General features: G+C 40.5%; 95 protein-coding genes and 7 pseudogenes (2 of these 102 only partly in view). 49 read left to right on the top strand and 53 right to left on the bottom strand.

The features are described 5' to 3' along the window. From NSTCB13_RS13705 to NSTCB13_RS13685, 5 genes are all read right to left on the bottom strand, one after another. A protein-coding gene (locus NSTCB13_RS13705) for a hypothetical protein (protein ID WP_448265178.1) crosses the window boundary here: on the bottom strand, positions 1-27 show its 5' end (the start). 231 nt of this gene lie to the left of the window's left edge; the window shows 27 of its 258 coding nt (coding positions 1-27); the start codon lies at positions 25-27; its stop codon lies off the left edge, out of view. Between the two features lie 89 nt (positions 28-116). Beyond that, positions 117-377, bottom strand: coding sequence for a hypothetical protein (locus NSTCB13_RS13700; protein ID WP_335005928.1), 261 nt, complete (start codon positions 375-377; stop codon positions 117-119). An 89-nt stretch (positions 378-466) separates the two neighbouring features. Beyond that, the gene (locus tag NSTCB13_RS13695; RefSeq protein ID WP_445628086.1) at positions 467-727 is read right to left on the bottom strand and encodes a hypothetical protein; all 261 of its coding nucleotides are present in this window, start codon (positions 725-727) and stop codon (positions 467-469) included. A 689-nt stretch (positions 728-1416) separates the two neighbouring features. After that, complete coding sequence (locus NSTCB13_RS13690) at positions 1417-1704, bottom strand: hypothetical protein (RefSeq protein WP_448272705.1); 288 nt, start codon at positions 1702-1704, stop codon at positions 1417-1419. A 679-nt stretch (positions 1705-2383) separates the two neighbouring features. After that, a complete protein-coding gene (locus NSTCB13_RS13685) occupies positions 2384-2572 on the bottom strand; it encodes a hypothetical protein (RefSeq protein ID WP_448272704.1) in 189 nt (62 codons plus the stop codon). A gap of 507 nt (positions 2573-3079) precedes the next feature. Here NSTCB13_RS13685 and NSTCB13_RS13680 point away from each other — a divergent pair. The 3 genes and pseudogenes from NSTCB13_RS13680 to NSTCB13_RS13670 all read left to right on the top strand — a co-directional run bounded on the left by NSTCB13_RS13680 (position 3080) and on the right by NSTCB13_RS13670 (position 6686). Next, positions 3080-4516: a carotenoid oxygenase family protein gene (locus tag NSTCB13_RS13680; RefSeq protein ID WP_448272703.1), complete on the top strand. Its 1437-nt coding sequence runs from the start codon at positions 3080-3082 to the stop codon at positions 4514-4516. Between the two features lie 439 nt (positions 4517-4955). Beyond that, on the top strand, positions 4956-5438 hold the full coding sequence (locus tag NSTCB13_RS13675; protein WP_448272702.1) for a hypothetical protein: 483 nt from the start codon (positions 4956-4958) through the stop codon (positions 5436-5438). 389 nt (positions 5439-5827) lie between these two features. Next, a pseudogene (locus NSTCB13_RS13670) lies at positions 5828-6686 on the top strand (lysophospholipid acyltransferase family protein). 82 nt (positions 6687-6768) lie between these two features. Here NSTCB13_RS13670 and NSTCB13_RS13665 read toward each other — a convergent pair. From NSTCB13_RS13665 to NSTCB13_RS13650, 4 genes are all read right to left on the bottom strand, one after another. After that, on the bottom strand, positions 6769-7029 hold the full coding sequence (locus tag NSTCB13_RS13665; protein WP_448272701.1) for a MoaD/ThiS family protein: 261 nt from the start codon (positions 7027-7029) through the stop codon (positions 6769-6771). 495 nt (positions 7030-7524) lie between these two features. Next, positions 7525-7815 carry an Asp-tRNA(Asn)/Glu-tRNA(Gln) amidotransferase subunit GatC gene (gene gatC / locus NSTCB13_RS13660; RefSeq protein ID WP_445628093.1) on the bottom strand — a complete coding sequence of 97 codons (291 nt, stop codon included), beginning with the start codon at positions 7813-7815 and terminating at the stop codon, positions 7525-7527. A 253-nt stretch (positions 7816-8068) separates the two neighbouring features. Continuing rightward, positions 8069-8590, bottom strand: a complete 522-nt coding sequence (locus NSTCB13_RS13655) for a photosystem I assembly protein Ycf3 (protein ID WP_322692183.1) — start codon at positions 8588-8590, stop codon at positions 8069-8071. A 235-nt stretch (positions 8591-8825) separates the two neighbouring features. After that, the gene (locus NSTCB13_RS13650) at positions 8826-9530 is read right to left on the bottom strand and encodes an SOS response-associated peptidase (RefSeq protein WP_448272700.1); all 705 of its coding nucleotides are present in this window, start codon (positions 9528-9530) and stop codon (positions 8826-8828) included. Positions 9531-9727: 197 nt separating this feature from the next. On the opposite strand from NSTCB13_RS13650, the gene NSTCB13_RS13645 reads away from it, so the two are divergent. After that, positions 9728-10339, top strand: coding sequence for a glutathione S-transferase family protein (locus tag NSTCB13_RS13645; RefSeq protein WP_445628094.1), 612 nt, complete (start codon positions 9728-9730; stop codon positions 10337-10339). A 123-nt stretch (positions 10340-10462) separates the two neighbouring features. Here the strand turns inward: NSTCB13_RS13645 and NSTCB13_RS13640 are convergent, their stop codons facing one another. Continuing rightward, positions 10463-10690 carry a DUF167 domain-containing protein gene (locus NSTCB13_RS13640; RefSeq protein ID WP_322670473.1) on the bottom strand — a complete coding sequence of 76 codons (228 nt, stop codon included), beginning with the start codon at positions 10688-10690 and terminating at the stop codon, positions 10463-10465. Further along, complete coding sequence (locus NSTCB13_RS13635; protein ID WP_445628095.1) at positions 10668-11084, bottom strand: ribosomal maturation YjgA family protein; 417 nt, start codon at positions 11082-11084, stop codon at positions 10668-10670. Before NSTCB13_RS13635 ends, NSTCB13_RS13640 begins: the two co-directional genes overlap by 23 nt. 289 nt (positions 11085-11373) lie before the next feature. Between NSTCB13_RS13635 and NSTCB13_RS13630 the strand changes: the two genes are divergently transcribed. The 7 genes from NSTCB13_RS13630 (at position 11374) to NSTCB13_RS13600 (ending at position 22094) form a co-directional block, all read left to right on the top strand. Further along, positions 11374-12720 (top strand): calcium-binding protein, encoded by a 1347-nt coding sequence (locus NSTCB13_RS13630; protein ID WP_448272699.1) that lies wholly within the window; start codon positions 11374-11376, stop codon positions 12718-12720. 432 nt (positions 12721-13152) lie between these two features. Continuing rightward, complete coding sequence (locus NSTCB13_RS13625; RefSeq protein WP_448272698.1) at positions 13153-19134, top strand: eCIS core domain-containing protein; 5982 nt, start codon at positions 13153-13155, stop codon at positions 19132-19134. Between the two features lie 85 nt (positions 19135-19219). After that, positions 19220-20059 (top strand): hypothetical protein, encoded by an 840-nt coding sequence (locus NSTCB13_RS13620; protein ID WP_448272697.1) that lies wholly within the window; start codon positions 19220-19222, stop codon positions 20057-20059. A 193-nt stretch (positions 20060-20252) separates the two neighbouring features. Then, positions 20253-20402: a hypothetical protein gene (locus NSTCB13_RS13615; RefSeq protein WP_448272696.1), complete on the top strand. Its 150-nt coding sequence runs from the start codon at positions 20253-20255 to the stop codon at positions 20400-20402. Then, a complete protein-coding gene (locus tag NSTCB13_RS13610) occupies positions 20386-20517 on the top strand; it encodes a hypothetical protein (RefSeq protein WP_448272695.1) in 132 nt (43 codons plus the stop codon). The genes NSTCB13_RS13615 and NSTCB13_RS13610 overlap by 17 nt, the downstream gene beginning before the upstream one ends. Then, on the top strand, positions 20518-20865 hold the full coding sequence (locus NSTCB13_RS13605) for a type II toxin-antitoxin system PemK/MazF family toxin (protein ID WP_448272694.1): 348 nt from the start codon (positions 20518-20520) through the stop codon (positions 20863-20865). A 98-nt stretch (positions 20866-20963) separates the two neighbouring features. Continuing rightward, positions 20964-22094, top strand: a complete 1131-nt coding sequence (locus NSTCB13_RS13600) for a YbjN domain-containing protein (protein ID WP_448272693.1) — start codon at positions 20964-20966, stop codon at positions 22092-22094. 106 nt (positions 22095-22200) lie between these two features. On the opposite strand, the gene ilvN is transcribed toward NSTCB13_RS13600, so the two are convergent. After that, the gene (gene ilvN / locus NSTCB13_RS13595) at positions 22201-22719 is read right to left on the bottom strand and encodes an acetolactate synthase small subunit (protein ID WP_448272692.1); all 519 of its coding nucleotides are present in this window, start codon (positions 22717-22719) and stop codon (positions 22201-22203) included. 271 nt (positions 22720-22990) lie between these two features. Here ilvN and NSTCB13_RS13590 point away from each other — a divergent pair, with 271 nt between their 5' ends. Then, complete coding sequence (locus tag NSTCB13_RS13590) at positions 22991-23356, top strand: phospholipid-binding protein (RefSeq protein ID WP_445628102.1); 366 nt, start codon at positions 22991-22993, stop codon at positions 23354-23356. Positions 23357-23421: 65 nt separating this feature from the next. Here the strand turns inward: NSTCB13_RS13590 and NSTCB13_RS13585 are convergent, their stop codons facing one another. From NSTCB13_RS13585 to NSTCB13_RS13560, 6 genes are all read right to left on the bottom strand, one after another. Then, positions 23422-24333 (bottom strand): alpha/beta fold hydrolase, encoded by a 912-nt coding sequence (locus NSTCB13_RS13585; RefSeq protein ID WP_445628103.1) that lies wholly within the window; start codon positions 24331-24333, stop codon positions 23422-23424. Positions 24334-24659: 326 nt separating this feature from the next. Beyond that, positions 24660-25679, bottom strand: a complete 1020-nt coding sequence (gene bioU / locus NSTCB13_RS13580; protein ID WP_448272691.1) for a (S)-8-amino-7-oxononanoate synthase BioU — start codon at positions 25677-25679, stop codon at positions 24660-24662. 282 nt (positions 25680-25961) lie between these two features. Then, positions 25962-26615 carry a CatB-related O-acetyltransferase gene (locus tag NSTCB13_RS13575; RefSeq protein WP_445628104.1) on the bottom strand — a complete coding sequence of 218 codons (654 nt, stop codon included), beginning with the start codon at positions 26613-26615 and terminating at the stop codon, positions 25962-25964. A gap of 44 nt (positions 26616-26659) precedes the next feature. Continuing rightward, positions 26660-27046 (bottom strand): SMU1112c/YaeR family gloxylase I-like metalloprotein, encoded by a 387-nt coding sequence (gene gloA2 / locus NSTCB13_RS13570; protein ID WP_445628105.1) that lies wholly within the window; start codon positions 27044-27046, stop codon positions 26660-26662. Between the two features lie 83 nt (positions 27047-27129). After that, positions 27130-27657 carry a PEP-CTERM sorting domain-containing protein gene (locus tag NSTCB13_RS13565; RefSeq protein ID WP_445628106.1) on the bottom strand — a complete coding sequence of 176 codons (528 nt, stop codon included), beginning with the start codon at positions 27655-27657 and terminating at the stop codon, positions 27130-27132. Between the two features lie 95 nt (positions 27658-27752). Beyond that, the gene (locus tag NSTCB13_RS13560; protein WP_448272690.1) at positions 27753-30776 is read right to left on the bottom strand and encodes a bifunctional YncE family protein/alkaline phosphatase family protein; all 3024 of its coding nucleotides are present in this window, start codon (positions 30774-30776) and stop codon (positions 27753-27755) included. Between the two features lie 659 nt (positions 30777-31435). On the opposite strand from NSTCB13_RS13560, the gene NSTCB13_RS13555 reads away from it, so the two are divergent. Then, positions 31436-31642, top strand: coding sequence for a hypothetical protein (locus tag NSTCB13_RS13555; RefSeq protein WP_448272689.1), 207 nt, complete (start codon positions 31436-31438; stop codon positions 31640-31642). Further along, positions 31605-32858 carry an esterase-like activity of phytase family protein gene (locus tag NSTCB13_RS13550; RefSeq protein ID WP_448272688.1) on the top strand — a complete coding sequence of 418 codons (1254 nt, stop codon included), beginning with the start codon at positions 31605-31607 and terminating at the stop codon, positions 32856-32858. Before NSTCB13_RS13555 ends, NSTCB13_RS13550 begins: the two co-directional genes overlap by 38 nt. A gap of 187 nt (positions 32859-33045) precedes the next feature. Here the strand turns inward: NSTCB13_RS13550 and NSTCB13_RS13545 are convergent. The 5 genes and pseudogenes from NSTCB13_RS13545 to NSTCB13_RS13525 form a co-directional block, all read right to left on the bottom strand. After that, positions 33046-34081, bottom strand: a pseudogene (locus NSTCB13_RS13545) (IS630 family transposase); the annotation flags it as partial. Between the two features lie 72 nt (positions 34082-34153). Then, the gene (locus tag NSTCB13_RS13540; RefSeq protein WP_448272687.1) at positions 34154-35668 is read right to left on the bottom strand and encodes an NACHT domain-containing protein; all 1515 of its coding nucleotides are present in this window, start codon (positions 35666-35668) and stop codon (positions 34154-34156) included. Then, complete coding sequence (locus tag NSTCB13_RS13535) at positions 35640-35906, bottom strand: hypothetical protein (protein ID WP_448272686.1); 267 nt, start codon at positions 35904-35906, stop codon at positions 35640-35642. Before NSTCB13_RS13535 ends, NSTCB13_RS13540 begins: the two co-directional genes overlap by 29 nt. A gap of 115 nt (positions 35907-36021) precedes the next feature. Continuing rightward, on the bottom strand, positions 36022-37302 hold the full coding sequence (locus tag NSTCB13_RS13530; protein WP_448272685.1) for a vWA domain-containing protein: 1281 nt from the start codon (positions 37300-37302) through the stop codon (positions 36022-36024). A gap of 12 nt (positions 37303-37314) precedes the next feature. Next, positions 37315-38571, bottom strand: coding sequence for a vWA domain-containing protein (locus tag NSTCB13_RS13525; RefSeq protein ID WP_448272684.1), 1257 nt, complete (start codon positions 38569-38571; stop codon positions 37315-37317). 238 nt (positions 38572-38809) lie between these two features. Between NSTCB13_RS13525 and NSTCB13_RS13520 the strand changes: the two genes are divergently transcribed. The 4 genes from NSTCB13_RS13520 (at position 38810) to NSTCB13_RS13505 (ending at position 41964) form a co-directional block, all read left to right on the top strand. After that, entirely contained in the window at positions 38810-39472 is a 663-nt protein-coding gene (locus NSTCB13_RS13520; protein WP_445628113.1) for an ATP-dependent Clp protease proteolytic subunit, read from the top strand. Positions 39473-39611: 139 nt separating this feature from the next. Continuing rightward, on the top strand, positions 39612-40220 hold the full coding sequence (locus NSTCB13_RS13515) for an ATP-dependent Clp protease proteolytic subunit (RefSeq protein WP_322670450.1): 609 nt from the start codon (positions 39612-39614) through the stop codon (positions 40218-40220). Between the two features lie 296 nt (positions 40221-40516). Next, on the top strand, positions 40517-41143 hold the full coding sequence (locus NSTCB13_RS13510) for a DnaJ domain-containing protein (RefSeq protein ID WP_448272683.1): 627 nt from the start codon (positions 40517-40519) through the stop codon (positions 41141-41143). A gap of 365 nt (positions 41144-41508) precedes the next feature. Further along, complete coding sequence (locus NSTCB13_RS13505; RefSeq protein ID WP_445628114.1) at positions 41509-41964, top strand: hypothetical protein; 456 nt, start codon at positions 41509-41511, stop codon at positions 41962-41964. A 126-nt stretch (positions 41965-42090) separates the two neighbouring features. Here the strand turns inward: NSTCB13_RS13505 and NSTCB13_RS13500 are convergent, their stop codons facing one another. Beyond that, positions 42091-43293: an aminotransferase-like domain-containing protein gene (locus NSTCB13_RS13500; RefSeq protein WP_448272682.1), complete on the bottom strand. Its 1203-nt coding sequence runs from the start codon at positions 43291-43293 to the stop codon at positions 42091-42093. Positions 43294-43424: 131 nt separating this feature from the next. Between NSTCB13_RS13500 and NSTCB13_RS13495 the strand changes: the two genes are divergently transcribed. The 3 genes from NSTCB13_RS13495 to NSTCB13_RS13485 all read left to right on the top strand — a co-directional run bounded on the left by NSTCB13_RS13495 (position 43425) and on the right by NSTCB13_RS13485 (position 48037). Continuing rightward, entirely contained in the window at positions 43425-44240 is an 816-nt protein-coding gene (locus NSTCB13_RS13495) for a basic amino acid ABC transporter substrate-binding protein (RefSeq protein WP_448272681.1), read from the top strand. A gap of 331 nt (positions 44241-44571) precedes the next feature. Next, positions 44572-46566: a serine/threonine phosphatase gene (locus tag NSTCB13_RS13490; protein ID WP_448272680.1), complete on the top strand. Its 1995-nt coding sequence runs from the start codon at positions 44572-44574 to the stop codon at positions 46564-46566. Positions 46567-46750: 184 nt separating this feature from the next. Continuing rightward, positions 46751-48037, top strand: a complete 1287-nt coding sequence (locus NSTCB13_RS13485) for a protein kinase domain-containing protein (RefSeq protein ID WP_448272679.1) — start codon at positions 46751-46753, stop codon at positions 48035-48037. A gap of 84 nt (positions 48038-48121) precedes the next feature. Here the strand turns inward: NSTCB13_RS13485 and NSTCB13_RS13480 are convergent, their stop codons facing one another. Next, complete coding sequence (locus NSTCB13_RS13480; protein WP_012407469.1) at positions 48122-48340, bottom strand: DUF4327 family protein; 219 nt, start codon at positions 48338-48340, stop codon at positions 48122-48124. A gap of 926 nt (positions 48341-49266) precedes the next feature. On the opposite strand from NSTCB13_RS13480, the gene NSTCB13_RS13475 reads away from it, so the two are divergent. The 8 genes from NSTCB13_RS13475 to NSTCB13_RS13440 all read left to right on the top strand — a co-directional run bounded on the left by NSTCB13_RS13475 (position 49267) and on the right by NSTCB13_RS13440 (position 61559). Continuing rightward, complete coding sequence (locus NSTCB13_RS13475; protein ID WP_448272678.1) at positions 49267-49671, top strand: tetratricopeptide repeat protein; 405 nt, start codon at positions 49267-49269, stop codon at positions 49669-49671. A gap of 39 nt (positions 49672-49710) precedes the next feature. Further along, entirely contained in the window at positions 49711-50535 is an 825-nt protein-coding gene (locus tag NSTCB13_RS13470; protein ID WP_448272677.1) for a phytanoyl-CoA dioxygenase family protein, read from the top strand. 40 nt (positions 50536-50575) lie between these two features. After that, on the top strand, positions 50576-51322 hold the full coding sequence (locus tag NSTCB13_RS13465) for a class I SAM-dependent methyltransferase (protein WP_448272676.1): 747 nt from the start codon (positions 50576-50578) through the stop codon (positions 51320-51322). Positions 51323-51385: 63 nt separating this feature from the next. Next, positions 51386-52087: a WbqC family protein gene (locus NSTCB13_RS13460; RefSeq protein ID WP_448272675.1), complete on the top strand. Its 702-nt coding sequence runs from the start codon at positions 51386-51388 to the stop codon at positions 52085-52087. Positions 52088-52228: 141 nt separating this feature from the next. Next, positions 52229-53200 carry a hypothetical protein gene (locus NSTCB13_RS13455; RefSeq protein WP_448272674.1) on the top strand — a complete coding sequence of 324 codons (972 nt, stop codon included), beginning with the start codon at positions 52229-52231 and terminating at the stop codon, positions 53198-53200. A gap of 3 nt (positions 53201-53203) precedes the next feature. Next, the gene (locus NSTCB13_RS13450) at positions 53204-53737 is read left to right on the top strand and encodes a GNAT family N-acetyltransferase (protein ID WP_448272673.1); all 534 of its coding nucleotides are present in this window, start codon (positions 53204-53206) and stop codon (positions 53735-53737) included. 313 nt (positions 53738-54050) lie between these two features. After that, complete coding sequence (locus NSTCB13_RS13445; RefSeq protein WP_448272672.1) at positions 54051-55238, top strand: aminotransferase class I/II-fold pyridoxal phosphate-dependent enzyme; 1188 nt, start codon at positions 54051-54053, stop codon at positions 55236-55238. A 204-nt stretch (positions 55239-55442) separates the two neighbouring features. Then, entirely contained in the window at positions 55443-61559 is a 6117-nt protein-coding gene (locus tag NSTCB13_RS13440; protein WP_448272671.1) for a glycosyltransferase, read from the top strand. Here NSTCB13_RS13440 and NSTCB13_RS13435 read toward each other — a convergent pair. The 5 genes from NSTCB13_RS13435 to NSTCB13_RS13415 all read right to left on the bottom strand — a co-directional run bounded on the left by NSTCB13_RS13435 (position 61556) and on the right by NSTCB13_RS13415 (position 66595). Beyond that, positions 61556-61891: an element excision factor XisI family protein gene (locus NSTCB13_RS13435; RefSeq protein WP_448272670.1), complete on the bottom strand. Its 336-nt coding sequence runs from the start codon at positions 61889-61891 to the stop codon at positions 61556-61558. The two genes, NSTCB13_RS13440 and NSTCB13_RS13435, sit on opposite strands and share 4 nt — an antisense overlap. Positions 61892-61908: 17 nt before the next feature. After that, entirely contained in the window at positions 61909-62298 is a 390-nt protein-coding gene (locus NSTCB13_RS13430) for a XisH family protein (protein WP_448272669.1), read from the bottom strand. A 523-nt stretch (positions 62299-62821) separates the two neighbouring features. Next, positions 62822-65059, bottom strand: coding sequence for an O-linked N-acetylglucosamine transferase, SPINDLY family protein (locus NSTCB13_RS13425; RefSeq protein WP_448272668.1), 2238 nt, complete (start codon positions 65057-65059; stop codon positions 62822-62824). Between the two features lie 189 nt (positions 65060-65248). Then, entirely contained in the window at positions 65249-65824 is a 576-nt protein-coding gene (locus NSTCB13_RS13420) for a type IV pilin-like G/H family protein (protein ID WP_448272667.1), read from the bottom strand. 204 nt (positions 65825-66028) lie between these two features. Beyond that, on the bottom strand, positions 66029-66595 hold the full coding sequence (locus NSTCB13_RS13415) for a Uma2 family endonuclease (protein ID WP_448272666.1): 567 nt from the start codon (positions 66593-66595) through the stop codon (positions 66029-66031). Between the two features lie 332 nt (positions 66596-66927). Here NSTCB13_RS13415 and NSTCB13_RS13410 point away from each other — a divergent pair, with 332 nt between their 5' ends. Both NSTCB13_RS13410 and trxB read left to right on the top strand, forming a co-directional pair. Beyond that, positions 66928-67113, top strand: coding sequence for a hypothetical protein (locus tag NSTCB13_RS13410; RefSeq protein WP_448272665.1), 186 nt, complete (start codon positions 66928-66930; stop codon positions 67111-67113). 393 nt (positions 67114-67506) lie between these two features. Next, positions 67507-68877 carry a thioredoxin-disulfide reductase gene (trxB, locus tag NSTCB13_RS13405; RefSeq protein ID WP_448272664.1) on the top strand — a complete coding sequence of 457 codons (1371 nt, stop codon included), beginning with the start codon at positions 67507-67509 and terminating at the stop codon, positions 68875-68877. Between the two features lie 413 nt (positions 68878-69290). Here the strand turns inward: trxB and NSTCB13_RS13400 are convergent, their stop codons facing one another. Next, on the bottom strand, positions 69291-69578 hold the full coding sequence (locus tag NSTCB13_RS13400) for a hypothetical protein (RefSeq protein WP_445628130.1): 288 nt from the start codon (positions 69576-69578) through the stop codon (positions 69291-69293). Between the two features lie 328 nt (positions 69579-69906). Here NSTCB13_RS13400 and NSTCB13_RS13395 point away from each other — a divergent pair. From NSTCB13_RS13395 to NSTCB13_RS13375, 5 genes and pseudogenes are all read left to right on the top strand, one after another. Further along, a pseudogene (locus NSTCB13_RS13395) lies at positions 69907-70804 on the top strand (ABC transporter permease). 113 nt (positions 70805-70917) lie between these two features. Next, entirely contained in the window at positions 70918-71112 is a 195-nt protein-coding gene (locus NSTCB13_RS13390; RefSeq protein ID WP_322670426.1) for a hypothetical protein, read from the top strand. A gap of 117 nt (positions 71113-71229) precedes the next feature. Beyond that, positions 71230-72132, top strand: coding sequence for an ROK family protein (locus NSTCB13_RS13385; RefSeq protein WP_448272663.1), 903 nt, complete (start codon positions 71230-71232; stop codon positions 72130-72132). Between the two features lie 247 nt (positions 72133-72379). Next, positions 72380-73687: an ABC transporter substrate-binding protein gene (locus NSTCB13_RS13380; RefSeq protein WP_448272662.1), complete on the top strand. Its 1308-nt coding sequence runs from the start codon at positions 72380-72382 to the stop codon at positions 73685-73687. Further along, entirely contained in the window at positions 73608-73856 is a 249-nt protein-coding gene (locus NSTCB13_RS13375; protein WP_448272661.1) for a hypothetical protein, read from the top strand. Before NSTCB13_RS13380 ends, NSTCB13_RS13375 begins: the two co-directional genes overlap by 80 nt. A 181-nt stretch (positions 73857-74037) precedes the next feature. On the opposite strand, the gene NSTCB13_RS13370 is transcribed toward NSTCB13_RS13375, so the two are convergent. After that, positions 74038-74460, bottom strand: coding sequence for a hypothetical protein (locus NSTCB13_RS13370; RefSeq protein ID WP_445628133.1), 423 nt, complete (start codon positions 74458-74460; stop codon positions 74038-74040). A gap of 161 nt (positions 74461-74621) precedes the next feature. After that, positions 74622-76259, bottom strand: a complete 1638-nt coding sequence (locus NSTCB13_RS13365; protein ID WP_448272660.1) for a CTP synthase — start codon at positions 76257-76259, stop codon at positions 74622-74624. Positions 76260-76343: 84 nt separating this feature from the next. On the opposite strand from NSTCB13_RS13365, the gene NSTCB13_RS13360 reads away from it, so the two are divergent. The 3 genes from NSTCB13_RS13360 to NSTCB13_RS13350 all read left to right on the top strand — a co-directional run bounded on the left by NSTCB13_RS13360 (position 76344) and on the right by NSTCB13_RS13350 (position 78944). Beyond that, entirely contained in the window at positions 76344-78098 is a 1755-nt protein-coding gene (locus NSTCB13_RS13360) for an N-acetylmuramoyl-L-alanine amidase (protein ID WP_448272659.1), read from the top strand. 107 nt (positions 78099-78205) lie between these two features. Then, positions 78206-78655 (top strand): type II toxin-antitoxin system RelE/ParE family toxin, encoded by a 450-nt coding sequence (locus NSTCB13_RS13355; protein WP_448273195.1) that lies wholly within the window; start codon positions 78206-78208, stop codon positions 78653-78655. Next, the gene (locus NSTCB13_RS13350; RefSeq protein ID WP_445628137.1) at positions 78627-78944 is read left to right on the top strand and encodes a helix-turn-helix domain-containing protein; all 318 of its coding nucleotides are present in this window, start codon (positions 78627-78629) and stop codon (positions 78942-78944) included. The genes NSTCB13_RS13355 and NSTCB13_RS13350 overlap by 29 nt, the downstream gene beginning before the upstream one ends. A 147-nt stretch (positions 78945-79091) precedes the next feature. Here NSTCB13_RS13350 and NSTCB13_RS13345 read toward each other — a convergent pair whose 3' ends face one another. From NSTCB13_RS13345 to NSTCB13_RS13320, 6 genes are all read right to left on the bottom strand, one after another. Further along, the gene (locus NSTCB13_RS13345; protein ID WP_445628138.1) at positions 79092-79688 is read right to left on the bottom strand and encodes a HEPN domain-containing protein; all 597 of its coding nucleotides are present in this window, start codon (positions 79686-79688) and stop codon (positions 79092-79094) included. Beyond that, a complete protein-coding gene (locus tag NSTCB13_RS13340) occupies positions 79681-79872 on the bottom strand; it encodes a hypothetical protein (RefSeq protein WP_448272658.1) in 192 nt (63 codons plus the stop codon). Before NSTCB13_RS13340 ends, NSTCB13_RS13345 begins: the two co-directional genes overlap by 8 nt. A gap of 323 nt (positions 79873-80195) precedes the next feature. Next, a complete protein-coding gene (locus tag NSTCB13_RS13335; protein ID WP_445627957.1) occupies positions 80196-80504 on the bottom strand; it encodes a transposase in 309 nt (102 codons plus the stop codon). Between the two features lie 5 nt (positions 80505-80509). After that, positions 80510-80719 carry a hypothetical protein gene (locus NSTCB13_RS13330; RefSeq protein ID WP_448272657.1) on the bottom strand — a complete coding sequence of 70 codons (210 nt, stop codon included), beginning with the start codon at positions 80717-80719 and terminating at the stop codon, positions 80510-80512. A 41-nt stretch (positions 80720-80760) separates the two neighbouring features. After that, the gene (locus NSTCB13_RS13325; RefSeq protein WP_448272656.1) at positions 80761-81255 is read right to left on the bottom strand and encodes a helix-turn-helix domain-containing protein; all 495 of its coding nucleotides are present in this window, start codon (positions 81253-81255) and stop codon (positions 80761-80763) included. 44 nt (positions 81256-81299) lie between these two features. Further along, positions 81300-81857: a DUF262 domain-containing protein gene (locus NSTCB13_RS13320; RefSeq protein ID WP_448272655.1), complete on the bottom strand. Its 558-nt coding sequence runs from the start codon at positions 81855-81857 to the stop codon at positions 81300-81302. 180 nt (positions 81858-82037) lie between these two features. Here NSTCB13_RS13320 and NSTCB13_RS13315 point away from each other — a divergent pair. Beyond that, positions 82038-82310 (top strand): annotated as a pseudogene (locus tag NSTCB13_RS13315) (hypothetical protein). On the opposite strand, the gene NSTCB13_RS13310 reads toward NSTCB13_RS13315, so the two are convergent. Beyond that, positions 82271-82432, bottom strand: a complete 162-nt coding sequence (locus NSTCB13_RS13310; RefSeq protein WP_448273249.1) for a hypothetical protein — start codon at positions 82430-82432, stop codon at positions 82271-82273. The pseudogene NSTCB13_RS13315 and the gene NSTCB13_RS13310 sit on opposite strands and share 40 nt — an antisense overlap. Before the next feature lie 178 nt (positions 82433-82610). Here NSTCB13_RS13310 and NSTCB13_RS13305 point away from each other — a divergent pair, with 178 nt between their 5' ends. Further along, positions 82611-83012 carry a hypothetical protein gene (locus NSTCB13_RS13305; RefSeq protein ID WP_448272654.1) on the top strand — a complete coding sequence of 134 codons (402 nt, stop codon included), beginning with the start codon at positions 82611-82613 and terminating at the stop codon, positions 83010-83012. Between the two features lie 138 nt (positions 83013-83150). Here NSTCB13_RS13305 and NSTCB13_RS13300 read toward each other — a convergent pair. Next, positions 83151-83727: pseudogene (locus tag NSTCB13_RS13300) on the bottom strand (pentapeptide repeat-containing protein). Positions 83728-83750: 23 nt separating this feature from the next. Here NSTCB13_RS13300 and NSTCB13_RS13295 point away from each other — a divergent pair. Continuing rightward, a complete protein-coding gene (locus tag NSTCB13_RS13295; RefSeq protein ID WP_448272653.1) occupies positions 83751-84269 on the top strand; it encodes a YraN family protein in 519 nt (172 codons plus the stop codon). A gap of 70 nt (positions 84270-84339) precedes the next feature. On the opposite strand, the gene NSTCB13_RS13290 is transcribed toward NSTCB13_RS13295, so the two are convergent. Beyond that, positions 84340-84729, bottom strand: a complete 390-nt coding sequence (locus NSTCB13_RS13290) for a hypothetical protein (protein ID WP_012412259.1) — start codon at positions 84727-84729, stop codon at positions 84340-84342. A 272-nt stretch (positions 84730-85001) separates the two neighbouring features. Between NSTCB13_RS13290 and queA the strand changes: the two genes are divergently transcribed. Both queA and NSTCB13_RS13280 read left to right on the top strand, forming a co-directional pair. Continuing rightward, complete coding sequence (queA, locus tag NSTCB13_RS13285) at positions 85002-86210, top strand: tRNA preQ1(34) S-adenosylmethionine ribosyltransferase-isomerase QueA (RefSeq protein ID WP_448272652.1); 1209 nt, start codon at positions 85002-85004, stop codon at positions 86208-86210. A 150-nt stretch (positions 86211-86360) separates the two neighbouring features. Continuing rightward, a complete protein-coding gene (locus NSTCB13_RS13280; protein ID WP_448272651.1) occupies positions 86361-87458 on the top strand; it encodes a tetratricopeptide repeat protein in 1098 nt (365 codons plus the stop codon). Positions 87459-87676: 218 nt separating this feature from the next. Here NSTCB13_RS13280 and NSTCB13_RS13275 read toward each other — a convergent pair whose 3' ends face one another. Both NSTCB13_RS13275 and NSTCB13_RS13270 read right to left on the bottom strand, forming a co-directional pair. Further along, positions 87677-88372, bottom strand: a complete 696-nt coding sequence (locus tag NSTCB13_RS13275; RefSeq protein WP_322680166.1) for a potassium channel family protein — start codon at positions 88370-88372, stop codon at positions 87677-87679. A gap of 149 nt (positions 88373-88521) precedes the next feature. Next, positions 88522-89859: a TrkH family potassium uptake protein gene (locus tag NSTCB13_RS13270; RefSeq protein ID WP_448272650.1), complete on the bottom strand. Its 1338-nt coding sequence runs from the start codon at positions 89857-89859 to the stop codon at positions 88522-88524. Between the two features lie 263 nt (positions 89860-90122). On the opposite strand from NSTCB13_RS13270, the gene NSTCB13_RS13265 reads away from it, so the two are divergent. Beyond that, positions 90123-90965, top strand: a complete 843-nt coding sequence (locus NSTCB13_RS13265) for a methyltransferase domain-containing protein (RefSeq protein WP_445628145.1) — start codon at positions 90123-90125, stop codon at positions 90963-90965. A 376-nt stretch (positions 90966-91341) separates the two neighbouring features. On the opposite strand, the gene NSTCB13_RS13260 is transcribed toward NSTCB13_RS13265, so the two are convergent. Continuing rightward, positions 91342-92085: a response regulator transcription factor gene (locus tag NSTCB13_RS13260; protein WP_322670411.1), complete on the bottom strand. Its 744-nt coding sequence runs from the start codon at positions 92083-92085 to the stop codon at positions 91342-91344. Positions 92086-92242: 157 nt separating this feature from the next. Between NSTCB13_RS13260 and NSTCB13_RS13255 the strand changes: the two genes are divergently transcribed. Then, positions 92243-93307 (top strand): YheT family hydrolase, encoded by a 1065-nt coding sequence (locus NSTCB13_RS13255; protein ID WP_448272649.1) that lies wholly within the window; start codon positions 92243-92245, stop codon positions 93305-93307. 93 nt (positions 93308-93400) lie between these two features. On the opposite strand, the gene NSTCB13_RS13250 is transcribed toward NSTCB13_RS13255, so the two are convergent. Then, a complete protein-coding gene (locus NSTCB13_RS13250) occupies positions 93401-93568 on the bottom strand; it encodes a hypothetical protein (protein WP_181929464.1) in 168 nt (55 codons plus the stop codon). A gap of 175 nt (positions 93569-93743) precedes the next feature. Between NSTCB13_RS13250 and hetI the strand changes: the two are divergent. Then, a pseudogene (gene hetI / locus NSTCB13_RS13245) lies at positions 93744-94464 on the top strand (4'-phosphopantetheinyl transferase HetI). Positions 94465-94549: 85 nt separating this feature from the next. Here the strand turns inward: hetI and NSTCB13_RS13240 are convergent. From NSTCB13_RS13240 to NSTCB13_RS13210, 7 genes and pseudogenes are all read right to left on the bottom strand, one after another. After that, positions 94550-95353 carry an SDR family NAD(P)-dependent oxidoreductase gene (locus tag NSTCB13_RS13240; protein ID WP_448272648.1) on the bottom strand — a complete coding sequence of 268 codons (804 nt, stop codon included), beginning with the start codon at positions 95351-95353 and terminating at the stop codon, positions 94550-94552. 422 nt (positions 95354-95775) lie between these two features. Continuing rightward, positions 95776-95946 (bottom strand): hypothetical protein, encoded by a 171-nt coding sequence (locus tag NSTCB13_RS13235; protein ID WP_448272647.1) that lies wholly within the window; start codon positions 95944-95946, stop codon positions 95776-95778. Positions 95947-96048: 102 nt separating this feature from the next. Further along, complete coding sequence (locus tag NSTCB13_RS13230; RefSeq protein WP_448272646.1) at positions 96049-97563, bottom strand: thioester reductase domain-containing protein; 1515 nt, start codon at positions 97561-97563, stop codon at positions 96049-96051. A gap of 2 nt (positions 97564-97565) precedes the next feature. After that, positions 97566-99242, bottom strand: a complete 1677-nt coding sequence (locus NSTCB13_RS13225; protein ID WP_448272645.1) for a PfaD family polyunsaturated fatty acid/polyketide biosynthesis protein — start codon at positions 99240-99242, stop codon at positions 97566-97568. Positions 99243-99383: 141 nt separating this feature from the next. Continuing rightward, a pseudogene (locus tag NSTCB13_RS13220) lies at positions 99384-104133 on the bottom strand (PfaB family protein). Positions 104134-104439: 306 nt separating this feature from the next. Beyond that, positions 104440-106167, bottom strand: a complete 1728-nt coding sequence (locus NSTCB13_RS13215) for an SDR family NAD(P)-dependent oxidoreductase (RefSeq protein WP_448272644.1) — start codon at positions 106165-106167, stop codon at positions 104440-104442. Positions 106168-106343: 176 nt separating this feature from the next. Continuing rightward, complete coding sequence (locus NSTCB13_RS13210; protein ID WP_448272643.1) at positions 106344-111773, bottom strand: beta-ketoacyl synthase N-terminal-like domain-containing protein; 5430 nt, start codon at positions 111771-111773, stop codon at positions 106344-106346. Between the two features lie 2169 nt (positions 111774-113942). Between NSTCB13_RS13210 and NSTCB13_RS13205 the strand changes: the two genes are divergently transcribed. Both NSTCB13_RS13205 and devC read left to right on the top strand, forming a co-directional pair. After that, positions 113943-115151: an ABC exporter membrane fusion protein gene (locus NSTCB13_RS13205; RefSeq protein ID WP_448272642.1), complete on the top strand. Its 1209-nt coding sequence runs from the start codon at positions 113943-113945 to the stop codon at positions 115149-115151. A gap of 67 nt (positions 115152-115218) precedes the next feature. After that, positions 115219-115343, top strand: the start of a protein-coding gene (devC, locus tag NSTCB13_RS13200) for an ABC transporter permease DevC (protein ID WP_445628155.1). The gene runs 1054 nt beyond the window's last position; only the first 125 of its 1179 coding nucleotides appear in the window; it begins with the start codon at positions 115219-115221; its stop codon lies off the right edge, out of view.

The raw sequence follows: 115343 nt of genomic DNA, 5'->3' as shown, positions 1-115343 counted from the left end.
TTCTTGTTCAAATGTTACAACTGACATACAAATTCCTTCCTGGTACAAAATGGTTTTGGAACAGTGAAATAGTAACTCAACATGAGCCTACTATGGAGATAACCTAGTACCTGTTATTACCAGAAGTACACACGGTCTTTGCTATTATCAATCTCTTGATTTGAATTTTGATAAACCTTAGCATCTCCTCCACCAATTGCTGATGCGTTACCAACTTGATTGGATACTTGTACGTTCTTACCTTTGGCATTAACGCCAACATTGGTTCTGTTATCAATATCTACTCCGCGTCCACCGCCGACAATTCCACTGATTTCTTCATCAGCTAATTCGGTCATGACCGCGAGTGTTTCTTGTTCAAGTGTTACAACTGACATAAAAATTCCTTCCTTGTACAAAATGGTTTTGGAACAGTGAAATAGTAACTCAACATGAGCCTACTATGGAGATAATCTAGTACCAATTATTACCAGAAGTAGACACGGTCTTTGCTGTTATCAATTTCTTGATTTGAATTTTGATAAACCTTAGCATCTCCTCCACCAATTGCTGTTCCGTTACCAACTTGATTGGATACTTGTACGTTCTTACCTTTGGCATTAACGCCAACATTGGTTCTGTTATCAATATCTATACCGCGTCCTCCTCCGACAATTCCACTGATTTCTTCATCAGCTAATTCGGTCATGACTACGAGTGTTTCTTGTTCAAATGTTACAACTGACATAAAAATTCCTTCCTTGTACAAAATGGTTTTTGCATAGTGAAATCTTTTTTGACTTAACCAAATAATAAAAATCTTTAGACATTTAAAATAATAAATATCTGACGACTTTTATTATCAAATTTGTTGCTTTAAAACACTAATTAAATGTGCAAAACAAAAATTTGCTTTTGGTTTGTTTTGCAATTTCACTATGTTTAAACAATACAGTTTTTTAAAAGTATTTTATATAAAGAAATGATAAAGTTGTTCAAGAGTTTTGTGAAGATTATGATTTTAAGAAATATCAAATATCGATATTAATTCAAGTTAATAAAGGTAGGATCGGTCAATGGTATATCTATAAATAATTTTTTGACAAGTTAATATAGGTATTACAAAATCTTGCCGAATAAGCAACAGCTAACATATTCAATTATTCACAAAAATAATATCCCCAACTTCTTTAGAAGTTGGGGATACGCACCTTTAATTGGGTACATAAAACGTGAGTTGAATTTAAGTTATACCAATTCTGTATGAAGATGCGCCAAACTATATAAAAAACGAACTGCATAGGCGCAAAGCGGGTTTCCACAGGGCGCATACTCCTACAAAAAAGCAAGCTACGCGCAGCATCTCGTCAGAAAAGTAAACAAAGGAAGAAAGAAAATTTGACGCAACCTCACAAATAAATGGTATTACTGTGAATACTAAATAGATGAAATCACTGTTGAATTTATTATTTGTGCAACTCCATTTGTCAGCGAAAATCTTCTTCTTGTGCGTGTTCTTTGCTTAGTCTTCGTATCCACAACATCTTGATTGGAGTCTTGAACAACAGCATCAGTACCATCAGTTGAAATCGCATTGATCTGTGATGAAAAATCCAAAACAATATCTCCTCCCACTATTCCTTTTAATTCACTATCTATCAGTTCCTCGACAATAACTTTCCGATTACAGATAGATTTGAAACTCACTTGATTGAAATTAGTCATAAATTCCTCCAGAAGTATACAGACTTTTTTGTCTGAGATGTATTTACAAATAGCAGGTTATTTAATAATTTGTCAACAGATTAAAAAAACATCCTACTTTTACTAACTAACTTACTTTTATCATTTTTATTTCTCTAAATTTACCTACTTATATTATTAATTTCATGAGAAAAGATTGCCAAATAGTCTTTACTATCCGACAAAAGCAAACTATCAATAAATGTGGTGAAAATATTCATTCGATACTTGCCAAACTACTGTTAATGTTGGCAGCATCACGCATCTTTATTACGGCACTGAACCGCTAAAATCTCAAATCTTCAATCTCAATTCAAACTTCTGGCACAAATAAGTTCTTTGTAAACACAGAAAGAAATGACATGTGAAAAATCAGAAGTCAGAATATTCTGACTTCTGGCTATTTTACTAAACAATGAGGAGTGTATAATTGCAGTTATACTAAGTATTACTTGAGCAAAAACGAAAATTGAATTTGTAGTACTCTCTTCGGTCAACAAACTTTTATAAAAGTCACAACCTTTACAGGCTAATATTTTTATAATAGCTGTTTTCCTGCCTTTCTTTACCCTCAAGAATCACCTTGAGTTGTTTTATGATGTTGATTTGCTCAAATTCACCTAATATCTTAGAAATTACTGGCCTCATGGAAGTGGAACACTTAACCTAGTAGACCTGAAAGACCTCCAAGAGCAGTTGTTAAAGTAGCATCGAGAACAGTTCCCACTCCACCGAGTAGTGGTCCCAATACATTGAATCCTCCCACTACTCCATCTAATTCTTCCTCATTAATTTCTTCCAAAATCACTTCTTGATTGTTGGGTTGGATCAAGTTTTTATCGTTAGTCATAATTTTCTCCAGAAAGTTTGTAGTAGGCATTTGTGCCTTGGATGTACTTATAAATATCAATTTTTATAAAAGCTTGTCAACGGTTTTTATATAAGATCCTACTTTTCCTACTTTTCCTATTTTTCCTACTTTTCTTACTCTTTGAAACCCACTTTTTTACTTTTATTTCTCATATTTTAGAATGAGCAAAATGCATAGATATAATACTAAAGGAGGATGTTTTATATAAAAATTTGCTCGTCTAGTCGATATGCTTTGAGTTTTTATGTAAAACGGTAGATTTACAAACAAAAGTTTCTACAATTTATTTACATCTAGCATAGAAAAATAAATATAGTTTATATCAAAAGACTGATTTTTTAATTTTCAACTAGTAATTTAGTGTTGTTTGGCAGAGGATACAGGAGAGGAATTTTGTCAGGTGCTAAATCATCCTGCTTTCTCTGCAATGCCAAAAATTGCAACAATGTCAGAATCGGTCTAGATCAATTCAGGCAATATTTTAATATGCAGACTATTACCAAAAAGTCAATAAATAAATCTTGGGCTGGTGCGATCGCAGAACCAGCAAAAGAATTTCCCCTTACTCAGCTATCAATTATTTCTGGCAAAGTCCCAGATGGCTTGCGTGGCACTCTTTACCGCAATGGCCCTGCACGCCTAGAACGCGATAGCGTTCGCGTAGGACACTGGTTTGATGGAGATGGGGCAATTCTCGGCATCCATTTCACAGATGCAGGAGTTACCGGAGTCTATCGATATGTGCAAACAGCAGAATATCAAGCTGAAACTCAAGCGGATAGGTTTCTTTATGGTGTCTATGGGATGCATCCGCCAGGGCCTATCTGGAAGCGCTGGGGCCAACAGATTAAGAATGCAGCGAATACCTCAGTGTTAGCTTTACCTGATAAATTGTTGGCTTTATGGGAAGCAACCAATCCCTACGCCCTTGATTTGCAAACTTTAGAAACGAAGGGATTGGATGATTTAGGTGCTTTGGATAACGGATTACCTTATTCTGCTCATTACAAGCGCGATTCACAAACAGGCGAGATTTTTAACTTTGGCATCAGTATCGGAAGTTCTGTACAACTGAATCTCTACAAAAGCGATCGCACTGGCAAAATTATCCAAAAAACTGCTTTTAAGTTAGATCGTTACTCAATAATGCATGATTTTGTTTTAACTCAAAAGTATCTAGTGTTTTTCAAGCCACCAATGCGGATGAAAATGCTGTCACTTTTGCTAGGTTTAACTACCTTTAGTGAATCTCTGTTATGGGAACCTCAATTAGGAACCCAGGTGTTAATCTTCGATCGGGAAAACTTATCCTTAGTGAGTCGTAGCGAAACCGATCCTTGGTTCAATTGGCATTTTGGTAATGGCTATGAAGATAAAGACGGTTCTGTGGTTTTAGACATGGTGCGATATGCAGATTTTTACCAAACTAATGAGTATCTCCGAGAATTTGCAAGTGGTGAGACACACACAGTTCCTACAGGAACATTGTGGCAAGTGCGCCTCAATCCGCAAACGGCTAAAGTAACGGCAATACAGGAAGTTGTCAATCGCAAGTGTGAATTTCCCGTAGTGCAGCAATCGCAAGTTGGGCAACCTTGCCGCTATACTTACATATCATTAATGCCCCAAAGAGGGGATATAGATAAAGAATGGTTTGGTGCGATCGCCCGCTTCGACTATAAAACTGAAACCCTCACCGAAGCAGACTTAGGAGAAAACCGCTATCCTTCAGAACCCATCTACGCTCAAGATGCCCAAAACTCCGAGCAAGGCTGGGTGCTAACCGTTGTATACGATGCTAATACTCATAGTAGTGAAGTTTGGGTATTTGATAGCGATCGCCTAGATGCAGAACCCGTTTGCAAACTAGGATTACCTAGCGTTATTCCCCACAGTTTCCACGGCACTTGGAACCCAGCTTAACAATTTGGGGAATGAAGCAGGGGGGAGGGAGCAGGGGAGCATACTTCTCTACGAGAGGCTACGCCAACGACTGCGCTCAGTAACCAGGGGAGCGGAGGAGCAGGGGAGCAGCACTTCGACTCATTTCGGCTACGCGGTAATTGAGCGTAGTCGAAATTCAATGACCAACGCTCAGTGACCGGGGAGCAGCACTTCGGCTACGCTCAGTGACCGGGAGGTGAGGGAGTTAGGGGACAAGGAGATAAACAAAACTCCTAACTCTTGTACAGACGCGATTAATTGCGTCTCTACTTTTAACTCCTAACTCAGCACTCAGCACTCACCACTCAGCACTCCTAACGCCCAATGCCCAATTCCCAATTCACTCTAATCTTTGATAATAGCTAAGTGTAAAAACGTAGTATCCTACATATTGGTATCTAAAAATAAGTCCAGAATCATGAGGAGAAACCCGATAGCATTACTACTTAGCGGAGTGATTGTCAGCTTTGGACTGTCATCATTGTTAGCTCAAGCACAACAAAAGGTTTCTGATGCCCAAGTTGCGGCAATGGTAGAGGCGCTACGACTAGCTGCACCGCAGACCGGCACCGCAAATGATGGACTTTACAGTGAATGGCAAGTTAAACCAAAAACCTTAAAAGGCTGGTCGAAATATTGTCTTAAACAAGAACTAACACCAACGCAGTTTGAAAATAGTCCCGCGAAAGCACGCCAAGTTGTATCTTGCATCACGCGCCGTGAGTTGAATAAGCAATTTATCGCCAGCAATAATAATGAAATCGCTGCTGTGCGTGGCGTCGGCTGTTGGTGGATGACTGGCAGCTATACAGGTTGCAACAGTGGATTTACTGCTACATATCTTCAAAAAGTTGTCGGTTTTTACCAGCAGCAGCGTTCAAAACTAACAACTACTCCATAGACATCACCAAATTAATCGCTGCGATCTGGCAATAAAAATATGAGTGAAAAGTAATTTAGAGAAGTAGTATTGCTATGTCTCTACAAGGATTATGGATAACGCATATTTAATTTCACCAAATATTTAATCATTAAGCGATCGCAATTAAGTAAACGTGAGTTCGATAAGTTCTTTCTTTACTTCTCCGCCAACCCCTCTTGGACACTCAAGATTACAGTCCATTTTAATGGACTTGGGTTATTAGACCGCCGTTTTAACGGTGGGCGGACGCACAACACCCAACGAGTACGCTAGGGCTTGCTGAAGTTGACACCACTGGCTTTTCGGCCCACCCCACAATATTGGATAATTTATTTCTTGGAGTTCCCTAATGCTGTTAGAATGCCTCAATGTCAAAAAAGCAACATTTATTAAACAAAAAACTCGGTTGGTCTTTGGATGAGCGAGATCCAAAGTTCATAGAATCTCTGATGCCCCTAGTTGACTTTTTCTATCAGTACTATTTCCAAGTTCAAACTAGTGGCTGGGAGAATATTCCACCCCAGCAAAAAGTTTTGTTTGTTGGTTCGCACAATGGTGGACTCGCAGCCCCAGATATGGTAATGATGATGTATGACTGGTTCCGAAGATTTGGTGTAGAAAAACCAGTTTATGGTTTGATGCATCCCAAGGTTTGGCAGGTTAGCCCACCACTAGCGCAATTAGTCGCCAAGGCTGGAGCAATCATGGCTCATCCAAAAATGGCTTACGCTGCCTTACGCTCTGGAGCGAGTCTGCTAGTTTATCCCGGTGGAGCCGAAGATATCTTCCGACCGAATTATTTACGTAACAAAATTTACTTGGCGGGGCGACAAGGATTTATCAAGTTAGCGTTACGGGAAAATGTGCCGATTGTGCCTGTGATTTCTTGGGGCGCTCACGATACACTGATTGTTATCGCTGACTGCTACAAAGTTGCGCGGCAACTCCACGAGTGGGGGATGCCTTGGCTATTAGGTATCGACCCCAGAAGTTTTTCCAATCTATCTCGGACTGCCTTGGGGATTAGCAATTGGCCCATTACCCAATATTCCATTACCAGTGCCCATATATACGCGGGTTTGTCCGCCAATTGTATTTGAACGCTACGGTCGTGAAGCAGCTAGCGATCGCCATTATGTCAATGAATGTTATGAATTAGTTGTTAGTCAAATGCAACAAGAGTTAGACAACTTAATAAAGCTAACGGCTCAGACCAATTCTCTTTAAATAGTTATGAGTTAAAAGTTTTGAATCTTTAATTTATCACTCCAAACTCTTGGAAAGACTTGGGTTAATCGCGTCTCTACTCCTAACCGCCGCTGACTGGTGGAATCAACACAACCTCATCTCCATCTTGTAGGAGGGTATCTGGTTCGACAAACATCAAATTAATCCCAAAACGGGTTATATCGCGCCATTGTGAGAGTTCAGGGTGTTCAGCTATGAGGCGATCGCATACTGCTTTGACTGGCATACTATCAGGAAATTCCAGCACTAATTCCGAAACCCTAAAGGCTTCTTGATAAGCAGCGAACAATTTGACGGTAACGGTGATTACAGATTTAGACATGTAACATACTTTGGTAGTACGAGCAAGTATTTTAATATTTGCTAATAATGTAAACAAATATTTAACATAGATAAGTATGTTTTGCTTCTTTGCCACTTGTGCGTGAAACAAATCTAAGTATACGCTGTTAAGCTGTTACGCAAAAAGAAAAGCACATCAACTGGTGAAGGTTGTCCTAAGTCAATTGTCCAAAGTCCAGTTGGTAAACACAAATGACAAGTGACTAATGACTAATGACGGTCTTAACCGAGTTTGTGCAATATGTAGGCGCATTAGCTTAGGACTGGCTCTAAGCGTACTCCTACGGAGAAGCAAGCTACGCGGTAGCATCTCTTAGAGTTGCTATGCTGTTGGCGTACTCCTGCAAGTGTCGCAGACAAGCCTTTCGTACCATTTTGTATAAGTTAAATTACGCATAGCGTCTCCTTTTGGGAGAAGAGAAGGCTTTACGCTGTGCTATCATCAATTGCAAATCTAAAATTCCCAATTGTTTGACTATTCCGCATTAAGGATTTTTGGTACTTTGAAAAATTCGCCTTCCTGTTCAGGCGCACTGTTGAGAATAGTTTCCCGGTCAGGATAGGGTTGCAATTCATCCTCTCGTGTGATGTTGCTGACATCAATTGCGCGTGTTGTTGGCAGCACATTACTGACATCAAGTTCATTCAATTGTTCGATATAGTCCAGAATACTTCCCAACTGAGTAGTGAATTGTTCCTCTTCTTCTGGAGTCAATTCTAAACGAGCAAGATTGGCTACTTTGTGAACTTGTTCTTGGTCAATCATAAATTGTCATTTGTCATTGGTCACTTGTACTGAGTTTCGACTGCGCGGTAATCGAGCGACTTGTACTGAGCGTAGTCGAAGTAAGTCGAGATTCAACTACCGCGTAGTCGTTGGCGTGGTAACAGAGCGTTGGGTCATTGAATTTCGACTACGCTCAATTACCGCGTAGCCGAAATGAGTCGAAGTGCAGCCTCTCCAAGAGTTGTATTGGTCATTAGTCCTTAGCAAATGACAAAGAACTAATGACTAATGACTAAAAGAATACGTCAATTTGCGATCGCCCGGTGGTTTTCAGCCAGTTTTGAGCTTCGATGTAGTTATTGGGAGCCATGCGAATAGCACGAATCCAATAGTCTGCTGCTTGGTCAAAAAGTGCTTCGCCAGCCTCGTCATCTCCAGCTTCTTTTTCTTTTTCGCCTTGATAGTGATAAATTACAGCGATGTTGTTCAAGGCTTGGGGCATACGTGGATTCAACTCAATTGCCTTGTGATATAGTTCTAAAGCCTTGTTGTGGTCGCCATTGCTGGCATAGATTAGCCCCATATTGTAGAGTATATAGCCGCGATCGTTGGTATCTTCCTCTAGTGTTAGAGCTTCTTCATAGTATTCCAATGCCTCAGCATATTCCCCTTCCGCTTGGGCTGACATCCCATCTCGATAATAAACAAACGCTTCTTTAGCTTTTTTGTTGGCTGGCAGGATCTTCAGAATGATATCCGCCATTACAGTAAAGGATTTGTCAATAAAATTATCGTTTTTTTGTGTTCTTGGCATATTTCTCTCTGGATATTGGGCATTAGGGATTGGGCATTAGGAGTGCTGTTAGCGATAGCGGGGCGTTGAGCCAGTGCTGAGTGCTGAGTTAGGAGTTAAAAGTAGAGACGCGATTAACCCAAGTCTTTCCAAGAGTTAGGAGTTTTGTTTACTCCTTGTCCTCTTGTCCCCTTGTCCCCCTATTCTCCCGCCCCTCATCTCTCTCATTTCCCCAATCCCCTAGTTAACTCAATAGTTAATTTAACTGATTTGCGGGGGCGTTCTTCTCACTGAGGGGTACGATACATTCTGAACTATTATGTCGAGAGTTGTTTACTAAGGTGCTAACTGGATATGCAATCATTGCTGGCGCTGGATAAGGACGCAATAATAGCTGCTGTAGAGTTTGGGGCGTTTCTACTTGGGAATCTAGCCATAAATCGTAATCTTGTGGCTCTAGAATTACTGGCATCCGCTCGTGGATGGGTTGGAGTAATTCGTTAGCTGCCGTTGTCAAAATTGTACAAGAAATTATTTCTTCGTTAGCAGGCGATCGCCATCTTTCCCACAAACCTGCAAAACCGAAAGGTTGCCCATCTTGGAGACGAAAATAAAATGGCTGCTTTTTACCTTGTTGGCGTTGCCACTCATAAAAGCCATCAGCTAGCACTAAACAGCGTCTGTGCTTAAAAGCCGAACGAAAAGCAGGTTTTTCGGCAACAGTTTCTGCCCTAGCATTAATCAGCTTTGCCCCCATTCCTGCGTCTTTCGCCCATGATGGAATTAATCCCCAATGCAACTGCTTAAATTCTCGCTTTTTGTTTTCGGGATTTTGTAACACTGTCGCCACCATTTGCGTAGGCGCAATGTTATATTCCGCTGCCAAATCGGGAACTGACTCAACATGAAAAACTTCAGACAATCCTGCTGCCGAATAGTTTAGAGTAAATCTTCCACACATAGTTTTCTTTTCGACCATTAACTAAATTAAACATCTCAAACTAGAAATAAATAATATTTTTTTATTTTCTCGAATCATTTCCTGTAGTACGTTCAGATACTAAATACAAAAAAAATATCCGGTTTTGGGAAAATCTTTTGGTAAGATATTGTATTTTGAACCTTCACTTCTCAACACATTCCTAACTGTATTTTAACATGGAACTACTGCATCTGTACGATTTTTTACCTTCTGGTCATGGTTATAAGATACGTCTTTTATTGACACAACTAGGTATGCCTTTTGAGAGGATAGAGCTTAACATCTTGAAAGGAGAGACTCGAACACCAGAATTTTTAAGTAAAAATCCTAACGGTAAGATACCTGTCCTGGAAATCGAGCCAGGGAAATATTTGGCAGAATCAAATGCTATATTGGTTTATCTGAGTGAAGGTACAGAGTTTTTACCTTATGACCGTTTTTTACGAGCGCAGGTGCTGCAATGGTTATGTTTTGAACAATATAGCCATGAGCCTTTTATTGCTACATCAAGATTTTGGATTTCTATTTTAGGTAAAACTGAAGAATATAGTGAAGCTATCAAACAAAAACGCGAACCGGGCTATGCAGCACTTAACTTGATGGATAAACACTTAAGTTCTCAAGATTTTTTTGTGGGAGAACGTTATTCGATTGCTGATATCGCTTTGTTCGCATATACTCATGTAGCTGATGAAGGTGGGTTTGATTTAACACAATATCCTGCTATCCAAGCTTGGATAGAAAGAGTCAAAACTCAACCAAGGTATATCAGTATTACAGAGGCATAAAAATTAGATGAGAGCAAGTTACTATCTCTGGTTTCTAATCTCTAGTAGAGAATGTCCTGGGTGGAATGTAGCTCGCATTCAGAAAGCAGCAAAGTCTTCATAAAAGATATTATTAAGCAGCAGTTAGGTATTCGGATCGATTTCCATCAGCTTTTGCCGAGAGGAGAAACCTGACTTTATTCTGATATGAGACTTGGGTACATCAAATTTATCTGCTAGTAGTTTAATTAACTCTTCATTAGCCTTACCATCAACTGGGGGCGATTTTAAATAAACAGTCAGACTACCATCAGGTTGTTCTTCAATTTTTTGCTGTTTTGAATTAGGTTTAACCTTGACTTTTTTTTGCATAACTTATTTTGTGTAGTTGTCGCAGCCATAACCAGCCTAAAACAGAACCCAATACATAATGAGGAAAATCCCACCAAACAAAGGTCGTACCAAGTAACAATTTACCTATCAAGGTGGCGCGCATTTGCTCTAATAGTGGCGGATGCCAAAGTTGCAAAAATTCTAGTATACAGGTGATGACAAAAACCCATATAGGAATTTGGATTACTGCCGCCCGACTTCTAAAAAACCAAAATGCGAACAGACACCAAAATATTTCGTAAAATACAGCTGCTCCGTAGTCATTAAACCAGTGATGAGCAGGGCCGTTATAATACTTAAACAAAAATCCCATCGGTACAACGATGAGTACAGAAATAATAATAAATATTGTTTGCTTACGGTATCGGAGCATTTTCTTATAGACTAGAGACTAAGCAAAATTTTAGCAGCGGAATGATTATAAGTCTCGGCTGAGTACTAGCAAAAACCGCAGATATCGCTAATTTCCAAACTAAGGGCTGGCTTTTTGGGTCAGCCCACACTAAGTAGTTGGATATTTTTCTTGAGAAGTTTTTAACTAAATAGTTAATGTTTTTTAACATGAAATTATGCAAATTACAAGTAAGCTACATGGAACTGATAAATAGTTCTTTCATTGATGCTGAACTTACATATTTAGTGAGAAATTTAGGAGAGATAATATGGCTTTCGGTACTACAAATCCTGACACGATAAATGGGAGTTCGGGAAATGACACCATAGTTGGTTGGGCTAGTGGTGGTAACGCCAATACTGCCTCCGGTAACGATATCTTGAATGGCTTGGCTGGTAACGATTCCCTCGCAGGTGGCACGGCGAATGATAGTCTTAGCGGTGGAGATGGCAATGATACACTTGATGGGGGTACAGGAAACGACACTCTAAAAGGTGGTGCAGGTAGTGATACCTTCAAAGGCAGTCAGGGTAACGACAACATTGATGGTGGAGATGGCATTGATACCGCAGACTACAGTCAACTAGGTCAAACCATTACCTTATCAGGTGTTGGAACCATTCAAAAAGCTGGGGGATTGGGACAAGATTTACTCTTTAAAGTAGAAAAGGTGATTGCTAATGCTAAGGTTGCCAACAACACTATAGATGCATCTCAATCTTTGGCTGGGGTATCTATCACCGCTAACCTGCAAACCCAAAGTTTAGCTGCTAATAACGTTCCTGGTTTAGGAACATTGTCATTTACCGCAGTCAACTTTGATAATGTCATCGGCACAAATGGAAATGACAGCATTGCTGGCGATAACCAAAATAACCGATTATCCGGTAATAATGGCAATGATACACTTGACGGCGGTTTAGGTATTGACACTTTGAATGGGGGAGCAGGTGACGACACTTACATTGTTGATACTACTCTTGATACCATTACAGAGGCTGCGAATTCAGGTATAGATAACGTCCGGTCTTCTGTCAGCTACACTCTAGGAGCCAATCTGGAGAACCTGAGACTGAGAGAAGGTGGCAACCTTACCGGGATAGGTAACAGTCTTAACAACTTTCTTTTTGGTAATACTTCTAATAACACTATAAATGCAAGAGCAGGCGATGATACCCTAGACGGTAATAATGGCGATGATATCCTCAATGGTGAGGACGGCAATGATAGCCTACAAGGCGGGCCGGGCAATGATATCCTCAATGGGGGATCTGGAAACGATATCCTCATCGGTACTTTTCCTGGTAGTCCGTTTCCGCCTGGATTAGGGGAAACTGATACCTTAACTGGCGGGCCTGGAGCAGATAGATTTATCCTCGGGGACGCTGAAAATGTTTTCTACGACGATAACAACACTACGAATCCTGGTTTTGGCGACTTGGTTACTATTACTGACTTCAACCCTAGCCAAGACCGAATTGAACTCAACGGATTTTCACAGGATTACCGCTTGCAAGTTGTTGGAAGTAACACGCGAATATTCTTAGACAAACTAGGAGCAGAGCAAGATGAGATCATCGGTATTGTGCAGGGGGTAGTGGGGTCTCACACTTGATAGTGACAGCTTCACTTTTGTATGAGCAAAACAATACTGGATAAAGTACAAACAATACATTCGCCAGCCCTGAAGGGTTATCTTGCCTGAAGATGGCGAAACTTTCTTTGGTAGCAGTTCTAATCCTGATTTTTCTTATACACTAAGAGTCAGTTTTGCATAAAAACATTGTCAACTTAAGAAAGTACTAATATTCAGAAGGCAGATTCAAGGATACTTTTCCTCTTGGCTAGGAGAACACACAGTCGTGTTCTCCTTTATCCAATATGAGACTCTTTACAAGCCAGTACTTATCTTTGGGAGTAATACATCTTAATTATTTCTAATTGATTAGCGTTCTAAAATTATCTTAATAATTGCAATTTTGGGTAAATGACAATCAAAACTAATCACCTAGACAAATTGAATCGTCAATAGTTGCAATCAAAACCGATGAAATCTCTCAAAAGTCCCTCATCTAGATTTTCTAATTTTCAAGCACCAGAACAAACTCCTCAATTGGCCTATAGACCGTTTGGTGGCCAAACTCAAAAAGCATCTTTTACGCCCGTGACACAAACGGACGTAGAGAATGAAGCTTTTGCAGAAGAAAAGATGGAAGTAACTGGATTGGAATTACAAGCCAAGTATGGGACGATTACGCCAGAGGGACAAGAACGGCTGACTGTATTGCAAGCCAAGATGGATCGATCTTTGAATTCTCGATTGGAAAAAGCAACTCGATTTGGTCATAACTTTGCCAATATTCCAGTCAGAAGGCCAGATACACCAACACCAATTCAAGCAAAACTGACGATTGGGGAGCCTGGAGATAAATACGAGCAAGAAGCTGACCAAACAGCGCGTCAGGTAATGCAAAGAATTCATCAGCCACAGAGTCGGAAACTTCAGCAAGAAGAATTATCTGATGAAGAAGAATTGCAAATGAAGCCAGAGGGCAGTATTCAGCACGAGGAACTGCTAGAAGAAGCACAAATGAAATCTTTGAAAGCAACTCCCTCGCTGCAACGGGAGGAACTACCAGAAGAAGAATTGCAAATGAAGCCGCTTGGTACTTCATCCGAGATAGTGAATGAGGTAAAGTCCCCAAGCAAACCGCTTGGACATGACATTAGTCGAATATCACTGCGGCGTCCACAAACAAAACTGACAGTTAGCCAACCTGGAGACGTTTATGAGCAGGAGGCTGATAGTGTAGCCCAATTGGTGATGCAGAGGATGAGCGAACCTGTGCAATCTATCCCACGGGAGGCATTACCAGAAGAAGACCAATTACAAATGAAATCTCTGGCGGATTCCGTTACTCCTTTGGTGCAGCGTCAGGGTGGAGGAAGGACAGCCGCAACATCTGAGCTAGAAACTTCAATCCAACAAGCACGTGGCAATGGGCAGCCACTTGCAGATGATATCAAGCACCCAATGGAGCAAGCATTTGGGGCTGATTTCGGTAGCGTCCGGGTTCATACTGATGCTCAATCTAATCGTTTAAATGAATCTATACAAGCTCGTGCTTTTACTACAGGGCAGGATGTGTTCTTTCGTCAAGGCGAATACTCTCCTGGAAGTGATGCAGGCAAGGAATTACTGGCCCATGAGTTGACGCACGTTGTCCAGCAGAATGGCAGTGCAGTACAGCCGAAATCTCTTCATGTAGCACCAAAAGAAAATAAACTTCAGACAAAAGTGCTGACAACCTCTGCGGGGCATGGGCTAGCTATCCAACTGCGAGAGAATTTCCAAAAACCAAGTGACGAAGATAACCAAAAAAAATTAGAGTCCAAAACTGATACGGAAAACGGCGAACAACAAAATCAAGCTACAACAGAAAAACATCAAGCTAGTCCCACGCCCCCAGATGATAGTGGTAACGCGGCAACAGATCCGCCCCCGACAAAAAAAGTTGGTGCAGCAGTAACTCAGAAACAGGTTGAGGTTGGGGGAAATCAACCAAAAGAGCTTGAGTCAAAAGATACTAAAGTTAATACAGAAAAGGTCGATTCTCAACAGCAAGCTCAAAGCAAAGGAGCAGATGTAGGTAAGGTAAACGCAGATTTATCTGGAGAAAACGCCGGGAAAGCGATCGCAGCATTACCCAGAGCAAATGTAGCCATTACAGCAGTTGATGGTAAAAAGGCTCCCACTTCCCCTGAAGATGACCCAGCATTTCAAGCGGTAGTCGGCACAACCAAAGAAGTTGCAGGACAACAGAAAAAACACCCACCTGCTAATAGCAAAGCCCAAGAAGCCCAAGCGGCAGCCCAACCCCCAGGTAATGAAGTAGACAGCAAAGCGCAAGCCAATCAAGTTGGGGAGATGCAACAAGCCCCAACACCAGGATTTGACGCTGCCGCCTTCAAAGCCAAATTGATGGAGCGGATTGCTGATATGGCTCCCAAGAACTTGGAAGAGGCGGACAACTTTAAAAATAACAATAAACTGGACTCTGTTAAAGGCGATTTGAGCGATCAGGTTAAAGAAGAACAGAAAAGTTCTCAGGGTCAACTAGAAGAGAAAACCAAAGAAAAACCTGATGCTAGTGGGATTGAGGCTAAACAAGTAACACCACTACCCAAGAATGAGCCAGGGACACCGCCAACAGGTGTTGATGCAGATAAAGCTGCACCCAAATCTAAAGGACAAGGTGAAGTCGAAGCACCACTGCAAGAGGACAGTAAAAAACTTGACCAGCAGATGAAAGAAGCGGATATTACTGAGGAGCAATTAGCAAACTCCAATGAACCGGAGTTTCAAGGGGCACTCGCAGCCAAGAAAGACGCTCAAACCAATGCCCAAGAAGCACCGCCACAATATCGCCAGCAAGAGCAAGGGATACTCGCAACCGCTCAAGCTACGGCATCAGCTACAGCCCAGCAGCATCTCCAAGCAATGCACGGTATCCGTACCCAAAACCTGGGTCAGGTAGGGGAGCAGCAGGTGGGTGCCAAGAGCAAGGATGAGCAAGCACGGGCAAAAGTTGCTGGTGATATTAATAAGATTTATGACAAGACTAAAGCTAAAGTTGAGAAAACCCTTAGCGAACTAGACGGGCAAGTTATACAAGCCTTTGATGCTGGTGCTGCTGACGCCAAAAAAGCCTTCGAGGATTACGTTGGCAAGCGGATGGACGATTATAAGAGCGATCGCTACAGTGGCTTTTGGGGGCCAGCAAAATGGCTGAAAGACAAATTGTTCGGTATGCCCTCAGAGGTGAACGCTTTCTATCAAGAAGGTCGCCAGCTTTACATCAATCAGATGGATGGTGTTATTAACAAAGTTGTTGCCATTATCAGTAAAGGACTGACTCAAGCCAAAGCAGAAATAGCCAATGGTAAACAGGAGATTCAAGATTATGTCAACAAACTGCCGCAAGACTTAAAAGGAGTCGGTCAACAAGCAGCCGCAGACATTGATAGCAAATTTGAAGAATTGCAACAAAGTATTGACGATAAGCAAGATGAGCTAATTGATACCCTAGCGCAGAAATATCAGGAGAATTTGGAAGCTGTTGATGCCCGCATTGAAGAGATGAAGGCAGCAAATAAGGGATTGGTACAGAAGGCTTTCGACTTTGTGGTAGGAGTCATCAAGACGATTATTGAGCTAACCAAAATGCTCTTGCAAGTGCTGGCACGAGTTGCTGGCGTAGTTGGGCAAATTCTCAAAGACCCGATTGGTTTCTTGACTAATTTGATTCAGGCGCTGAAGCAAGGCTTCCTCAACTTCATGAATAATATCGGCAAGCATCTCCAGCAAGGATTAATCGGTTGGCTGACAGGCACAATGGCAGAAACTGGTATTCAAATGCCAGAAAACTTCGACCTCAAAGGGATCTTTAGCCTAGCAATGCAGCTTTTGGGCTTCACATACCAAGCAATTCGCGCCCAAGCGGTGAAACGATTGGGTGAAGAAAAGGTCAGCCGATTGGAACAAACTGTTGATGTATTTCAAGTCTTAGCCAGTGAAGGGGTGGCTGGGATTTGGCAGTTTGTCCAAGAGAAGATGGGCGACCTCAACGCCTTGGTAATCGAACCCATCAAGAACTTTATCATTGAAAAAGTGATTACAGCCGGGATTGAGTGGATTCTCAGCTTGTTGACTCCGGCTTCAGCATTTATCAAAGCTGCTAAGGCGATTTATGAGATTGTCAAATTCTTTATTGAACGCGCCCAGCAGATTGCCGATTTAATTAATGCGATACTGGATGCAATTGGGGCGATCGCTAGTGGTGCGATCGATCAAGCAATCAAGGGTGTTGAAAATGCCCTAGCGAAATCTTTACCAGTTGTCATCAGTTTCCTAGCAAGTCTTTTGGGCTTAGATGGAATTGCCGACAAGATTCAAGGAATATTCAAGAAGCTGCGGAAACCGATGGAAAAAGCAGTTGATTGGGTAATTGATAAAGGTGCGAAGGCGTTTAAGAAAGTTGGTAGCAAGGTTAAGAATAGCAAGTTTGCTAAGAAGGCTGGAGAACTGAAAGATTCGGCGAAGGAGAAATATAAAGCCGGTAAGCAGTGGGTTGAGGATAAGAAAGAAGCTGGTCAGAATTGGGTTAATGATAAGAAAGCAACTGCCGAGCAGTGGGTTAATGACAAGAAAGAGGGTGTCAGTAACAAGTTCAAGAATAGCAAGTTTGGCAAGAAGGTAGGAGCCTTTACAGAATCAGCGAAGGAGAAATATAAAGCTGGTAAGCAGTGGGTTGAAGATAAAAAAGAAGCTGCCCATAATTGGGTTGACGGCAAGAAAAAATCCATAAAGGATAAGTTTGACAAGTCTGGGAATAAAGTAAAAGATAAGTTTGGATTTAACAAGGATAAGAAAGCCAAAGATAGCAAAGCTGATGAGCGATCGCAGAAGCAAAAGCAAGACGACTTAAATCAGGGTTTAGCAGAAGCCCATGAATTGATCAAGGATGACAATACATCTGCTAAAGCAGTCAAGAAACGCCTAGTAAGTATCAAGTCTAAGTATCAGATGACCTCGCTTGAACTGGTAGTTAAAAGCCAAGATGGTGTCAAAGAAACCGTTTATGTCAAAGGTAAGGTCAATCCTACAGGAAAAACGGGTGACGAAGAGATATTCGACGATAACGTGAACGCCGAAGAATTGATTAAGAAAGCAAACAGTGATTGGAAAAAAGTAAAAGCAACATACTTAAGTAACCCGGAAATAATGAAACAAATCATTGCTTTCCGCAAGCAAGAGGTGGCAAGGATTATCGCTGAGGTGAAAAATCAGATACCGGGGTTCAAAGAAGAAGCTTTTGGAAGCGAAGATTTAACCTCTGACTACGATGTGACTTTTAATGCTAGCGGTAATCAATCGATTGAAATTAAAGCAGTGAAACAATTCAACGAAATTTTCCGCAAAAAGTGGAGTAAAGAGTCTGGCACTGTTTTCGACACAAATGTTTATACAACTGGGCATATGCCCGTTGGTGAAGGAAAAGAAGAAAAAGAAAAAGATAAAAAGCAAATAGAATCGCAAATGACACCAGAAGGTAAAGAATCTTCTCAAAAAATCCAAGATGTAATGTCACTTCTGAAAATAAGACGTTTTATGTCTGATCTTCAGTGGAAAAAATATAAGAAGAAAATGGTTAGAGATACTAATGAAAATCAGAAATCAGAAATAACCAGTCGCTTCAATGAGGTTGATACCATTTATCGAGAAGTTAATTCTGAAATGAAGAAAAAGATTAATGAGCTCAATCAAAAGGTTATGAAAGTGCCCGAGCTGCTTGCTGGTCTTCGCGCATCATATATTAAGAAGACTAATTCGGACGCTGAACTAGAGGCTAGCAACCGACTATATGAAGAGTATCTAGGAGAAGTTGATCGGATATTGGAAGACATTAAGAAACTCAAGGACAAGGAAGAACAAAGCACAGAATATAAGCAGGAACTGAATGAACTAACCCTCAAATTGCAGAAATACCGTAGCAAAGCACTTGTATTTGCCAATGAAGCTTATCACACAGGGGGGGCAGTCGAACACGTAGTGCTCAACCAACAGATGAAATTAAACATATCTATTAACAATCAGCAATACTTGCAGTCAATCAACGAGCAGACAGGTTTCGCAGTTGAGCAAATTAATCATAGTCCAGACTTAGGCACGGCTCTTTGGAAAAGTGCTAAATATATTGATCGGCTTTGTGATGCAATTAATAAAGTTGATATAAAAGACTTTAACAAACTGCAAGGAAAAGAAGAATTGTCGGAATTAGCGCAAGAAATGCTGAAGATTAAAAAAGGGAAGGATAAGTATGCAGACTTGAAAACAGAGAAAGATAAATCAAAAGCTGCCGAGGATGTGGGTAAGCGTTATGGGTACACCTCTCAAAAGGCATTTTTAAAAGCTGTTGTGAAATTGAACCGCGAAGCGAATCAACAAGCTCGGAAAGGAAATATTTAGATTCGGATATAAATACCTTCCCTAGACTTCCCTAGATTTGTGACTAAATAAAAAGAGAAATTAGAATTCCAAACACAAGAAGCATATGAACACAGGGTTTTGTCATATAATTCTACGTAATGTGCCAAAAGAAAAAGCACAGATAGATGCAGATATTTATCAGATTGAAGGTGGTTTTCGAGGCTTCAAGCAGGTTATACCTGGGTTTCATTATGTGGGCGTGCAAGTTGATAAAATATCTCAAGGCTTTTGGTCTTGCTTGCAACCAAACGAGGTTTTAGTGAAAGTTTTTAACCACGCTTTGCAGCAATTTGAAGACGATCAACCCGAAAACACAGATCACTACCAAAAATTAGCATTAGGAGGGGCGATAGATCAGGTACTGATCCCTTATAACCATGATTCTTGGGAAATATGGGAGAAACTGACGAACCATATTGCTCCTCGTGTTTTTTCCCCAATCCTTAATGAAGAAAAATCAAACCATGCTGCGGTCAATATACCTTCTGACAAGCCCAGTGATTTGTTTCTAGAACAATTATCTCGCTTTGAACAAGCCTTATTTAACACTCACAGTGGTGATACAGAGGCTTTTCTGAGTGAGTTTCAATTTGCCTTTGTTCGATGGTACACCAACATTGAAGATATAGAAGCATTAAATCGCTGGCGTTACCTGCTGCAAGCTATTTATAATGCTGGCGAGTCTGGTATTGCTAAAGTACCTGAACTATTTTCCAGCTTGATTGACACTTTGTTAGTGCAGTTCGACTGTTTGCCAGAGGATATGTTTACACCCAACAGCTTTGTCACCAGCCAAGCCAGTTACTTGGCTGAAGATATGATTGACTCAGATATTGAGGGCATTGTCGAGAAAGGGCAAGATTTTGAGGCTTATTTACAGGAACGAGGGTTTTTACCTCACTAATGTGTGATAAAAACCTAATGTATTTATATTGCTCAAAATTGTGCTTAATGAATCCTACCGAAAAGCGATCGCCTGATACTAACTTGGCAGTGAAATAATGTGTAAGGCGAGCACACTTTTTGGTCTTAATATTAGTCCAAAAGCCTCGGTTAATCTGAGTTATAATTCTGACGACTGGTTGAATTGCAATTCTATGAAAGCTACCAAAACCATTGACGCATCTGTAACGTTGCCAATTGAGCTATACCAAGCACTCCTTCAACAAGCACAGGCACATGGATATTCCCTTAGTGACGAAATAACAGCGTTGCTGACCCCCTTTGCTTATGCAGATACCCACTGAACTGGTTCAAGAGTTTGTGGCTTGGGAAGCAGCAAGTGATGAGGATTGGCTAAGTATGGAAGCGACACTAGCATCACTTGATGCGGTAGCGGTTTCCGATGAAGTAAAAAACTAAATGGCTAGAGGAGATATTCTCTTAGTTGGTTTGCCTGAGTCAGATAAGCGAGAAGAAAAGGGCAATCGTCCAGCAATTGCGGTTCAAACAGATATTGCAACTTCTCCGATGTTGATCATTGTCCCAGTTACGTCTTCATTAGGTGCATTGCGTTTTCCATTTACAGTCAGGATTGAGCCATCGGAACAGAATGGTTTAACCTTGCCTTGCGTGGCAATGGTGTTTCAACTGCGAGCTATTGATCGAAAGCGCATAATTCAGAAAATAGGTGAGTTAGAGTTGCAATATTTAACCCAAGTTGATGCAGAAATTTGGCAGATGTTAAAGCCAAAAGAAGCCCAAGAGTAAGGTATCTTCAATATTCACGCTATCGAGCGACAATGCTAAAAATTCAAGCCAGCAGTGCCTTTCAAGTTGTCGCTAATGCAAGCAAAAATTTATAGGATATGGTAGATAAGACTGAAAATCATCAATTAGACAGCGAACTAACCCTACACGACTCCTCCCAATCTCCCTTAACGGTTCGCGCGATCGCCTTCACTCTCACCACACAAAACAACGAACTCATCGAGTGTCGCCTCACCTTCCAAGTCAACCCACAACTCTATCAACGCATCGATACCGCCGCTTTATTCAATCTCAAACCAGATGCGCGTAACCCTCTATCATCTGGTAAATTCCTCAGCGAACCAGACATTACTATCGAAGTCAGCCTGAAACCAGATTTATTACCACTCCTGTCTGAACACGCCGTCAACATTGATGAAACTGCAAAATATATCCTGAATTTAAGCCAAGAACAACCCGATAACCAAATCCTTTGTACCGAAAGCTGGTTGGGTTTATCTGTTAAACAGCAACAAGAATTAGGCGAAATCGGCTATCGTACTCTTTGGTCTTATATTAATCCAGAAAATATTGCTCAAACAAGCGTTTCCGGTGAAGGAATTGCTGAAGGCATTGTCAACTTTTTTAAAGATTGGACTGAGGCGAATTTGTCAGCAAAAACTCAGAAAGCATCTGCCAAAATGCTGGAAGGAATCGATAAATTTTTGACAGAATTAGCTGATATTAACACAGATGAGATAACGCAAAAAATAGAGGCAATGCCCTCAGATTCTACAGATGGTAGTCTTTTTAAAGAAATAATCAATTTTTTTCAAGCTGATGATTGGCCCTTTGTACAACTTCCAGGACAGCCAGCTTTACAAATACCGTTCCAAGGCGAAAATGGCAAATGGAATTGTTACGCTAGAACTAGAAGCGAACAAAATCAATTCGTTTTTTACTCAATTTGTCCAGTCAATTCACCAGAAAATAAGCGGCTGGCTGTAGCAGAGTTTTTAACTAGAGCTAATTCTGGCATGATGATCGGCAACTTTGAGCTAGATTTTAGCGATGGCGAAATTAGCTACAAAACTAGCATTGATGTCGAAGGTGACAGACTCAGTTTTGCACTCATCAAACGGGTAGTTTACGCCAACGTCACGATGATGGATGAATACCTGCCTGGGATTATGTCTGTGATTTATGGTAATGTCTCACCAGAAGAAGCGATCGCCAAAATTGAAGGTTAGTTGGATATTTGTTTTTTGCTAGTCCCTAAATAGAAGTCATAGTAACAATTGCCACTATGACTTCTGCTGCGTTTGAGTATTTCTGAGTCTTGATTTACATTCCCAACTAAACCTTTGCTTCCAAAGATTTGAGTAACTCGGTATTCACGCCCGACTCACGAGTTAGGGCAATTTTGCCAGTGCGGGCGATTTCTTTCAAACCAAATTTTTGTAATACTTGCACGATCGCTACCAGTTTACCTGGATCTCCCACAACTTCTAAGGTGAGAGAATCTTCTGCCACATCCACGACTCGCGCCCGGAAAATCTGAGACAATTCGATCACTTCTGAGCGATTGCTGCTACTAGCATTCACCTTCAAAAGCATCAATTCCCGCTCGACACAAGGAGTTTCGGTAATGTCTTGGACTTTCAAGACATTGACTAACTTGTACAGTTGTTTGGTGAGTTGCTCGATAATGCGATCGTCACCAGGGACAACCATTGTAATTCGGGAGACTCCTCCTTGTTCAGCAGGACCAACAGCAAGGCTTTCAATATTAAAGCCGCGACGCGCAAATAAACCAGATATGCGGGAAAGAACACCCGCCTCATCTTCTACGAGAACTGAAAGGGTATGTTTCATCTTCGCCAACAGAGGCTAGAGCAGGAATTGAGTAACGCAGACACTAGCTAAGGGCAATGCTAGACCTACTACCGCACTAAATTTTCAGTGCGACCTCCTATTGTAAACTTAAGCGTTGCACTCTATTGCATTTCCAATCGAGAAATTGTTTAGAAATTCTACTGCAAGCAAGAATTTGATTGAATGTATATCTTTTTGTTGGCAGATGCAGCATTTGTTGCAAACCTTTTATACTCAGATTTGATCGGTTTCTAATAGGAGAAAAATTTTTATGGGTTGGCTACAAAGATTGTTTGGCATGGAAAAACCTCAAAATGCAGAAGTAAATCCGGCTCCACAGGCTATACAGCAAGCTCCTAGTAGTGATGTCGCTAATGCTACGCAATCAATACCTCCAGAACGTCTAGGGTTAAGCGGAGAATATGACCAAAGTGGTTTGGCAAAGCGGGTAGCGTTGGCATTTGATGAAGATCCCCAACTCGACGATGTTAATACCCTTTGGGTTGCTCAGACGGGTAGCACTGTAGTGTTGAAAGGTAAAGTCCCCAGTCAAGAAATTCTCAACAAAATGATTTCTGTAGCGAGTTCTGTAAATGGTGCTACAGATGTTGACACTAACCAGGCGACGATTGGCTAGGTGCAAAAAGGCAGAAGCTTGAGGGAGATGAGGGAGATGAGGGAGCAGGGGAAGAATTCAAACTCCTAACTCCTAACTCCTCTCTCAATCCAATCTAAAATCGCTTGATTCACTTGTTCTGGACATTCATCATGGGGACAATGCCCTACATCCTCCAGATTCAGCAGTTCCAACTTCTGGTTATATTGGGCAAATTGGCTAGCTAGTGCTGGCGGCACAAACCGGTCTTTTTGTCCCCAAATTAAAAGCATCGGAATTGTTAAGGTTGGTAATACTGTCTTGACACTAGGACTAAAGTTAATTCCGATCGCCGCTTTGAATAAAGCACTAAACGCCCTTGCAGAACCCCGATCTTGGGGAGGCCCTGCTAAAATTTCGATCAGTTCATCGGTAATCGCCTCTGGGTTAGCGTAGGCAAGACGTGCCCAGCGACGCAGCACCCCAGGACGGCGCACGAAGTTAAATACAGGTTTAAGTATCAACGGTGAAGCGACAACATTTTTAATTGCGGTGACGAGTGGGCGCAGCACAGGAGGAATTGCTTCTTGTTCTAATGACGGGTCTGGTAAACTCATCATCACCATACCCAGCACCATATCCGGATGGGCGGCGGCGGCGGCCATAGATATCAGCGAACCGTTGGAATTGCCTATTAATATCGCTGGTTGACGGATAAATGTTTTCCAGAAATCGTAAACTTGCTCAACCCAGAGTTCGATGCTGTAATTAGCTGCGGCTTTTTCAGAAGCGCCAAAACCCAGCATATCTATAGCGTAAACTGTGTGATGCTCACCCAACACCTCTAAATTATGTCGCCAATGACCAATAGAAGCGCCAAAGCCATGTAACAGAATTAGAGGTGTTGTGTTGTGGTGATTTTGACTAGGGCGAATGTAAGTGTAGCGAGTTTGCCAGCCACGCCAAATCCAATCTCTTTGATTACCAACTCGTTCCTGCCAGTGTACCGTAGTGGTCACACTTACCTCCGATTTATCAGCACTGAAATACCATTATAAGAATTGGGGATTGGGCATGGAGAAGAGACAAGGTAGACAAAGAAGAGGGGGGAGACAAGGGAGCTTTCAAGGGCAGGCTTTTAGGCTTTCGATAAATAGTTGAGAATGTTCTCAATTATTGAACGTAGTTTTAAGTTCTCAGACAATGGTTTTGGTTTTAAAATCCCAAAAATTTGTCTAATCAAAAAAACCTGCCCCAGAAAGAGACAAGGGAGAGACTTATTCAATATTCCCCCTTGTCCCCCTTGTCCCCTTGTCTCCCCTGCTCCCCAGTCTCCATTCCCTATTTACCTAACAAATTGGGGCATAATTTCAGCTGCGGTAAATATTCCATAGATGCCGCGTTGGTGCAATTGTCTACCAGCTTTGAGATAGCCGAAAGCAGGGCCGCAGACATTTGCTGCCATGCTGGTTTCATCTCCCAAAGTAAAGGTATGGGTGGAAATCTTTCCTTCAAAGGTACGCCCTGTTACCTTCACATTGGTGCTGAGGGGCTTTTTGGGATTGCGGGTATCGACTACACCACCAACTGTAACGCGATCGCGTCCTACTATCCCCGCTACTTCTAACATCACATCATCAGCGTGTTCCATATTTTTCAAGGTCAGCACGCCATTAGTTTTATCTAGTAGTGCTTCTACTTCTGCGTCAGTCATCGCCCTAGCAGCTTCTACTGTGTAACCAGGCATGTGGCCAATGTCTTCCCGGACAGTGGCGCGGTAAGCTTCCCAGTTAGCAATTCCCACCCCAAAGGTAATTTCAACTTGATGAATTTCGGCGTAACTTTGGGCGGCTAAAGCTGCTGCTGCTGTTAACAGTCCAGGTGTAGCACCGCATCCTGTCATGTAGGTAATCCCGGCGGCTTGCAGTTCCTCTTTCATCGCTAGGAGTTGTTCTACAGCAGTGGTGCGTTTAATTGCATCTACTAGTACCCCACGCCAACCAGATTTGATAAATTCCTTGGCGACATTGGGAATAAAATCATTTGGCAGGTTGGGTAAAGCCAAAAAATACCCATCTACTTCAGCTATTTCGATTAAATCTTGAATACTTTGATTTGTTAATGTACCAATTGGCTCTAAATAACCTACCGAACCTTGAGACTGATAGGTTGTAACGGATTTTTCAGTATTTAAACCTTCAGCAGCATAAGCGTAACCTTTTTGATCTGCTGCTGCAACTAAAATCATTTCTCGTTTGCCAGCAACTACTTTGGCGGCTGCTTGTCCGAGTCCGCCGAAACCCAGTACTCCTACACGTATCGCTGGCGAAATATTTAGAGAATTTTTGATTTGTTTAGAATTCATAGTCAATTCGTTAGGTTGAATCCAAAGCCTTGATTATTCAGCATTTCAGCTTCCGGCTGGTAACTGGTGGCTGATGGCTGATAACTCAAAGCTATAGAGATTAATTATGATTCATTATCCTGGGTTCTTTGGCTGGATATTGCAGATATTTATCTACTAGCGATCGCTTTTGAGTTTTTTGACTGGGAATATAGGCATAGTTATTAATATAGAAATTTTGGCAATAATAAACAGCAATTAGACTGGTGCTAGATGTCTAGGATGTGGAAGTGCCACCTCGGCTCAATACCTATCTGTTCTGTGTTCTGCTGATGGCGGCATCCCGATCAATTTCAATACATCTGCTTGTGGCTGTTTCAACTCGATCTCTGGTAGCCATTCATCCGGGTTGGTATATAGCAAATCTAAATTAGCTGCAATCTTGTGTGACTCCCAATCCCACCAAGATAGTTCTAGCAGCCGTTCTACTGTTTTAGGCTCAAACCGATACCGAATTATCTTAGCTGGATTACCGACCACAATTGCATACGCAGGAACATCACAAGCAACAACAGCCTGTGCGCCCACAACTGCACCATTCCCAATTTTCACCCCTGACAAAATCGTTGCTCCATGCCCAATCCAAACATCATGGCCAATATTCGTCACCCCGCAAGCAGATGCATCGGTGTAACGTTCTTCTGGAGAAGCTTCCTCAGATAACCACTTGAAAGGAAATGTCGTTACTCTTGTCATAATGTGGTTTCCTCCACCAAAAATAACGATATCCTTAGCCAGAGAACAAAACTTTCCAATCTCAATCCGATCTTTTGGGGTAAATATTGCCAAACTGATGTGCCGATCAAAGTAGGTGTAATCTCCAACTTTGATGCGCGGGTCTTGAATATGAGCATTTAGCCAAATGGGAGGAGAAGTATATTCGAGCATCGTAGACATCGCTTGATTATCTATAGTGATAAGAAGTTTGGCTAGAAGTAATTTTAATGCTCATAAATTTCTAATGGTAAATTATCTGGGTCTTTAAAGAAAGTATATTTCTTGCCTGTAATTTCATCAACTCTGATATTTTCTACCTCTAACCCTTTTGATTTTAAATAAAAAACAGTTTCCTCTACATCATCAACTTGAAAAGCAAGATGTCTTAAACCACAAGACTCTGGGTTACTAGATCGTTCTGGACGATTTGGGAAAGAGAATAGTTCGATTTGAGTATTTTCTGCAACTTTTAAATCTAATTTATAAGAATTTCTGGCGGCGCGAAAAGTCTCTTGAATAATCGGAAAGCCTAAAACTTCTACATAAAATTTTTTGGAGCGATCGTAGTCAGAACAAATAATCGCTACATGATGAATACCAGTGGTTTTCATTGGAGTTTTGCTTTTTTAATACAATTATTAAGAGAGTGTACGCAGGTGGGAACCCAACCATATTACACCCTCTTAAATCGAGGTTAAGCTTTAATGTTTTTGATCGATCTTACCTTTCTTTTCATGAACAAGCCAATAGTGCCAAGAAGAAGTGTGCTACCTAAAGTACTAGGTTCAGGTACTTGTCGATAAGAAACTATACCGGAATCGGAAGTTTCAGAAGAGACAGAAAATAATGTTCCAGCAATTTCGTAACTTTTGTCAGGATTAGCTTTGTCAAGGAAGCTGTACAGCAATCCAATAGGTGCGTTATCTGCTAAGGATACAGTTGGAAATGCAACCGGATAATCTGGATATTCAACATCATCCTTTGCGGTGTAAATATTAGGATCATTATCGAATTGAAAACTTAGCGATTGAACTGGGGCTACTGGGATATTATCATTACTGAAAGTTGTGTCATCAAAGCTAAATAGACCGTTACCTTTAGCTGTAGAACTATCAACATTGAACGCATAATTAATAATTGCAGCCGATGCAGATTTAGTAGCTAATGTAGCTAAACCCAGAATCAGACTAGTAGCGATCGCTAATTTTTGAAACAATTTCATCTCAATTTTCCTGTTGCATTAAATAAATCAATTATTTAAACTCTGTAGAGACGTAACAGTGCTACGTCTCTACGTTTTCACCAAACGTCTAAGACTTACTTCTTAGCGCCAGTAGAGTTATTCGTTTGACTCAATTGCCAATTCTTTAGAAGTTGCTCGCGGTTTTGCCGTAAGTTTTTACCGTTACGTTTTTCAGGATAAGGAATATTATCGCCCTTAATTCCTTCCCAAAGAATTTCGTTGAATTCTTCTGCATCAAGGTTATCTTCACCGATAAAATTGAACCCCTTGGTCATAGCAGCCCACCATTTTGCATCATTTAGAATGGGCACAGCTGCTGTATTTTCAATATTGGGGTCTTGGCAAGCTGGTACTAGTTTCGGATCTACAGGTTTAGCACACAAGTTACCTGGCACAACAGCTGTGTAAGGCTCAAAATTCGGTTGTCTTGTGAAGGCATCTGACATTGGTTCGGCATTAGCATCAGTAATTGCCAAATAGTTAATGTTTAACAAATCCTCCATTGTCCGCAATATATTAATGGTGTTGTAGTTAGTGCTAACGAGCGCACCTCGTTTTGTGTAGGGCGAAATAACATAAGCTAACGAACGGTGCGAATCAACATGATCGGGCCCATTTTGGGAATCATCTTCAATGATGAAAATTGCTGTTTCTTTCCACTCCGGGAGATGAGAAATTTTTTCTACCAGTTTGCCAATAGCATAGTCATTATCTGCCATTTGCAATTCAGGAGTATTTAGTCCAAATAAAGCAGTGCCAAAAGAACCAAAATGATCGTGAGATAAACGCACAAGCATTAAATTGGGTAATCCATTTTGCTGAAGATCCCTTTCCCATTCGTTGTACAAATAAATATCGGCATTATTTTGATCGAATGAGCGGAAGTAAAGATCGGTTTTATCCAACAATGCAGTTTTAGTAACGGGAGCTTGAGGAATCTTGTCAGCGTAAGGAGTTGCGGAAATGGGGATATAAGCTGGGTTTTTCGGATCGGGTTTAGTTGGATCGGTTTGAGTAGTGGTGTAAGGAATTCCGTTATCAACGAAGAAACCGTAATTGCGTACAGTCTTGCCAGCACGTAGCGCCGTATCCCACAGATAACCACCAATGGCATCCGGTTGGAGATTACCGTCTCCTTCGGGAGCATCAACATCCCTGTCTCCAGGTAATATGGAAGACTGCCCAGAAGGATCTAAAACTCCTGTTATCCGGGTATTAATTGGCGAGTTATTCGAGGAAGTTTGCGGTAGTCCAAGACTGATATTCCGATTTGTACCTTCGTAATCGTAGGTTAAGCCGTTAAAGCCAGCGTTACCGTAAAGAACTGATTGAGTTTTTTCGGTGTAATCTGTAGTACGACCGTAAGTAGACCAGTTCCAACCTACTCCACTAGATTCACCACTGTCATAGAAGTTATCAAAAGTTGCAAAACCAAGAGACAGCTTGTGATGGTTGGGTGAAATCTTGTAGGGAAACAAGGTAAGTGCAGGATCGCCATTACCGATAGGTAAGTCACCGAGTACCTGATCGTAGGTACGGTTTTCTTTAACTATGTAGATAACGTGCTTAATTTTGCCTTGTAAATACCTCATTATCCGGTCAGGACGACGATTGTAAAAACCGTTGTTTTTGTCTACCTGCGTTGAAAGCATAGCCAAAGTACTGCTACTTGGCACTGGAATAATTGAGATACCAGCTTTTTCTAAAGCCCAGGTGTAATCGTTTTTAAAATTAGTGTTACGTGCAAGTCCTGCTGGTGTCGTTCGACTGTTTGACGGGTTGGGGCCGGAATTACTTTTAGCATTGACAACGTAAAGTCTTTGACCATCAAGGCTGACACTTACAGAATTAGGATACCAGCCAGTGGGGATGCGTCCATTCACCCGACCAGCTTGCAAGTCCACAACAGCGATCGCATTCTCGCCGCCTAGAGTAACATAAAGTGTTCCTCCATCTGGACTGAGACTTAAAGAGTTGGGATTGCCACCTTTGTATTTATCGCCAGGGCGAGACAGAGAAATGGTTTGGACAACCCGATTGCTATTTGTATCAATGACTGAAACTGAGTCATCATTACCATTAGCTACATATAGTCGATCTCGATCCGCCGAAAGCAGTACTTTGTTTGGCTGACTACCTATTGGTATACGAGTGATTTTTCCAGAAGCAATTTCAACAGTAACTACTTCGTCATCGCGCTGGCTACTAATAAAAACTTTAGCTGCTTGACCTTTGTCTGTACTTTTGATAGCGACATCAAAAGGAAATTCACCAGTTGCTATTTTGTCGCCTGCCCTAAAGAACTTAATTTCTTTAATTACCTTACGGGTAGAAGTGTCAACGATTGATATAGAGTCATTCTCAAAGTTTGCAGCCACTAAGGTCTTGCCATCTTTACTGACTGCAATACCCGCTACAACTGCTCCTGTACTCACAGCTTTAGCTGGCGTATCCTTCAACAAACCACCATCGTATTTAGGGAAGGGTGCAGTTTGGTCAGAATTATGACCTAGTAAAATAAAGGGGGCATCTGGTACGTACTGACTACCATTAGACGCATAAACATACACGCGATCGTCAATCCCGCCTGAGACAAAGAAGCGCGAGCCATCTTTAGCCCAAGCCAAACCGTTATAGGTATTAGGAATATTAATTTGTTGTTTTTTAACTAACTTACCGCTAGTCACATCATAGACAAAAACCCATTCTGCTTTTGGGGTTGTTGTACCACTTGGCTTACCAGTTAGCGGATCTAATACAGGATAAGTGAAAGTACTACCTGTATTTTCATTTTTGAAGTTTTGGTTATAGCCACTGGTAAGAACCAGTAGAGTTTTTCCATCAGGACTAAGGGCTGTACTTACGGCTTCAGCAGCATCAGCATTATCATCTGTACGCAAACCAGTTCCTAAAGGTGCAAACGTCGAGCCTGGTGCTGCTGCGGGCGTGATAATTTGACCTGTAGGTAGCAAAGCTGCTCCACCTTCTAAGTTACCAACAGGTCTGGTAGTTCCAGCACTAGCTGATTGGATACTTGCACTCAAGCTACTTACCAGCAAAAGACTTAATAGATACCCTTGGTTTCTACTAGTTTTCATGCAATTTTTCTATAATAGGGAGAACCATAACTATTCAAATACAGATATTTATAGTTCATGGTTAAGCCATGAATAATTTTTGGTTATATTTTGGTAGTAGCAAATTGTATCTAGTTAAGTTTTTGAAATACCTTATTTATTTTTTGACGTTGCTGAGTGGAAATATCGGAATTCAGTTTTATTTCTAAAGTTGATAAAATTAGTTGCAAATACGATTTAGTTAAGGAAAATTGTAGGTTGGGTTAAGCAAGCGCAACCCAACAAAGCCCCGAAAATGTTGGGTTACTCTTCGATAAGCCCCTTCGGGTCTACATTCCTCAAACCAATCTACACATTTCAAGATTTTTGACACTAACTGACCTGTATTGAATTAATTGCTAAGATTTTGAATTTTGAATTATTAATTTTACTTTTGAATTGTAATTATTTATTTTTTACATTTTAGACTTTATCTTGACCATTTTTTTATATATAACGTAGTTTTTATCCGTTTTTCGATAGCAGATTTTGACTGTTATTAGTAATAGTTTTATACAAACTTTAATATTTTTCCTTAATCTAAGCTTAACTTTTGCTTAATTACTGGTAATAGATACTAAAAAAGAAAAAAAACTGACAATATTTTTTAATAAATACTGTCTTTACGCCATAGAACTGATATGCTCAACAAAAGTCTTATTTTGTCATTGTTGGTGTTGTTTGCAATGGCTCCTGCTGCCAATGCAGAGGTTAAATTGATTGCAATTGGCAGCCTAGATGGTAATATAGGCGATCGCTCCACCGAAACATCTGCTCCTTTGGAAAACGGCGTTCCAGGAAACCTTTTGGGTGGGTCTAGGGTCGGGACTAGCTTACGCTGGCAATAATACCTTTATCGCTATCCCAGACCGGGGCCCAAATGCCGTCTCATACAACAGCGCTGTGAGTGACACAGCATCCTATATCAACCGCTTCCAAACTATCAAACTGAAACTCGTACCAAGCAATGGTTCATCAACGTTGCCTTTCACCCTTACCCCTCGCTTAATTGACACAACTCTGCTGTTTAGCAAAGACCCTCTTTACTACGGAAGTGGTGCGGGATTGGGTGTACCTAGCGGTGTACCAGCCTTAAATACCAAGAATAAAAACTATTTCACTGGACGCTCAGACAACTTCAACCCCACCCAAATCTCCACATATTCCAACAATGCGCGTTTCGATCCTGAAGGGGTGCGTGTATCCAATAGTGGAGAGCAAATATTTATCTCGGATGAATATGGCCCTTATATATATGAATTCAACCGCAATACAGGTAAGCGGATCGGGGTCTTTAACCTACCTAGCAAGTTTGCAGTCAGCAACTTAAGTCCTGTTAGTGATACAGAGATCAGTGGTAACACATCCGGTCGGGTTGCCAACAAAGGTATGGAAGGACTGGCAATTACTCCCAATGGTAAAACCCTGTTTGGCATTTTGCAAAGTCCCTTACTCCAAGACGGTGGGACTAATGGTGCTTATACCAGAATTGTCAAAATTGACATTGCCACAGGTGCTACTCAGGAATACGCCTATCAGCTAGATAATATTGGTACGGCGGCTAAACCGAAGTATCCTACAGTTAGTGAGATTTTAGCCATTAGCGATCGCCAATTCCTAGTAGATGAACGCGATGGCAAGGGATTTGGCGACGGCTCCAAGGCTGCTTTCAAGAAAATCTATCGGATCGATTTGACGAATGCTCAAGAAGTAAGCAATATCACCGGGGAAAGCAACCTTGTTGGTAAGGCAGTAACCAAGACCTTATTCCTTGATGTGGTTGCTGCACTAACTCAAAACGGCATCAAAGAAGAGGACATTCCTGCCAAGCTTGAAGGTTTGGCTTTCGGAAAAGATGTGAAGATCGATGGAGTGGAAAAGCATACATTATTCATCGCCAATGACAACGATTTTCTTGGTACTTTAGCACCGGATACTTACCATTCGACAAGTGTTGACAACCCAAACAAGTTTTTCGTTTTTGCGGTTGACAATAGCGATCTGCCGGGTTTCGTAGCGCAGAAGATCAAAGGGGAAGACGAGGATAGCAGAGGTGATGATTGATATTCGGTTCAGTTGATATTTAATTATGAGAAGCTGTTAGAGTAGGCAAAATGCCCACTCTACATGCTTACTAATTTCACTTGTTTGCTAGTTTATTTAAGTAAGTCATGCATTTATTTCGATGTATCGTTTATTTGTAGTTAATTATTTTTTTCTCTACCTTACCCATGTGGAAACCGCTATAGGACTAGTATTTGATTTCTGAAAAAGCTCCGTACATTTGAAGAGTGGCAAAATCAAAGGTAGTGTCTCGGAGAAACCACTCAAACATCCATTTGAGATGAGAGAACGAAGGAATCAAAGCACAGAAACGCCGTACCCAAGTTTTAGCTTGTAACCAAATATCCTCAATTGGATTTTGTGATGGGCAATTAGGGGCTTTAGCGTTCACAATGAATTTTCCAGTGTTCTTGAGACAAACCAAGGTTTATCTCGCCTAAAAAGTTTTGAACCAGATGTGAACGATGGTAAGAAGCACCATCCCAAAAAAGAAGTAATCTTTGGTTGGGCGACTGATCTAATAAATAACGTAGATAATCAATCGTATTTTCTGAGTTACCTGCGTTATATGCTTTGAGCAGTAAGCCTCCCTTCAAATAGTCAACTGCCCCGTAGTATGTCTGTTTATCTCGTACATTAACAACTCTCACTGTTATCTCTTGGTCAGTTCTTCCCCAAACATATCCGCTTAAATCTCCCCACATTAAATGACATTCATCAAGCAGTAATACTTTTAACTTTCCTGTCTCGATTTCCTCCCGATGCCTTGCCAACAGTGTTTCAATCTCTTTTTTTTTTGCAGCAACAGCATCCTCGTCAGCTTTTGGATTCAAAGAAGTAGTTTTCTTCCAACTAATTCCTGCCGCATCAAATAAATCGTAATAGCTCCGTTTTGATTCATAAGTTAGATCGTATTCAAAAGCCAATTTATATTCGAGTTCGCCAAGTTCCCAACACTCCTTTGTTTGCAACCAACTTAAGATTTCTTCTCGTTGTTGAGCAGTTAAGTAGCCTTTTCTTCCCTTGTGGTTCAAGTGCAGCCCCGAAATTCCATATTCCTCGTAGGCTTGTTTCCAGCTTGTTATCGAACCAAGTGACACATCTAAAATTATTTGAATTTCTTCATACTTGTAACCTTGATAAACCAGTTTAACTGCCAAAGCTTTCCTTACCTCACGCGCATCTGGGCGATCATCTATAAATTCTTGTAGTTCTGCGATCGCGGCTTGTAGATCCTGGTTTATCATTGTTCGTTCTTAGACAGATACACACCTCAGTATTATCTCTTAGTTTTTTCAGAAATCAAATATGATTCCTATATATGTTTGTAAGTTACTCAGCATTAAAGTAACTTCATTAAGTTTAAGAAAATTAAGCAAAAATGATTTCATCCAAATTTGGCTAGATAAAAACATAATATTAAATATAAATGTGAGAAAAAGTGTGTTCTTGAACGATGCCCGAATACCTTGATTGGGTGTAAATTTAATTTTTAGCTCTGCCTTTAATCCCTCAACTAACCCTAAAATCAGCCCTAAACTCAGCCCAAAAACCAGCCCACCAATCAGCCCAAAAATTGGCCAAGCAATCAGCGCACTCATCAGCCCAGAAATCAGTGATGAAATTAAATTTTTTAGAAAATTTTTAATTCCTATTTGTGTAATTGGAAATTGAATTGCTTCGACTGGTTTAATGGAAAAACTCTCACTAATTAGTCCACTCATCAGCCCAAAGACTAGGCCAAAAATTAGCCCACTCATTAAGCCAAGAACTAGCCCAAAAACTAGCCCAAAAACTAGCCCACTCATTAAGCCAAAAATTAATTTATACAAGCACTTTTGCTGACGATTTTGTAACCAAAATGGCTGTATATTTTCAATCAAAAACTCTGTCTGTGTTCCTCTTAAACGCTTTCCTAAAAACGCTAAAAAATGCACAATTTTCTTTTGCTGCGGTTCTCCCTTCCCTACACGCAACAAATCAAATCTACGCTCGATATAAGCATCAAATAAATCCTGCTTTGTCTGTATTGCTCTTCCTTGATATGCAACCATCATCATTGAGAGTAATAATGGTGTCCTTGCTAATTCCAAAAATTCCGCGTTTCTCTGTATTTCTTGCCACACATCAGGTCTATTCAACTGATTTAAATAATCTTGAATCTGTCTTTCCGACAAATGCTGCAAACAAACCGCACCATGTAACTGTGTAAGCTGTTCTTCCCCTGTATGATATTCCTCTTCCCGACAGCAAACAACCAAATCCCGCTTCGCATCTTCACCCAAATATTGATTAATTGCTTTGATACACTTTTTTTGTCGTTCCAACCCCAACTCATCCAAGCCATCTAACAACGGTAAAATATCACCCCGTTCTAACCAAAACCGACTAATTCCAGGTCTTAGATTATATTCTTCCTTAAGTTGAATAATTAGCCAATCCAGAATATTAACGCTATCATCCCGCCATGCCGAAAGTTCAAAGATAAAAGGCATTGGGGCTTTATCATTTAGCTTTGCTGTTTCCAATAATTCTTCTGCCAAATTTAGCAGTGTCGTAGTTTTTCCTCCTCCCGGCTGTCCTAAAATTAATAATCTGCCACTGATATCTTTTCGTTGCAACACATCCACCATGCGATTAATTTGCTGAGGTGGGCTTGTATGCTGGTTTGTAGAGATTCTATATAAGGGTTGCAGTGGGTTTCGTCCGACTTTTTCCGGTTGCTCTTGTTTATCTAGTTCAATCATCAGCGACAAAAGCAGAGAATCTTGCGATCGCTTTTTAACCTTTGTTTCTTCCGCTTCCAGCAATCGCGGTCTTAAGATTGGGTCGATTTGTTCTGGTGGGGTCTTCTGACTGCTGCTGTGCCTGTTGATATGTTCCCCACGCAATTAACAGCGTCACAATAATCACAGCACCAATAATTAATGAATTTTTATGTGGGAAATCTGGAATTGCAGGTAATTGGTTAATTAAATAACCGATTAAACTTGTGGCAGTTGCACCAAAAATGAACAAAAAGAGCGGATTTTTGAACAGCTTGTTCATGCAGGAGACTTGAAAGCAAAGAATACTTAAATTGATTATCGCTATGTTTGAGTATTACTGCTGACAGTCTTGAGGCGAAACTTTTATACAGTTAATGAGCAAGGCTGAATTTTTACTATTCCTGTAAAACGGTCTTTGATACAATCCTAGTTTTCTTGAGGTCTGCTTCCGAAAGTTCTTCGCCAGCTTGCAAGCGAGTGGCGGAAGTTTGCAACACTGTCGCTGCACCTTTATCTCCAATTTGTAAAGCAGTTTTAGCGGCCGTTTGTAGCATCGTGGCTGCACCAGTGCGATCGCCTTGTTGCAATTTCGCCTCGGCTAACTGGGTTTGGCGATACTTCGCTAATGCTAAAATAGAATGTTGAACCTGGGGATTAGATGTCGGTTGATACGCCCGCACTACATCTGCATACACTGGCATCAAGGGCGAAAGTAAACCTTGTTCGTTAACCAATGGGTCATCATAACGGATTTGCAGATGGGCGATCGCTTGCTTCCCTTCTGGCAATTGTCCCAGATAAATGTTTGCCAAAACTACCCGTTCTACATCCTGCATCAAATCTCCCAAACGCACAGCAAAGCCACCGTCAGCTTCAGTTTCCACTGGTAACTCGATTGTGTCTGGGGCAACTTGGGCAATGGGTTTCAATTCTGCTAGTCGGACATTGGGCACTAAAGATAACAGCAAGTAGGCATTAGTTAGCCCAATCGATTGAATCCGTCCAAACAGTCGGCTAAATTGCTCCACAGCTTGTTCGGGACGTTCGATATAAGCTAAAGTCCCACCACCGACATCGGCAATGTTTTCTAGCATATCTTGATTCCAGCTATTGCCAAATCCGAAAGTGTTGATAGTTAGGTTAAGTTTGGCAGCCTTTTGCGCCAGTTTCAGACAGCGTTTGCGATCGTCTCGCCCTATATCCCACTTCCAAATCCGCAAACCGCTTTCACCATGCCCATCCGTCAGCAGAAACGCCTGGGAAACAGCGCCTCTTGTGCCCTTCATCAGTTCTGTAATTCCCAGTTCTAAACCATCAGCGATCGCAGTACCGCCGCTAGCGGTGAGTTTGCTTTTGATTTGAGATTTGATGGTTTCGGGGTCTTCAATCGCTTGGTTGGGGATAATGACTTCCGCAGTACCGGAAAAAGCTACAACTGAAATGCGATCGCCTACTTTCAAGCGATCGATTAATCCTTCCACCGCCTGAATCACCGTTTTAATTGGTTGTCCATGCATGGAACCACTTTTATCCAAAATCAAGCAGAGATTAAGGGGGAGATTTCGATCGGACTCACCAGCGATGGCAAAAATCGTAATTGCCAATTGACGTTGGCTAGTTGTTTGAGCCAGATCAACATTATTGTCATTTAACGCCGAGAGCAATTTAACTTTCATCTAAACTTGAGTTTACTGGGGAGGAGTATCTTGCAAAATTGTTTTGGAGACAATTCTGGTTTTCTTGCGATCGCTTTCGGATAAATCTCCGCCAGATTGTAGCTGGGTGGCAGAAGTTTGCAACACGGTCGCTGCATTAGTATCTCCCATTTGCAAGGCAGTTTTCGCAGCCGTTTGTAACATTGTCGCCGCACCAGAGCGATCGCCTTGTTGTAATTTCGTCTCGGCTAGCTGGGTTTGGCGATACTTTGCTAATGCCAAAATAGACTGTTGCACCTGGGGATTCGGGTCTGCTTGGTAATTTTTGACTACATGGGCATAAACTGGGATATTTGTTGTAACTAAACCTACTTTGTTAGCGGCTGGGTCATCGTAGCGGACTTGCACATTAGCGATCGCTTGTTCACCTGTTGGCAATTGTCCCAAATAAATATTAGCTAAGATTACCCGTTCTGCATCTTTCATTAAATCTCCCAACCGCACAGCGAAACGTCCATCAGCTTCTTGTTGCAGTGGTAACTCGATTGTGTCTGGGGACACTTGGGCGATGGGTTTAAGTTCCGCTAACCGGACATTGGGCATTAAAGAGAATAACAGATAAGCATTAGTCAATCCCACTGTTTGAACGCGGCTGAACAGGCGATTAAACTCTTCTACAGCCTGTTCGGGTTTTTGAATATAAGATAAAGTACCTAAGCCAGCATCGGCAATTTTTTCTAAAACATCTTGGTTCCAGTTGTCACCAAATCCCAAAGTATTTAAAGTTAAATTATAGCTAGCAGCCAATTGAGCAAATTTCAAACAGCGATTGTTATCACCGTGTTCATTTTCCCCGTCGGTTAATAAAAAAGCTTGGGAAACAGTATCTTTTTTGCCCTTCGCCAACTCCTCAATCCCCAAGCGCAGCCCTTCATCAATCGCAGTTCCACCATCGGCGGCTAGGCGATTGATTTGCTGTTTGATTTTCTCTGGATTTTCGACACTTTGATTGGATACTAAAACTTTGGCCCGGTGATCGAAAACTACCACACTGAGGCGATCGCCAGGATTGAGTCTATCCACCAAACGATTCGCTGCTTTTTTCACCGTTTCTAGCGATCGCCCATTCATCGAACCACTATGATCGAGAATTAAGCATAAATTCAGGGGTACATGGCGGTCTTGATTTTCTGCGATCGCCGAAATCGAAATTCCCAACTGACGTTGACTGTTCAGTTGATTTGCGTCCAAATTACCATCATTCAAGGCAGGCTGCAAATTAACCTTCATAACTCAGAGTCCCTATTCAGGATATACATATTAAAAAATAACTTCAAAGCACTACTTTAGCTCTACGGAAAACTTATCCAACATAAATACACTAATATAATCAGAATATCTTAGAAGCCAAGCATTGGCAGATGCGAAGCCGCCTTCAGCATTAGGGAGAAATCCGCACCTTGAGGGAAGCGTGCATCGCGCTAGGATGTATTACAGTTAACGGCATAGTTTCAGGCGATCAGTTGCTATGGACATTTCCCCAATTAAGGCTGTTCAAGCCCCATATTACGGCGATAACTTTTACCGGACACCGCCGCCAGATTTACCTTCCCTTTTATTGAAGGAACGAATTGTCTATCTTGGGATGCCTCTGGTGCCTGCTGTCACAGAATTAATCGTGGCCGAATTGCTGTTTTTGCAATCCGACGACCCCGAAAAACCGATTAAAATCTATATCAACTCCACCGGCACTTCCGGTTACAGTGGCGATCCCATTGGCTTTGAAACCGAAGCTTTCGCCATCTATGACACCATGAAATATATCAAGCCTCCTATCCACACCATCTGCGTTGGTTCTGCAATGGGAATGGCAGCGATGCTACTCAGTGCTGGTACAAAAGGTTGCCGTGCTAGTTTACCTCACTCCTCGATTATCCTGCATCAGCCTAAGAGCTACGCCCAAGGTCAAGCAACGGATATTCAAATTCGCGCCAGGGAAGTTTTGGTAAATAAAGGGGCCTTAGTTGATATCTTACATCGCACCACTGGACAGGCTCCAGAAAAAATTACTAAAGACATGGATCGCTTGTTATATTTAACACCATACGAAGCGAAGGAATACGGTTTAATTGACCGAGTTTTTGAGAAAGAAGAACTCGCCAATCCCCCACTCCCGGCCAGTGTCCTTTAATTTATCTTTTGTCCTTTGTCATTTGTCCTTTGTCCTTTGTTAATAACCAAAAATTATTAATGTTAATGACCAATTGACCAATTGACCAATGACCAATGACCAATGACTAATGACTGACTAATTAAAAACGGAGTAAATTATGCCTATAGGCGTTCCTAAAGTTCCTTACCGGATGCCCGGTGGACAATATACAGATTGGATTAGCATCTACGATCGCCTTTACCGAGAACGGATTATATTCTTGGGGCGTGATATTGATGATGAAATTGCCAATCAAATTATTGCAGTAATGCTGTATCTGGACTCAGACGATCCAGGTAAAGACATTTATTTATACATCAATTCCCCAGGTGGAATGGTTACATCTGGCATGGCTATTTTTGACACCATGCAACATATTAAATCAGATGTAGTGACTATTTGCGTGGGATTAGCTGCTTCAATGGGGTCTTTCCTGCTGGCAGCTGGCACCAAAGGCAAACGCCTAGCATTGCCCCACTCCCGGATTATGATTCACCAGCCTTCAGGTGGCACCCGCGGACAAGCAACCGATATCGAAATTGAAGCTAGAGAGATTCTGCGGATTCGTCACCAGCTCAATGGCATTTATGCCGATAAAACAGGTCAGACCATAGAAAAAATTGAAAAAGATATGGATCGTGACTTTTTCATGTCTGCCGAAGAGGCAAAAGAATACGGTTTGATTGACCGTGTGATTGAAGAACGAACCTCTGTAGTAGCTGGTTAGTAGGGAGGCAGGGGCAGAGGGGCAGGGAGACAAGGAGATAAGGGGACAAGGGAGACAAGGGAGACAAGGAGACAAGGGAGACAAGGAGATAAATAAAACTCTTAACTCCTAACTCCTAACTCCTAACTCATTACTCATTACTCCTAACCCCCAATGCCCAATGCCCTTTTATGAACAAACTGTCAACATTGAACTTTAAAATAGAAAATTAGCCCTTATCATTAATAGTCCGGGCTTGAAGCTGATACTGACAGATAATAGCCAATAGCTAAATATTCGATAGCTGATAGCTCAAGATGGATCTTGGAGATTGCTACCGTTTACTAGGTTTAAGATCGGGAGCTTCTTTTGCTGACATCAAAGCGTCTTACCGACGACTGGCGCAGCAATATCATCCCGATATCAACCCAGATGACAACAAAGCCAAAGATAAGTTTATTGCCTTGACAGAAGCGTACAAACTCCTGATGACAGTGGTACTACCAGAGGAAACTGTGGCACATTCAACTCAGGTATCAACATCTGGTGGGCGTGATGACGCTAAGGCAACGCATAGGCAGAAAACACCAGTAACAACGGTGACAAGCCAAGAATCAGAGAAACCAAAGCCGCCGAATCTGTTGGAAATAGAAGAACGGCTGAAGTGGAAGACTTATGAGCAATTGCAGCGATTTTTGCAAGAAAAACGATTTCCGCAAGCGATCGCCCTAGCGGAAGCTTTAGCAGATCGTTTGTCAACAGATGCAGAAGTCCGCCAATGGTTAGCGATCGCCTATCAAATTTGGGGACGAGCGCTAATTTCCGAAAAACAACTACTCAAAGCCAGAATTTATCTCAAAAAAGCTTTGAAAACAGACCCTCATAATAAAAGTCTCTGGTATGAAGTCCAGCGTGATTTCCAGCGCTTGGAGCAAATTTTTTAAAGATTCAAAATTAGCCCTTTCAAGGTAGGTAAAATTTTTGGACAATAATTCTTCTTACTTCTGTGTTATCTGCGACTAATGCAGTTAAATAAATTCCCAAAAAATGCTGAGTCACCTTGAAAAGGCTAGTTCTGAGTATAAAACTTTTACCAAAAACCTTAATTGTAGGATTCTATTAGAAAATAAACGCTTCAATTATCACTTTATCTACAGTTGAAAAATACGCTCTTATTTTTCTTTTTTCAGAGTAATTGAAGAGGATTAATTACTTTAGATTTTTGTTACATACTTAGAAATTTTTCTGCCTACTTACTATAAACAGTTAATCTAATAGATAAATATAAAATTGAATTTGGAAACCACTCATGGGGATCAGAACAATCACCAGGGTTTTCGGTCTATTCATCTCCACATCGCTAGCATTTGCGACCGCTGCTCAGGCTGCGCCGTTCAACAGTCCGGGCTATCCAAGCTACCCTTATGAAGGTCGCTACCCGGAGTCCACGCCCTGCCGTTACAACCTCCAGCAGAGCAAGAAGGCAACCTGGGCTGGAAGCAACATAACGCTGAAGTACTTCTACAGCGGCCAATGCGGTTCATTCGCACGAATCGACAACGCGCCGCCTTACTGCAAGGTCTACCTCGATCGCACCCGGAGCAGTAACCCCAACCCCAGCAGCTGGGACTATGTTGGCGAAACCGTCGATCCGGGCATTAACTTTGCCTACACCAAGGTCGGCAATAACCTCAGTGGCCGCCTCTCCCGCGCGGCCCTAGTCTGCGGCACCGGAACCGTTGTTACCCGCACTAACTGGTACTAAGCGTGACTTTTCACAGGATGTAGAAAAGGGAGAGCGGTTCGCTAATTGCTACGGCTCGTAAGGAAAGAAAGTCTGACCGGAGATTTCTTTAGATCGGACTTTCCACAAAATCTAAAATTGGTACGATCATCGCTGCCATTCACGTAGCACTGCTCCCAAGGTAGCAATTCCCTCGACAATCTTTTTAGTTGGTTGAAAGCTAAAAGCTAACCTGATGGCATCATCTCCCTGTCCATTGGCGTAGCAGCGAGTTCCTGGGAGAAAGCTGATGCCATGTTCATTGGCAGCAATTAGGAGTGCTTTGGCGCTGATGTCTGGCGGTAATTTACACCAGACAAAAAAGCCACCATCTGGTCGCAAAGCAACTACATCACTGGGAAACTCGTGAGCGATCGCTTCTAACAACAAATTACACTTATGTTTATAGCAGGCGATTAGCTCCTGAATGTGACGATCTAGTTTGCCTGTAGCACAGTAGCGACCAACCACATGGCTGACAAACGGCCCCACAGGCCCTTCACTTTTGAACATTGCCAATCGCTCAATAATTGCTGGATCGCCACAAGCCCAGCCTAGCCGAATACCAGGCGCAATGATTTTCGAGAAGGTATTCACGTATAACACCCACCCCTCCTTGTCAAGGCTTGCTAAGGATGGCACAACTTCGCCTTGGAAGCGCAAATCGCTATAAGCATCGTCTTCCACCACCAACACGCCATACTCAGCCGCTAACGCTACCAGTTTTTGGCGACGAGATAACGGCATAGTAGAGCCTGTGGGATTATGAAAAGTAGGGATAGTGTAAATAAACCTGGGTCGAATCCCTTGTTTTTTCAAGTCGCTTAAAGTTTCTTCTAACGCATCTACATCCATTCCCATCTCATCTACAGGAATGGTAATCAGGCGGGCGCCAGCCTGGACAAATCTATTAACTATTCCCAAGAAGGTTGGCCCTTCCACAATTACCACATCACCAGGTTCGAGAAACACATCTGGTAGCAAGCCCAAAATCTGACCGGAACCGTAGCCAATAATGACGCGATCGCGATTGGCAGGGATTCCTTGAGCCTGCAAGCGGAGGATTATTTGTTCATAAAGTTGGGCTGAAGGTGGCCCATAATTGAGAGCGAGCGGAGCTTCTTCTGCCAGTACAGCAGCACTTGCAGCCGACAAATCAGCATGAGGAAAGAGAATTGGGTCAGCCAAACCATAGGCAAAGCTGACGGTGATGATTTTGGTTAACTCAGTGCCGTAAGTTGGTGGTGTCAGATTTCTAGCTCTTTCGGCGAACAAATCAGCAATTTGGTAAGCAGAAGTGGTAGAAGCCATAAGCGATTAAAAATTGAAAGTCAGAATATAGAACACACACAAAGGCAATTAGCAAAAAGTCATACGTATGTATTCTTTCTTATAACATCTTGACAAGTATCGTAAAAATTGATGACTAGAACAAAATTACTATGGTGAAATTAATTAATTTCAAGTGGCAGCAGCTAATTCTTAGCTTAGGCTGTCTACTACTAATTATTGCCTGTCAAAGTTTATATCCCACTACTAGCCCAGATGTTAAAATTCTCAAGGTGGCCACAGACCCCACCTTTGTCCCTTTTGAATTTCAAACAGCTGACGGTAAGTTAGCAGGTTTTGATATTGATTTGATGAATGCGTTGGCGTCGCCCGCCGCAGGCATCGCTAAAGTAGCAGGTTTTGCAATCCAGTTTGAAAGTCTGCCCTTTGATGGCACGATCTCAACTTTGGAAGCTAAAAGAGTTGATGCCGCAATTAGCGGAATCACGATTACCGCCGAACGCCTGAAAACAATTGCTTTTTCACGACCTTATTTTAAAGCCGGACTTGCGATCGCTGTCCGCGAAGACAATCAAAATATTAAAGACTTCAATAGTCTCAAAGGTAAAAAAATTGCTGTCCAAATTGGTTCCACTGGGGCAGATTTTGCCAAAACCATCCCCAACGCCAAAATTAGTACTTTTAATTCTGGGCCAGAATTTTTCCAAGACTTACTCAATGGCAACGTTGATGCCGCGATCAGCGATGCTTTCGCTACTTTGTATGCGATTAAAAATGGCAAACTCAAAGGCATTAGAGTTGTTGCGGATTTGCTCACCCAAGAATACTACGGAATTGCTACGCCCAAGGATTCACCGCATTTGGATGCAATTAACAAAGGTTTAGCAACTTTGTTATCCAATGGCACTTACAAGCAAATTTATCAAAAATGGTTTGACGCTGAACCTCCACAATTGCCAGACTCTTGATAATTGGGCATTGGGCAAAGGGGCACGGGGAAAGGGGAAAGGGGAATGGGGAAAAAACCTTATATATTATCGAGCCTTCCAATCCTTTTCCCCTTACCCTTTTCCCTTTAACCGAGCAGTATTGCTCCCCTGCTTCTTCCCTGTTCCCCATTTCTAAGGAATTAACTGCCAATATATGAAATATTTATCTAATATGCGTCACAATTAATACTGCCACCAAAATTCATTGATCGACTACAATCTACTGTAGTCAGGGACAGCCAATTGTGGCACCTTGGATGTTAGTGGCTAGAAGCACCTTGGAACGAATGGGAATAAAGGAACTTCCACTATGCTGATTTGCCCTCAGTGTAAATTTGAAAACCCCAATAGCAACAAATTCTGTCAAAACTGTGGCACGTCCCTGACTCACAAGGTTTGTCCTGAATGCGGTACCGATGATGTACCTGTGAATGTATTACGTTGTCATAACTGTGATACAGAATGTGGAACAGTGTTTTGGGCAATTATTGCTAAAGAAACGACTGGGGAAGCTTTGAGAAGAGAAGGGGATGTCCAAGATGTGGGAGGTGAGGGAGATGAACGAGCAATACCCTCCTCATCTCCTGTATCTCCTAGTTCTCAAATTACATTAGGCTCCTATTTAGACTCCCAAGAACGCTATCAATTATTAGATGCGCTACCTGCTCAAACGGAAACTGCCATTATTACTGATGTGGGTGTGAGAGTTCTAGACTGCCGACCGTATCAAATATCACCGATTGAGGCAATCCTAGAAAATCAGGAATCAGATTTGCTCACACCATCAGTGGAAGCGAATGAGATTCCTCGCCTTGCTAAACTTTATATTGCTTTACAATCCCCAGGTGAGCAGGGGATACCGTCGATTCATGACGCATGGCAACAAGGTGATATACAGGTATTAATAATCGAAAACCGCTCGGATTGGCAGTATTTACTCAACCTGTGGCAAGAAGAAACAACCAGTTCGTTAAAAATTTTACACTGGTGTTATGAAATGGTTCAACTTTGGGCAGTATTGGAACCAGTAAATTGTCGTCAAAGCCTTTTAGATTTGTCGAATTTGCGATTGGATGAAGACCAAACGTTGGCACTACAAAGGTTGTATGTGGAATCACCGAATTCTCAATCCGCCACAGAGTCGTTAGAAGATGCCCCTCGCCAAACATCTGCCATTCCAGAGGAACCGTTAACTATCCAAGCTTTGGGAAGGGTTTGGCAAGCACTATTTAGACAATCGCAACGGACTCAATTTGGCTCCGTAGTCCAAATGTTGGGGGATTTAGAGGTAGGTAAGATTCAGACGATCGCCCAATTGCGATCGCGTTTGGAGGAAATTTCTATTGAACTGGAAGCACTAGGAAGCGCAACTTTGCCCCCAATAAAGGAGAACAATACTGCTGTGTCCACTACCCCGCAATCAGATGAGTCAGAAGATATCATTAGCAAAACTGATGATATGGCAACTGTGGTGCTGGCGATGCAGTTAAGTAGCTTAGAAGATGCAGGACGCACAGATGTGGGGCGTCAACGTCATCATAACGAGGACTGCTTTGGCATTGAAACCAAAATTCAGAAACTGGAGTTCCCTAAAAGTCGAGTTTTAGAAGGGCATGGTTTATATATTCTTTGTGATGGTATGGGTGGACACGCTGGCGGCGAGATAGCCAGTGAGTTAGCAGTCAACACCCTAAGGGAATACTTTCAAGAACACTGGATTGCCAACCAGCTGCCAACAGAAGATAGTATTCGTGAAGCAGTGTATTTAGCTAATGAGGCGATTTACAAGCTCAATCAACAAGATGCCCGTTCTGGAGTTGGGCGTATGGGTACAACTTTAGTAATGCTTTTAATTCAAGATACTCAAGCAGCAGTTGCTCATGTGGGAGATAGCCGTCTCTATCGCCTGACGCGTAAGCAGGGACTAGAACAAGTCACAGTAGATCACGAAGTTGGGCAACGGGAAATAAATCGAGGAGTGGAAGCAAGCATCGCTTACGCCCGTCCAGATGCCTACCAACTCACCCAAGCCTTGGGGCCTCGTGATGAAAATTCGATTAATCCCGACGTTGGCTTTTTCGACATCAACGAAGACACTCTTCTGCTGTTGGCATCAGACGGTCTATCAGATAATGATTTACTAGAAACCCATTGGCAGACGCACTTAGAACCCTTACTTAGTTCTGGTGTTAACTTAGAACGGGGCGTTACAGAATTAATTGATTTGGCAAATCAACACAACGGTCACGACAATATTACTGGTATACTTATTCGGGCAAAAGTACGTCCAAATCTAGAAAGTTAAAAATAAATGGGGCATCGGGAAGAAGCAGGGGAGCAAGACTACTCGGTTAAAGGGAAAAGGGTAAGGGGAAAAGGATTGGAAGGCTCAATAAGATATAAGGTTTTTCCCCTTTCCCCTTTCCCCATTCCCCATTCCTTATTCCCCTTTCCCCATTCCCTAATCCATTTACCTTGTAGGTTGTATTGTGGTTAGTCTGACCCTGTTAGAACCGCAACAGAAAACACCCCTCCAGCAGTGGAGCTTTGAGAACTCCTCCATAATTCGGATTGGTCGAGCGGCAGATAATCACGTTGTTTTAAATGATAGTTTAGTTTCGCGACATCATCTAGAACTGAGAAAAGTCGGTGACGCTAGCAATGGCGATGCTTGGCAGCTGATTAGTAAAGGTACAAATGGCACTTTTCTCAACGGTATCCTTGTACTTCAGAGTCCGTTACCAGATAATTCCCTTTTGCAATTGGCACAGGGAGGCCCAATATTGCAATTCCAAATTCAGCAGGTAACAGTACTGGAAACTGGTTTGCGATCGCAGCAACAAATACAAGGGACAGAAGAAAACGCTGCTGAGACACTTTACTCAGCAGGAAATCTGGCAAATTTATCTTCTACTTGCACGCACGAAGGCAACTCCCCAAACAATCTGTTTTGCATCCACTGCGGTCAACCTCTCTCAGTCCAACAGAGAATTCGCCATTATCAGGTGTTGCGAACTCTCGGACAAGGAGGTATGGGTACTACCTATCTGGCTTGGGATGAGGCTGGTCTGATTGCGGGTGTGCCACAACTGCTGGTGTTGAAGCAAATGAATGCTGATATGCTAAAAATTGTCAAAGCTCAAGAGTTATTTGAGCGAGAGGCGCACACTCTCAAATCCCTTAACCATCCGGGAATTCCCAAGTATTACGACTTCTTTGTAGAAGGCGGAAAAAAATACTTGGCAATGGAACTAATCCACGGACAAGATTTGGAGAAACGTGTCTATACCACCGGCCCAGTAACACCAAACCAAGCGATCGCTTGGATGATCCAAACCTGTGATATTTTGGACTATCTTCATAGCCAAGAGCCTCCACTGATTCACCGCGATATCAAACCCGCCAATTTAATGGTGCGAAGTTCGGGAAATCGCATAGTGGTGTTAGATTTTGGCGCAGTTAAAGAAATTGGCACAGCGCCCGGTACTCGAATTGGTGCAGAAGGTTACTGCGCTCCCGAACAAGAACGAGGACAACCTTTGACTCAATCTGATTTGTATGCAATTGGGCCAACGCTGATTTTTCTGCTCACAGGCGAAAACCCGTTCAAGTATTACCGCCAACGAGGGCGAAACTTCAGGTTTGATGTGGCCAAAGTTCCCACCATTAGTTCCCAATTAAGAGATGTTATCGATCGGGTTACAGAACCATTGCCACGCGATCGCTATCAAAACGCAAAGGAATTGGCTGCGGCTTTAGCTACTTGCAAAGTTTAGAGAATCGGGAGTATGTAGAGACGCGATTAATCGCGTCTAGGGAGTGGTGATTATTAAAAATTTCTATTCCCTATGCCCTATTCCCTACTCTTCATCCCAAGTTTCTACAGCTAGCAATTCACTAACTGGGTCTTGCATACTAAAGCCAAAGTCAAGCAGTTCTTGTTTCCAGTGCTGCCATTCATTACCATAGAGCAGAGCGATTTTCCAGATGCTATCGCTTGGCTTGATAATATTCGATTCTATGAGTGATTGCACGTTGCGTTGCAATTTCACCATTGGGTGAATCACTTGCTGAGTCATAACCTCGATTGAATTCTAATTTTGTGGGTAAATGCTTAATTAAAACTGCTTTCCATTCTGCAATTGTTGCCGGCCCGTAGAGTGGTTTAATTTGGTAAAGCTAGTCTTAACTTTTTAACTATACCATAACAAACTCTACTAAGTTACTGGTAAATTCGGTTTTGTACGGTAATTACCACCAGAAAATCCCAATTTTACCAAGCAGTCCTTAAACTTTTCGCAGAAGTCAGACAAAAGTTTTGGGAGAAGGAGTAAGGGATGTTTATGTTTACCCTTTTTCCTTTAACTTTTGCCCCTTTTGTTTTTCTTCTTTACGTCTACCTTTTTTTTGCAACAGTGCAACACTACCTTTCGTAAGATATCTATTGTGAACGCCGAGCAGAATAATTAGTCCTCAGGGAAGTTCCACTAAGTAGTGTGACTGAGGACTACTAGGAAAATTCTGTTTGTTTAAATTAGGAAAAATATGCTTACTTGTTGCAGTAGCTATAGGATACGAGCTAATTTGAAAGTTGTTGATTTAAATGTTATTTAGATTATCGCAAACATCTGGCTTTAGGCGAAATAATTGCAAATCTTTATATAATTTTTATGTTTTGCTCAGAGAATAAGACCTGTTAGGGCACAGGGTAGGGTTTTGCTTTGAGGTATAGGAGCGATGCCCTTCTCTACGAGACGCTCCGCGTAGCTTGCTTCCACGAAGTGGTACGACAGGCTCAGGGTAAGACCTACGGCGGTAAACTACGCATGGCAAAATTGTTGCTACAGCATAGGCTTACCATAAGGTTCTCTCGTCTTCAGAGTCAGCATTTGAAGTTTGTGTAAAAAATTTTTAGCGCGGATGTTAGTTTCTGTTGAGCGGATGGGTATCCTCAGAACGGAGGCTTGCTGATACTTAAGTGTTTACCGCAGCAAGTATGTGAGACATGGCTGGTTCAGACGAAGAATACCTAATTAACCGCAAAAAGCAGATTCAGCGGCGACAAAAGATTCTCACGATAGTGTCGATGTTCTCGTTTTTTGGTTCTACGTTATTTGCAGTCATTCCAGCAATCCAACAGGCTACTCAACCTAAGCCAGCAACTGCGTCTGCTTCTCCTGAGTCACTATTACAGCAACAGGCGCAAGGCTACGAGTTAGTTTTACAACGGGAACCAGAAAACCAACTTGCTTTAGAGAAACTGTCTGTGCTGCGGTTGCAATTGAAAGATTATAAAGGTGCGATGGAACCTTTGGAGAAGCTGGTGAAGTTACACCCCGATCGGCAAGATTACAAAGTTGTATTAGAGAAGATTAAGAAGCAAGAGGGTAAGAACGTCTCTGCTCAGTAAAAATGGGGCGCATTGGTCAACCTCTAAAGGTAGTATGATATGTCTTCCTACACTCAAAGTGAGTATCCTAATAATGAAACTTATCTTTCTTCATCCGTATTAGTAGGAAAAGAGCTTGAAAAACAAGGATGGTTGTTATTTGAAAATATTGTTGATAATCAATTAGTTGAAAGATTGAGGTTAGACCTCGATAAAGCAAATCCAATAGCTCGCCAGATTCAAATCAAGAATGGTGTAGCACAAAATACTGATGGGACGATTAATCACCTCTTGGGATTGGGTGACAGCTTTATGGAATTTTTAGAAAGAATGTATTTAAAACAAACCATAACACATTACTTTGGTGGCAATTACATTCTGAATATTTTTGGTGGTGTAAATAATCTTAAGAATCATCCTTCTTATCTTTTGAATATTCATCGAGATGTTCGCAGTTTCACAGGAAACCTAAAATTGATGCTTCAGATGATTGTCATGCTAGATGATTTCACACTAGAAAATGGTGCAACTTACTTTATGAATGGAGGACATTATCTAGCTGACCGTCCATCGGAAAAATCATTCTACGAAAATTCCAGTCGGGCTGTTGGAAAAAGTGGTAGCATCGTTCTTTTTGATGCAAACCTTTGGCACGCGGCAGGAACCAATCAGACGGATGACCCCAGACGCGCTCTTACACTGTGTTTTACTAAGCCTTTTGTCAAACAACAGTTGGATTTACCTCGATATTTTGGATATGACTATGCAACCCATTTGTCGGAAGAAATGAAGCAGATACTTGGATATAATGCCCTAGTTCCAACAAATTTGGAAGAATGGTATCAACCCCTAGAAAAGAGATTTTATAAACCAGGACAAGGCTAATTGATTAATACATGATAACCCATATAAAGAGAGACTTACTATGAGAGATTATAATAAAGAATATTCAACCTTTAATACTAATGACCCTGACAAAAAGTATGAGTATAGCTTTGACAAACTCCTAAGACGCTACATGCTACGTTCTTTTCTACCATTTTTGTCATCAGGTAAGGCATTAGAGTTAGGTTGCTTTCAAGGAGAATTTACTGAGATGCTGATCGATCACTTCACAGATATCACCGTTGTTGAGGCTGCTGACACGTTAGTAGAATATGTAAAAAATCGTGTGGGATACAAGGTTAAATTTATTAACTCAGTCTTTGAAACACTAGAATTACAAGACAAATACGATGCTATTTTTCTAATTCATACGCTTGAACATTTAGATGATCCGGTCTTTATTCTACGTAAAATTAATTCATGGTTATCAGACCAGGGACAACTTTTCTTGGCTGTCCCCAATGCGAATGCTCCATCTCGGCAAATTGCCGTTAAGATGGGTCTTATTTCTCACAATACGGCAGTTACGGAAGCAGAGTTTGCTCATGGACATAGAAAAACTTACGCTTTTGATAGCTTAGAAAAAGATACTATTGATGCTGGTCTTAATATTGTTCATCGAGGCGGTATATTTTTCAAAGCATTAGCCAACTTTCAATTTGACAAATTATTAAGTACTGACATAATTTCAGACTCATATCTAGAAGCTTGTTACAAATTAGGAATGCAATACCCTGATCTCTGCGCTAGTATTTTTATGGTTTGCGAAAAAGGTCGTATCTCATAGGTTACATATTTTCTCAGCAAGGTCTATTTTTTATGCCTCACTGGTCTAAACGAAGGTCTATTTATGAAGATTACTATAATGCAGCCGTACTTATTTCCGTATCTAGGGTATTTTCAGCTTATAAATATAGCAGATAAATTTGTAATTCATGATGATGTACAGTACATAAAAGGAGGCTGGATCAATAGAAACCGAATTCTATTAAATAGAGAAGCTTACCTATTTACATTGAGCATAAAAAAAGATTCTGCTTTTTTGAACATCAATCAGAGGTTTTTTACAGAAAATTTTGATAAAGAAAGAAAAAGATTGTTAAATATAGTGGAGTTATCTTATAGAAAAGCACCGTATTACTCAAACATCAAAAAACTATTAGATCGTATTTTATCTGTAGATGAAATGAATATTTCACAAATGATAACACATAGCCTAAAGCTCATTTGTGATTATTTAGATATGGACACCCAAGTTTATTTTTCCTCGGAACTTAATAAAGACAATACCTTGAAAGGGCAAGAACGGGTTATCAGTATAAATAAGTGTCTAGGGTCTGATCATTACATAAATTCAATTGGAGGAGAGAAATTGTATTCAAGAGAGGTTTTTAAAAAAAATGGTATCAATTTGTCATTTATTCAGCCAAGATTTGTTGAATATAATCAATTTAATAATCAGTTTGTTCCTTGGCTTTCAATCATTGATATTCTAATGTTTAATGACAAAGAAAAAATTCAAAAAATGTTGGATGAATATGATTTAATATAAATACAAAAATATTTATATTTTTTATTATGAATAGGAAAGACAAATTACTAGATATATATTTCATTTAATAGATAGATAGCAAGCATAAGACTCATACCTATTCAGATAAATATAAATTTATATGAGGTTTTAAAGATTGAGATGAAGTCTAGAGTAAAACCGATTGGAGGTTTTTTTGAGTTAGAAATCCAAAATAAAGATTGCAGCTATCATCCTAATGCAATTGCTCTTAGTAATGGAAGAGCTTGCCTAAATCTCATTCTTAAACAGATTCAAGCCCAGAGAATATGGATACCTTTTTACACCTGTAACGCATTGTTGAAGCCGATTCAAACGAATCAAACTCCCTATAGCTTTTACTCAATTAACATAAATTTAGAACCTACTGAAGATGTGAAATTAAAAAAAAACGAGTATTTGCTTTATATCAATTATTTTGGACTAAAGGGCAAATTTATTGAAGCCTTAATTAATCGGTATAATGATCAAATTATCATTGATAATACTCAAGCATTCTTTGATAAAGAAAATAGTAAAGCTTGGTCTTTTAATTCGGCAAGAAAGTTTTTTGGGGTGCCAGATGGAGCATATCTTTATACTCCTTATGATATTCCTGTTGACTATGAAAGGAATACTGATTTGAGTTGTAATCATTTATTAAATCGTTTACTGGGTAAGCAGAAACGAGCATATCAAGAATTTATAGAATATGAAAAAGGGTTGAATGATAAAATTAAAAAGATATCACTTATTTCTGAATATTTACTTGCTAACATTGATTATTTAAATGTTGCTCAAAAGCGTCGGCATCACTTCAATTATTATCATTCATTCTTTGAAGAAAACAATCAATTTAATTTGCCTTTAGCAACTAATTATATTCCTTACTATTATCCTCTTTTTGTCAAAAATAGAATAGATAAAAACCTATTATACGATCAAAATATTTTTATTCCAACATTATGGAAAGATACAATACACAGAGGATTGGAAGGATTTGATTTTGAACACGATTTAACGCAAAAATTACTTGCACTTCCAATAGATCATAGATATGAGATTGATGACCTAGATTATGTGATTAAATCAATAAAAAAACTATTAGGTAACTAAATAATGTTTACATTAAGAGAGATTTCTAAAAATGATCTAAAAATAATTAATGCATGGAGAAATGACCATGATATTATCAGTTTTCTTGGGTGTAATTTTCTTTATATTTCTGAAGAGATAGATGAGAATTGGTATCAAAACTATCTTAATAATAGAGATAAAAACGTTAGACTTTCTATTATTGAATCAGATAATAATAATCTTATCGGTAATGTTTATTTAACAAATATTCAATCGATTAATCGTTCTGCTGAATTTTCAATTGTTATCAGTAATAAGAATTACTGGTCTAGAGGTATTGGAGAAGCAGTGTGCCGAGAAATTATTAAGCACGCTTTTATTGATTTGAATCTTAACCGTATTTATCTCTATGTTCTTGAGCAAAATACTAGAGCTATTAAAATGTATGAAAAAGTTGGTTTTTTTGTAGAAGGAAAGTTGGAAGAGGCAGTTTATAAAAATGGCAGCTACCATAACACTTTTATAATGGCAATTATTAGAAATAACTACAATAAAGATAATAGAAATATAGTATAGACCTTGGCTTTTAAAAATTACAAAATTACTATTGATATGAGTTTTTTATAGTGAATGATAAAATGTATCTCAGTTTAGTATAAATGTGTCAAATAATAAAGTCAATCAATTTTAAAATGATAGTTTTTGGTAAGTTTTGGGTAATTTAATAACTAGGATAACTGCTATTTTGACTTTGATATTTTTGAATAGATGATAAGTTAAATAATGATTATCATTTACTTATTAAAGCTGAGTAAATCTGAAACATTAAAGTGTTAGTTAATGCCAGTTCACATACTGTAATAGTATCAAATTAACTGAATGAAAGAAAATGAATAAAGTTAAACAAAATTTCAGCAATGTAGCTATTGTTCGTAGTACACCAGCATTTCCTGAAAAATTATATGTTGGTCGTCCTAATATTGGAAACCGCGAACAATTATTGGAGCGTATCAATGACATATTAGATAGAAAATGGCTAACTAATAATGGTATCTATGTACAGGAATTTGAGCAGCGCATTGCTGACTTTATTGGAGTAAAGCATTGTATTGCTACTTGTAATGCAACAGTGGCATTAGAAATAGCTATTCGCGCCCTTGGGTTAAAAGATGAAGTTATTGTCCCTTCTTTCACCTTCATTGCTACTCCACACGCGCTACAATGGCAAGAAATTACACCTGTTTTTTGTGATATTGATCCTCATACCCATAATATAGATCCAAACAAAATAATTCAAAGCATCACTCCGCGCACTACTGGTATTCTTGGTGTTCATTTGTGGGGTCGTTCTTGCAATGTAGAAGCTTTAAGTGAAATTGCTCATACTTATAATTTAAAATTAATGTTTGATGCAGCTCATGCTTTCGGCTGTTCACATCAAGGACGTATGATTGGCAGCTTTGGAGATGCTGAAGTTTTTAGCTTCCACGCTACTAAGTTTTTGAACACATTTGAGGGTGGAGCAATTGTTACAAACAGTGATGAACTAGCAGAAAAAATTCGCTTGATGACAAATTTTGGTTTTGCTGGTATGGATAATGTTATCTACATTGGTACAAATGGTAAGATGAATGAAGTATCAGGAGCAATGGGATTAACTTCCCTAGAAAGTATTGATACCTTTGTTGAGGTTAACTATAGGAATTATAAATGCTACCAAAAAGAACTTTTTGATATCCCAGGTATTTCTTTGTTGACTTATAGTGAAATTGAAAAATGCAACTATCAATATATTGTTTTAGAAATCAAACAATCTGAAACTAAAATAAGTAGAGATAAACTACTCGAAATTCTTCATTCTAAAAATGTGATGGCTCGGCGTTATTTTTATCCAGGTTGTCATCGAATGCAGCCTTATAAATCCTATTTCCCGTATGCAAGACTGCTACTACCTGAAACTGAAAAATTAGCAGATATGATTTTAGTGTTACCTACAGGGACATCAGTTAATGAAGATCAGATTTGCATGATAGCTAAACTTATTAAGATTAGTATTATGAAAGCCAAAAATAGTTAATATAAAATAATCAATAATTTATTTAATATTATCTAAAATGAATTGTTTAGAAACAAGCTATTTGTATGTTTTACATTTAGGCTAAGAGATGCACTGTAACACATCATAATTTCATTGTATGCTTTCTAATAAGATAAATATTTATTATAGTCGAAACCCTTTATTTGTGAAAAAAAAGTTAATTATTAACGTGATGTAAGCATTATGAATATAAATACCAAAACACATCAGTTGAACTTTATTATATCTGCTCCAGCATTTAAATTTAATACGGGCGGAGTTATTGCTCTTTATAATCTTGCTCGAATCATTTATGAATATAATATTCCTTGCAAAATATTTGACACAGATGGAGCGAGACTGCCAAACAATATTTTTGATGATTATGCAACACAAGCTGATCTCAATGAGAATACTGTTGTAATATATCCAGAGGGTGTTGTTGGCAATCCTGTAAATGCAAGGTATGTAGTTAGATGGATTCTTTGTGAACTTGGTATTCATTGTCCACATGATATATATACAACATGGGGAAAAGATGATTTTGTTTATCATTATGGTACATATAACCCTCAAAAGAATATAAAGGATTATAATATACTTTCTCCTCTATACGTAGATCCTGCATTAAAAGATTATGCTAAATCAAGAGATGGATATTGTCACATTATCAGGAAAGGTCACAAATTTCACAAACCATTGATCCATATTCATCCGTCAGATTCCCTTCTCTTAGATGATCGTTTATCTCAAGAAGTTCTGATTGAGATATTTAATAGAAAAGAATATTTAATTTCTTATGATCCATATTCTTATATTACTTGCATGGCGGCTTTATGTGGATGTATTTCTATAGTAATACCAATTAAAGGAACTAGTAAAGAACAATGGCTACAAAGCTCATTTATTTCCAGAGTTTTGGAACAACCTGAAAAAAACGAATTAAAGGGAATTGCTTATGGTTTGGAAGAAGTAGAATATGCAAGAAGAACATTGCAAGAGGTACGAAATCAACAAAATACATTTGTCCAATATGGCAAAGATACTGTTACACGTTTTATCAATGATATGATTAGCATAGTTTGTGCTGAATCAGAATCATCAATACTATCAAAAAGTTCTAATATTTTACGAGTTATAGATGTATTCCCGATTAGCCAATTTCAGATAATACCACAAAATACTACAGAATATGATTTAGAAAAATGTGTTCATAATCTGAAAAAAATTAACTTTATTATCTTTCCAGATTGGAGTAAATCAGAAGAATCAATTGGTTTAGAATTGCAAGACGTGATTAAAGTGCTTGCAACTTATCCTGATAGTCGCGATACTACTCTGCTGATTGACAGTAGTAAAATTCCAATCGAAGATGCTGAACTGTTTTTATCCAGTGTCGCTATGAATTTGTTAATGGAAGAAGATTTAGACATAACTGATGAGTTAGAAATATCCTTAGTTGGAGACTTGGATAATATCCAATGGCAAGCTTTGTTACCACGCATTAAGGCAAGAATTGTTTTGAAACAGGAAAACCAGGAGGCACAGATAAAAATACTAATTCAAAACCTTGCAGCTTGGGATATAAATATCTTAATCGCTTCCACCTTAGAAAATGAAACGGCTTCTTCTCTTGACTTTCAACCTGTTATTAGTATCATATTTCCAGTTTTTAATACTCCTGAACCATATTTAAAACCTGCTATTGAGTCTGTGCTAAATCAGATTTATCCATACTGGGAGTTATGTATTGCTGATGATGCTTCTACGGAACCTCATATTAGAAAAATATTAGAAGAGTATTCTCAAACAGATTCCCGCATCAAAGTTATCTTCAGAAATGAGAATGGTCATATTTCTCGTTCCTCTAACTCAGCTATAGAAATAGCAACAGGAGAGTTTATAGCACTTTTTGATCACGATGATTTATTAACATCAGATGCCTTATACGAAGTAGCACTGCTGCTCAATCAGCATCCAGATGCAGATATGATTTATTCAGATGAAGATAAAGTTGATGAGAATAACCAATTTCTTTATCCTACTTATAAACCAGATTGGTGTCCTGATTCATTTTTGTCTCGAATGTACACTTGCCATCTTGGTGTTTATCGCCGATCGCTTGTTAATGAAATTGGTGGTTTTAGAGTTGGTTATGAAGGAAGCCAAGATTACGATTTGGTTTTGAGATTGACAGAGAAAACAGATAAAATATTTCACATACCGAAAATCTTATATCATTGGCGTCTTCACTCTGGTTCTACATCTGCTTCTACAACTGCAAAATCTTATGCCTATGAAGCAGGATTTAAGGCTTTGACAGATGCGCTTTTTAGAAGAGGCGAAAAAGGCAAAGTTTTACCAGACTCTAACATTCCTGGACACTACCATGTTAGTTATGAAATCAACTGTTATAAGCTAATTAGCATTATCATTATTGCAAGAGATTTTGGCTACATATTTAACCAATGTTTGGAATCAATTTTTGCAGAGACAGTGTATCCGAACTATGAAGTAATTGTCATAAATAATGGTAGTATAAAATGCGATCCAGAAAAAATTATTGACAAGTGGCAAGTTCTACAGCCCAATCGATTTAAGTATTACTCTCATAATATTCCCTTCAGTTACTCAAAACTGAATAATTATGCTGTTACAAAAGCACAAGGTGATTATTTATTTTTTCTGAGTAGTGACATTCAAGTTATTCAAGGGGATTGGCTTAATGTAATGGTTGAGCAAGCCCAAAGAGAGTGTATTGGTGCCGTTAGCGGATTTTTAATTGATTTTAACAACTCTATTCAACACGTAGGATTGGTACTGGGTTTAGGCAAAATTGCTAGTCATATCTATAAAGGGCTTACCAAAATAGACGAATACGAAACTTTAGCTAATATAGCATTGATTAAGAACGTCTCAGTCGTCACACAAGATTGTTTAATGTGTCGTAGAGATGCGTTTGAAAGTATTGATGGATTTGATGAAACATTACCTATTGTCTACAACGATGTGGATTTGTGTTTAAGATTAATAGCGAAAGGCTATAAAAATATTTATCTTCCCAATCTCAGGCTGATTTACCAAAATTTAAGCAGTTGGAAAGTTAAAATTAGCAATAAAGAACGTTTACAAATCGAAGAAGTAGCAGTTAATTCAATGCAAGAGAAGTGGGGAAAAATCCTTGAATATGATCCTTGTTTTAGCCCTCACTTAATTAGAAAGTTAACCTTTAAGATTCAAACAGAAAACAAAAAAATAACACAACGTTATAGTCAAGATATAGAAAGACACAAAAAAGAAGTCTATAATCCTCTTGTTAGTATTTGTATTCCTACTTATAATGGCGAAAGATTTATTGCAGAAGCTATTAATAGTGTATTAGGACAAACGTACACAAATATAGAAATTATCTTATCTGATGATAATTCTACAGATAGAACAGTTGAAATTGCTAAATCATTTAACCAAGAATTATCCTTTGATTTTTCAATTCTCGAACATACTCAGTATGGGCTATCCCACAATTGGAATTTTTGTATTTCTAAAGCTCAAGGAAAATATATAAAGTTTTTATTTCAAGATGACTTATTAGAGCCAACTGCTATTGAAGAAATGGTTGATTTGGCTGAACAAGATGAAGAGATAGGTTTAGTTTTTTCGCCGCGAACACTCTTCACTAATATTGGTCATACCGTTTATGATTCAAACTTTTTAATCCATCACGAAGCTAAAGATGTACATAAAGCTTGGTCAACATTAAAAACAATTCAATCAGGACAGCAACTTTTGCTAGATCCAAATATACTTGACAATCCAATTAATAAAATTGGAGAACCAAGCACAGTACTTATTAGAAAAGATGTTTTTGAAAAAGTAGGATTATTTAATCCTGAGTTCTGTCAACTTGTAGATTTTGAAATGTGGCTCAGAATTATGAGCCAATACAAAGTTGGTTTTGTCGATCAAGTTTTATCTCACTTCAGGATACATCCAGAACAACAAACTCGTCGAAATACGGCTTTAAAAGATGCTATTTTATTAGATTATCAAAAATTGTTTCAGTCAATTTACAGCGATCGACGATATCCTAAAGCAACAAGACAACAAGCCCTTTATAGATACGCAACTTTAAGTGAACAAAATGCAGAATTGCATCAGTTGCGAAAACAAATAGCAGAAGAATGCTTGAATATTTCAGATGAGCAGATAACAAATATGTATCTGGGTCTGCTAGGTAAAACACATAAGATGTTAGTGAATAGTAGCATCAAATATGAAAGTTTGACTAATGAAGAACAGATTTTTGTTAATAATATCGTTACAAGTATATCTCAAGGTTTTAATCAGCCAAAAGCAATTCAGAGTTTACTAGCAGCTATGCTGTATTGCCGTGCTGACCAGCTACCATTACAGTATGACCTCTCTCACATACCCCGTTGGTTAGTTCAGGACTATTTACAATTCCTATTTTCTTCCCCGGTTCACTTTCAAGAGCCGGGTGAAGCAGATAATTACTATTACTTTATGCAAGGATGGATTAATTATTTACACACATCGATATTACAACATTATGATTCTCAGTCGTGGGATAAAATAGTTAGTAGTTTTGTGTCCATTTCTAATTTTATTCCACTATATTTTAACGAGCATAATCTTAAAGATATTTATATTAAACGTGCAGAAATTATAGAATTTTTACTACAAATGAAGGGTTATGAGGTAGATTACAATTTTGCTGATAGACCTATAACCAGAAAAAAAATTCGTTTGGGTGTCCTGGCTGCACATTTTCTACCTGGTTCTGAAACATTTGCTTACATGCCTGTTTATGAGTATATCAGTAGAGATTTTGAAGTAATTTTGTACTCTCTTAATCAAACTGGTCATCAACTAGAGCAATATTGCCAAAGCTGTGCCAACTCCTTTAAGCTGCTACCACAAGATTTAGTAGAACAGGTAAATATTATTCGTGCTGATGATCTCGATATATTGTTTATTGCTACCAATGTGACGGCAGTAACCAATCAAATCTGCTTCTTATCAATGCATCGGTTAGCCAGAATACAAATCACAAGTGGCGGTTCTGTGGTGACAACAGGAATGCGGCATATAGATTATTACATTTCTGGTACGCTAACCGATCCATCACCAACGGCAGAACAGCAATATCAAGAAAAGTTAGTGAAACTTGAAGGGTCTGCTCATTGCTTTAGTTATGGTAATGAAGAAGAAAATATAACTGTCAAAGTCGATCGAGAAAGTTTGGGTATATCCGAAGAAAGAGTTATTTTTATCTCTGGTGCTAACTTCTTTAAAATCATCCCCGAACTAATTGATACTTGGGCAAAAATAATTTCTGAAGTTTCTAACTCTGTTTTAGTCCTTCTGCCATTTGGCCCAAATTGGTCAAACAATTATCCTAAAACAGCTTTCATAAATCACTTAAATAAAGTATTTTCAAAGCATGGAATACCAGCAGAACAATTAATAGTTTTAGATCCTCAGCCAGTGCCAAATCGACAAGAAGTTAAAGAATACTTTAAAATTGCCGATATTTATTTAGATTCTTTTCCATTTTCTGGAACAACTTCTTTGATAGAACCACTACAGGTTAATTTACCAGTAATTGCTAGACGGGGAACTAGCTTTCGCTCTGCAATGGGGGCTGCAATGGTGCAAGCATTAAATATTCCTGATTTAGTTGCAGATAGTGAAGAGTCTTATATACAGTTAGCAGTTGAACTCGGCAATAACCCTGAATTACGCCAACAAAAGAGCGCCGAAATCAAAGAAAAAATGCAAGCTAATCCTAGTTTTCTAGATAGTCGCGGTTACTCAGCTAAAATAGGCAGCCTCTTCCAACAACTATTTAGTAAATATCTTGCAGATACTCTGAGTAAAAATTTCCGCTTAGGAGATATGAACTTAATTATTTTCCCAGACTGGTTCCAGCCAGAAGATTTACTATATCAAGATTTAGCAAGTGTCATTTCTACTCTCACTACTCACCCAGATAAAAGTAGCTTAACTCTCCTGATAGATACTCACAATATTTCTGAAGAGGAAGCTGATATGCTTTTATCGTCTTTGACCATGAATTTGCTTATGGAAGATGATGTAGATATAACTGAAGGGCCAGAAATTTCTCTGCTAGGGAAGATAAGTGATACACAATGGAAAACTCTTTTGCCTAGAATTTCTACTCGAATTACTTTAGCAACAGATAATCAACAGGCGATCGCACAAGCGAAAGCAGAAAATCTCCCATTCTGCGATGTAGATAGCTTGAACGCATCCAAATTAGCGATGACACCTCTCTAACCCACTGCATATTCTGTAAACTTCCTCATGAAAGGAGACTGAAACCCTAACACGATGTCCTCTTTAGGAACTCCTATAGTAACTAAATTTGCTGCAATATCATCTTCTGTACCATTCCATTGAAGCCAAATTTTTTCACCCTTAATATCAATATGGATGATGCAGCTATGTACCCAATCTTGACCTTCCCAGCCTACATGGACTACCTGATAATGGTCACGTTCTACATCAAAAATATTCTCAACATCTATATTACCATCAAAGGGTTTTTGCTCACTATACTCCTGTAATATCTGCTGTACAATCTGGCGATAGCGGGCTAGTTTATCCATTTGAAAATAACCTCTTGCTATACATCATAAATAATCATTTTGACTTGATTCTCTTCAATCATGGCTTGGGGGAAATCAAGTTGAAAAAATGTTTTATAAGTTGTCAAAGGTACTGCTAAATACAAAACACGCTCTTGCTGTCGTCGCCTTAATGCGCCTCTATAGTTGATAAACTGTCCCAATGCTGTATGAAATTCTGAGATTGCAGATGATTTCTCCAAAAAACTTTTAACTTCAACAGCAATTTTGTCTCCTTCCCGTTCTGCCGCAATGAGTTTTTCAGCAGCTAAATCAATAGAGACATTCACACCACCCACGCTAATTGAGAGGGGGTCATGAGTAATCTGCCAACCATCCTTCTGCAAAGCTTTTTTGACAACTTCATGAAAGATATCTTTAGCAGACATAGCTATTCATAATCGTATTTATTATTTTTATATTAACGTGAGTTCGACAAGCCCTTTTTTGACCTCTCCCCCAACCCCTCTCCGACACGGAGAGGGCGGGTGGTTTCATACGAAAAAAGAAAAATACATAAGTCTTGATTTCTCATATATAACCATAGATTTTGACCCCTCTCCAAACCTCTCCCCGAAGCGGAGAGAGGCTTTGAAACCTATTTTTAGTTTTTCTCTCGTTGTATGAAACCACCCTGCTCTCCGACACGGAGAGGGGAGCCAAAACCCTAATTTCTCGTTGCTCCTCCCTCTCCCACGGGGAAAGGGAGGTTGTCCGGGAGAGGTTCATCGAACTCACGTCATATTACCTTTTTAGCTGCCACGCAGGATAGGCGAGTACTTAATATAGCACTTATGTTTTGATGCAATATAGTTTGACCTCTCTCCAAACCTTTCTCCTAAAAGGAGAGAGCCTAAAAGGAGAGAGGCTTTGAAATTTACTCCCTTTCCCTACAAGGGAAGGGGCTGGGGGTTAGGTCTGTATTCCATCCAATTGAGAACCGCTATAGTTATGCCACATCTGTTGGTAAGCCTTTTCCATATCACGGGTAAACTGTTTGCCATTCCACAATGGGGCTGTTTGTCGCGATGCTTTTAGCTTCAGAGCGACTTGCTGACGTAAAGCCTCATCCTTCCCCAAGCGCACACCCCATTCTATATACTCTTCATCAGTCCAGGCAATACCTTCTGTGATACCCGCATTCACCATCATGGTGTAGCTGTTACGCGCTGCAAATTGTTCGCCAACTCTTGTCACTAAAGGAATACCCATCCACAATGTTTCTAAGGTTGTTGTCGCTCCGTTGTAGGGAAATGTATCTAATACAATATCAGCAATGCCTAAATTAGCACGATGAACTGACTCTGAATGAACTTGTGGTAGAAATCGTAACCGAGAACAATCTACACCTTCTTCTTCAGCAATTTGGTAAAAGAAGCGTTTAATTGTTTCCTGTTCAGCAAGTCCCTTAATCAAAAAGTAGCTATTAGGTACTTGTTTAATAATTTGCATTTGCCACTTTGTGGTTTCTGGATGGCGTTTATATCCTCTTTGGGCGCTGAGGTATACAACGGCATCCATAGGAATATCTAAGTCATCGCGGCGGAGAGTTGGTACACTAACTTCAAAACCATCAACTGCTATGTAAGTTTGGGGTAATCGCCAGATTTTCTCTGTATAGTAATTTTGTGCATCATCAGGCAGTACATAAGGATCTGCGATAAAGTAATCAATTGCAGGTATACTTGATGCATCCCATCCCAGCCAAGTAACTTGAATTGGGGCTGGCTTGAGTGCCATAACTTCACTTGTAATATCTAGAGTGATACTGTCAAGGTCAATTAAAATATCAATTTCATCTTGATATATTTGGTCAGCAATTTCTATACCATTCCTACCTAATTGGTGAGCTTTTCCTGCCTGACTTAGATACCATTCTTGAAGATAGTCATTTACTAATGTGTAATTAACAAAATAAGTATGAATATCAAATTTGTCTTGATCGTGATGCTGAAATAACCAGCGAGCTAGCCAACCAACAGAATGATTCCTTAGAGCGTAAGATATATAACCAATTTTTAACTTTTTTGGATGGTGGGTTAAAGATTGATTATTAATAATTTTACGAGCATAATTTTTCCCTTGTGATTGCGAAAAAGGTTGAATATAATTCTGAAAAATCTCAGCTACTTTATTGTGAATAGCTCTAAAATCAGCAGGAGCATCTTTAATATGAGGTATTGCAAAAGATGGTGTAAGCAACCGTAAGATTCTTCCTTCTTCTAAAGGAATTTGTTGAGCTTTAATAAACTGTTTATATATAGTTTCTAATTCTTGGCAAGTTGTACATATCTCTTGCCAATATCCCCCTGCGGACATTAGGCCCCTTAACAGCAGATGGAGTGCAAAAATTTTATCAGCCAAACTTTCTGATAAAGAATAACATAACCTAGCTGTCTCTATACCTTGAGAATAATTACGGGCATCTTGATAAAAAGTTGCTAAGTGCCGCAAAGTTTCTACATTATCTGGCTCCAATCGTAAATATAATTCTAATAGAGATGCTGCTAGTAAAGGCTGCCGCAAAGTATGACCAATTTGCATAGCAGCAGGAAGCAGTATACAGAAGCATTGATGAGTATCAGAGAAATAAGGAAGACTAGCTTCTATTAAATTTAGATTAATTGGATGTAAGTGAGCAGTATTTAAAAATTCTTTTAAAACTTCGATTAGTAATTCAGTATTAATTTCTATATTTTCTTTTGCATTTAAGCTTTCAATTAATCCCCACTCTTTTAAATCATCAATTTCTGCAAATTTTTGCAATTTTAGAGAAAGTAGAAGTATTTGAAGTAAATTATTGATGTTGTTAGGATTAATTTCTCGTATATGCTGGCGAATTAACCATGCCAGGGAATATTCTGCTAGTGCTTCACGCCTTTGTGCTTCTATTTGCAAAACTTGAAATAGTTCATTTGTCCACATTTGTAACTGTTCTTCATCTGCCTCTGTCATTGGCAGCATCCAAGTCATTTGAGCTTCTGCTTCTTGCCCTTGTAATAGCAATAGTAATCCTAAATGCCAATAATAGGAGATAGTATTTGGTTCTATTGCTATTGCTTGCTCATATAACTTTGCTGCTTGCACATAGTTTTCTTGAACAAAATATTCTTCAGCCCGATCTTGCCAATTATATATCTCGGTAATCATTGTGTTTATCAGAGAAAAAGGTATGAGCAATACTAATTGTGAATAAATCACAAAAATGAAATAAAGTGGATAGATTCTTCTATCCACTTGGGAAAATAGGTAATTTAGCTTAATAAAAGCGGATGTGACAAGTTAACTTTTATGTCAAGTGGTGTAGATGAGCGAGATTTAGCTTATTCACTCACTTCTCTACTTAGATAAGCTGATGAAGTTGTTGGGGCAAGTTGGTGAATTACTAGAGCTATTGAAACTATTGGCGATGGTGGAATCTGGAGCAGCACCACTGTTAATTCTAGCTTGCGCAGCTTCACATAAAAGAGCTATGGTGGTAGCTTCACTGGTAGCTGATTGCGTTGTTACACCCACATTACCCATATAAGTTTTGAGAGGTGCAGTCGCAAGTACTGTTGCTGCTTGGTTACTGACTTGACTAGCGTTACCAGTACCACCACCCAGGATTGTGTAGATGTAATTTGAGGTTTGTGTTGCAATACCAAGACCTAAACTACCAAAGTCAGCTTGGGCTGCAAATTTATTTTGTTCCAAGTAAAAAGCTTGCTGCGCGCGGTTCATTGAACCTGTATAAGTTTTAGCTTCTGACTGCTTGGCTTTGTTAGCTTGGTTCAAGAAAGAAGGTAGAGCGATCGCAGACAAAATACCGATGATGATAATTACTACTAGTAATTCAATAAGTGTAAAACCCTCATTTTCATTCTTTTTGTTGAGGATGTGTTGGAGAAACTTGGCTTTTAATTCGGTTTTCATAAGTGTTTTCCTGGAGCAGGAAGTGCTTGGGTGTTCTAGATGTAACTTACCCAGCCGCGATCGCTTTCCTATCACCTTCAGAAAAAAAGTTTGAGGAGATACAATTACACAATTCAGAATCCTTGCATCCCAAATGACACAAACATCACTAAATTCCTGCTGTTGACCAAGGACGAGATTCTCAACTTCGATTGTGGAAGCGCCTTATTCAAATTCAGGTGGCCACAGTTCTGATATTGCCAGTTCCCAACCTGGCAGCAAGTCTGGTAGTGTGAGGATGTCGCCATTCTGCATCACCACTGGAGCTTGATTTATTCGATCAACCGTTACTGTCAAGTTGTCAGGGTCAATCAATATACCGACTGTAGACCCAAGTTGCAAGAATAGCTCAATCTTCTCTTCAAGTGGTTTGATTCTGTCACTTTTAGATTTAATCTCAACCATCAAGTCTGGAACCAACTCTACAAAGTCGCGCTTGGTCTTCTTCAATCGTTCAGCCCGAACAAACGACACATCAGGCGATTGCAGGTTTCTTTTTTCTAAGTCGTCCTCTTCTATATTCGGTAGGATAAACCCTGTACCAGAACCAGTTATACGCCCTAGTTTGCGCGGTATGACCCATATATTTAAAAAGGTACTCAACCGAGCGCCAATTTCTTCTGACTCATAATCTGACAAGGGAGAAACTATGATTTTTCCCTCTACCAGCTCCATCTGCCATTCTGGATGCTCAGTTTGTAGCTGCTCTAAATCGGTGATGCTGAGGGACATAATACGCCAAATAACGCTTTAATATCTATCATACGTACCAATACAGTTCAGTTAAGAAAAATTGTAGGTTGGGTGAAGCAAAGCGCAACCCAACAAAGCTATGAAAATGTTGGGTTTCGTTCCTCAACCCAACCTACACAACTTAAGGTTTTTGGCGCTAACTGAACTGTATTGTCATACGTACCTCAACTCCTGAAAGATACAATGTATTGTATTCAAAGGAAAACGACTCTATAGTTTGCCATTAGTAGCATCAATGAAAACAGATGTAATTTTTTATAGCTATTGTATTTTATAAGTTTCCCAATCTTACTTTAGAGGAAATTGAAGCTATGCTCGATTTAGATGCATTCAAAAATACTCGATTGTACGAGAGTATCGTGGCAAAGACAGAACCAGAAACTAAGCTGAAATTAGCCCCAAAATGTGTTGAAAAAGGTATGAGCATTCAAGAAATAGCTGAATTTCTAGAGCTAGACATTGAAATTATCAAGAAATATCTACAAGAACAGTCTTAATGATTCAGAATAATAATGTAAATTATGCAACTGGCACATACATATATTAGGAGCAGTTGAAACTATGTTTAATTTAGATGAATTTACAAATATTCGATTGTACAAGAGCATCTGGGAAAAGAGTAGATTGAAATTAGCCCCAAAACTTAATGAGAAAGGTATGAGTATTCAAGAAATGGCAGAATTGCTAGAAATAGATGTTGAAGTTATCAGGAAATATCTGCGAGAAAACTTTTAACGGTTAAGAGCATCTTTGGCAAGTGTTGAGCGCATAGTACTGTAGGCTTTTTGCGTAGGCGTAGCCCGCCCTTAGACATCGCTTTCCATCTGACGTAGCCAATCGTAAATTATTATGCTATATTAAGCGTAGTCGTTATGAGTTCGTATATTTTCATGACTAACCCAACTGTAGAAAACTTAGTAATTATCGGTTCTGGGCCAGCAGGCTACACAGCCGCCATTTATGCTGGACGTGCTAACCTGAAACCCGTGTTATTTGAAGGTTTCCAAGCTGGGGGATTACCTGGTGGACAACTAATGACAACCACGGAAGTTGAGAATTTTCCGGGATTTCCTAAAGGAATTACCGGGCCGGAACTGATGGATCAGATGAAGGCGCAGGCGGAGCGCTGGGGGGCTGAACTATATACTGAAGATGTTATATCAGTTGACTTGAGTCAGCGTCCCTTTACAGTGCGATCGCAAGAAAGGGAAATTAAAACCAACAGCATCGTTATTGCTACGGGTGCAACAGCAAAGCGTTTGGGTTTACCCAACGAACACGAATTTTGGAGTCGGGGTATTTCCGCTTGTGCAATTTGCGATGGTGCAACACCTATTTTCCACGGCGCAGAATTGGCTGTGATTGGTGCTGGCGACTCGGCGGCGGAAGAGTCAATTTACCTCACCAAATATGGTTCTAAAGTGAATATGTTAGTACGCAGCGATAAAATGCGGGCTTCTAAAGCCATGCAAGACAGAGTTTTGAGCAACCCGAAAATCCAAGTGCATTGGAACACAGAAGCCGTGGATATCTTCGGTAATGGTCACATGGAAGGGGTGAAAGTCCGCAATACAAAAACTGGTGAAGAGAGCCAACTGCACGCTAAAGGTTTATTCTACGCCGTTGGTCACAGTCCAAACACTTCTCTATTTAAAGGACAATTAGAACTGGATGAAGTGGGTTACGTTGTCACTAAGCCTGGTTCTGTAGAAACCAGCGTAGAAGGCGTTTTTGCTGCTGGCGACGTACAAGATCATGAGTTTCGACAAGCAATTACGGCTGCGGGTACTGGCTGTATGGCGGCGATGTTAGCAGAACGCTGGTTGTCCTCCAGTGGCTTGATTCAAGAATTCCATCAACAGCCAGAAACAAAAGATAATGAATTAGAACATCAGCCAGCCAAAAAGACTGAAGCCGAAGAAGAAGCTGGATTTAATTTGGATGGGACGCGCCATGAGGGTGGTTATGCTTTACGGAAATTGTTCCATGAAAGCGATCGCTTACTCCTTGTTAAATACGTTTCTCCTGGTTGTGGCCCTTGTCATACCCTGAAGCCAATTTTAAATAAAGTGGTGGATGAATTTGACAGCAAAATTCACTTTGTAGAAATTGACATAGACAAAGACCGAGATATTGCTGAAAATGCTGGTGTGACAGGAACGCCAACAGTTCAATTGTTCAAAAATAAGGAACTGGTGAAGGAAGTCAAAGGCGTGAAGCAAAAGAGCGAATATCGCCAGTTGATTGAAAGTAATCTTTGAGATAGTAGGTATTGGGAACTAGGGAAGACTCTGCCCAATACTCAATAGACCCTCTTGGCATTTGTGCTTTTTGCGCTCTTGGGGAAAAGGTTCTGCAAAAGTCCCCTTTCCCTTTAACCAAAACCTTTTCCCCTTCACCCTGCCCCTTATCCCCTTCTTGGGGCCCCACCTTCCCGTTTTCTCGGACTTTTGCCAAGAAGTCTAATACCTGCCATAGTCCACTACGTTTCAATTAAGGGTTATTTGTGTAGATCATTGGTCTTTTAAGAGGCGATAAATTGCATTTCTACATCAGATTTTATTGCTCATTCTGAACTGTATCGCGCCATAGCCGATAACTTCAACTGCTCATTCTTTGCATCTTGAGACAGGTGCAAAGGATGAGTCTACCTCAGAAATTGAGCTAATTAATATTATTTATCTTGATGACGATCGCTTGTATCTTGCTCAGTTTCTAGTAGCCGTGAAATCAGCATCTCTGGTTTTCTACTAATAACAGACTTAATTTTATCAATAGCAATTACTTCACTGATTTTCACAACCATTTCCCAGAAAGTATCTTCTTCTGTGTCTTTGTTGTAAGTTCTATGTTTAAAGGACAATAAATCATCCCAAACTCCGACAATTGTGGCGAAATACCACTTATCTCTCACTAGTATCCAAATTTCTTGTTCTAAGTAAGTCTGTAGAAGAGGTTTCACAATGACTAAGATATAAAAAATATTGTGCTACATATTAATTAAGTATTAACAGCCAAGACCACAGTTAAAATACTGAAAGTGTGTCAAAAAATCAAAGGCTGCATCATCAAGATGACTGATTCGTTGATCGAGACGATCGCAAACATTGTAGTACTCTGAATCGTAGTTAAAAGCTTTGGCAAAAATCAGGCATAATTTCACCTCTAACTCAGTCTATATCTGTATCCACGTGAAATAGTCGGACTTTTATTTAAAGATGTTTACGCAATCCCCTATCTAAATATGTAAAATGGCCAGCGTATCAAGCTTTGCTTTAGGCGATCGCTTTATGGCCATTACAAAACGGCGGCTACCAACCTTTTTACAGTTTGGCAAAAGTCTCAATCTTTCCCAAAAACTCATGCTCATTGGGTTAGCCATCACCCTATTTTTCATCTTCCTGGCATTTTTCGCTCCCGTATTGCAGGCTTGGGGATGGCTGCAAAACCCCAAAGATTTTCTCTCTAATCCAATTCACGAGCCACCCTCAGCTAAACATTGGTTTGGTACTAGTCGTCTCGGCTATGATGTGTTCTCCCGGACATTGTTCGGCGCTCAAGCTGCTTTGCAGGTGGTAATTTTGGCAACGGCACTGAGTATGATTATCGGTGTGCCTTTGGGGATGCTGAGTGGTTATCTCGGCGGTAAATTGGATAAAGTGCTGCTATTTATTATGGATAGCATCTACACCTTACCGGGGCTACTGCTATCTGTGACATTGGCGTTTGTAGTGGGGCGTGGGATATTGAATGCAGCGATCGCTATTAGCATTGCCTACATCCCCCAATACTATCGCGTTGTCCGCAACCACACCGTGAGCGTGAAAACTGAAGTGTTCATCGAAGCTGCTCAAGCAATGGGTGCTTCTACTTGGGTTGTGCTTTCTCGTTATCTGTTTTTCAACGTCATTCAAAGCGTACCCGTCCCTATTCACGCTCAACGCCGCTGATGCGATTTTGGTGTTGGGCGGTTTAGGCTTTTTGGGGCTAGGACTTCCCGAAGAAGTGGCAGAATGGGGACATGATTTAAAACAAGCTCTAGAAGCTCTACCTACTGGCATTTGGTGGACTACCCTTTTTCCTGGTTTAACGATGACATTTATGGTGGTAGGGTTATCACTACTTGGTGAGGGGTTAAATGAATTTGTCAATCCTCGATTACGGAGAGAAAATAGAATCCGACAATAGTCATTGGTCGGTCACTAGAGACGCGATTAATCGCGTCTGTACAATGGTCATTAATTTTAGACAAATGACAAAGGACAAAGGACAAATGACAAATAAACAATACAGAGATTTGTATGAAAGATAATCTAACGTTAATTGCTGCCGCTACTGGCGGGTTTATCCTTTCCGTTGCTCTTGCTGGTATCTTAAGAGGTGCGCCAATTACGGCTTGGCAAGAGCAATCTAGTGTTCGTACTATGACTGTTGCTAATTTACGAGTCGCACCCAATAGGACAGAAAATTTAGAATATTTTCGTGCCAAATCCTAAAACCCCGATCGATTGTTGATTTTGAACTCGACGATCGGGAATAGAGAATGGGTGATAACTGTTCACCAATTACCAATGCCCAATGCCTCATACCCAATTACAAATGACAAATGACAAATGACAAATGACAAAATTCAAGTAATTGGCATTGATGTCGGGGGAACAGCAATTAAGCTGGGGCGTTTTGCAGATGATGGTACTTGTCTGCAATCTTTAACTGTCGTATCTCCTCAACCAACAACGCCGGAAGCGGTGTTGGCGGTTCTGGTAGATGCGATCGCTCAAATCGATCCAGATAATCAAGCTGTTGCCATTGGTGTTGGAACTCCTGGCCCATCCGATGCCGCAGGACGCATTGCCAAAATCGCTATTAACTTACCTGGATGGATCGATGTGCCTTTAGCAGACTGGTTAGAAGCTAAAACTGGCAAACTGACTGCGATCGCTAATGATGCTAATTGCGCTCTTTTGGGAGAAGCTTGGCTGGGAGCCGGTCGCCACTTTCAAAATCTGATTCTGCTAACTTTAGGTACTGGGGTTGGTGGCGCAATTATCCTTGATGGCAAACTATTTATTGGACATCAAGGAGCCGCCGGAGAATTGGGTTTAATTTCCTTAAATCCTGATGGCCCAATTTGTAATAGTGGCAATCGAGGCTCTTTGGAGCAATATGCCTGTGCTACTGCAATTCGCCGCCGCACTCTCAAGGAACCCATCGAATTGGGTTTTCTTGCCCAACAAGGAGATGCCGCCGCATTGACTTTTTGGCAAGAATATGGTGTTAATTTGGGAATTGGTTTGACCAGTTTGATTTATGTACTTACACCACAAGCGATCGTGATTGGTGGCGGTATCAGTGGTAGCTTTGAGTTTTTCTTACCAAGTGTGAAGGCAGAAATTGAGAAGCGAGTGCAGCCTTTATCACGAGAGGGTTTACAAATATTGCCAGCAAAGTTAGGCAATTTTGCAGGAATAGTAGGTGCAGCAAAGTTGGCATGGCAAAACTATTCAAGATTTTAAATTATGGTTCAAACAAGCCCAGCTAGAGACATCTGTCTTTACAAATTAGAAGAAAAATTAGGCTCTAACTAAGAGATAATTTAATTAGTTTTACATTACGTAACATAGTTTAATTTATTCTTGCCCACTTACTTAGCAATTCTGGCTGATGGTGAAAAGTAAGTGAAAAGCAACTATTTAAGCTTGAATAAGCGCTATGTAATGTCAGAAGATGCAGTAAAGATGTTTTTCTGGCAAAAATCATAAAATGAGCATGTTATTCAAAACCAAAGCCAGTCTAATGGCTAAAGGCTTGAAGTATCAACAAAGAGTCAAGCAAACTTTTACCGTAATGCTAATAAGAGCTAGCCATCGCTACGTACTTGTAGCATTGATATTTAGCTTGATAATTCTTGCCTGCATTAACATCTTAAAATCTAACCAATTTTCAGTCACCGAGTCTCCTCTTAACAGTAAAGTCCTGAAGATTTGGTCAGATAAAGGTTACACTTTGGAAGAGGATGAAGCGCTCCAGAAGATCATTAGTAACTGGGAACAGCAAAGCGGCAACAAAATTAAACTTACTTTTTATACTAACGATGAATTGCCACAAAAGACTCAAAGAGCACTTCAGGCAGGTAATTCACCCGATCTCGTCATCAATAGCAGTGCTGAGAGGGAGCTGTATCCACGTCTTGCCTGGGAAGGTAAATTGGCAGATGTGTCTGATGTAATTGAGCCAGTCAAAAGTATTTATTCTGAAGGTGTGTTAGAAGCAGTTCGTTTATATAACAACGTTGATAAGAAGTCGAGTTACTATGCAGTCCCAATTAATCAATTAACAATTCACATCTTCTACTGGCGAGACTTACTAGAGAAAGTAGGTCGAACTCAAAGCGATATCCCTAAAAATTGGGATGCTTTCTGGGAGTTTTGGAAACAAGTGCAGGATGATTTGCGCGCACAGCAAAAACAGAATATTTACGGATTAGGTTTTCCTTTTTCCACTGGTTCTACAGATACCTACTACTTATTTGAGCAGATTTTAGAAGCATACAATGTCCAAATTTTAGACTCCAAGGGTCAACTTCTGCTCAACGATCCCAAGGTGTATCAAGGTATTGTTAAAAGCTTAGAGTGGTATGCGAAATTTTTCCAGCAGGGTTACGTACCACCAGACGCAGTAAACTGGTTAAATCCAGACAATAATCGCAGCTTGCTCAATCGTGGCGTGGTTATGACGCCTAACAGCTCGCTTTCGATCCCTGCTGCTGTTCGCCAAGATTCTGACACCTATCGTCATAAGCTTGGTATCTTAGAATTTCCGAACAAACCTAATGGTAAACCGATGCGCTTCTTAGTCTCGATTAATGAAATAGTTTTGTTTGCTGAGTCTAAAAACCAGAAGGTAGCCAAAGACTTTCTCGCATATTTAATTAAACCTGAAATCATAGGAAACTATCTCAAAGCTACCGGAGGGTCGATATCTACCAGTAATGAAGTCTGTTTGGAAAGATCCTTTTTGGACAAATCCAGCAGATCCTCATCTTTCTACTGCAACTCAAACACTAACTAAAGATACTCGTCCATTTTATATTGTCCAAAACCCTGCTTACAGCCTAGTTTTAGAAGAGAATGTTTGGGGTAAAGCTCTTAATGGAATAGTTGTCAATAGCATATCTCCAGAAGAAGCAGCAGACACGGCAATTGAGCGGATAAAACAAATTTTTGATGAATGGCAGTGAGCGATAAGTAGAATCGCGTAAATATTTTTAGTTGGGATGAGGCAGAAGGCAGAAGTTCTAAAATGTTTGAATGCGTGAATTTTGAATACTTCGGCTACGCGGTAGTTGAGCGCAGTCGAAACTCAGTACAAGTTTTGAATTTTGAATTGTTAATTTTATCTTGTTCTGCTACACAGTAATTTCAAAACAAAGAATATCCTGTTGCTTTTTGAACGTATTTCACAACTTTTTCATAAGATTCAGGATTACTCACAGGGTTGATGATAATAGGAATAGTGCCATCTGGCAACCAAAAAGTTATCCTGCCGTTCGGTTCATGACAAAAGGAACTGATGCAGTTGAGATTAATGACATATTCATTTTTTTCGTAAATTATTTTCACCCAGTGGGCACGCTCTAATTCTAATCCTGTCACACATTCTAAATAATCGATAATTTTTTGATAATCTTCTAGGTTATTTTGTGGATTAATTATTATGGGAATGGCACTATCGGGTAGCCAAAAAGTAACTCTGCCATTCAGTTCATAACAAAAAGCATGGACACGTTCAAAATTTACTACATATTCTTTCCTCTCGTAAAGGATTTTCACCCAGTACGCCACAACATCTCCTCAAGTCCGAAATTTACGAATGATGCACCCTGAATATCCAAATCTACTGAAGTCTTAAGTTAATGTTGCAATTAATTTTGAATTTTGAATACTTCGGCTACGCGGTAGTTGAGCGCAGTCGAAACTCAGTACAAGTTTTGAATTTTGAATTGTTATGACACCTCCAATGGTGTTGGTGTGCTAGATGTCGAAAGCGAAAGAGCGATCGCTGTTTGAATGAATCCTTTAAATAAAGGATGAGGGGTACTGGGGCGTGATTGAAATTCTGGATGAAATTGGCAAGCAAGAAAGAATGGGTGCTTGGTTAATTCCACAATTTCAACTAAACGTCCATCGGGAGAAGTACCACTAATTACATAGCCAGACTTTAACAACAAATCGCGGTAAGCATTGTTGAATTCATAGCGATGTCGATGTCGTTCATAAATGACATCTTCTTGATAGAGCTTAAAAGCTAAAGTATCAGGGAGAACACGACAAGGATATAATCCTAAGCGCATTGTACCCCCTAAATCCACAACTTCCTGCTGTTCTGGCAATAAATTAATTACCGGAGCCGTTGTGTAAGGGTCAAATTCAGCACTATTAGCACCTGTTAATCCCCCTACATTTCTGGCCCACTCAATCACAGAACATTGCATTCCCAGGCATAAACCCAAGAAGGGGATTTGGCGATCGCGGGCGTATTTAATCGCAGCAATTTTACCATCGACTCCCCGAACCCCGAAACCTCCTGGTACAACTATGCCATCAACACCTTTAAGATAATTTTCGGCTGGTTCCGTTTCCAATTCTTCTGAATTCACCCAACGCAGACGCAGTTTGCCATAAGTGGAGATTGCAGCATGGTTGAGCGCTTCTACTACAGATAAATAGGCATCACTTAACTGTACATATTTACCAACAATGGCAATTTCTACTTCGTGCTTGGGACTATGTAACCGTTGTACCAGGGTTTGCCACTGCGTCAAATCTGGTTTACGTTGTTCCATTTGCAGCAAGTTCAGCACTTGTTCTGCCATTCCTTCCCGTTCTAGATTTAGCGGTACTTCATAGATACTTTTGGCATCTTGGGAAGTGATAACGCATTCTTCCGGTACATCGCAAAATCCCGACAATTTCTGCTTTAATCCTTTGGGTAAAGGGCGATCGCTCCGACAAACTAAAATATCTGGTTGAATACCAATGGATCTCAGTTCTTTAACTGAATGCTGTGTCGGCTTAGTTTTCATTTCACCCGCCGAGGCAATCCACGGTACCAGTGTTACGTGCATATACAGCACATTCTGCCGCCCTACCTCTTTACGGAACTGGCGAATTGCTTCCAAAAACGGCAATGATTCAATATCTCCCACCGTCCCGCCGATTTCAGTAATTACTACAGAAGGATTTGTACTTTTAGCAACTCGCAAAATCCGTTCTTTAATTTCATTGGTAATATGAGGAATTACCTGTACAGTACCGCCATTGTAGTCTCCGCGCCGCTCTTTATTGATGACTGCCTGGTAAATCGAGCCAGTAGTCACACAATTTAAGCGTGACATTGAGGTATCGGTAAAGCGTTCGTAATGCCCCAAGTCTAAATCTGTCTCCGCACCATCTTGGGTAACGAATACTTCCCCATGCTGAAAGGGACTCATCGTGCCAGGATCGATATTAATATAAGGGTCGAGTTTGAGAATCGACACCGAATATTCGCGCGACTTGAGCAAACGCCCTAGACTTGCTGCTACAATGCCCTTACCAATACTAGAAACTACGCCTCCAGTAACAAAGATAAACTTAGTCATAGTAGTTTGAATTTCTAACAACTTCTAAAAATACATCCCGTCATTGTGCCACAGTTGTTGTGGTGTCATCTTCTGTGATTTGCTGTGAAAAACCTCTTAGGATTAGTAATATTAGGCTGTATTCTCACCTCCTCGATCGCATTGGCAGAGCCATCTCTCATAGTCGTTTTTCCCCAGACAAACTACCAGACAAGTGCCCAAAAAATCTTCTTTCTGGGCACCGCACCACCAGATGGTCAGGTTTTGATCAATAGTAAGCCAATTACCCGCAGCAAAGCTGGTCATTTTTCCCCTAGTTTCCCCTTACAGTTGGGGGAGAATCTTTTTACTGTGCGTCGCCAGAATCAAGAACTTAAGATTAAGGTGATCCGGCTTAACGCTAGCCCGGAACTACCACAAGGGGTAGCCTTTGCGAAAGATTCCCTGACTCCCGCAGTTGACATTGCCAGATTACCAGGAGAAGTAATTTGTTTTGGCGCGATCGCACCCCCTAACGCTAATGTCTCTGTAACCCTGGCTAATCAAACTATTGCCCTTTTACCCCAACCTCAACAAGCACAACTACCAAGTAATTTGGCAGCTTTGACAGGTCAAAATCAGCCTCATGCCCAGTCTAGCGTAGGCAACTATCAAGGTTGCACTACAGTAGCAACAGCCGCCGATCTAGGAAAACCTCAATTTCAACTGACGCTTGATGGTAAGACAATAACTCAACCAGGATCTGGTAAGATTGAAATCCTCTCAAGAGCACAGTTGCCAGTTTCTGAGGTTACAGTAGAATCAGGCGTTGCTCGTACTGGCCCTAGCACCGATTATTCCCGACTTACACCACTGCCCAAAGGCACACGCGCAACAGTTACAGGTAGGGAAGGTGAATGGTTGCGCCTAGATTATGGCGCTTGGATTAATAGTAAAGAAACCCGCATTCTACCTGGTGCAGTTCCGCCACAGACAATAATTCGCAGTGTCGGATACCGTCAACTCCCTAGTGCGACAGAGATAGTTTTCCCCTTGCAAGTTCCCGTACCCGTGAGCGTACAACAAAGTGAGCAAACTTTCGCTCTCACTCTCTACAATACTACTGCCCAAACGGACATCATTCGCCTGGATGATGATCCCCTAATTTATCGCCTAGACTGGCAACAGGAGGCTCCAGGACAAGTAAAATACACCTTTAACCTCAAAAAAGCTCAACAGTGGGGATACAAGCTGAGATACGACGGTACAACCCTGGTTTTGGCTTTGCGTCATCCGCCTAAAATCGGGAACACAAGACGCAAGCTTTTAGCTAATTTCAAAATTGTACTAGATCCAGGGCATGGCGGTAAAGAAACTGGTGCCAGTGGGCCAACTGGATATTTAGAAAAAGATGTCAATTTGGTAGTTTCCAAGTTGCTGCGAGACGAATTGGTGAAGGAAGGAGCAACGGTGGTGATGACGCGGGAGGACGACAAGGAAGTTTCGCTCGTAGAACGTCAGGCAATTATCAGTCGAGAAGAACCATGCATCGCTATTTCCATACATCACAACTCTCTACCCGATGATGGTGATGCCGAAAAAACCAAGGGATTCGGTGCTTTTTGGTATCAACCCCAAGCACACAGTCTCGCAATGTTTTTACACAACTATGTAGTGAAAAAAATCGGTAGACCTTCTTATGGTGTGTTTTGGGATAACCTGGCGCTGACACGTCCAACTGCTGCACCATCGGTATTATTGGAATTGGGTTTTATGAGCAATCCCGATGAATTTGAGCAGGTGGTGAACCCAGAGGAACAAAAGAAAATGGCAAAAGCGATCGCTCAGGGGATTACTGAGTGGTTTAGGAGCGTTAAATAAAATTGGATAACTAGAGTTTTACCTTTGTATCTGGTGGAGTGCGATTAGCTAGTTTCTACTCAATGTTGCGATCGGTCTTTGTTCAAGCTTTTTGAGTTTTATAGTCTATTGCCAAGCATAGCACTAAGTGCTATATAATAAGCGAAGATAATGACCATAGCATAATAATTTACAAAACCCGATGGTTTGACCGTTGGGCACGCAAAGAGGGTTTAAACGACCTCAGCCTCTGCGCTGCTGTAAACGAAATGATGGCAGGACTTTACGAAGCCGATCTAGGAGGTGGACTGTTCAAAAAGCGGATTGCCCGCTCTGGACAAGGTAAGCGTGGTGGCTTTCGTACATTGGTCGCAACCAACAAGGGAGATTGCTGGTTTTTTGTTTTCGGCTTCTCGAAAAACGAGCGCAGTAACATTAACAAAAAAGAAGAAAAAGCATTAAAAAAGCTGGCATCAGTGCTGTTCTCTTACACGCTAGAGGATCTCGAAAAAGCAAAGCTGGAAGATGAATTGATGGAGGCAATTTGCAATGCCGAAGAAGAAATCAGCGATTCTTGAAGCCGTTCACGAAACGGCTACGGGGCTGCACAAGGCTGGACTGATGGATCAAACTACATTGCGTGAATTCGACAGTCTGTGCTTGCCTGGGATTGAACCGCTTGAACCTGAGCAAATTAAGCAAATACGCGAATCATCTCATGTCAGTCAGGCAGTATTTGCTGCGATTTTGAATACAAGTCTATCAACGGTTCAAAAGTGGGAAATCGGTCAGAAGCGTCCCAGTGGCACTGCTCTTAAGCTGTTGCACCTAGTTAAAAAACGGGGATTGAATAGCGTGATTGATTAAAGGGTTAACCCTGCGTACTTGCTGGAGTGCGATCGCCTCCGGCGGGGCGTAGCCCATCGCTCTTTTTTAGCTAGTTCTTGCTCAATGTTGCGATAAGTTTTTGTTCAAGCTTTTCGATTTTTATAGTGCGATCGTCAGGTTTCATATTCACTTTGTATTTTCTATCTTAACAGCTTGAGTTATTGAATCCATATAATCAATGATATTGTCAATGTAAATCATCAAATCAGCCATAGAAACATCACTGGCATGGCTATTATGATGAACAATGTTATTTCTTTTTAGAACAATAGATGTAACAACATCTTTCTTGTAGACAAACCCCTCAATAGCATTTAAGTCCATACCTATTTTCTTGAATAGAGCTATTGTTCTGTATGGATTTCCTGAAATATGTTCGTCTAAGTCGTTTTTTTTAATAGATATCTTCAGATATTCAAATTTCAAATCATTATCTTTGATATCTTTATGACGCAAAAGCTCCCACTGGACTAAATTACGCGGGATTGAGAGTTTTGAAAGTTTACTACTAATAACATCAATACGTCTAAAAGCTATTTCCTTCAGATAGGACTCTAAGTATGCACATATGCTAATCAGGAATGATTTCACAAAGAAATTCAGATTATCTTCAAAAAATGGGTCTGGTTCTGAGAAGATAATTCTGTCCTGAGTTTCTTTAATAATTTCTTTCAATTTTTCAAAGAGGTTTACATATTTATCGTGAATTTCTTGCTCACTCATTAATTGCTGCCTCCAACAAATCCCCCCAAAGCTTTCTTCTTCTTAGAATTGAGCTTTTATTCTGTAAACCACTACTTAATGTTCTTTGAAAATCATCTAATTTGCAAAGTTCTTGAAATTTATTTTGAATCTTATCTTTATTTTTAATGAGAATTTCTTTGTCAATATCACTAAAATTGTACATTAACAAATCATAATAAACAATCGCTTGCCGTCGTTTTTGTTTAGTTGTATCTATAAAAACATCCCTCTCAAATATTGCAACGCATTTATCTATAGTACTATTAAATTAATTTCTAAGTACCTCAATCTCTTCTAAGGTTATACTTTTTTTTAACACTGTGTATTCATCAAGATACTTTGATAATCTATCCTGGTAGTTGTCAAGTGTTCCTTTTAGTGCAAAATATCTCAAAACTAGTTCCTCAGCCTCTAGGCTATCTTTAATTTTTTTACCATCTTTACCTAAACCAAATGTTTTAACTGTTTTTAACTTATACCAATTCTTTATGAAGCTGCGCTAAATAAGGCTTCAAGGATAAAATTGTAAGAAGTAAGAGAGGCAATCATGGAAGGTGTAATTTCTTTGAGGGCATCAGTTAACTTTTGCTGTAGTTGTGAGAGTGTTTTACAGTTTTCCCATTGGAGTTGAGATTTGAGAAATTCCCAAAACCGCTCAATCGGGTTGAGTTCAGGAGAGTGAGGAGGCTGAAAGAGCGGGATAATGTTATCTGGAAAATCGAGAGTTTTCGCTTTGTGAAAAGAACCTCGGTCGAACTGAATTACGGCACTATCATCACCAAGATCAGCAGACAACAACTCTAAGAAGTTTTGAAAACTGCTTCCCCATTAAGGTAAGGGAATTCGTAGAAAAAGCTGTATCCGCTTAGAGGTTGTACAACTCCATATAAATAAAAATTTTCGCGTTGCCATTGACTTAAACCTACAGGTTTAACTCCCTTAGCTGTAATTAAACGTCCGGTAATTGTCTTTAATCCTAAACGTGTTTCATCCTGACATAAATACCTCAATCTTTTCCCTTCGCCAAATTCCTCCTGCAAGAATTTGAGTGCTAGAGGCAGTTTTTTTGAAAGTGAGATAGACTGTCTGGATGTTGTTTGGTGCTTTGAGGACGCGGAACTTTCAGCTTGGCACCAAGTTGATATCTCACTAATTGGTATACCGTTTTATAAGCAACATTTAGTCCTAATTCCGCCATTAACCATTGTTGAATCTGACTGTAACTTTGAAATCCTTGTGGTTCGGATAATCTTTTTTTTAAACGTTCTAAATTCTCGCCACTGACAATTGGCTGTTTTCCTGGTGCCTGTTTCACCTCTAGTAAGCCTTTGTATCCTAATTCCTTGTATTTTTTTAGCCAACGAGTTACTGTTGCCTCATCTCTCCCTAACAACGCTGCCAGCGATCGCCTACTTGTAACCTGTCCTGTTTTTAGCCAGTTGAGCATTTGTAATCTCTCTTTGCTACTAGCTTCTAGCGCATATTTCACTGCTTTTTGTAATTCTTCTTGGCTCTCTTTAATTTCAACTATCAATCTCCGACCCATTACACTTTTACCAAATACACCCTTTTCCACAATTTAGCGCAGCTTCATACAGAATTGGTATTAGCTAATTCAGAAAGTAGATTGTCAAATTCACCAGGATATATGGCATGTCTTATTTCTTGATCTGATAGCTTAACTGCTCCCTGATTTAGTCTCGAAAAAATTTCTCTAATCAGATATTTAGGGTTTTCTTTCCTAAGGATAATACACCTTATTGTTGTTGACTCTAGCTCTGACTTATATTGACCAATCTCCGAAAATTTTTTTCCTTCCAATTCTTTAAATGAACTAAGTCCTTCCAAAGCAAATTCATCATTAAAAAACCGAACAATAGTCGTAAGACGCTGTACACCGTCAATAACCATGTGCTTACCGTCTTCAAATTCTGCGAAATAGCAGGAAGGTAGAGGTATCCTCATTAAACAGGACTCTATAAATTTTGAAGACCGCTCCCAGCCGTCTTTATCCCATTTATATTTTCGCTGAAAGTCAGGATCTAAAATCAGCTTTGGTGACTTCGCAGTAATGCGGCTGTGTAAAGTTTCAAAAGGATAATCAATTGGATATAAATTAAGGGTTTTTTCTTCGTTGTCTTGATTCACGTTTTTCTTAGTGTGCGAGAGTTTCTTACTTTAGAGTTTGTCAAAGCGTTTTTCTCCTCTGCTGCTTTGAGGCGATCGCTTTCCTACCTGCTACAAAATCAAGCATTGCTCTCTAACCTTTGTAACTTCTGCTCTACAATGAAGTCAAGAATCTAGCAGCTAAAATAGGGGAATTATTATATGTCCCACCCTATGCTCAGTACTCAAGAAGTCGCTCGATGTGGAAAAGAACTCTATCAAAGAAGTATCCGTGCCAAAGTTGAGATACAAGAGAACATTAGCAAAATTATCTAAATTAATGTTGAAACAGGAGATTACGAAATCGGTGATGATTTAGTCGAAACGAGTCTTCGATTACGATCCAAGTAAACCGATGCAGCACTTTGGGGAGAAAGAATTGGTTTTGATGCCGTTTATGCAGTTGATGGTACATTGCTCAGGACAGCAGAGTGATACACGGGACTGTACTTTGCGATCGCCCCACTGCCAAACCCAAAAGATGGAGCCATGCAGAAGATATCAAAAACAGCCCTCAAGTGATTGAAAGGTGCATTGGCGTAGCCTGTTGTAGACATTGCTGATTTGCCTACTAATGAAAAGCTAGTTGAAGTCTGTAGTAAGCTTTTGTCTGTAATTACTAAGTTTTTCGGCTTACCATAACTCCTTGCTTTGTCTTGATTTCAGTGCTTTTACCCTGCCAGAACGGCTTTGATCGCGGGTAGAAATATATGAAATCTGATATTTTGAAACTGTATGTATTTTAAAATAAGCGGGATAGTAGGAGCGATCGCTATTTTATTAAGTAATGGTAGTGCGATCGCCGAAGGTGTTGGCGCAGCGATCGCCCAAGATGCACAAAGATATATCACTGTAGGACACGATCGATTAGGAAACAGTGTAGCTTTAGATACAAAGACTATTAAGGGTACTACATATAAGCTTTACGGAATGTATGGTGATGGTATCTTCGAGACTACATTTGATGCTTCGTGTAAAGAATCACGGCTTTTTCGGAATCGCATTGCCATTTACGGTTCGGAAGGACAACTACTCCAAGAAGATCGAGAAAAAGGAGAAATACCTTTTGTAGCCAATTCTTCACCAGGCAAAGGAATGCAAATTGTTTGTCAAAAGATTGGTGCAGATGGTTGGTAGGTGATTAATATTGGGGAGTGAGGGGACAAGGGGACAAGGGGAGTCAGGAGACAAGGGGACAAATCTCTCCCTTGTCTCCCGCTTCTTCCTTGTCTACCTTGTCTCTTCTTGATGCCCAATGCCCCATATCCTTGTTAGCTAAGGACAAAACAACGTGTCACGCGTATCTCGTCCCTGTAATCGGATTAGTTCCTTTAGCAAGTTTGCACAATTTTTTTTGCTCATCGGGACGCAGCAGCGTATCGGTAAAATCTGCCCCGTCAATGATTGCACCATCAAATCTGGCGTTAGCAGCAAAGGCTCCCTCCAATAGTGCATTTGTCAAATTTGCTCTGACTAAACGAGCCGAGTCTAAAGTGGCATTTCTCAAGTCAGAACCCTCCAAATTCGCAGACTCCAAATTTGCTGCAAAGAAGCTGACACCGTTCAAATTAGCTCGGCTGAAGTTGCTCTGGCGAAGATTAGCTTTGGTAAAGCTGGAGTCTGTTAAATCACGTCCTGAAAAATCAGCTTCAACCAAAATTTCTTTATTATATTCAAGTGCCAAAGCTGTTGGAGCAAAACCTGCGGTTGCGGTAATGCCAATTATTCCCCACAGGAATAAGCTGAGTATACTTACCCAAATTCGATGGTCTATTTTACGCTTCAACCCCAACTTGGTTCGGGATGATGCAAGTGTAGAACCCGTAGTGCGATCGCTTAACCTAGAATTCACAGAATTCATGATATTTTTAGTCAATGGCTAACCTTCCTCCATCTCATTATCCAGATATTGGTTCATTAGGAGAAGACCTAGTAGCCCAATGGTTGCAATCTACTGGTTGGATAATTCTCCATCGTCGCTTTTCTAGCCGCTGGGGGGAAATTGATATTATTGCTCAATATGATGGACGAACTGGGGAAAAACTCCTTACTCAGGACTCCTTACTCAGCACTCAGCACTCATTATTGGCATTTGTTGAAGTCAAAACCCGCAGTTCAGGTAGTTGGGATGTCGGGGGAAGAAGCGCAATCACTCCACAAAAGCAGGCAAAAATCTGGCGTACAGCTGGTATGTTCTTAGCCCAGTATCCTGAGAAGGCAGATTATTCTTGTCGATTTGATGTTGCTATTGTCTACTGTCAAAGGATATCAAAAAATCTGACTGGGGTTACAGCAAATCAGGAAGCTCTAGCTACTTCATCAGTACCCGGATATAAGTTGAAGCTGCAAGAATATATTCTGGCAGCTTTTGACTCTTCAATTGAGAATGGTTAATTGGTAATCGATAAAATATCTTAATTACCAATGACCAATAATTTTGTAGTAGCGTTACAACCAAATAGTCTTACGCTAAAGTTTCTGGACAGTAACCTAAGCCCCGGACAAACTGCTGCCGGAACGCTTCAATTTCGTCTCTTTCTGGGCTACCATGAGAAACGATCGCTACCTGATAACGACGCATCACATCCACAGGGCACTGTCCAGCTTCCAAACTCCAAAGTGCCATTTGCACCCTCATTGGCGGTTCGTAGCTAATTCCTAATTCATTTAGAAAAGCCCGAAAGTCGCCATCTTCTTGGGGCGAGACTTGACCTTTGAGTTTGATCCTAACCACCCAGCCATCAATTTGATGAATTACGGTGACGAACGAAACTGGTGTCTGGGGTCTAGCGTGGAGGTGTTGAACGACCCTCAGGGTTAGACTGGCATTTGCCAGATAGTACAAGTATTCCATGTTTGTTGGTGCTTGGGATCAAAGCCAATCCTACATATCTATATTCGTCAATCAGTGCCTGTTCCCGGTAGGGTAAAAGCCCCCGTTTTTAGATGGGGAGGTTTACCCAATTTTTATGTTAATTTTTCCGTGTTACTTAATAGTAACAATCTTATAGCCTAGCGACAAAACTGAGCAAAGATGCCTTAAAGTTCCTTTAGAAGAAAAAACTTAACTCAGGCTTTTTAAGAGAGTATAAATACTAAATAAAGCAAAAACTAGTACAAGCCAATTTGAAAGATACTTCTAGCCCACAAGAAAAAGATTTGGAATTAGATTGCTCGGTAGCTGGCTATGACTACACACTACCTCCAGAACTCATTGCCCAAAACCCAGCAGTGCCTAGAGATAGTTCGCGGTTACTGGTAGTTGATTCTCCAACTACAGGAATCGAAACAGCACCTTTACACCATATTTTCCATGATTTGCCTGCACTGCTGCGCTCTGATGATTTGTTGATTATGAACAATACAAGAGTTATTCCAGCGCGACTTTATGGTCATAAATCCACTGGTGCGAAAATCCAGGTGTTGCTGTTGGAAGAACGGCAACATAACTGTTGGTTAGCTTTAGTTAAGCCAGGAAAAAGCTTCAAACGGGGAGCAAAGATTATCTTTGAACCAAGGGAAGCGGGTATTGGGCATTTAAAAGAGGCAGAGGGGCAGGGTGCGGGGGGCAGAGGGGAAAATTCTTCTCCAGTCCCCAGCCTCCAGCTAACGGCTACGGTTCTGGAAACAGACGCAGCCACTGGGGGGCGTTTGTTGCAATTTGATGTACCGGAGGGAAAGACTTTGGTGGAACTGTTAGAGGTATTTGGTGAAGTACCGTTACCACCGTATATCACTACCTCAGAAGCAGCTGATGAGCAGTATCAGACAGTTTATGCTAAACAACCAGGAGCGATCGCAGCTCCGACGGCAGGATTACACTTTACCCCAGAATTATTACAAAAGTTGCGCGATCGCCAAATAAATCAAGCTTTTGTGACGCTACACGTTGGTGTCGGCACATTTCGCCCTGTGGAAGTAGAGGACGTAACTACCCATCAGATGCATGAAGAATGGATTGAAGTTCCTGCCACCACAGTAGAGCAAATCCGCGCCACTAAAGCTGCTGGCGGTCGAATTATTGCTGTGGGAACAACGGCAGTAAGGGCTTTAGAAGGGGCGGCTCAATCTGGTAATTTACAACCATTTTGCGGAAAAACCGATTTGTTTATTTACCCCGGCTACCAATGGCGGGTGGTGGATGGTTTGATTACGAATTTTCACTTACCGCGTTCTAGTTTGTTGATGCTGGTAAGTGCGCTAATTGGCAGACAACGATTATTGAATATATACAACGAAGCGATCGCTTTTGAGTATCGCTTTTATTCATTCGGTGATGCCATGCTAATTTTGCCGTCAGCTATGGGTGTAGGGAGTGGGAAGAAACGCGATTAATCGCGTCTGTACAAGAGTTAGGAGTAGAGACGCGATTAATCGCGTCTATATAAGAGTTAGGAGTTATAAAGTTGAAAATTGAGAATTTTTTCTTTCGTGGTGGGTACTCTGACTTATAAGGGGTTAAAAATAAGTACAGGTCTGCTATTAATGTCTGAAAAATACCTATTTTCTCATTGGTTAAATTTATTTTGTCAGGTAACACTCGGTGGCTGTTCTGCATTTTTGCTCTTGGGTGCACCGACAATTACTAATTTCCCAGCTAGCAAGCTGCTGGCAGAAACTGCAATTTCTCAGGATCTCGAAGCAGCTAGCTTTTTCCAGCAGGGAGTTACGCGCTATAATCGCCAAGACTTACAAGGTGCAGAATATGCTTTTCAGAAAGCGTTGCAGCGAGATCCTAACCTTGGGGCAGCACGAAATTATCTCGGTAATATATTTATGGAGCAAAATCGCCTGGATGTAGCTTTACAAGAATTTACAGAGGCGATAAAACTTAATCCCAATTCTAGCGAAGCTTATTACAACTTAGGGTTAGTGTTGCACCGACAAGGAGAAAAAGAGGCAGCGATTACGGCTTATCGCCAGAGCTTGGTAATAGATTCCACAAGGGTGGCAGCACTGTATAATCTGGGTTTGTTGCTATACGAACAAGGAAAGTTAGAGGAAGCGATCGCTGCATACCAAAAAGCAATTAATCTAGATAGCAGCAATGCCAATGCTTATCTTAACTTAGCGATCGCCTTGCAACAACAAGGTCAAATCGAGCCTGCGATCGCCAGTTATCGCCAAGCTTTGAAGCTAGATCCTAAAAATGCCGCAGCCTATAGCAATATGGCAAATTTGTTAGCAATGCATGGTCAAGCTCCTGAGGCTATTTCTGTTTATCGGCAAGCGATTCGCCTAAATCCAAAAAGTGCCTCAGCTTACTATAACTTGGGAGTAACTTTATATAATCAGGGCGAGTTCAAAAAAGCCAGTGGAGTCTTGAAACGCGCTCATAATCAATATCGCGAGCAAGGCAACATTGAACAAGTCCAGAAAATTGAGCAGCTAATGCAGCAAATTGCCCAGAAAAGTGGGCAACAGCAACCTCAAGCCAGTCAAACAGCTACTCCTTCTCAGAGTTCAGATTCTACACTACAAACACCTGAGCCACAGACGGCACAACCAGAAACGCCCGCGAACCCTGGCGATGTACCTGTCTCAGTTGAACCAGAATCCACTTCAACAAATCCCGGACAATAAAAAACTCAGAGTTAAGGCGATTTGCCCTCATCCCCCAACTCCTTCTTCCAATTTTGGGAGAAGAGGAGCCAATTTAAAAGTCCCTCTTCCAAGCTTGGGAGAGGGATTTTGATTCATGCAATAAGTCTATTCTCTATTAAAAGGTGTTGGAGGTTAGTTTTGAGTAAAAGTTGCCCACGGCATAACTCCTAACTTTTAATTCCTAACTCCTAACTTTTTTAAATCGGCAAACGATTAATATCTTTATTGCAACCAATAACAACCATTGCTGAACCACGCTCTAAACGCTTGGTAGAGTCAGGATTAATTTGAAATTTACCATCCTGGCTTACTGCTAGCAAATTTAAACCGTAGCGGTTACGAAGTTGAAGTTCGGTGATGGTTTTGCCGTGAAATTCATCAGGCACAATCAACTCTACAATACTGTTATCTGGGTCGAGGTCAAACCGATCTAGAATTGCTGGTTTGGTAAGAGTACGCGCTAGGGCACAACCCGCTTCATACTCAGGAAAAACAACATGATCTGCGCCTACTCGCCGCAACAGTTTACGATGAACTTCACTAGAAGCTTTAGCAACTACATGAGGTACACCAGCCTCTTTCACATTTAAGGTGGTTATGATACTTTCTTGAACGTAGTTGCCAATTGCGACAATTACAGTATCAAATTCAAAAATTCCAGCTTCTTTGAGTGCGGCTGGTTCTGTAGAGTCTAGTTGCAAAGCATGACCAACTATTCCCTCAGTTAATGCTTCTGAAACTCGTTTTTCATCAATATCTGTTGCCAGCACTTGATAACCAAAATTGTGCAGTGTAGAACAGACAGACCTTCCAAAACGACCTAACCCAATTACAGCAAATTGGTGGTTATCTTTACGTAAACTGCGAAAAAAACTTAATGATGACAGATTCACCCTTTTTATCCTTATGATGGCTCCCTGTATTTAGGGCAAAAAACGGATATGCCGCTTGAATTAAAAATTTTATTTTTGCCTTCTAATGTATATTTTATCAGTTTGGGCATTAGTTCTTCTTTATCCCTATTCCTATTTCCTCTCCCTAACTATCCCACGAGTAAATTTTCTTCAGGATAGTGAATTCTGGTAGGGCGGGGGTCTCCTAATACGGCAGACATCAGCAGTAAAACACCTACTCTTCCAACGTACATAGTGACAATTAAGATGAGCTTTGCTGCTGTAGAGATACTTGCTGTGATGCCTGTAGAAAGCCCCACGGTAGCGAAGGCTGATACTACTTCAAACAAAATTTGAATAAAATCTAATGTTGGATCTGTGAGGCTAATTAAAATAGTGGCTAAAATTACTGCCGCTACCGATCCTACTAACACACCTACAGCTTTCAAAATTAAAGTTATTGCTATCTTGCGATCGTACAACAAAACTTCTTCTTTCCCTCGAAGAATCGTTTTTGTACAACTGGTTAGAACTCTCAAAGTTGTTGTTTTCATTCCTCCCCCTGTACCACCTGGACTTGCGCCAATAAACATTAGTGCAATCGTAATAAATAGACCAGCAGTGGTCATTTTGCTAATATCAATGGTATTAAAACCAGCAGTTCTGGGAGTAACTGATTGAAACCAAGCTACTAATATTTGGTCGCGGAAATTTAGAGAGCCAAATGTTTCAGGGTTTCTAATTTCTATACAGAAAAAAGCTATTGTTCCTATTGCTAATAATATAATAGTTGTGCTGGTTGCAACTTTAAAATCGAGTGATAACAATTGCTTTTTAAGAGATTTTTGGAAAACGCGATCGCGCAACCAAAGATACATTTCTAAAATTACCTGATAGCCAATTCCCCCAAAGATAATCAACATGCTAATGGTGAAGACTACTAAGAAGGATGACTGATAGCCAATTAAGTTATCTTTAAATAAACTAAAACCAGCATTATTCCAAGCATTGATGCTATGAAAAATCGCTAACCAAAGTCCTTGACTCCACCCATACTTTGGAACAAAAGCTGGTAGAAGTAAGAAGACTCCGGTAATTTCAAAAATTAAAGTTGTGGCAATAATTGAACGGATAACTTGGGAGCTACCACTCATACCTGGCCGGTCTAAAGCTTGTTGAATGGCGATTTTTTGCCGCATATCAAACTTACGACCAATGAGCAAAATCAGAAATGTGGTGGTTGTCATGTAGCCCAAGCCGCCAATCTGAGCTAATAGGGCAATAAATAACTGACCCCAAAAGGAAAAGTAAGTACCAGGATCGACTACTGATAAACCCGTGACACAAACTGCGGATGTGGAGGTAAATAGTGCCACAATCAGGTTATTCCATGTACCATCGCTAGTTGAAAAAGGCATCATCAACAGGATAGTACCAACAGCAATGACAGCCAGAAACCCCAAACAAATTGTGCGAGCAACAGTCATAATTAATTCAAAATTCAAAATTCAAAAAGTCAGATTTAAAATGGGTTGCTAGATGCTTTAAGCTGTAGCCCGATTTGGGAGAATTGACATAAATTCGACTCAGTAAAGTTTATTAAGGTAAAAGTGAGAAATTTGTCCCAGGAGGATAAATCTCGGCTTACCTTTTCGGGAAGTAAAAATACCCTTATTTAATTAAAAACATACATGGTAGCCTACCTGTATGTTTTTTTTGAATTCTACTTCGTCTCAATACTACTTTTTTCATGAGTGCAACACTTTACCAGCAAATTCAGCAGTTCTACGATGCTTCCTCTGGTCTGTGGGAACAGATTTGGGGCGAACATATGCACCACGGCTACTACGGTGTCGATGGCAGTCAGAAAAAAGACCGCCGTCAAGCTCAAATTGATTTAATCGAGGAACTGCTCAATTGGGCAGGGGTACAAGCAGCAGAAAATATCCTCGATGTCGGTTGTGGCATTGGTGGCAGTTCTTTATACCTGGCAGAAAAGTTTAATGCTAAGGCTACAGGAATTACTTTGAGTCCTGTGCAAGCTGCCAGAGCAACAGAACGCGCAACGGAAGCAAATTTGAGTCTGAAAACTCAGTTTCAAGTCGCCAATGCTCAAGAAATGCCCTTTGCTGATAATTCTTTTGACTTGGTTTGGTCGCTGGAAAGCGGCGAACACATGCCAGATAAAACTAAGTTTCTCCAGGAGTGCTATCGGGTATTGAAACCTGGCGGCAAGTTAATTATGGTGACTTGGTGTCATCGAGCAACTGATAAGTTACCACTGACGCCAGATGAGGAAAAGCACTTGCAGGATATTTATCGGGTGTATTGTTTGCCTTATGTAATTTCTTTACCAGAGTATGAAGCGATCGCCCGTCAACTTCCATTAAACAATATTCGCACTGCCGATTGGTCAACCGCCGTCGCGCCCTTTTGGAATGTAGTCATTGATTCGGCATTTACTCCCCAAGCGCTTTGGGGCTTACTCAATGCTGGTTGGACTACCATTCAAGGGGCATTATCGCTGGGGTTGATGCGTCGCGGTTATGAACGCGGGTTAGTTCGGTTTGGGTTGTTATGCGGGAATAAGTAGAAACAAGACCGCGCTGTAATGAAACAGCGCGATCGCACTACAATTTAAGAAATTCAATTCCGATTACCCTAGCAGCTTGTCCACCGTCAACAACTCAAGTCTCAAGAAAGAATGAGTTTTATTTTCAAAAATTTGAATAAAATGTCTCCTGAAGAATTACAGTCTATCTGCTAACAAGCTTAAGACTGACACCCTCAGTCGTAGTTTATTGCAAGGTATTAAAATAATTCGTAATTCGTCTTGTAGAGACGTTGTATTGCAACATCTCTACATACTACTAAATCCCACCAATAACCTTAACTAAGCGGTAAGGAATAAGAGTTACAGAGAGTTCTTGCCTAAGTGATAGCTTAGATAAGGGAATTTAGCGTGAATTTCATTCCACGACTGTTACTGAGGCCCCTTCATTGGATGGAGGTATAGCGGGTAATTCCAGACAGTATCCAGCACCATACACTGTCTTGATATAGCGGGGATGGCGAGGATCTGGTTCTAGCTTGGTTCTCAAGTGGCGAATATGCACTCGAATCGTTTCTATGTCATCATCAGGATCGTAGCCCCAAACTTCTCTGAGGATTTCGCTGGGAGAAACTGTTTGACCGTGGCGTTGCAGCAAGCAGTGAAGTAGCTCAAATTCCAAGTGAGTCAATTTCACCGTCTCATTGAACCATATTGCCTCAAATCTTTCGGGAACGAGGGTTAATGAGCCATAGTTGAGAATCTCACTATGCTTTGCGGCTTGGGGAATCCGGTCAGTACGCCGCAAAAGTGCCCGCACCCGCGCCAGCAGTTCTTCAACTTCAAAAGGTTTGGTGAGGTAGTCATCTGCGCCAGCATTGAAGCCTTCCACCTTGTCCTGAGTTTGGCTCAAAGCCGTCAACATTAACACGGGAATCTCAGAGGTGCGATCGTCGCGGCGCAGGCGTTGACAAACGGTAAACCCATCTACCCTGGGCAACATTAAATCGAGCATGATCAAGTCTGGTTGTAGCTGGAGAGCCAGCGCTTGACCTTTGATGCCGTCTTCAGCTTGACTAACATCGTAGCCAGCCATTTCCAAGTTGACGGCAACTAGTTCTGAAATCGCTGGGTCATCGTCTATGACAAGAATCCTCGGCATTCTTAAAAAATTATTACTACTTATTAAGGATAATTAACAACCTTTGATAGATACAAAGATTTTTGAATCAATTCTAAAAAAGTTTCTAAATCTTACATAAATATTAAGATTAAATGACTGTGAAATCAAGACTCAATTACACGAAATCTTATAGTCTATGATGTGTTATACTCCCCCCTACAATCCGTCTTGGTTTTTACAAAACGGTGTGATGATGACTGTATACACCGCTTTGTGGGGAAAACGTAACTGGGAAATTACTGTTCAAGACCCAGAACCGTCTTATCACGAAAAAATCTTTATTGGTGGCCAAGGTGTGCCAATTTTTGGCTTGGTTGCCATCCCGGAAAATGCTCATAGCACGATTATCGGTACTTATGGTATTACCGGAGAGTTAAAAACAGAATGGTTTTTGAGAGTGCTAGGACGTAAGGCTTACGCTCAAGGCTATGCTGTGGTGTTATTTGATTGGCGGGCCCACGGCAAAACGGCCGTTTTGTCCCCGACTCTAACTTCTGATGGTTTGTATGAAGGGGAAGATTTTGTTCGCATCGCCGCCGCTGCTAAAGCAATGGGATGTCCGGGGAAATTTTGGTTTACAGGGTATTCTTTAGGAGGGCAATTGGCACTCTGGGCGGTGAAGGTGGCTGGTGAGGTGATTAGGGAGTATGGAGATTTAGGATTAGAAGATAGCGATATTGGCGGTGGTATGGTGATTTGTCCGAGTTTAGATTCACAGCGATCGCTATCTTATCTGGTTACAAAGCCTTTCGGTAGATATTTGGAAGCAGGGATTGCCCAAAATTTAAAAAAACTGGCGTGGCGGATTCATGATGCCCATCCTGGAAGCCTTGACCCAGAAGCGATTGAACGGGCGAATAGCATTTGGGGTTTTGATAATGAATTGGTAATTAAGCGACTTGGTTTTCCTTCTGTGGAAGCATATTACCAAGCTAGCAGTGCTTTACAAATATTGCCGCAAATCTCAAAACCGACTTTGATTCTATATGCTGCTGACGACCCACTTTTTGACCCAGCTATCATACCGGAATTAGAAGAAGCGTGCGATCGCAATTCTGCAATAGATTTGTTACTTACTCAGTATGGCGGTCATGTTGGCTATTTGAGCAGTAAAGAGTGCCAGCGTCAAGTACAAGACCCCGATCTTTGGTGGGCATGGAATCGGGTTTTACAATGGTTAGAGCAACAACGAACAGAGTAATAGGCGAGACGATATTCTAGTTGTAGGATACTCGACGGATGGAGTCGTATTGCTTGGAAGCCCAAAATAGAGAGGATGACATTGACCCAGAAGTTACCACAATATCATTGGTAAACCAGCAATAACAGAAGCAATACCTGTCCAGAGAGTAAAACGCGCAATATCTAACTCATCCAAAGCAACGCTCATTTGCCTAATTGCTAATAGCAGCGCTGCCAGTAGTAGTATAAAGAAGGCAAAGTACTCCAAATTAATAATCATTCATCCTCACTATGTTCTACAAAAAAGTAGTTCTAATAGTTTATTAACAAGCTTTGGTAAGGTTTTTTTGTTTTAGATTTAACACTTTCTGAGAAAAACTATTTCCTACTGAAGAGATATCTACTTCAGAATTAAACAAACTATTAAAATACAACTCCCTTGACCTTTTGACTCAATGACCGCTTCTAATCATATTTGGCTACCTGCACCGACGGATTTAACTTTGCTACCAGATGATATTCATGTCTGGCGCATAGACCTTGACCAACCAGAAACACAACTGCAAAATTTAGCAGCAACTCTTTCCAGTGACGAAACATCTCGTGCTGAACGGTTCTATTTTCAGGAACATCGACAGCGTTTCATCGCAGGTCGCGGTATTCTCCGAACTATATTAGGGCGCTACTTGAGTATCCAGCCGTTACAAGTGGAGTTTAATTATCAACAGCGTGGCAAACCAGTACTAGCAGATAAATTTGCCGATAGTGGACTGGCGTTTAACTTGTCTCATTCCCAAGGGTTGGGTTTGTGTGCAGTGAATTGTACTCGCCCAATTGGTGTAGACCCTAGAATATATTCGCCCGATGTCTGATTTGGAAGCTCTTGCCAAACGGTTCTTTTTACCGAGAGAATATGAGATGTTGCGATCGCTATCTCCCAACCAACAGCAAGAAGTATTTTTCCGTTACTGGACTTGTAAGGAAGCTTATTTAAAAGCAACTGGAGATGGACTATCCCAGTTAGAGCAAATTGAAGTGTCGCTCACTCCCACAGAACCAGCCAAGTTACAGATATCTGAAGACTGGAGTCTGTTTGAACTAGTACCTGCAAACAATTATGTTGCTGCTGTTGCTGTAGAGAATTTTGGCTGGAATTTGAAGTGTTGGCAGTATTAATCCTAGTCATTTGTCATTAGTTATTCTTCGCCAATGCCCAATACTTCGACTTGGCTCAGTACAAGTGCCCAATGCCCCATGCCCCTTACTTATCTTCCTGCATATTTCTCACAATTCTTGTCACGAGTTTTCTAGGTACAAATCTGACGCTTTTTGCCAGGAGTTTATTCATAAAACCAGGAATGACAATGGTTTTGCCCTTCATTAAGCCGTGAAAACCAATTTCGGCTACTGTTCGTGCATCCATCATCTTTTTGCCCTTGAGCAACTTAGAGTCAGCCATCCCGGTTCTTTCGTGAAAGCCAGATTCTGTTGAACCTGGGCAAAGAACTGTCACAGTGACACCTGTACCTTCTAATTCATTAGCGATCGCTTCAGAAAAAGATAAGATATAAGCTTTAGTAGCAAAATAAACTGCCATCAAAGGCCCAGGTTGAAAAGCAGCAGCCGAGGCAACGTTTAATATCTTACCTTCACCTTGCTTGACCATCTGCTTCACGAATAGCTTAGTTAAATGGGTGAGACACACCAAATTTACCTGTAGCATTTCCAGTTCAGTAGCTAGGTCTGTTTCGTGAAATAATCCATAGATACCAAATCCGGCATTATTTACCAGCACATCAACATTAATATCGGCGAGTTGCAACTCCGTGAAAATTTCTTCAGGAGCAGTTGATATAGATAAATCCTTAACAATAGGTTTGACAAAAATCCCAAATTTTTCTTGGAACTTAACTGCAATTTCTACTAGCTTTGGCCCATTTCTGTCTACTAAGACCAAATTGTAATCATGAGCAGCAAAAATACATGCAAATTCGTAGCCAATTCCACCAGCTGCTCCAGTAATAAGAGCAGTTTTCTTGCTCTGATGTTGATGTTTTTTGTTCATGTAAGAATGTTAGTGAATTCAACTTGATGAAGCTGCGTTGCATTTACAGTGGTTCTCGTTCTACAATTAAGTGCGCGTAATATTTGAACTGACAAGAAATATATTAAGTTATTCCCCTTGCAAATACTTGTGTGATGCCTTAGATAGATGTAGCAGTCCAAACGCAAATTTAGGACTTATACATCGAATAAGTTGGGCATTAAAGAAGTTCGGTTATTTAAAACTACTAGCGTCTGGCTTTTGATTACTCACAAAAGCCAGCAGGTAAAATTAAACTTTTATGCCCGACACTAACCATTCTATCCTCAATTGCTTCTGTCAAGGGGTGAATCCTAAAAAATTACATTATTGAGCATAAAAAAACAGGGCAATATAATTGCCACTGTAAGTGTATGAGTTGTTGCTGGCATCTGAAATAATAGCTATTTAGTAGTACTGAGTTGTAAAAAGTATGAACTAAACAAAATTATTTTGTAGGGTAGCCAGTGGGTTGCGGTGAATCCAGCGCTGTAGGCGGGTTTCTCGCCGTAGGCGACTGGTGAACCCGTTCGCCCTTGGCGTTCCCGAAGGGTAGGGAAGTTGCCGATGCTCAATAGCGTAGCATTATACCAATTTGAAAAAATCCTGCGATAAATATACCATTTATAAAGACGCGATTCATCGCCTTGTAGAGACGCGATTCATCGCGTCTACTTCTAAACGATATTCAAAAAGCCGCTTTGAATCAAGTAAGCTGTATAAGTCATAAACAATTGAGAGTCAATTGGAGGACAAGCAATAGAACTACCTGCTAGTGCATGGAGAGTATCTTGGCAGCTAATATGAGGTCTTCTAGCTTGCAAGTACAAATCAGGAATAGTCAGTTGTTCATCAGACCAACGTTCCAGTAAAAATGGTCGCAGAGTGTATAAAGGGTTGTCTACAGAAGACACATTATTGATTAACTCTGATTGCCATTTTTCAAAAGGAATCATCTCAACTGAATAACCAAAAGAGCGTATCCACTCAACTAATGTTTTCAAAGAAACAGGTTGAGGATGTTGTAAATTGAAAGCCTTACCTATAGATTCTTTTTGGCGTGATAGATAAACAATGGCTTTACTTACATAGTCCACAGGTGACATATCCAACATATAATCTACATCAGGGAAATATCCCATTTGTAGACAGCCTTTGGTCATCAGGTTGATAAAATCATGTGTGTTACAAATGCCTGTCTTGCTATCACCAGAAATCAGTGGTGGTCTATGGATAGTTACAGGCAGTCCACGGTCACGAGCAATTTTAACTAACTTTTCAGCTACCCATTTAGTTTGTGAGTAACCAAGATAAATACCTTCCCAATGATTGAATTCATCCTGTTCTTTAACAACCTTGCCAGCATAAGCAGTGGATTCAAAAACAGCAACGCTAGAAACGTAATGTACAGGCTTGACTTTAACTTGACAAGCTAATCTCAAAACTTCTTGGGTTCCCAAAACATTGGCTGCCTTCAGTGCTGAGTATGGGAAAACATAATTCAACAAAGCACCACTATGATAAATAGTATCAATATTTGCAGCTAAAATTTGAAACTGTTCTGAACCAATACCTAACAATGGCAGAGATAAATCACCGACAATCGGAATAATTCTGGAGGTAAATTTTTCCTGCCAAATTGCATATTGTTGCAAATTATTTTGGAGTTTGCTTTTGCCTTCTTCGGCATTCGCAGCACGCACTAAGCAATAGATATTCGCATTAGTTTCTTGTAGCAATTCCCGGATGATAAAAGCTCCTAAAAAGCCTGTTCCTCCAGTTAAAAAGATGTTCTTGGGTTCACCTATAGCTACATTAGATGCAGCGCTGGGATGGATTGTGGGGTCAAGAACAGCCTCAGCACCTAAATCTAGAACAGAGGGCGCAGTGTTGGCATTGGAGGTTGTCACACCTGTATCTTGAATTGGCGAACCATCTTGCACTTCTTCAGCTAAACGCTGTGAAAGAGCCTCAATATTTGGGTAATGCCACAATAGCAATGGAGAGGGTTGAAATCCGAGTAATTTTTCTAAGTTACTGACTAGAATCATTGCTTGGGCTGAATCCAACCCATAGTTTTCTAAATGTTCTGTGACATCTATTTCATCAGTTGCAACTCCTAGCAACTTAGCTAAGTTAGACACCAAAAATATTTGAATATCGTCTGCTGTGAAAGACTGTTTTATAGTCATTTTTAAATCTCCAACAATGATGTAGAACGAACTGGGTGATATTGACTGTAATAATCGGAAGCTTGTAGTCCTTGAATTTTCAAATTTTGGACACGGTACAAAAAGGCTGCACCAGTCATAATTTGATTAGCAACATCAACTACACCACGATTATTTGGTTCAGATAAATAAGAACCGCGTACCCAGTCATTGAAACCGCCCATTGCCGGGCCACACCAAATTTGATAATCTACTTCTCTACCTTTTTCACCAGAACTAGACCAACGGGAAGATAATCCTAGATACCAACGGAAAATCAACGCCATTTTTAGTTTAGGATTATTGACTGCTTTCCCAAGTTTTTCAGGATTCTTTTGGGATAAATAAGCCGCAGTTCCTTCCCATACTTCAGCAATAGTTTTGCGAAAAACTTGTTTTTCTAATTTCTCTCTTTCTGCCAAAGGAATCTCTTCAATGGAATCATAAGCGCGGTAGAGTTCAAATAATTTCTGCGCTCGCATGGGGAACATTGTACCCCGTTTGAGAACTTGCAATTTGACTCCCATTTCAAACATATCTGCTGCTGGAGCCATTATCATATCAGCCATTTCTGCTTGGGCTAGTAACTTTTTGGTATGTTCACAAGCCCCAGATTCAACACATGATTGATTAATGGAACCAGTCATTACATAAGCAGCACCCATCATAAAGGCTGCTAATGCTGATTGTGGTGTCCCAATTCCGCCTGCTACGCCGATTCTAATGGGTGTTTGGTAATGATATTGTGCTTGAATTTCATCCCGTAAGGCAATAATAGAAGGTAACACACAAACCAGGGGACGGTTATCTGTATGACCTCCAGAATCAGCCTCGACGGTAATATCATCAGCCATTGGAACTTTGGCTGCAAGGGTTGCTTGTAACTCAGTAATTAATCCTTGTTGAAGAAGTTCTTTGAGGATTCTGGCGGGTGCTGGTTGCAGAAATTTAGTCGCAACTTCTCGCCGAGAAATTTTGGCAATGATTTTATTTTTGATTTCAATTTGATTGCTGCTATTTAAGCTCAATCCAGCAACACGGTAATAAACAATGTTGGGTGTCAAGTCGAGAAATGCAGATGCTTCTACTGTTCTCACTTGATATTTGAGATATAAATCTACAGCGCGGCGTTCAATCGCAGGTTCATTGGGGCTGTGGATTAGATTAAATGCATAAGGCCCTTGAGGTAAGGCTTGTTGAATGCGATTTATGGCTGCTTCTAAACGTTCTGGAGTTAAACCACCTGCACCAAAGGAACTCAAAATTTGCTCTTTTCCTAGTGCAATTACCATTTCTTCGGAAGCAATTCCGCCAGCCATTGCACCGGTAACGTAGGCATATTTTACTCCATAAGAGGAGAGAAAATTGGGATCTCCAAATTGTTGAATGCGGATTGGGGCTGCAAATGTTAAGAGTTCTACTTGTGCTGTTGTGCCATTATCACCAGGGGATAAATAGCCCTCGTTGGTGACACCGATTTTTCCGGCAACTTTCACGATGTAGCAGGGTTTATTTAATACCATCAATTTATCTTTGATGGTTTGTTTCTCGAAAGATACAGTTTCTAAAGAACCTTTCCAAACCTGGTTTTTGTTAGAACACCAGGATGAGAAATTAAGGCCATTATCGTGTTTACTTAGTACCGTATCTACGGTTGTCACGGCAGTTATCCCTCGGATTACAATTATTAAATAAGGGGAGTGGGAGTGGGAAATAGGGAATCGGGAAGAAATATTTTCCTTTTATCAGTTCACCTTTCCCCTTCCCCAAGGTTATTGACGGTTGAAGTATGTAGACTTATGTCAAGATTCGTCGTTAAGCAAGTTTTGGGCGCAAGCTAGTTGCAATTGAATGATTTCGCTCATTTGTTGACTGTAATCTTGTCTAGCTTGTAAGAAGGCAGTGTGTGCTTTAGTTATCTTTGAATTATTAGCATTGAGCTTTTGATACTGGGTCTTATTTAAATCGAACATGCTGATGATGCTACTAATTTTTTTAGTTCTGACGGGTGGGGTAAAAACAGGAGTTGGCTGTCTGATTGCGCTTGACTCAGAAGATTGTAATTGTTCTCTCGGTTGAAAAACGTTATCAATGATATTTTTCGGTTTTACTTCTTCTGGCTGAGGCAAGATGTTAGGGGAATGATTTTCTTGTTGGGTTATGTGGTTGGAAGTGTTAAGAAAATCTGTGATTTCAGTTTGTTGGATATTAGGTATATCTGGATGCTGTATTTTGAAACGTTCGCACTTAATATCCTCAACCAAATTTTCAACAGTTTTACGATTTTCTTCACTCAAAATTGTAGCAGCGATCGCTTTTCCACCCAAGGTAACTGTTCTCAATGTTGCTTTACTTGAATTAGCACTTTCTTGGGCTTTGCTATACAGTGGTGATAAATCCACATTCACCTGATGACTGAGTAGTTTTGCTAATGCTTTGACCATTGAAGCATGGTCATCCATCCCTCTACGATTTAGAGAGACTGTGATATGTTCTTTGTCACCGAGAATTTTGTCAATCCATCGGGAACAAACACTACCTGCGCCCGCTTCTAGAAATATTTTGACTCCATCGCCGTAGACACGATTAACTAATTGCGGAAAATCAAGTTCTTGACACAATCCTTTAGCGATATTGTGAGCAATAGTATCTCTTTCAAGTGCAACTGGTTGATAATCGGCGGCAGAATAAAACACAATTCCAGGAAGATTTTGTGATGGTAAGCTGTTTACCTTCTTGATTTCCTCGAACTGCGATCGCATCGCTTCACAATGTATCACATGGTCGAAGGGAGCAGGGAAATAATTGCAACCTAGAGTTGTAATTACTCGCTTACAGGCTGCATCATCACCAGCAATTAATACTTCTTCTGGTGTGTTGATTTGAGTTAAGTAGACGCGATTCTCTTGTTTCAGGCATTCTCTAACTTGAGATGGAGTAGCCATGAGAACATAAGTATTCCAAAAATTGTTGTTTGGTGAATCTGTTAATCCCCAATATTCACGTACAGCATTTTTCGGCCCAGATAATTTATCGCCAAATAAAGGTGATGAGTTTAAGGTGTTACTTCCGCCCTCAAAATTACTCCAAACCCCTTGGGCAACCATCATGCTAGTTTCACCCAAGCTATACCCAAATACAGATTGTGGCTTGACTTTAAAATCATCTCGGAAAATTGCTGTCATGTATCTAGCAAAGGCGATTTCACTTTCAAACATTGCTAGTGAATCATCTAACAATTGCTTTTCGAGAGTTTCTAGTTGCCTAGTTGTCAATTTAGGTAAACTTCTGGGATAAACTAACTTTTCAACATCGGCTGCCCGGTTGTAGAGATTGTTACTTTTTAAATCCTCGAAGACTTTCGGAAATAAGCGAAAAACAGTCCGACCAATGCCAATATAAGAATTGACTGCGGCGGGATAAACGTAAGCAACTGTTCCAGTTTTACCTAATGGTTTCGCTGTGAAATAACTACCTATTGGTGTTTGCCAATCTGTTCCTTTTTCAAAGGCATTATTTACACCTTTGCGGGCAGATTCAATTTCTTTGAGTAGTTCTTTTGTGTTACGTCCGGTGATTGATAAGACGTATTTCGGCTCAGAATGCTGTTGAAAGGTAGCGAATGTTTGGCTGGCGGTAGCTGATAAAGAAAAACTAGCTTCGATAGATTTTTGGAGATGGTTAAGTAAATCTGGTATATTGGAGCGATCGCTAACTGCGATAGGAAACAGATGAAAAGGCATTTGTTGCAAATATCTGTTGTCGCGCTCCTCTTGGCTGGGTTCTTCCGATAAGATTAAATGGGCGTAACTGCCATCTATACCCATGCTATTAATTGCTGCTATTCTGCGTGTACCGCCTTTATCGACAAACCAAGGTCTTGATTCCATTGCCACATAGAAGGGACTACCTTCCCATACTTGCGGTGTTTTGACACCAGACCCATTTGGGGGTGGCGGGAATATATCTGTAATAAAGACAGAGAGCGGTTTTAATTAAGCTAGCAATTCCCGATGCTGTGTAGGTGTGGCCGATATTGGCTTTGACGCTACCTAATGCACAGTGCAGACCATTGCCCACTTTCGGATAAGCTTGGAGTAAACCTGTGATTTCGGCTTCATCCTCCTGGGGAACGCCACTACCGAAGACTTCCACATAGTTAACTTCTGTGGGTTGAATCTCCGCCATCTGGAAAGCTTGTTTGCAGACATTGCTGATAGCTGAAGCATCAGGTTTTACCAAAGTATCACTCAAAGTAGAATTACCTTGTGCAAAACTCATGGCATCAATTACTGCATAGATGCGTTCATTGTCTTCTTTAGCAGCTTCGTAGCGCTTGAGGACAACTGCACCCGCACCTTCGCCAACCATCCAGCCATTAGCTTGTTGGTCGTAACCCAAGGTATTTACACCTGTATTAATTGGTGCAAATTGGCTGCGGAACAAGACATTTTCTACACCACCGGCTAAATCTACTGCACCAACAACCACCGCGTCTACTTCTCCAGTAGCGAGTAGCATTTGGGCAACTTCCAACGCTTTAAGGGCAGAATTTTCGCCAGCGCTGACAGTGAATGCAGGGCCAGTGAAATTCCACAAAGCTGAAATCCGACTCGCCATGATGTTGGCGATGTGACTCACATATTCGCCGATTTCTACAGGTTGGTGAATGCTATCTTTGACGATAGTTTCTAGTTGGGAAAGCTGTTGGGCAGGTAGAGAAATTCCTTGGTTGAGTAAGCCGTCCTTAACCTGCCAAGATAGATTCCATCTTTGCTGTAGCTGATGCACAGAGAATTCTGTCTCGGCGGCAACAATCACAGCCACATTGCCACCCTCCTGTAGTTTCGCATCTTTGACGGCGCGATCGCTAACTTTCAGAAGTAACAATTGTTGTGGGTTTAATTTGTCTATCTCATTCGGTGGGATTTTGCACGATAAAGTATCGATTTCAAAATCTTTGATGTATGCCCCAACTGGTGCTTTTCCATCTGCTAAACCGTACTCTTTCAAAACATTTTCTTGATTTTCTATCCCATGCCATCTTTGAGGCGGTAGAGAAGTAAAATGCTGTGTACCATCATAAATACTGCGTTCAAAAGCATCTAAACCATTGCAGTTACCGAAAAAGGCATCCATGCCGACAATGGCAACTTTGGTAAGTGGAATAGGTGGAGTTGATTCAACTGATTCTGCTGTATTTCCTTGTTCTAAAATCAGATGAGAATTAGTGCCGCCAAAACCAAAAGCGCTAATAGCTGCCCGTTTGATTGGTGCGTTATTATTGGGCCATGTTGTAGCTGTTCTAACAATTTTGTCAGCCGAAATTGTACCTTTTTCTGAAATTAAAGGTTCCGAAACATTCATGGTTGGTGGAATTACACCATGCGACATACTCAAAATAACTTTAGTCAAGCCAACCATACCAGCAGCAGTTAGCAAGTGACCAGTATTTGCCTTAGCAGAACCCAGCAGAGGCGCAGCTTGATTTTGGCCAAAGAATGTTTCGATGGAATTGAATTCGGTTGTATCTCCTAGTAATGTGCCGGTGGCGTGACACTCTAGATAATCGATGGTTTTTGGGCTAACTTTTGCCTCATTATAGGCTCGTTCAAAAGCTAGAATTTGCCCTTTAGGGTTCGGACTGAGTAGGTGTTTACCTTTGCCATCATTTGAGAGTCCATTACCGCAGATGGTAGCTAGAATATTATCGCCATCTCTAACGGCATCAGAATATCTCTTCAGCATCACCATCCCAACACCATCGGCGGGAATTAGCCCTCTAGAGGATTTATCTAAGGGGCGGCTAATGCCGTTTTCTGCATATCCTTGAACACCGGAAAATAACATCCGCACGAATAAGGAATCTGCACAACTTATGGCTCCAGCTAACATGACATCAGCTTTGTGTGACCATAAGTAATGAGATGCTAGTTTAATCGCATAAAATGAAGAAGAACAAGCAGCATCCAGACATAAATTAATCTGAGATAGTGATAGTGCTTGAGCAACGATAGATGCTGGTAAACCAGATATCATCGCATTGTATAAAGATGCTTTAGTTGCACTTGAGACAGCTAAATCAAAGTCTTCATACTGCAAAAGTTCTCTAACAGCCGGGGTAATAGTTTGCTGGTAAATTGGCGAGAATAATTGATTAGATAATTTTGTCGGGAATGATAAATTACCTAAAATTACGCCGCATTTTGCCAGAACAGTTTGATTACCCCAATAACTACTTTGTACGATTGCTTGTTTAGCGGCATACAATGACCATTTGAAAGTGTTATCTAAACCAGCAACAAATTCTGATGGTAGATTGTATTCAGATGGATTAAACTCGAAGTTGCGGATGTATCCGCCTTTGAGTGAATAGGTTTTGTCTGGTGTACCTTTAACTGGATTGTAAAAGATTGTCGGATCTACTCCGATTTCTTCGACGGTTGCAGAGGATGTCGAATCTTTTTGATTAACGATGTTTTGCCAGTATTCTTCAGGATTTTTAGCATCGGGGAATAGGCATGATAATGCGATGATGGCTATTTTTTCCACGATTTATATGCTCCGAGTTTGGGTATTTAGCAAGAGATAATTAAAAAGCAGGATTTACGCTGTTCCCCAAACTTTGAACGAGGCTAGTTATAGCAATCCTAAGATTAAGCTAGCTTTGATAGTTTGCAGTAAAGACTTTATTGCTTAGTACAAGATTTCTAGCGAACTCTCTGCGAACCTTTGCGTTTCCCTTTGCGAACCTTTGCGTTTAAATTTAAACCCTCAATTCTACACGAATTTACGCAAAGCTATACTTGTAAAATAACAATAAAAGTCCTGACTACGAACTTTCAACTTGATATACTACTAGCTTCTGAGCATTTTCATTGACCAAATAATGGCATGAGCGCCGAGCATTCGCGAATAGATTTTACCTTGGCGGTCGTGTATGATAAAGTTGGCGATCGCACTACTTGGTGTCTTAGATAGTACTTCACAAGAAACGTAAAATGTTTCGTTATGTGGTATCATCTCAAACTGTTCAAATTTTTCCACTTTTCCAGGTAAACAACCTTCTTGATGAAAGTGTTGTGTCCAAATCCATAAGGCGTGCATACTCAAGTCAGTGGTGTAAGGATTTACCCATTGGACTGGGAATTGTCCTTGTTGCTGTGGTGTGAGTTCTGGCCACAGACATTCTGTAGTGATTTTTTCAGGGCTGATATTTAAAACTCTCTTAACTTCTTGAAAAGCGGGGCCATGAAATAATGTCGCCCCACCATTTTGGTAAAAAGCTTTTCCTGTCGTGGTGATAATATTATCTGGTTCGAGATTGAGAGATTCATAGATGGGTGCAACTGGGATTTCTCGCTGGAGATTGAGTTGAGCGCTAAAATGAAAATGGATTCTCCCTTCTGGGTTTTTACTCGAAATTTTGGCTTTAAGTTCGATTCGTTCGAGATTAACTTTAGAAATTTCTTCAATTTCTAAAATATGTTCTTTCGCTAATGTTTCATTGAAAGTAATCCCCTTCAAAACTTTGAAATCTTGATAATTAAACAACCGATAACCGGGATATAATTGTTCAGAAGCATTGATAATCCAGGTCATTGCACAAGTTGCTGGTAAAACTGGAGAACCAGCAATGGTATGATCGTGTAAAAATGGATTAGCCTCCAATGTCATTTGGCGACGAATACGATAAGTTCGTAATTCTGAATCTAGCTCTGTAGCCATTGGAACTAGGGGGCTACCAATGACAACTTGTGAGATTGCATGGTTGGCATTATCCATTTCTTTAACAAGCATTTGTGCGCCGACAGCAATGGGAATTATGTCAATTTTTCGCTCTTGAAAAATCTTCTTTAATTCTGCTGTCACCATCCCACTATCCCAAGCGCCCCAGTTGATAGCGACTACGTGACATGAGGGATAACTTTGCTTAAATATATGGGCTGATTTGTTCAGAATTTCATTTGCGATCGCATAATCAGATTGTCCGGGATTTCCGTAAAAGCCTGTTACGGAAGAGAACAAAACTAAATGCTGAAGTTGATTAGGATTGACGCAATTTAGCAGGTTTTCTAAACCTTGAACTTTAGCGGTGTAAACCTTTTCAAAATCCTCTTCTGTTTTCTTTTCAATTAACTTATCAGCTAAGTTTCCCGCGCCGTGGATGATTCCGGTAATTGGGCCGAGATGTTGGACAGCAGTGGCAAGTTTTTCTTGTAAAGCTTGCGTATCTGTAACATCGACGCTGATATATTCTGCTTTAGCTCCAGTTTTTTCAATTGCTGCTAGAGTCTTTTTAATTTCGCGGCTGGAGGTTATTTTGTTATATATTTTTTGCACATTCATGGGTGTAGGCTTCTCTCCTTGAGAAAGAAGATTTTCCATAATGCATTTTTTCAATGCGGAGTCATCGGAATTTTGAGCAAAATCTGGCTCGGTTTCTAATAGTTCGGAGCGACCGAGGAGGATGAATTTGCAGGGTTGCTGTTGAGCTAATCTGATAGTACACTCAGCCGTAATCCCTTTTGCACCGCCGCTCACGACAAAGACAGATGATGGACTAAGCTGGGCTGTTTGTGTCATAAATCCTCGTGAATACCTGCATAAATTGGGTTTTGATGTGCAACTGATTCTTAAAACCCCTCTCCAAACCTCTCCCCCACAGAGAGAGAGGCTTTGATTCTTACTCCCCTTCCCTTGTAGGGAAGGGGTTGGGGGTTAGGTTCGAGAGAAAGTTACACACGGCGTTAATTAACTTTTTAATCGGCGATAATAGTGACTCGCCCTTGTGAACCATACCCAACTTCACTTATATAAAGGTTGGGGTCGTGAAGTTCGGCGATGATGTTTTGTACTGACTGTTTAGCGTCAAGTCTGGGACTTAAATCGATCGCACGAGTAAACACCTTTGGCCATTCCCATCTGAGAGTTTTGCTTAATCCGAATAAACCAGCACCGATCGCACCGAAGTTGACTTTGTACTCTAAACCGAAGGCTCCATCAAGGTGAGCAACTGTGCAGAAACAACTACGTCCATGCTTTGCAGTTTCGTTGAGGGAGGGTTTGAGGTGTTTCGCCATCAAAAATACGTGCTTGACGATCGCCTTTTCTGATTCGTTATAAGAAATACTCCCGGTGTGATTTCCTACAAACATCGGATGTAAGTGGATGAAGGCCCCAATCGTTCCGCAGTGAGATGCGATCGCTTGCAATTGTTGTTGAAGATGTTCTTCACTTAAGTTTGCTAAGGTGACGCGGGTTACTCCTGTGGGTAAAGGCGCTTGTTGGGCGATCAGCGATTGGGGGAAGCTGATAACTACTACTTTCCAGCCTTTCTCGATTAGGGATTCAGTTAATTTATAAGTGGTGAGGGAACCATCATCGGTGATTAAACCGATGTGTCCCTCTGGTAAAGTGAAATCCAAATAATCGGGTTGTGCTAGGCTTCTGAGTTTGACCGGATGGCGCTGGATATTATGCTCTAGTTCCAGTGGTTGCTGTTGGACAAACTCAGGCTCAGACTTTTTTTTTTCACCTCCAGCCAACTGCTGTAGGTAATCGACTATTTGACCGATGGTGCGGAGATCGCCGAGTTCTTCGATATTTGGTTTGGGTAAGTTGGGGTACATTTCTTGCATCGCCCCTAAAATTTCTACCCGCTTGATGGAATCAATCCCTAAATCGGCTTCCATGTCCATTTCCAGTTCCAGCATCTCCACTGGATAGCCAGTTTTATCGCTGGTGATGGCTAACAGGGTTTCACCTAAGTTTGCAAATTCATCACTTATAGAGGGAGCAACTTCTGGCTCTGGTTCTGGGGTGAATGCGACAACTATGCTTGGTTCCGGTGCAATGACTACCTCAACTACTGGTGCAGTCTCTACTGAAATCTCGGTTGCTGGTTGTACTTCGTGAACTGCAATTTCTACTGAAACACTTTTAGAAGCGTGGGATTGCAGATACTCTACAACTTGACCGATGGTGCGTTTTTCTGACAGTTCTTCTAAATTAGGCTTGGGTAGGTTGGGGTACATTTCTTGTAGCGCCCCTAAGATTTCCACCCGTTTGATAGAGTCAATTCCTAAATCAGCCTCCATGTCCATGTCCATTTCCAGCATCTCGACTGGGTAGCCGGTCTTGTCGCTGGTGATGGCTAACAGGTTTTTATCCAAGTCAACAATATCGATGGTTGCGCCAGGTACAGGTGCAGCAGTTGTAGGTGCTGGCTCTGGGGTGAATGCAACAACGTTGTTGACTGGAGGTGAGCTAATTTTGACTACAACTTCAGGTTGGGGTTCCACTACTGGAACAGGTGGCTCGGCTATAGGCTCTACTGTCTCGACAGTGGGGAAGTGCGGTGTGGGCAGTAGAGACGCGATCGATCGCGTCTCTGGGGATACAGGAGTTTCAACTACAGGCTCTACAGCAGCCGGCAGAGGTTCTTGGGTAACATTTAAGCCATTTTTAGCTACAGGCTCAGTTACAGGCAAAGGCTGGCTTTCTACTATCTTAGTAGTGGCGGGTACTGGTGCTTCTGTGGCGATCGGAGTGAAATTACTTATCTCTGTTAGTTGGGTTGCTCCCTCACCAGAGATGATTTGAGAATATTCTTGCTGTATGAGTTGGAAAAAGTTTTTGGTATATTCCAACTGCTCTTGAAGATATTGCTCATGGATGCGTAGGGTTTCACCTTGTTGGGAATGAAACTGCATCATGCTACGCTCTAAGCTTTCCATGACAACTAGCTTCATTTTGGCAGTTTCGGCTGTTGATTTACTTTCACTCAACAAGGAATTCTGCTGCTGCATCAGTTGGAAAAACGCTTTAGCATATTCCATTTGATGGTTGAGATAAGTACCGTGAACTTGTAAATTCTCGGCTTGATTTTCCTGGAACTGTGTCAAGAGATATTCTAAACTTGCTAAAAGTTGTTCGTAATTTGTAAGCTTTTCTGGTGTTGGTTGCATCTTAGATTCCTGGACTGGTTGTGACAGGGTAACAGGATTCATCTGTTGCTCTGGCTGGGTGATGATATTAGATGTCACACCGTTCATGGCTGGGGTGGATTTTTTATGTCCGTTAGTCTCAATTACAGCCAGAGGTGGAGTTACACCTGGGCTGCTAAATAAAGGAACCGCATCAGGATATTCAGGGGTGGGTAATGTGACTTTATGCCCATCCTGTAAAGCGAGAGCGAAGGCATTTTTCGTTTTTTCGGATCTGTAGTTTATCCCGTTTAAACGGACATTTAATGTCTTCTTCGTCTCAATTGGCGGGATGGTTTGGGGAAGTTGGTAAGGATCGAGGTTATTCAAAGCCAAACCAATCACCCGCAACTGCACAACTGCTTCTCGCAAAGAGCGATCGCTATTCTTTTGAGTGCTGGGGTTCAAAGATACGGTAATATGTGGGCGATCGCCAAGAATCTCTTTCACCAAGTTGCTCAGAATTCTCCTCGGCCCAAATTCCACAAAGCAAGTACCACCGGCTGCATAGATATTTTCAATTTCCTGCTTAAACAGCACTGAATTAGAAAGGTGCGTTTCCAGGATTTTTTGAATACCTTGGGCTTCCTTGGGATACTGCTTACTGGTAACGTTGCTGTAAACAGGGATTTTCGGACTTTGGAATTTGACAGACTTAGTAGCGATCGCAAAGGATTTCTGAGCAAAGGCAATTAGCGGTGTATGGAACGCTGCTGAAACAGGTAACAATACAGCTGTATATCCTTTCTCGTGTAAAGCCTCTTTGATTCTCGCTATTTCTGCGGTCGGCCCAGCCAAGACAAATTGAGTCGGAGAATTTTGATTAGCGATCGCAACTTGCGGAAAATGTCTCAGCACTGCTTCCACTTTGCTGATGTCTTCTTTGACAGCCAACATACTACCCGCATCATGATCTGGATCTTCGGGTGCAGCCATTGCTTGACCCCTAGCTTTCACTAAGAACAAGTAATCTTCTGTACTCAAAACCCCCGCAGCCCATAGCGCTGTCAGTTCCCCAAAGCTATGTCCCGCTACAAAATCTGACTTAAATCCAGCTTGTTGCAGTATGCTGTACATCCCTGCACTCAACACCCCGATGGCTGGTTGAGCGTATTCTGTGCGTTGTAAGGCAGCAATTTGGACATTTTTTTCTGCCTCTCCAAACACGGGATGAGGAAAAACGATTTCTGAAAGCGGCTGCAAATTATCTTTGAGCAACAGGCTATCCATATAACCATGCAGACGGCGCATCAAAGGGAAATTCATCACCAGTTCGCGCCCCATCTCCAGGTATTGCGAACCTTGACCAGAAAATAGAGAGACAACTTTTCCGCCCAACTCCATACCAGAGGCGCGGTAATAAATCCCTTGGGGATGCTCCCAAGATGCTGCTGTTCCTTTGAGTTTCAGCCAGTCAATGCTAGTTTGCAGCAACTTGCAAGCTTCTTCGAGATTCTCAGCGACAAACCCAAATCGGGGAGCAGAAAGGGGAATTTGTGGCGATTTGCACTCATTGACTAATTGTGAGTAGTGTGCATTACCTGATGGCGATCGCAACTTACCTAAAATCTCTTCCGATTTGCTCAACAATTGCTCTAGTGTGGGAGCAAACAACAGCACTTCACTAGCACCACTGTGTAAGCGATAGGCGGCGTTTTGGTCGGCTTCATATTCTTCCAAAACAACGTGATAGTTAGTACCGCCAAATCCGAAAGAACTCACACCTGCGCGTCTTGGTGCTTCCCCTTCTGGACGAATCCAAGGTCTAGTTTCGGTATTTAGATAGAATGACGAATTTTTAATGTTGAGTTTGGGGTTCGGCTCGGTAATGTTGATTGTCGGCGGTAATACTTTGTGATGTAAAGCCAAAGCAGTTTTAATCAAACTCGCCGCACCCGCAGCCGCTTTTGTGTGTCCGATTTGCGATTTCACACTACCCAAAGCGATATGCTGCTTTTTGCGATCGTGTACATCAAAGAAATCTTTTAAAGAACCGAATTCTGTCGGATCTCCAGCCATTGTACCAGTGCCATGTGCTTCCATCAAACCAACGGTAGCGGGAGAGAAGCCAGCATCTTCATAAGCACGTTCTAAAGCTTTAACTTGGCCTTCTTTGCGAGGAGCATAAATGCTCTTGTAACGCCCATCGCTGGAAGTACCAATACCTTTAATTACGGCATAGATTTTATCATTGTCCCGTTCAGCATCTTCCAAACGTTTGAGGACAAGCATGGCGATACCTTCACCCAACATCATCCCATCAGATTTAGCATCGAAAGGTTTGACATTTTCACTAGGAGAAACCGCCGGTGTTTTGCTGAATGAGATGTAAGCCATGATGGTGTTATCGGTATCAACACCACCAGTCAGCATCATATCAGAACGATGCTCAACTAGCTCACTAATTGCCATTTTTAAAGCACCGAAGGAACTAGCGCAAGCGGCATCAACTACGCAATTCATCCCGCCAAAATTCAGGCGATTGGCAATTCGTCCGGCGACTACGTTAGCTAACATTCCAGGGAAAGCGTTCTCATCCCATTTCACGTAAGCGCTTTTGATTTTATCAACGATTTTTTGGGTATCTTCATCGGATAAACCACTGCTTTTGAGTGCTTTTTCCCAAATCGGATATTCTAACCTAGCAGAAAGTGGCATTCCTAATTGCTTGGCCATCGCCACGCCTAAGATTACCCCAACCATCTCGCGGTTAAATTCACGGTTTTCGCCATAACCTGCATCTTCCATCGCTTCTTTTGCAACCACTAAACTTAATAGTTGCGATACATCTGTGACTTCTAAAATGCTGGGTGGTATGCCGAATTCCATCGGATTAAAATCAACCTCTGGAAGAAACCCGCCTCTTTTACAATAGGTTTTATCTTCAGTAGTTCTAGGATTTGGATCGTAATAATCTTCGACGCTCCAGTGAGTGGAAGGAACATCAGTAATACAGTCAATTTTGTTTACTATATTTTGCCAGTATTCGCGTAAATTTCTGGCTTGAGGCAATAGAGAAGCCATCCCAACAATGGCGATAGGATTGTGTTGTAATTGTCTGTTAATTTTGTTAATTGACACTGATTTATCTGATTTATCTGACTTCATGTTTTTTTCCTCTATAGACCTCATCACAGCCTTTTCACAATTATTGATAAGGCTCTCTAACTCAGCTAAGGCAGTATCAATTGAATAAGCAGACATAGGGCATAGTTAGTACTGTGGATTGTGTAGCTACAGTAATTCTGTTGCCTACTAAATAATGAAAATCTCTCGTCTTGTAAGCAGCTAGCTATTTTATCTGTGCTAAATGCTTTTCTCCAAATCGACACCACACGACACATACTGCCTTCATAAAGCCTTAGATTTATAGGCGATTTTGGCACACTGCGTAGGCGTAGCCCGCATTTGAGTGAGCTTCAGTGACCATCGTAGACATCGCAAAAAAATGTTATCCAACGCTAGACTCTTGATATTGTGACAATAAGTCAACCAATTTTGGATTTTAGATTTGCAATTTTAGATTGGTATTAGCGATAGCGAGTAATCCAGCGTCTTTTAGATTTGTTTCACCCACCATAAGTGGAGAAGGAACCAAAAAAATCCAAAATCCAAAATCCAAAATCTAAAATCTAAAATTGCTACGGTCGATGATGTTGTTAAAACTGGTAAAATAGTCTTGGAGTGTAATAGCTGCTTGACCAGTGAATTCAATCCATTTGTAATAGTAGAGATTTTGGCAATGGTATCCTACTGGAGCGAGGAAAACTGAGGAGTAGCTAAGGAAACAGAAACGTTTTTTCACTCGAAACCGTTTGATTATCTAGCCTAAACACAGCAACATAGCTGATGTTAATAAAAACGTTCTGTATCTCAATCAATGTCATAGCTAGTTGTAACCGTCCAGGATAATATATTTTATGGTATATGACCTAGTAAAATTGACACGTTCGTTACAGAAAAGACACCGCCTTTAATCCGAGTTTATGCAAGTTGAAAAAGTAATTCAACGATCTCTAGGTAATGACAACGCAGTTATTTTTAGTTATTTTTAATTTAAAAATATTAATTAAATAACTAGTTTCTATAACCACTTTAAAGCATTGAATTAATAAAAACACTAGCATACTTTACAGAAACTAAATCATTCCTTTAAACTTATTTTATAAACAACCATATACTCTTACTGATAGAAATTTTGAATAAATTTAGCATAAAAGTATAATTGATCACTAAATAAATATGTGAAGAATTTTGTTATCTACGGGTTAAACATAAATATTCTCTTAGTTAAGTTAACGCTACAAATCTGTTGTCTAGTAAGTAACAATTCACTGAATACATAGATAAAGCCAATAACTATAAGTATTATTTTTCAGAGAAGCATCATCATTGAGTCAAAGTTTTTGGTTATTTTTTAAGATAAGTCAAGTTAAAAAGCAAAGTGGTTATTTATAAAGCAAATATTAATTTTAATTATGTTGCTAGATAAACATAATATGAGTTAAATGAATTTTCAGTAAATAGTCAACTTAAGCAAAGCTCAGGTTTTACATCTCATCTACCACTGACACGATCTGTAATCAATAACAGGGCTAATAGCTTAAGTAAGGGCAATTCATCAATTACCCCTACTAGAAATCGCTATAATAATGTCTTATATTACACAACCTTGATAATAATAATCTGTTAGTAATATCAAATCTGCTTAATAACCAACTATTTATATGAATCCGGTTTGATTTCTGAAAAAATCCGTACACTTATAATCCTCTTCTTCACTATTGCCTATTGCCTATTGCCTATTGCCCATTGCCTATTGCCTATTGCCTGTTCCCTGCCTCTACGAGTAATTTCAAAAATCAAATACTAGTCCTATATACGTATTCAATTGCTAGACAATAGATTAGCGATTGGTACATTTTTTCAGCACCTCATCTGATTGTGATGAAATATTTTAGTGAGAGAATCAGGACTTATGCAAATTCAATTAGTTGACAAGAATCAACTTTTAGTCCATACTTGATAACAAGTTTATCCAGGTTTTGATATCATTTTTATTAGCGCTTGGTTGTTCTTGAGAGTTAAGTTTGCTGGCTAGCGCTATTGTATTTTACGCTACGAGATTAGATGACAAATTAGGATATAACTTAGGAAGCTTTGAAGTAACACGCCATTAATTTTCACGCCAAAATACTAAGTTTGGGCGGTAAAAGCGTACAACAATTCATATAAAACCAATTTAGAACCATCCACTCGAACGAGGTAGAAAACCTAGAGGAAAAGCCCTCTTGGTAATTTGCGGATGAGTCTATTCTAATTGACTAAATATAACCAGGATATTCTCTAAAAAAGCAGAATTGGAATGAAAATATGGCAGTAAATAAAGAAAGTCGATTATTCAGAAAACCCGTAGGCCGATCGCAAGTAATTTTAGCAGCTTCTCTGACTTTAGCGGCTGGATTAATCGCTTTATATAGTTTGACACCCTATTGGTCTAAACCCAAAGTTGCGACATCGCCAGCCAACCCTCCCAAAGCTGCTGCTCCTGGGAAAGTTGCTGTGACAGCCTTAGGACGTTTAGAGCCAGAAGGCGAAGTTACTACTTTGACTGCTCCCACTTCTAATAATGGGGTACGAGTAGATAGACTGTTGGTGAAAGAAGGAGATGCGGTTAAAGCAGGGCAATTATTGGCCTATCTCGAAAATTATGGTCGTTCTAAAACCGCATTGCAACAGGCTATAGACCAACTCCAAGTTGCCAAAGCTAAACTAGCGCAGGTGAAATCTGGAGGTAAAACGGGAGATGTCGATGCTCAAAAGGCTGTAATTGCCCGTTTAGAGCCACAATATAAAGGAGATGTGGCGACACAACAGGCGACAATTGACCGCATCCAAGCGGAAGTAGACAACGCTCAAGCCGAGAATAATCGCTATCAGCAATTATATAGACAAGGTGCGATCGCGGCTTCTGTAGCAGATAGCAAAGCTTTGCAACTAAAGACCACACAACAACAGCTAACAGAAGCCCAAGCCACCCTCAAGCGAACTCAAGACACATTCCAAGAACAACGCAAGCAAGCACAAGCACAACTCAAAAGTATTAGTGAAGTGCGTAGCGTAGATGTTCAAGTTGCACAAACCGAAGTCAATAGTGCCACAACTGCTGTTCAACAAGCAAAAGCCGACTTGGATTTAAGTTACATCAAATCTCCCATAAATGGCAAAATTTTGAAAATTCACGCCAAAACCGGAGAAGTAATTAGTACCACCAGAGGATTTGCTGAGATAGGTAAGACATCTCAAATGTATGTGATTGCAGAGGTGTATCAAACCGATGTTCAAAAAGTGCGTGTAGGACAAAAAGCTACCATTACCAGCACTGCATTTCCTGGAACAATAAAAGGAACTGTAAAAGAAATTGGTTGGCAAGTTGACAAACAAAGCATCTTTAGCCTCAACCCTGGTTCAGATACAGACCGCAGAATAGTGGAAGTGAAAATCTCCATTGATAATCCCGCCGATAGTGAAAAGGTCGCTCGTTTTACTAACTTACAAGTCGATGTCGCCATTCATATTTAGTCATTGAACATAGGTCATTAACAAATGACAAATGACAAATGACAAATGACAAATAATAAATAAATCCATGATTTTCAAAATTCCTTTAGCATGGCTACAGCTAGCCCAGCAAAAAGTTCGTTTATTAGTAGCTGTAGCCGGGATTGGCTTTATTGTGCTGCTAATGTTTGTGCAACTTGGTTTTCAAGATGC

The sequence above is a fragment of the Nostoc sp. DSM 114160 genome (genome assembly GCF_053470305.1).
Note: the sequence above shows the minus strand (reverse complement) of the source record. Positions and strands in the feature narration are given on the sequence as shown.

Excerpts from the sequence above, each read along its gene's own strand:
- NSTCB13_RS13700 (WP_335005928.1), bottom strand. The coding sequence starts at position 377 with ATGTCAGTTGTAACACTTGAACAAGAAACACTCGCGGTCATGACCGAA.
- NSTCB13_RS13695 (WP_445628086.1), bottom strand. The coding sequence starts at position 727 with ATGTCAGTTGTAACATTTGAACAAGAAACACTCGTAGTCATGACCGAA.
- NSTCB13_RS13690 (WP_448272705.1), bottom strand. The coding sequence starts at position 1,704 with ATGACTAATTTCAATCAAGTGAGTTTCAAATCTATCTGTAATCGGAAA.
- NSTCB13_RS13685 (WP_448272704.1), bottom strand. The coding sequence starts at position 2,572 with ATGACTAACGATAAAAACTTGATCCAACCCAACAATCAAGAAGTGATT.
- NSTCB13_RS13680 (WP_448272703.1), top strand. The coding sequence starts at position 3,080 with ATGCAGACTATTACCAAAAAGTCAATAAATAAATCTTGGGCTGGTGCG.
- NSTCB13_RS13675 (WP_448272702.1), top strand. The coding sequence starts at position 4,956 with ATGAGGAGAAACCCGATAGCATTACTACTTAGCGGAGTGATTGTCAGC.
- NSTCB13_RS13665 (WP_448272701.1), bottom strand. The coding sequence starts at position 7,029 with ATGTCTAAATCTGTAATCACCGTTACCGTCAAATTGTTCGCTGCTTAT.
- gatC (WP_445628093.1), bottom strand. The coding sequence starts at position 7,815 with ATGATTGACCAAGAACAAGTTCACAAAGTAGCCAATCTTGCTCGTTTA.
- NSTCB13_RS13655 (WP_322692183.1), bottom strand. The coding sequence starts at position 8,590 with ATGCCAAGAACACAAAAAAACGATAATTTTATTGACAAATCCTTTACT.
- NSTCB13_RS13650 (WP_448272700.1), bottom strand. The coding sequence starts at position 9,530 with ATGTGTGGAAGATTTACTCTAAACTATTCGGCAGCAGGATTGTCTGAA.
- NSTCB13_RS13645 (WP_445628094.1), top strand. The coding sequence starts at position 9,728 with ATGGAACTACTGCATCTGTACGATTTTTTACCTTCTGGTCATGGTTAT.
- NSTCB13_RS13640 (WP_322670473.1), bottom strand. The coding sequence starts at position 10,690 with ATGCAAAAAAAAGTCAAGGTTAAACCTAATTCAAAACAGCAAAAAATT.
- NSTCB13_RS13635 (WP_445628095.1), bottom strand. The coding sequence starts at position 11,084 with ATGCTCCGATACCGTAAGCAAACAATATTTATTATTATTTCTGTACTC.
- NSTCB13_RS13630 (WP_448272699.1), top strand. The coding sequence starts at position 11,374 with ATGGCTTTCGGTACTACAAATCCTGACACGATAAATGGGAGTTCGGGA.
- NSTCB13_RS13625 (WP_448272698.1), top strand. The coding sequence starts at position 13,153 with ATGAAATCTCTCAAAAGTCCCTCATCTAGATTTTCTAATTTTCAAGCA.
- NSTCB13_RS13620 (WP_448272697.1), top strand. The coding sequence starts at position 19,220 with ATGAACACAGGGTTTTGTCATATAATTCTACGTAATGTGCCAAAAGAA.
- NSTCB13_RS13615 (WP_448272696.1), top strand. The coding sequence starts at position 20,253 with ATGAAAGCTACCAAAACCATTGACGCATCTGTAACGTTGCCAATTGAG.
- NSTCB13_RS13610 (WP_448272695.1), top strand. The coding sequence starts at position 20,386 with ATGCAGATACCCACTGAACTGGTTCAAGAGTTTGTGGCTTGGGAAGCA.
- NSTCB13_RS13605 (WP_448272694.1), top strand. The coding sequence starts at position 20,518 with ATGGCTAGAGGAGATATTCTCTTAGTTGGTTTGCCTGAGTCAGATAAG.
- NSTCB13_RS13600 (WP_448272693.1), top strand. The coding sequence starts at position 20,964 with ATGGTAGATAAGACTGAAAATCATCAATTAGACAGCGAACTAACCCTA.
- ilvN (WP_448272692.1), bottom strand. The coding sequence starts at position 22,719 with ATGAAACATACCCTTTCAGTTCTCGTAGAAGATGAGGCGGGTGTTCTT.
- NSTCB13_RS13590 (WP_445628102.1), top strand. The coding sequence starts at position 22,991 with ATGGGTTGGCTACAAAGATTGTTTGGCATGGAAAAACCTCAAAATGCA.
- bioU (WP_448272691.1), bottom strand. The coding sequence starts at position 25,679 with ATGAATTCTAAACAAATCAAAAATTCTCTAAATATTTCGCCAGCGATA.
- NSTCB13_RS13575 (WP_445628104.1), bottom strand. The coding sequence starts at position 26,615 with ATGTCTACGATGCTCGAATATACTTCTCCTCCCATTTGGCTAAATGCT.
- gloA2 (WP_445628105.1), bottom strand. The coding sequence starts at position 27,046 with ATGAAAACCACTGGTATTCATCATGTAGCGATTATTTGTTCTGACTAC.
- NSTCB13_RS13565 (WP_445628106.1), bottom strand. The coding sequence starts at position 27,657 with ATGAAATTGTTTCAAAAATTAGCGATCGCTACTAGTCTGATTCTGGGT.
- NSTCB13_RS13560 (WP_448272690.1), bottom strand. The coding sequence starts at position 30,776 with ATGAAAACTAGTAGAAACCAAGGGTATCTATTAAGTCTTTTGCTGGTA.
- NSTCB13_RS13555 (WP_448272689.1), top strand. The coding sequence starts at position 31,436 with ATGCTCAACAAAAGTCTTATTTTGTCATTGTTGGTGTTGTTTGCAATG.
- NSTCB13_RS13535 (WP_448272686.1), bottom strand. The coding sequence starts at position 35,906 with ATGAACAAGCTGTTCAAAAATCCGCTCTTTTTGTTCATTTTTGGTGCA.
- NSTCB13_RS13530 (WP_448272685.1), bottom strand. The coding sequence starts at position 37,302 with ATGAAAGTTAAATTGCTCTCGGCGTTAAATGACAATAATGTTGATCTG.
- NSTCB13_RS13525 (WP_448272684.1), bottom strand. The coding sequence starts at position 38,571 with ATGAAGGTTAATTTGCAGCCTGCCTTGAATGATGGTAATTTGGACGCA.
- NSTCB13_RS13520 (WP_445628113.1), top strand. The coding sequence starts at position 38,810 with ATGGACATTTCCCCAATTAAGGCTGTTCAAGCCCCATATTACGGCGAT.
- NSTCB13_RS13515 (WP_322670450.1), top strand. The coding sequence starts at position 39,612 with ATGCCTATAGGCGTTCCTAAAGTTCCTTACCGGATGCCCGGTGGACAA.
- NSTCB13_RS13510 (WP_448272683.1), top strand. The coding sequence starts at position 40,517 with ATGGATCTTGGAGATTGCTACCGTTTACTAGGTTTAAGATCGGGAGCT.
- NSTCB13_RS13505 (WP_445628114.1), top strand. The coding sequence starts at position 41,509 with ATGGGGATCAGAACAATCACCAGGGTTTTCGGTCTATTCATCTCCACA.
- NSTCB13_RS13500 (WP_448272682.1), bottom strand. The coding sequence starts at position 43,293 with ATGGCTTCTACCACTTCTGCTTACCAAATTGCTGATTTGTTCGCCGAA.
- NSTCB13_RS13495 (WP_448272681.1), top strand. The coding sequence starts at position 43,425 with ATGGTGAAATTAATTAATTTCAAGTGGCAGCAGCTAATTCTTAGCTTA.
- NSTCB13_RS13490 (WP_448272680.1), top strand. The coding sequence starts at position 44,572 with ATGCTGATTTGCCCTCAGTGTAAATTTGAAAACCCCAATAGCAACAAA.
- NSTCB13_RS13480 (WP_012407469.1), bottom strand. The coding sequence starts at position 48,340 with ATGACTCAGCAAGTGATTCACCCAATGGTGAAATTGCAACGCAACGTG.
- NSTCB13_RS13475 (WP_448272678.1), top strand. The coding sequence starts at position 49,267 with ATGGCTGGTTCAGACGAAGAATACCTAATTAACCGCAAAAAGCAGATT.
- NSTCB13_RS13470 (WP_448272677.1), top strand. The coding sequence starts at position 49,711 with ATGTCTTCCTACACTCAAAGTGAGTATCCTAATAATGAAACTTATCTT.
- NSTCB13_RS13465 (WP_448272676.1), top strand. The coding sequence starts at position 50,576 with ATGAGAGATTATAATAAAGAATATTCAACCTTTAATACTAATGACCCT.
- NSTCB13_RS13460 (WP_448272675.1), top strand. The coding sequence starts at position 51,386 with ATGAAGATTACTATAATGCAGCCGTACTTATTTCCGTATCTAGGGTAT.
- NSTCB13_RS13455 (WP_448272674.1), top strand. The coding sequence starts at position 52,229 with ATGAAGTCTAGAGTAAAACCGATTGGAGGTTTTTTTGAGTTAGAAATC.
- NSTCB13_RS13450 (WP_448272673.1), top strand. The coding sequence starts at position 53,204 with ATGTTTACATTAAGAGAGATTTCTAAAAATGATCTAAAAATAATTAAT.
- NSTCB13_RS13445 (WP_448272672.1), top strand. The coding sequence starts at position 54,051 with ATGAATAAAGTTAAACAAAATTTCAGCAATGTAGCTATTGTTCGTAGT.
- NSTCB13_RS13440 (WP_448272671.1), top strand. The coding sequence starts at position 55,443 with ATGAATATAAATACCAAAACACATCAGTTGAACTTTATTATATCTGCT.
- NSTCB13_RS13435 (WP_448272670.1), bottom strand. The coding sequence starts at position 61,891 with ATGGATAAACTAGCCCGCTATCGCCAGATTGTACAGCAGATATTACAG.
- NSTCB13_RS13430 (WP_448272669.1), bottom strand. The coding sequence starts at position 62,298 with ATGTCTGCTAAAGATATCTTTCATGAAGTTGTCAAAAAAGCTTTGCAG.
- NSTCB13_RS13425 (WP_448272668.1), bottom strand. The coding sequence starts at position 65,059 with ATGATTACCGAGATATATAATTGGCAAGATCGGGCTGAAGAATATTTT.
- NSTCB13_RS13420 (WP_448272667.1), bottom strand. The coding sequence starts at position 65,824 with ATGAAAACCGAATTAAAAGCCAAGTTTCTCCAACACATCCTCAACAAA.
- NSTCB13_RS13415 (WP_448272666.1), bottom strand. The coding sequence starts at position 66,595 with ATGTCCCTCAGCATCACCGATTTAGAGCAGCTACAAACTGAGCATCCA.
- NSTCB13_RS13410 (WP_448272665.1), top strand. The coding sequence starts at position 66,928 with ATGCTCGATTTAGATGCATTCAAAAATACTCGATTGTACGAGAGTATC.
- trxB (WP_448272664.1), top strand. The coding sequence starts at position 67,507 with ATGACTAACCCAACTGTAGAAAACTTAGTAATTATCGGTTCTGGGCCA.
- NSTCB13_RS13390 (WP_322670426.1), top strand. The coding sequence starts at position 70,918 with ATGAAAGATAATCTAACGTTAATTGCTGCCGCTACTGGCGGGTTTATC.
- NSTCB13_RS13385 (WP_448272663.1), top strand. The coding sequence starts at position 71,230 with ATGACAAATGACAAAATTCAAGTAATTGGCATTGATGTCGGGGGAACA.
- NSTCB13_RS13380 (WP_448272662.1), top strand. The coding sequence starts at position 72,380 with ATGAGCATGTTATTCAAAACCAAAGCCAGTCTAATGGCTAAAGGCTTG.
- NSTCB13_RS13375 (WP_448272661.1), top strand. The coding sequence starts at position 73,608 with ATGAAGTCTGTTTGGAAAGATCCTTTTTGGACAAATCCAGCAGATCCT.
- NSTCB13_RS13365 (WP_448272660.1), bottom strand. The coding sequence starts at position 76,259 with ATGACTAAGTTTATCTTTGTTACTGGAGGCGTAGTTTCTAGTATTGGT.
- NSTCB13_RS13350 (WP_445628137.1), top strand. The coding sequence starts at position 78,627 with ATGCCGAAGAAGAAATCAGCGATTCTTGAAGCCGTTCACGAAACGGCT.
- NSTCB13_RS13345 (WP_445628138.1), bottom strand. The coding sequence starts at position 79,688 with ATGAGTGAGCAAGAAATTCACGATAAATATGTAAACCTCTTTGAAAAA.
- NSTCB13_RS13340 (WP_448272658.1), bottom strand. The coding sequence starts at position 79,872 with ATGTACAATTTTAGTGATATTGACAAAGAAATTCTCATTAAAAATAAA.
- NSTCB13_RS13325 (WP_448272656.1), bottom strand. The coding sequence starts at position 81,255 with ATGGGTCGGAGATTGATAGTTGAAATTAAAGAGAGCCAAGAAGAATTA.
- NSTCB13_RS13310 (WP_448273249.1), bottom strand. The coding sequence starts at position 82,432 with ATGTCTACAACAGGCTACGCCAATGCACCTTTCAATCACTTGAGGGCT.
- NSTCB13_RS13305 (WP_448272654.1), top strand. The coding sequence starts at position 82,611 with ATGTATTTTAAAATAAGCGGGATAGTAGGAGCGATCGCTATTTTATTA.
- NSTCB13_RS13295 (WP_448272653.1), top strand. The coding sequence starts at position 83,751 with ATGGCTAACCTTCCTCCATCTCATTATCCAGATATTGGTTCATTAGGA.
- NSTCB13_RS13290 (WP_012412259.1), bottom strand. The coding sequence starts at position 84,729 with ATGGAATACTTGTACTATCTGGCAAATGCCAGTCTAACCCTGAGGGTC.
- NSTCB13_RS13280 (WP_448272651.1), top strand. The coding sequence starts at position 86,361 with ATGTCTGAAAAATACCTATTTTCTCATTGGTTAAATTTATTTTGTCAG.
- NSTCB13_RS13270 (WP_448272650.1), bottom strand. The coding sequence starts at position 89,859 with ATGACTGTTGCTCGCACAATTTGTTTGGGGTTTCTGGCTGTCATTGCT.
- NSTCB13_RS13265 (WP_445628145.1), top strand. The coding sequence starts at position 90,123 with ATGAGTGCAACACTTTACCAGCAAATTCAGCAGTTCTACGATGCTTCC.
- NSTCB13_RS13260 (WP_322670411.1), bottom strand. The coding sequence starts at position 92,085 with ATGCCGAGGATTCTTGTCATAGACGATGACCCAGCGATTTCAGAACTA.
- NSTCB13_RS13255 (WP_448272649.1), top strand. The coding sequence starts at position 92,243 with ATGATGTGTTATACTCCCCCCTACAATCCGTCTTGGTTTTTACAAAAC.
- NSTCB13_RS13250 (WP_181929464.1), bottom strand. The coding sequence starts at position 93,568 with ATGATTATTAATTTGGAGTACTTTGCCTTCTTTATACTACTACTGGCA.
- NSTCB13_RS13240 (WP_448272648.1), bottom strand. The coding sequence starts at position 95,353 with ATGAACAAAAAACATCAACATCAGAGCAAGAAAACTGCTCTTATTACT.
- NSTCB13_RS13230 (WP_448272646.1), bottom strand. The coding sequence starts at position 97,563 with ATGACTATAAAACAGTCTTTCACAGCAGACGATATTCAAATATTTTTG.
- NSTCB13_RS13215 (WP_448272644.1), bottom strand. The coding sequence starts at position 106,167 with ATGACACAAACAGCCCAGCTTAGTCCATCATCTGTCTTTGTCGTGAGC.
- NSTCB13_RS13210 (WP_448272643.1), bottom strand. The coding sequence starts at position 111,773 with ATGTCTGCTTATTCAATTGATACTGCCTTAGCTGAGTTAGAGAGCCTT.
- NSTCB13_RS13205 (WP_448272642.1), top strand. The coding sequence starts at position 113,943 with ATGGCAGTAAATAAAGAAAGTCGATTATTCAGAAAACCCGTAGGCCGA.